Genomic DNA, 115,343 nt, shown 5'->3' with positions numbered 1-115,343 from the left:
ACCTGCTGTTAATTGCGTGGGTGTTGCGCTGGCTTCAAAATTTGTGACCGAACTGCCCACTCCAATTCCCGGCGTCAACCGCAACGTTTTCGACGGTAGCAGCGGTTTTACCGACACAATTTCTATCGATGACGGCACAATCTCACCAGTAGGCTTAGTGTCGGCAGTGGCTGGTTCTATTCCGGGTTCGGACAGCGTCCTTGCAGCACAGGGGACGGTTTCACTCCCCTATTACATGGGCAGCACAGGTGCCGGTATTGCCGGTGGCGGCGCTGTTAACTGGACCGCAGACAGTGAACTGGCTGCATCCCTGAACGAGACCTTCTCGGCATTGGGGGTATCACTGCCACAAGCTGACCCTTCCGTTTCAACGGCCGTAAATTACATATTCCCATTCCCGAAGGAACTGAGCACCCAAGAGGTTCCACTATTAGCTCTCTACCCCAACAGTGGCACGATTAATGGCGTTGTCATATACCAACACGGCATCACCACCGACCGGAGCGCCGCGCTGACATTTGGTACCGGCTTGGCGGCTCAAGGCTTTGTTGTTATTGCAATAGACCAGCCGCTGCACGGCGTGACGCCCTTTGCAGCCGAGGAGCAACTGCCTCTCGCTATAGCGCTTCTTGAAGGGGGAGGTGCAACTACTGAGGAAGCTGAGGCCCTGGCGCCGCTCGTAGTGGCGGGCAATGTCTCTGACTTGGCCGATGCTCTGGCCGGAGGAACAGCGACAACAGAGAGCACTCTAACAGCACAGTCTTTGGTAAACACCGTTGCAAACGCCGGCAGCACCATCCCAGGGCTCGCACCTGCGGACAATGAGCGCCACTTTGGTCTATATGCTGATGCTTCCGGTGCTCCTGCGGCCATGGTGTTTGATCCAGCGAATGCTGCTGGAACAGATGGCTCCGGTAGTTTTTATATCAACCTTCAAAACTTCCTCGCGGCACGAGACAACAACCGCCAAAGCGTTGTTGATCAAATGAACCTGCGGGCAACTCTGTTTGGGAACCCAGCTGCAGGGAAGCCAGGCGTAACTCTCGCTCGCCCAGCCGCCGCTGGCGGCGATGACAGCCTTATTGAAGTCACCGCAACGGATACCGTGTATTTTGCGGGTCATTCTCTGGGCACAATCACCGGTATGCCATTCTTAGCGTCAGTCAACGAGAACCAGATTGACTCTACGATTTTCACTACAGCTGATGGGAGCTCGGATATCCCTTCCACGTTCAATGATGTGGCGGCTGCCAGCATGCTGACTCCAGGTGGCGGCATCGTCCGTTTGCTCGAGAACTCGCCAGCCTTCGCTCCGCGAATCTTGCTTGGACTCCAGCAAGCAGCAGGCCTGACTCAAGGAGACGCAAACCTTGAGACGTACTTCAACGTTCTTCAAGCAGCAATTGACTCCGCTGACCCAATAAACTTTGTCGATACACTAGGGGTTTCAACTCCAGTATTGCTATCAGAGGTAGCTGGCGACACCGTAATCCCGAACGCAGCTGATGAGCAACAATGGGGTATTCCGGCTCTATCCGGCACGTTTAGTCCGGAGCAGACAGGTCTTCCGGTCTCCGTAACTGTCAACAGCTTTAATGCGCCACTGGCTGGAACCAAGCCTCTCACGCTGGGGTTGGATATGATAACCACTTACAACGAAGGAAATCATGGCACACCAACTTCTGCTGACAACATTGCAGTCTTTGGCGGCATGCTCTGTGAAACCTACGTAACGTTTGGTGTCGCGCTGGCAGAGCTACCGGCTCTGTGTACTTCGCCGTAGTTAGTCAGAATGAAAAAGGCCTCCAACTGGAGGCCTTTTTTTATTATCTGTTCTGTTCGGAGTTACACCAATTATTCGGCACTGGATCAGAATTGATGGATAGCTTGAGAAAGCAAAGAAGCCCCGCACAATGCGGGGCTTTTTTATGAGCAAATATTGAGTGGAAGATTACTCCATACCCTCAAACTCTTCCTGAGTAAGCTGACCATCACTATCCCGATCCAACTCCATCATCATGTCACGGGTTTCCTGACCTGACATGGGCTGTTCATCGGGGTTACCGGCTGCAGTACTGCCGTATACGTTTAACTCGTCCTCGGTGAGAACGCCATCCTGATTGGCATCAAGCTCAGCGAAGGAGGGGGAAGACATACCCTGCTCCATGGTTTCGCTTTGCTGCATTTTTTCGCTGCCACCTTCCGTTGCACCTTCTTCGGTTCCGTAGGAACCGGCAGCGTATGCAGCGGGAATGCTTAGTGCCATCGACATTACGGTGGCAAGACTCAGGGTTTTAATGCTCATCAGACACCTCCTTGATCATTTTTTGATCTATGGTTGACTGCATTGTCAATTAAGGACCCTATTTCCATAAAATGCCAATGACGCTTTAGTAACCTGCAGGCGACCCTTAGCTCAGGAAAGAATAGAGTCGTTATCCGCTCCCAGTTTGCGGCCCACATGTGTTGCGTCACACGGGGTCTGGCTGAACTTGATGGGGTAGCCAATCTGTTTTTGCTCAGTGCCATCTTCCCGATCGACACCGATCACCATGCCTCTGTCCTTTAACTGCGGGTGTTCCGCCGCTTCGGAGATGGTCAATACCGGTTCCACACACGCGTCCTGATGCGCAAAAATCTCCTGCCATTGCTCCAGTGATTTCTCAGCGATTTTTTCTTTCAGGGCCGCTTTCATTTTGTGTTGGTGTTCCGGGTTCTGGCTCAGGGCAAAGCTCTTCATCTCAGACAGACCCAGCGTGTCGCAAAGGCGTGAGGAGAACTGAGGCTCAAGACTGCCCACAGACAGCCAGCGGCCGTCACTTGTCTGGTAGTAATCGTAGAAGCTGCCGCCATTGAGAAGACTGCTCTCCGGCTTCTGTTCCTGGCCACCGGCCAGGCAGGCCGCTCCGGACATGGCGTTCAGGGCAAAGGCGGCGTCAGTCATGCTGATATCGACAAACTGCCCTTCTCCGGACTGCTGCCGGTGGACAACCGCCGCGAGGATTCCCATCACCGCGTGATGAGAGCCGCCGGCCACGTCGGCAATCTGGATGCCCATGGGCGGCGGACCACTGTCCGCCCGGCCGCAATGGCTGGAGACGCCGGCCAGAGACAGGTAATTGATGTCGTGGCCCGCCCGGTCTTTGTAAGGGCCGGTCTGGCCGTAACCGGTAATGGCGCAATAGATCAGTTTTGGATTTATAGCCTTGAGGGTGTCATACCCGATGCCAAGTCGATCCATCACACCCGGGCGGAATTGCTCGATGACGACGTCATAGTCCTTGACCAGTTCCTTGATAACCTCGGCACTGCCCTCTTTCTTGAGATCGAGACCAAGGGACCGCTTACCTCGGTTCAGGTAGGCGTGAGCAGTGCTCGTCCCGCCATCGTGGGGCGGCATAACCCGGGTCAGTTCCATTCGATCTGGCGCTTCCACACGCAGCACATCCGCGCCCATATCCGCCAGCAGCATGGTGGCATAGGGGCCGGGTAGCAGGGTGCTGAAGTCGAGAATTTTCAGTGACGTCAGTGGGCCTGGCATAATTTTCTCCTTGTTGGTGATTCTTTCTATGCTGACGCTTTTTTCCCAAGGGGCCAACTGCGGGTTCCGTCATTCCAATTGACCATTTCTTCCAGCTTTTGAGCCGCCCGCAGGTTGCATTGTAGCCGGGGGGTTTTATGATGGGCTTCGTTTTCCAAGGAATAGCGAGTGGCATGTCAAACCTGACGGTTTCCAGGCACTTTGTAGAAGCATCTCTGATTGGCGCGGAGCGCGCCGGTTTCGACACCCGTGATATGTTGCGGGAGGCCGGCATTTCGCCGGACTTGCTGAAGATCGAAATGGCCCGGGTCAACAGCGATCAGTTCAGCCGGCTGATGCAGGTCATCTGGACCCGTATGGATGACGAATTCATGGGGTTCGGCCCACGGCAATGCCGTACCGGTACCTTCGCCACGATGTGCGCCCTGGTCATTGACTGCCCCAACCTGGAGGCGGTCTACCGGCAGGCGTTTCAGTTCTCGCGTCTGTTCGAGCCGATGGTATCCATGGAACTGGAAGTCGATGATCAGGTTGCACGACTGGTCACTGTTATTGAGGGTGACATCTGGGACCCCATGTACTTCATGCGTGAAAGTCTGCTGGTGATCTGGCATCGTCTTGGCAGCTGGCTCGTGGGTCAGCCGGTGGAGTTGTTGAAGGCCGAATTCGACTACCCCCGCCCCGCCCATGGCGACGAATACCGCCACATCTTTCATTGCCCACTGGCGTTTGAAGCCGAACGCACCGCCCTCACCTTCGATAAGCGTTTCCTGTCCGCACCCGTCATCCGGGATCGGCCGGAAATGCACCAGTTCCTGAAAACTTCCCCGGCGGACCTGCTGTCACGGCCGGATGAGAGCAACACCTTTACAGGCCGGATTCGGGCTTTAATCGGTCGGGATTTTTCCAAACCCCTGCCGGATTTTGAGTGGATTGCCGCCGAACTGCATACCAGCCCGCAAACCCTGCGTCGCCGGCTCAAGCAGGAAAATACGTCGTTTCAGGAGATCAAGGATCTGCTCAGGCGTGACATGGCCATTTATTATCTGGGCCGGCAGGATCTGCCTATCAATGACATTGCCACCAAAGTGGGTTTCACGGAACCGTCCACCTTCCACCGAGCCTTCAAGAAATGGACAGGCGTCACCCCCGGCGCTTATCGGGAAGGAGAGCGAAGCAATAGCCGGGAGTGAGGACCGCCGATCAACCGGGATTCTGGAGAGTTTTTATCAGGCGCCCCAGTGTGCCGGCGATTTCCTCGGCCCGGTCCCGGTTGGGCCCGAGTTTTAGCAACCGGGAGCCGTCCCTTGGGTCATACACCCAACAGGTTGCCGCCGAGGGCTGGCAATCCCATTGAACCCGGGGACTGATACCGTATACGTTCATGGACTGGGTAGTTTTGGTGATTCGCTCGCCTTCTTCCCTGCGGGACTCCTGAACTTCTATCCGACTTCCGACGGAAGCAATCTTGTAGCTCACGTCCGCTGGCACATCAAGCCTGACCACACGTTGATCAGCACGCCAGCCCGCCACTTCCAACAAACTGTTCAGATGAACCGTAAGGGCTTTGCGATCGGAGTCTACGAGGTACAGCTTGCGCAGACTGGCCATCGCCTGCTGACCGGCTGGCTCAATAATGGCAACCGACTCGCGCTTGCTGGCCTGGCTTTGATCCTGCCTGGAGCGCTGCTCCTGGCGGGACTTCTCAATGGCGGTAATTCGTGTAAGCGCGTCCCGATAATGCCTGCCTTCCGAGCCTACGCGGGAAACATAGGTTTCCAGAGCGGATTGCGCCTCATTGAAATGGGAGGATTCCTGCATCACCCGACCACGGAAATAGTAATAATCCGCGGGTTTTTCGCCCTCGAGGCTCCGCAGCCGGTTAAGGTATTCTCCGGCTTCCCCCCAGCTTTTGGCAGCGACGGCTTCCTCGGTAGCCAGCATAAGGCGGCGGACTTCATGCTCCGGAGCCAAGGACGTACCCTGGGCCACAGTAGACACAAGCAACGAGGCAAAAACCAGGCTGCGGGCCAGTTTATGCCCCATTCGGGATGTTTTTACCATTGCCTCTACTCCTGCTTATTGTCCGCAAATTCACCGGTACATGCGGATGCCGGGTCGGACGGCCTGAACGCGTCGTCGTCATCGGGATCCACCTCGGCCTGATCCATGATAGCCCGGGGTAACTCTTTTTTCACACGAACACCAAGTTCGACAAAGCGGTTCGCCTGGGAGACCAGGTTCCCACGCCCCCGGGTCAGCGTATTCATGGCGGCGTCGTAACTGCCCTGTGCCGTGTGGAGCTGCGCCCCGAGTTTCTCCATGGACTCCACGAAAACCCGGAGCTTGTCATAAACCGCTCCCGCCCGGTCGGCAATGCGTTGGGCGTTCTGGCTTTGCCGTTCGTATCGCCAGATATTCTCGATGGTCCGAAGCGTGGCCAACAAGGTGGTTGGTGTTACTACAATAACCTTTCGCTCAAACGCTTCTGCGAAGAGGTTCTCGTCCTGCTGGAAAGCCGCAACAAACGCTGGCTCGATCGGCATGAACAGCAATACAAAATCCGGCGAGTGGAGCCCGTTCAACTGGCTGTAATCTTTCTCGCTCAGGGTGCGGATGTGTGTGCGAACGGCATCGACATGTTGTCGAAGTGCCTCCGCCTTCGCGCCCTCGTCTTCTTCATTGATCCACTGCTGATAAGCCACCAGTGAGACCTTGGAATCCACCACGAGGTTACGGTCGTCGGGCAGGTGTACCACCACATCCGGGCGCAGCAGCTGATTATCATTATCGCGATAGCTGCCCTGAGTCTCATATTCCATGCCTTTGCGCAGCCCGGAGCGCTCCAGTACCCGTTCCAGTATCAACTCGCCCCAGTTACCCTGGATTTTCTTATCGCCCTTCAGAGCACGGGTAAGACTAGCAGCCTCTTCAGTGATTTGTCGGTTAAGGTCCTGTAAGGATTTGATTTCACTCCGCAATGCCTGACGGTCCCGGGTCTCGGAGGTATAGACGTCTTCGACACGTTTGCGGAAGTCCTGCAATTGATCACGAAAGGGGTTGAGCAAACTGTCCAGGCTGGTGCGGGTCTGCTGGCTGAAACGCTCACTTTTCTGCTCAAAAATACGATTGGCCAGGTTCTCAAATTCCTGCTTCAGGGCATCCCGGTTGCGTTCCAGCAGTGCCAGCTTCTCAGTGCTGGCGCGCCGTTCACTGGCCAACGTCACTTCGTATTCACGTAACTCTACCCGCGCCTCTCCCAGTTCGCTCGCCAGGGATTCAGCTCGCCGCTGATACTCGGTTTTCTCAGACTCCAGCTGAGCGATTCTTACGCGGCTGCTCCGGGCCATCACAATCACCAGCACGCCAACCAGCAACAAAAGAGAGGCAATAACACTGAAAACCACTGGCTGATTCCGGACTACTTCTGCAACGGCCTCGGGCACACTTTCCTCCTGTTAACGGGAACCTTTTTTCCTTTCCGAACGTCCTGATCAATACCCTGAATTCACAAACCACGACGGCTTGGCAAAACGGGCAAAGACGTTACCTTCGCATATGGACTCAAGCCGTAATATAAACTAAAAGAGTAATGTGTTCTGTCACCACGGCAGAATTACCGGTTTTTAACCGGACAGCCGTGGTTCCGGAGCGATAGGGAGAACAGGATGTCATCATGCTGAGAGAGCTCTGGAGAAAACTGGGATCGGAATTTTCCCGGTCCGGCTACGCGGGGGGCCAGGGCTGCAGATTCCATGGTGCTGGCGTCACCCGTTTTCGGCTGTTATCCCATATCACCCACACGGGCCAGTTCCACCTTGAGCGGTTGACCAGCCTGCTCAAGAGCCGATATGGCAAGTCCTTCAGCGACACGGACAAACCCGGAGACGAGAACATCCGGACGCTGATCCACTTCGCGTCCCGCATTCAGGACCAGGATATCCAACGGGAATTGCTCCTGTTTTACCTGAACTGTTCCCCCACTATTCAGGAATACCTGCGTTCCGAAGAAGTACTGGGACCGCAGCATTTCTTCCAGAAAGCCTGAAAAGTCCCGCAAAATCGTAAAATTTTCTGACTCTTAACCAACTGTAAAGCAACCACACACATCGGTTGTTGTATACTCCACCTGCGAGTATCTTACTGCGGATATTTGCAGGTCTTCATGGCGGGCCCGGGCTGATAAACTAACGGGTTCGCAGGTTCAGGGGTTTTCGATGTTCTCAACGCTTTTTCGATGCGGGAAGCCGCTGGCTTTTCTCGCTACTCTCTTTGTATTGTCAGGCTGCTCAGCGGACCGTTATTTCATGGTTCCCAAGGAAGACCTGAACAAGCTCAATGGCGCTGTTCAGTCCCAGCGTGCCACCCTGGTTACCATGGAGGGAAACGCCACGGCGCGGCACGACAGGCTGGTGGAAATCAACAACACCTCCACCCGGAATATCCTTGCGGCCATCGAACAGAAAATCGAAAAACCTGAGTGTCCTCCGGTCAGGACACAAGCATGCCCCTCAGTCAGAGACCTGCAGTCAAAAGGCCGCGCAGACAGATTGAAAGGCAAGCTCATTGTCGGTGAACTGGAAAAGTTCTATCTGGCGGGCCCCGGCATTGTTTATAACGCCCGCATAGACAGTGGCGCGGAAACGTCATCCATAGACGCACGCAACATCACAAAGTTCGAGCGCGACAGCAATAACTGGGTTCGCTTCGATGTCCCGGTTCCGGGCAGCGAAGAATACGTCACCATGGAGAAAGAGGTTTCCCGCCGCGTCAGGATCATCCAGTCCAGCGCGGACGAAGCAGATCGACGGGTGGTGGTCGAGCTGCAGTTCGCCATAGGGGATCACCAACAAGTCGCTGAGTTCACCCTGACCGACCGCAGGCACCTGTCACACAATGTCCTGATTGGCAGGAATATACTCCGGGACATGATGCTCATCGACGTGGGCAAAGAGTTTGCTACCGAACTGCCTGCATCACTCACCCAAGAAAACGGGGATGACTCGTGACTTCCCGCTCCCGAATTCCGTTTTTCACCGCTATTGTCCTGCTGATTTTAGCCGGAACGGCACTGGCTATCTGGCGCCATGTAGAACTGGGGATACCCTGGCTCACGGGAGAAGAGCGCCCGGTCTGGATGGTTGAAGCCAGGATCGATTTCAACGCCGCCAACGAACCGGTGCTGGCTAGCCTGAACATTCCTGAGCAGTCTCCGGGATTTCGCATCCTTTCAGAACAGGCAGCATCGCCTGGCTATGGCTTTTCAATCGTTGAAAAGGAAGGGAGCCGGCGAGCGGAATGGTCCAAGCGTAACGTGGTAGGACCACAAACCCTCTACTTCAAGACTCAGTTCATCCCCGACCCGAATGCCAACCGGGACCGACCTCGCAGGGCACCAAAGCCTATTTCCGTCTTCTGGGAAGAACCCCAGGCAACCGCCGTACGTGAAATCCTGATGCAGGCGGAAGAGCGCTCCAGCACGCCTGAAAGCATGACGCGAGAGCTGATCCGGCTGATGCAACCGGATACCCAGGCACAGAACACAACACTACTGGTCTCCGGAGCCAACCAGTTGGATCTTCTGGTCCGCATGCTCAACCACGCTGGCATTCCCGCCAGAACCGCCGACGGTCTCAAGCTCGAAGATGCCCGGCGACGCCAGGGACTGACACCGTTCCTACAGATCTATAACGGTGACGAGTGGCTTACTTTCGACCCCAAATCCGGAGAACAGGGGCTACCGGAAGACACACTGCTCTGGCGCCAGGGGGCTGCGTCCCTGCTGGATGTCGTAGGTGGTGACGATTCCAGTGTCAGCTTTTCAATACTGAGGCAAACCATTCCCGCCTTGCAGCTGGCTGCCATGCAATCCGAAGAGAACGGCTTCGGGTTCCTGAGCCTCTACCAGCTCCCCGTAGAAGAACAGAGCATGTTCCGAATGTTGCTCCTGCTTCCGCTCGGCGCTCTCATGGTTGCTTTCATGCGCATTGTGATCGGCATTCGTACCTCCGGTACGTTTATGCCAGTTCTGATTGCCGTGGCCTTTGTTCAGACCAACCTGCTTCCAGGACTTATCGCCTTCACGTCGGTGGTTGCCATAGGCCTGTTGATGCGCGGTTACCTGTCCAGTCTAAACCTGCTGCTGGTGTCGCGAATATCCGCGCTGATCATCCTGGTGATATTTATCACTGCCGGTTTAAGCATTGTCGGCTACCAGATGGGCTTCAATACTGGCATGACGGTCACCTTCTTCCCGATGGTGATCATCGCCTGGACCATTGAGCGCATGTCCATTCTCTGGGAAGAAGAAGGCGCCCATGAAGTCGTTGTGCAAGGGGCGGGTAGCCTGTTTGTCGCGGTATGTGCATTCCTGGTGATGGATGCGCCGCTGTCCCGGCACCTGACCTTCAACTTCCCGGAGCTTCATTTCGTCGTGCTTGGCCTCATTTTGCTGATGGGTCAATACACCGGCTACAAGCTGAGTGAACTTCGTCGCTTTAACCCGATGAAGGCTTACGACTGATGGAATGGATATCCCCCCGCACGCTGAACCGGCTGGGCATGCTCAACATGAACCGGAGAAATGTCGATTACATTTCCCGGTACAATGACCGGACGTCCTATCCGTTAGTGGACAACAAGCTGAAAACCAAGCTGGTGGTGGCTGAATACGGAGTCAAAACCCCCAAGCTGCTGCAGGTCGTTCGCCAACAACACGAAATTCCGCACTTCCGGGAAATGGCCGAAGACCTCACCGGATTTGCCATAAAGCCCGCAAAGGGCTCCGGCGGCAAGGGCATCACGGTCATCACTGGCCGTGACGGGGACGAGTTTATCAAGGCTTCCGGTGCCCGGGTGCCTGCCGCTTACCTTGAAAGACACCTTTCAAACATACTGGCGGGCTTGTACTCGCTGGCAGGGACACCGGACGTTGCTATTGTCGAAAATCTGGTGGAGTCCACGCCGGAACTGGCCAAGTACTCGCATCAGGGTGTCCCGGATATTCGCATTATCATCTTCCAGGGCTACCCCATCATGGCGATGTTGCGGCTGGCAACGACTGCGTCCGATGGCAAGGCCAATCTTCACCAGGGCGCGGTTGGCGTGGGTCTCGATATCGGCACGGGGAAAAGCCTGAACGCTGTACAATTCAACCGGCCAATCACACTACACCCGGATACCGGCCTTGCCCTGGAAAACATTGATATAGCCGATTGGGAAGAGATGCTGGCCATGGCGTCCCGGTGCTACGAAGCAACCGGCCTGGGATACATGGGCGTGGATCTGGTGGTTGATATTAATGACGGCCCGTTGCTGCTGGAGTTGAATGCACGCCCGGGTCTGGCCATTCAGATGGCTAACGGTCGGGGCCTCCTACCACGGCTGCGCGCAATCGAAAGCCTCAAAAGGCACCACTTCACGCCGGAGCAGCGTGCCCGTTTCGCCATTGAAAACTTTTCAAGTCAGCAATAGCAACCTGACCAGAAGGTGAAGATAAAAAAACCGGAGCCCTTGAGCTCCGGTTTTTTGTTTAACTGCGAATTATCACAGTTTGCCGTCCGCAATCAGCAGTTTCCGTTCATGGGTCAGGCCTTTCAGCAGCCCCCACGTCATGATCAACAATATGGCGGTAAACGGCAGACCTGCGGAAATGGCCGTTGCCTGTATCGCGCCCAAGGCGTCCTCGCCACCACCGAAGATCAGTGCTGCGGCAATTGCACCCTCCATGATCACCCAGAAGACACGCTGGGCAGTAGGCGCATCGGTTTTCCCGCCCGCGGTTATGCTGTCAACCACCAGGGAACCAGAATCCGACGAGGTCACGAAGAACACCAGAACCAGCACGATACCAATAAAGGAAATAATGCCGGTCAGAGGCAGGTTGGCAAACATCTGAAACATGGCCAGAGATACATCCGTCAGCCCCTCTTCCGCCAGAACACCAATGCCCATCTGAATCTGCTCAAGGGCAGAGCCGCCGAAGGCACTCATCCAGACAACCGTGATCACGGTAGGAATAATCAGCACTGCGGTCACAAACTCACGAACCGTGCGGCCCTTGGAAACCCGCGCGATAAACATGCCGACGAACGGTGACCAGGAAATCCACCAGGCCCAGTAGAATACTGTCCAGCCATGGAACCAGGCTTCATCTTCACGGCCGAACGGATTACTCAATGGCACTATGTTGGCTACGTAGGTTGAAGACGTTATCCAGAGAGTTTCCACAATGGTCATCGTGGGGCCGGCAAAGATGATGAAAAACAGCAGGATGCCTGCCAGCGCCATGTTGAAATTACTGAGAACTTTTACCCCCCCATCGAGGCCACGCAGAACCGAGATCAGGGCAACCGCGGTGACGCCGGTGATAATGGCCATCTGGACGTTGATTCCGGACGAGATCCCGAACAGGTAATCAAGCCCTGAAGCTGCCTGCTGGGCACCAAAGCCCAGAGACGTTGCAAGACCAAAAATCGTGGCCACAACCGCCAGGATATCGATAATGTGCCCGGGCCAGCCCCAGACCTTGTCACGCAGAAGCGGGAAGAACGCCGAGCGGATGGTCAGCGGCATGCCCTTGTTGTAGGCAAAGAACGCCAGGGAGAGAGCGACAATCGCGTAGATAGCCCACGGGTGGAGACCCCAGTGGTACATCGTGGCGCCCATGGCCATATCCCGCGCTTCAGCCGAGTTCGCCTCGACATTGAAAGGCGTTTCATACCAACCGGTAAAATAGGCTGTTGGCTCAGCCACGGCCCAGAACATCAGGCCAATGCCCATACCGGCTGCGAACAGCATCGCAAACCAGGACAAGGTGGAAAATTCGGGTTTGGCGTCCATTCCTCCAATCCGGATTTTACCCACCGGCATGAAAATCAGCGCAAAGCAGACCAACACGAAAATGTTGGCACTGATCAGGAAAAACCAGTCAAACGTGCCGATGATGTTCCATTTCGCACCATCCAGCATTTCCTTCGATTCGGCCGGAAACATCAGCGTTCCGACAACAAAAACCACCACCAATATCGCCGTAATCGGGAATACCGGTGCATGTAAGTCGAGGCCGAAAGGATTTATATTATCCTGGCCCGCAACGTAATCCGTCTGGTACTCGTCTTTTACAACGTCGCCCACGGTTGGAGTCTCCCGTTCAGATTGATTACTAACAATTAAGATTCAAAGCTTTACAGGGACGCAAGTCTAGTGATTTGAACTCAAAACATCAAAGACGTATCCCAAAATCACATCAACACTGAGCATAGACCAAATTGTCAGATGTCGCCGTCGACGGAAAATCATCAGGTAGAGTTGATATAGCTGCGTACTAAACACGTACACTTGCCAGTGAACGGCAACCGCCAAATGTAGAGAGAGGACGCCATGGAGAAAACCACGACCTTCCCCCTGAGATACACTGTTTTTGCCCTGAGTATTGCGGGCCTGTTAGTCACCGCTCCACTCAGTATCTTTCTGGGGGGATGGTACCTGCTTCCTGTTATCTTTGCCGTCCTCACGGCCGTCGGGACCTGGGACATGGTGCAACGCCGGCACACAGTCAGCCGCAATTATCCTATTACCGCTAATTTTCGCTACCTCCTGGAGTCAGTCGGTCCGGAGATTCGCCAGTACTTTATCCAGTCTGACACCGAAGAACGTCCCTTCTCACGGGAACAGCGAACGGTCGTCTACCAGCGCGCCAAGAACGTGCTCGACAAGCGCCCTTTCGGCTCCCAGTTAGGCATGTATGACCCGGGCTACGAGTGGATGAACCACTCCCTGAACCCGACCAGCCTGGACAACAGCGACTTCCGGATTCTTATTGGCAAAAAATGCAAGAAGCCATACAACGCCAGCGTATTCAACATTTCCGCCATGAGTTTTGGCTCCCTCTCAGCCAATGCCATCCTGAGCCTGAATACCGGAGCCAAAATGGGCAACTTCTACCACGACACCGGTGAAGGATCGATCTCCCGTTACCACCGCGAACCCGGCGGCGACCTGGTATGGGAGATCGGCTCCGGCTACTTCGGATGTCGCCACCCTGACGGCACCTTCAATGAAGAGATGTTTGTGAAAAATGCCACCCTGGACCAGGTAAAAATGATAGAGCTCAAGCTATCCCAGGGGGCCAAACCGGGGCACGGCGGCATCCTGCCGGGCGCCAAAGTGACACCCGAAATCGCCGAAGCCAGAGGGGTAGCGGTTGGTGAAGACGTGGTATCCCCGGCAAAACACTCGGCCTTCAGCACCCCCATGGAAATGCTGGACTTCATTGAACAACTGAGGGAGCTGTCCGGCGGTAAGCCGGTTGGCTTCAAGCTCGCTATCGGACACCCATGGGAGTGGTTTGCAATCGTCAAGGCCATGCTGGAAACCGGAAAGAAGCCGGACTTCATTGTCGTGGATGGTGGCGAAGGGGGCACCGGCGCGGCTCCGCTGGAATTCATCAATCGCCTGGGCATGCCCATGAAAGAAGCACTGCTGCTGGTGCATAACACACTGGTCGGCACTCATCTGCGTGAAGACATCGCCATTGGCGCCGCAGGCAAAATCACATCCGCCTTTAACATTGCCCGCACCATTGCCCTGGGCGCGGACTGGTGCAATTCCGCCCGCGGCTACATGTTTTCCCTGGGGTGTATCCAGGCCCTGAACTGTCATACCGGACGCTGCCCCAGCGGAGTTGCCACACAGGATCCCCGGCGTGGTAACAAGCTGGACGTCGCGCACAAAAGCCAGCGCGTCTACAACTATCACAAAAACACCCTGGACGCCCTGCAGAACCTGCTTGAAGCGTCTGGACTGAACCACCCTTCCGAGCTGGGACCCGAGCACATCATCCAACGAACCTCCAAAACCGAGGTCCAGTCCTACATGGACATGCTTCATTTCCTTGCTCCGGGCGCCTTACTGGAAGGAAAAACCGGCATCACAGTATTCGATAAATACTGGCCAGAAGCACAACCGAATACCTTTGGCCCGCCGGAATCTGTCATTAAGTTGCGGGAAACCAAGCTCCATTAAAATCCAGCTTAAACGCCAAAAGCCTGTTTATTTTTGGTTTGGGCTGGTGTAGACTTCGCTCCCGCTAAGCCACTGAGATTTCTCTCAAGTTTCTCTCTGGCCAATAGCGTTTCGGGGCGTAGCGCAGCTTGGTAGCGCATCTGCATGGGGTGCAGAGGGTCGCAGGTTCAAATCCTGCCGTCCCGACCAATTCAAAGGCCGTCATTTCAATACCTGGATGACGGCCTTTTTCATATCCGACAAATATTCAGCACCCTTTTCCTCTTTGGTGACCGGTATTCAGGCACCACTATCTTGTAATTCCTTTCATTTCCGGCAACACTCAGAATCCTTAACAAAAACACCAATGCGTTCTACTTGCTGGCGCTCTCATGTCCATTTTTGACTATGTTGCACCCTACGATTTCTCGGCATTAACCGTTCTGAGTTATATGCTGGTGCTGGCCTTCTATGGCTACGGTGTTCTCCGGATGCCAGAAGGTGACAGGCCGGGCACAGGCCGGATTCTTACCTTTGTACTGGGCGTGATGCTTTGCTACGGCGTTATGCAGACCCGTTTTGATTACTATTCCCAGTACATGTTCTTTGTGCATCGGGGCCAGCACCTGATCCTTCACCACCTTGGCCCTTTCCTGATTGCGCTCTCAAACCCGTTACCGGTAATGCGTTTCTGGTACAACCAGATAAGCCCCGGACTCAAGGTTGCCCTGAAACCGGTGGGCTTTGTGTATCGCTGCCTCCAGCAGCCATTGATAGCATCCGTGTTGTTCGTGGGTCTGATCTATTTCTGGTTATGGCCACCGATCCACTTTGACGCGATGCTGAGCCGCAATCTTTACTGGATCATGAACTGGAGCATGCTGCTGGATGGCCTGCTCTTCTGGTGGCTGATCTTTGACCCCCGGTCTCCGGCTCTCAGCTCCGCTCTGGGCTATGGCAAGCGGATGTTGATCCTGGCACTGGTTGCGATTCCCCAGATGGTCCTTGGAGCCACTATCGTCTTTTCCCGGGGCATGGTGTACGACGTTTACGAAGTGTGTGGCCGGGCATGGCCCATGGAACCGGCAACCGACCAATTGATCGGAGGGCTGCTGACCTGGATACCGCCCGCTATGATGAGCATCCTTGGTATTCTGATTATCCTGCGACGGGCGATGCACGAAGATGGCAAATACCCCACCCGATCCAATCCGCTCAAGGTGACGACTTCATGAGTTTCCACTGTCCCGCAAACCTTCGGTCATGGCTTCAGCTGCCCCTGCTTCTGGCCACAACGTTCTTGCTGGGTGGTTGCCTGGGAGAAGATGCTTCGTGGCACGGCAAGGATATTCAGGGCCTGATGCCAGAGCTGGCGTTTGAGCTGACAGACACGTCAGGCGAAACCATCAGGGCGGAAGAACTGGACGGGCAGATACGGTTGTTGTTTTTTGGTTTTACTTCCTGCCCGGATGTCTGCCCGACCACACTGCAGAAGCTCAGTCAGGCTATAAAAGCCATGCCGTCGGAAATGCAGTCACAGACGCTGGCCCTGTTTGTCAGTGTCGACCCCGAGAGAGACACGCCGGAACGCCTGGCCAGTTACGTCGATTTTTTCGACAAGCGGATCGTGGGCCTGACCGGTGACGAGCCAGCGTTGCGTGAACTTGCCAAGCGTTATCGCACCACCTTCGGTTACGACGAGCCCGATGCTGACGGTAACTACGCCGTATCTCACAGCAGCGCTGTGTATGTGTTTGACCGGGAGGGCAAGGCCCGCCTGCTGCTCAGGCCCAACCTGAGCGCAGATGAGATTCGTCAGGACCTTGTTGCACTGGCGGGGGAAAATTCCTGACCCCCTGCCCCCATGCAGGCCTCACCTATCGACGGGGCAACGGAATAAACTCTTCCTCGTCCCCGGGGACCTTATCAAACCGCCCTTCCGTCCAGTCATTTTTAGCCTGCTCAATACGTTCTTTGCGACTGGAGACGAAATTCCATTCGATAAACCGCTTGCCCAGGGGCTCACCACCAATCAGTGCAATCCGGGATTCCTCCACAGCCGTGACCGCAATACCGGGATGGTTGGCGAAGATCGTCATGGAGTGAGCGGGCATGTCCGTATCCTGGGCTTTGAGGGCACCGCTGGCAACATACACTGCCCGCTCCTCGGACTCAGGCAGGGTCAGTGTCTGACCGGGCTTTAGATGGGCCTCGACATAGAGGGTATCGGAGAACAACCGGACCGGGGATGTCATCCCGTAGGCACTCCCCATCATTACTCTCACCGGTACCCCGTCCACTTCCACCGCTGGAATGTCATTGCCCGGGTAGTGATGGAACGAGGGCTCCACTTCCTCATCGTGCTCTGGCAACGCCAGCCAGAGCTGAAGGCCGTGGAGGGTATGATCCGTCGCTGTCACTTCCGGCCGTTCTCTTTCTGAATGCACCATTCCACTGCCCGTGATCATCAGGTTGATGTCACCCGGCCGGATAGGCTGGAGGCTCCCCAGGGAATCCCGGTGCAGGATCTCCCCTTCAAACAGGTAAGTGACTGTCGCGATACCAATGTGCGGATGGGGCCGCACATTGATCCCCTGCCCTGCAGGGAAATGCGCCGGCCCCATGTGATCGAAGAAGATCCAGGGCCCGACCATTTTCCGCTTGGCTGTGGGTAACAGGCGCCTGACCGAGAAGCCGCCGAGATCGGTCTCTCTTGGCGTTAGAACCAGCTCAACAGCCTTGCAGGGGGAAATGGTTGCATCACACGCCTGTTCGGCTTCTGCCATTGTGTTACTCACAGCATCACTCCTTTCATTGGTTCAACGCATGGCCTTGAGTGCCTGCGCCCATTTGGCCATCTCTTCCAGCATCGCCTTGCCCGAGCTTTCATGGTGCTCGGAGGCATTGAAGGTTTTATTGTCGTCTATCAGCTCCCACGGCATCTGCACCATGACACCCTCTACCATCGGCATCATTTTCAGGGTCGTCACCAGTTGCTTTGAGACCTGTGCCGACCTCAAGCCACCAGACACTCCGCCGTAACTGACAAAACCACAGGGTTTGTAGTTCCACTCGCTGTAAACATAATCGAGCGCATTGATAAACGCGGGAGACGGACAGTAATTGTATTCGGGAATCACAAAGGCGTAGGCATCGGCGGCAGCAACACTCCGGGACCACGCCTTGGTGTGTTCGTGCTCGTATTGCTGCATGCGAGGATGCCTGGGCTCATCGTAAACCGGCAGATTAAAGTCAGCCAGGTCCACCAGGCTGCTCTCAAACTGCCCTTGCCCGTTGGCGAAGTCATTAAACCACGTTCCGACCGCCGGACCCACTCGTCCCGGGCGGGTACTGAAGATAATAGTGTGAAGTTTCAAGGCCATAATCCCGTTTCCTTTGTTTCAGTTGAAAGCACCACAACACCCATCAGCATAGCCGATGCCTGAGCCGGGCATAAAAAAACCGAAGGCGTACCTTCGGTTTTTTCGTCTGCCCCGCGATAATTACCGCAATGGCGCATTCAACACATCGAGCACATCTTCCAGCTCGGTTATCATTTGCCGGATCAGTTGCTTGTACTGGGACGTGTCATCCTTTACTTCATGGCTGCTCAGCTTTTGCTTGGCGCCGCCAATGGTATACCCCTGATCGTAAAGCAGACTCCGGATCTGGCGAATGGTAATGACGTCCGCTCTTTGGTAATAGCGGCGATTTCCACGGCGCTTGACCGGCGATAACTGAGGAAACTCCTGCTCCCAATAACGGAGTACGTGCGCTTTTACAGCACACAGCTCCGCCACTTCACCAATCGTGAAATAGCGCTTACCCGGGATGGCGGGTAGTTCGTTGTTATGACTCGGTTCCAACATACGTTTCTACTTTCTGTTTTAACTTCTGCCCTGGACGAAACGTAACGACGCGCCGTGCACTGATCGGGATTTCCTCACCAGTTTTCGGGTTCCGTCCCGGCCGCTGTTTTTTGTCGCGCAGGTCAAAGTTACCGAACCCGGATAACTTCACCTGTTCGTTATGGCTGAGAGCGCCTCTGATTTCATCGAAAAAAGCTTCAACCATTTCCTTGGCTTCGCGTTTGTTCAAGCCCAGTTCCTCGTACAAGCGCTCGGCCATTTCCGCTTTCGTCAAAGCCGCCATCTGTTAACTCCTCAGTGTTGCCCCCAGCTCTTCCTTCAATGCGTCAATCACACCGTTGAAGAGCGAGTGCACCTCTTCTTCATTGAGCGTGCGATCAGGATGCTGCCAGAAAAGGCTCAGGGCAAGGCTGCGGTTACCTTCACCCAGACTTTCACCTTCATAGACATCAAACGCACGCAACGCCGTCAGGCGCTCACCAGCATGCTTTCTAGCTACACGCTCCACATCGGCAAACGCCACATCGCTTCCGATAATAATAGCCAAATCTCGGCGAACTTCAGGGAATTTTGAAATTTCTTTGAAATTAGGCACATATCCAGAGACGATCGAATTCAAGGATAGCTCAAACATCAGGATCGTGCCATTAAGTTCAAGATTTTTCTGCACTTGTGGATGTAACGTGCCGACCCAGCCAACATGCTCACCGTCCCGCATCAACTCGGCCGTTTGCCCCGGATGTAGCGCGGGATGCTGACTGGCCAGAAACTGAATTTCGATACCCAGGAGACCGAACAGGCTTTCAAGTTCTCCTTTGACATCGAAGAAGTCAGCGGCCCTACGGCCATTCACCCAGTTTTCAGGTAGTTGCGAGCCAACCACAACGCCTGCCAGCATTGGCTGCTGGTCAATGGCGTCGCCATCCTTCACGAAACGCAGGCCAGTTTCAAACAAGCGGATACGTGGCTGCTGCCGATTCTGGTTATGCGCTACGGTCTTCAGCAAGCCACTCCAGAGACTGGTACGCATGACCGACAGATCCGAGGAAATCGGATTCGCCAATTCAATGCCTTCACGTTCAGGATCAACCAGTTGTTGAACTTTTGGATCCACAAAACTGTAGGTCACCGCCTCCTGATAACCACACGCAACGAAGTAGTTCTGAATGGCGGATACCGGGCGAACGGCCTCCTCTTCCGGACGCAGCCCCAGGGAACCTACCGGTTCAGTGACCGGCAGGTTGTTGTAACCGTAGATCCGGCCAATCTCTTCAATCAGGTCTTCCTCAATGGAGATGTCCGGGCGGAACGTCGGTACGTGCACACACCAGCCATCCTTCAGCAGCTTGTCGATATGCAGACCCAGGCGAGTCAAAATCTCCTCGACCGTGGTGCGGTCAATAGCCAGACCCAGCACATCGGCCACGCGCTGCTCTCTCAAATCGATGGTGCGATCCTCTGGCAGGTGCTCGTCACTGGAGACTTCAACGATCTCACCAGGCTCTCCGCCCACGATGTCCATCAATAGCGCTGTACAACGCTCCATGGCATCCCGTGCAAGCTGATAATCGACGCCCCGCTCAAAACGGTGAGAGGCATCGGTATGCAAACCATAGTGCCGAGCTTTGCCTGCCAGGGTAATGGGATCGAAATAGGCAGATTCGAGGACCAGATCACGGGTTTTGGTGCTCACCCCTGAGTGCTCGCCACCCATAACCCCCGCAATGGCCACAGGCTTTTCATGATCCGCGATGATCAGTGTGCCAGTAGTCAGATCCACTTCCTGGCCGTCCAGCAACACCAGCTTTTCGCCCTGCTCTGCCATCCGCACAACAATACCTCCCTTGATCTCATCCCGATCAAAGGCGTGCATGGGCTGACCAAGTTCCAACATGACGTAGTTGGTAACATCCACCGCCGCATCAATAGAGCGGATGCCCGAGCGCCGCAGCTTTTCCTGCATCCACAGAGGAGACTCGGCCTGCAGGTTTACATTGCGCAGGACACGACCCAGGTAACGAGGGCAACCGGCCGGAGCCTTCACCGCAATATCCGGTACTTCCGAATGGACCGCTCCTACCGGTTCAATCTCCGGCTCTTCAACCACCATGCTGTTCAACACACCCACTTCCCGGGCAATACCTTTAATAGACAGGCAGTCCGCGCGATTAGGAGTCAGATCGACATCAATGGTCACGTCGTTGAGCTTGAGATAATCAGCCAGGTCCTGGCCTGTCGGCGCATCCGCAGGCAGCTCCATCAACCCGTCGTGGTTGTCCGACAACCCCAGCTCTGACTCGGCGCAGAGCATGCCCTCGGACGGCTGGCCACGCAGCTTGGCTTTCTTGATCCTGAAATCACCGGGAAGCACAGCACCGACAACGGCAAAAGGAACCTTGAGCCCGTCACGCACATTCGGCGCCCCACAAACCACTTGCACCGTGTCCTGGCCATTACTGACCTGACATACGCGAAGCTTGTCAGCATCCGGGTGCGGCTCGACGGAGATCACTTCGCCGACGACGACACCGCTGAATTGCCCCGCGACCGGCTCGAAGCCGTCCACTTCCAGACCCGCCATGGTGATCTGATCCATCAATTCCTGGGTGTTGAGTGCCGGGTTAACCCATTCGCGCAGCCACTGTTCACTGAATTTCATGGTATTTGCCTTGTCCTGATGCGGTTTTGCCTGTTAATTCGATTGCCTGTCGATCGCTGTTTTATCGGAACTGACGCAGGAAGCGCAGATCGTTCTCGAAAAACATACGCAGATCATTCACGCCGTAGCGAAGCATGGCCAGGCGCTCAACGCCCAGACCAAAGGCAAAGCCACGGTACTCTTCGGCATCAATACCGCAGTGTTCAAATACTTTCGGGTGGACCATGCCGCAGCCCATGACTTCCAGCCACTTGATGCTGCCGTCGGCCTCGCGTCCCCACTCAATGTCCACTTCCGCGGACGGTTCCGTGAACGGGAAGTAGGACGGCCGGAACCGAACCTCCAGGTCGCGCTCAAAGAACACCCTCAGAAACTCTTCAACCGTACTCTTGAGGTCGGCGAAGCTCACATCTTTCTCCACCAACAGCCCTTCCACCTGATGGAACATGGGGGTATGGGTCATGTCTGAGTCACAGCGATAGACCCGCCCCGGGCAAATCATGCGGAACGGAGGCTTACCCGCCTCCATGGTACGGATCTGCACTGGTGATGTATGGGTGCGCAGCAACGTGCCGGGATTGAAATAAAACGTATCGTGCATGGCACGAGCCGGGTGATGACCGGGAATATTGAGGGCTTCGAAGTTGTGGTAGTCGTCTTCGATTTCAGGGCCCTGCTCCACGGTGTAACCCGCGCGGGAGAAGAACTGTTCAATACGCTGCAGGGTGCGTGTTACCGGGTGGAGCCCGCCCAGATCCTGACCGCGGCCCGGCAGGGTAACGTCAATGGATTCGCTGGCCAGCTTTTGCTCGATAGCTGCGCGCTCAAGGTCTGAACGGCGGGCATTGATCGCCTGCTCTACCTGCCCCTTGGCCTCATTAATTTTCTGGCCGGCAGCGGGACGCTCTTCCGCCGAGAGTTTGCCCAGCGTCTTTGCCTGCTGGGTGATCACGCCCTTCTTGCCAAGGTATTCAACACGAATTTGATCAAGTGCCTGCAAGCTGTCGGCGCTTTCTACCGCAGCCAACCCGTCCTGAACCAGTTGCTCCAGGTTTTCCATTGACCCTGCTCCAAACCAGAAATGGGAGTACTAAAACAAGTATCTATAAACAAAAATAGGGGAAGAGCGCGCCCTTCCCCTATTAGAGGACGTCACCATGAATCATGAGGACGTCCGGATCGATGAGTAATCGATGAAAGAGCTTAAGCTATCACAGGGACGCTTTGGCCTTCTCAACTACGGCAGCAAATGCCTGCTGCTCGTTCATGGCCAGATCGGCCAGAACCTTACGATCGATCTCAACGTTAGCCTTCTTCAGACCAGCAATCAGACGGCTGTAGGACAGGCCGTTGGCGCGGGCACCAGCGTTGATACGGGCAATCCACAGTGCGCGGAATGCACGCTTGCGGTTGCGACGGTCGCGGTATGCGTACTGACCGGCTTTGATGACCGCCTGTTTGGCTACACGATAGACGCGACTACGCGCACCGTAATAACCCTTGGCCTGACTGAGAATCTTCTTGTGACGACGACGTGCTACCACGCCACGCTTTACACGAGCCATACTTTAATCCTTCTACCTTTAAACCTTTGCAGGAATGGTTAGCGGCTGAATCAGCACGCTGTCATACGCTTGATGGAAGCCACATCAGACTTGGCAATCAGCTTGGTACCACGGAGCTGACGCTTACGCTTGGGGCTCTTCTTGGTCAAGATATGACTGGTGAAGGACTGCTTGTGCTTGAAGCCAGTGGCGGTTTTCTTGAACCGCTTGGTGGCTCCGCTTTTGGTTTTCATCTTAGGCATTTTTAAAACTCCGCATTCTATTTTTAAATAAAACAAAATGTGCCCCTGAACGACAAATCCCCCGCTTCGCGGGGGATCATCACCCGATCAGGTTCACTTCTTCTTGCGGGGAGCCACAATCATGGTCATCTGCCGGCCTTCCATTTTCGGCCGCATCTCAACCGTTGCAAGTTCTTCAATATCTGCCTCAATGCGACCCATGAGCTTCATACCAATTTCCTGGTGTGCCATCTCACGTCCACGAAAGCGAATAGTGATCTTGCCGCGGTCCCCGTTTTCAAGGAAACGTACCAGGTTGCGTAGTTTGACCTGATAATCCCCTTCTTCAGTTCCGGGACGGAACTTAAGCTCTTTGACCTGCGTCTGCTTCTGTTTTTTCTTGGCAGCCGCCTTGGCCTTCTTCTCTTCGAAGACCTTCTTGCCGTAATCCATTATCTTACAGACGATCGGATCGGAATCCGTAACCTGCACCAGATCAAGAGTGGCCTCTTCCGCCTGCTTCAGTGCCTCTTCGATCGGAACAATTCCCACCTGATTGCCTTCGGCATCGATCAGGCGGACTTCAGTTGCGTCAATGTTCTCATTGATCGGCGCCTTTGGTGTGCGCCCACCCCGATTCGCTCGCTGTTTAATAATCAGATCTCCGTTTTGGTTCTGCCCTTGCGTTGAATGTCATCAGCCAGCAGCTGTTCGAACGCTTCAAGCGACATAGTTCCCAGATCTTCACCTTTGCGGGTTCTCACCGCTACGGCGTTGTTGTCGATTTCCTTGTCACCGACCACAACTAAAAAAGGAACTTTATTAATAGTGTGCTCGCGGATTTTAAAGCCGATCTTCTCGTTTCTCAAGTCAGCATTAACCCTATAGCCCAAAGAATCCCACTTTTTCGCAAGATTCTGACAATAATCACGCTGATTATCGGTGATATTGAGGACCGCAACCTGGGTGGGTGCCAACCAGGTGGGAAATGCGCCTTCGTATTCCTCGATGAGAATACCAATGAAACGCTCGAACGACCCGAGAACCGCCCGGTGCAGCATGACCGGCGTCTTGCGCTCGGAATTATCTGCAACATACTGGGCGCCAAGGCGGCCCGGCATGGAAAAATCGACCTGAATGGTACCGCATTGCCATACCCGACCGATACAGTCTTTCAGAGAGAATTCAATTTTCGGACCATAGAATGCCCCCTCGCCTGGCAACAACTCCCAATCCACGCCTTCCCGGTTCAGCGCTTCTTCCAGGGCCGCTTCCGACTTGTCCCATACTTCGTCTGACCCTACGCGCTTGTCCGGACGGGTCGACAGCTTGTAGAGGATCTGATCGAAACCGAAATCCTTGTACACCTCGTGAAGCAGGTCGATAAAGCGGGACACTTCCTGCTGGATCGCGTCCTCTTCGCAGAAGATGTGGGCATCATCCTGGGTAAAGCCGCGAACACGCATCAACCCGTGCAGGGCACCCGAGGCTTCATTACGATGACAGGAGCCAAACTCCGCCAGGCGCAGCGGTAGGTCCTTGTAGCTCTTCAGCCCCTGGTTGAACACCTGAATGTGGCACGGACAATTCATCGGTTTGATGGCAAAGTCGTGCTTTTCAGACTCGGTGGTAAACATGTCATCGTGGAACTTGTCCCAGTGACCTGACTTCTCCCACAAGGCGCGGGAGACGACCTGGGGCGTCTTGATTTCCTTGTAGCCGTGACGATGCAGGATATCGCGCATGTACTGCTCGATTTCCTGGTAAAGCGACCAGCCATCCGGATGCCAGAACACCATCCCCGGGGCTTCTTCCTGCATATGGAACAGGTTCAGTTTCTTACCGATCTTGCGATGGTCCCGCTTTTCGGCCTCTTCCAGGCGATGGAGGTAGGCCTTCAGGTCTTTCTTGTTACCCCAGGCCGTACCGTACACACGCTGGAGCTGCTCGTTGCCGGTATCACCCCGCCAGTAGGCACCAGCCACTTTGGTCAGCTTGAACGCTTTGAGCTTGCCGGTGCTGGGAACGTGGGGCCCACGGCACAGATCAATAAAGTCGCCCTGACGGTAGAAAGACAGGTCTTCATCACCGGGGATATCCTCGATGATACGCACCTTGTATTCCTCGCCCATCTCGTCAAAGAGTTTAACCGCCTCGTCCCGGGACAAGACCGAACGCGACACCGGAATGTCCTGCTTGGCCAACTCTTCCATGCGCTTTTCAATCCGCGCCAGATCTTCGTTGGTAAACGGGCGATCAAACTTGAAATCGTAATAGAAGCCGTTATCGACCACAGGGCCAATAGTCACCTGTGCGGAAGGGAACAATTCCTTGACTGCCATTGCCAGAAGATGGGCAGTGGAATGGCGAATAATATCAACGCCGTCTTCATCCCGCTCGGTCACAATGGCGAGATCAACGTCATCTTCAATCTGGTAACTGGTATCCACCAGCGTGCCATTAACACGGCCAGCAAGAGCGGCCTTGGCGAGACCGGCGCCTATATCAGCGGCAACGTCGTGAACGGTGACGGCTTCGGCAAAACTGCGGTGACTGCCGTCTGGCAGGGTAACTACGGGCATGATTTTCCTCTCCTGTGGGTCTCAGCGGTGATCCGTACCAAAGATCACATGTTGGTGGCCATCCACGACACAAACCGCGGGCCACATTTGCCGCGGAGTTTAACAGAAAAAAACCCGGCGGGTTAATGCCGGGTTTTGCTAACCACTGGAACCGTCAAGCCGGTGCGGCAGCGCCTTCTTCCCTGGTTCTTCGGCGAAGCTGGCCGAAGGCAACGAGCCCCAGCACAATCAGCGCAGGGATAAACATCAATTCCTTGGGCGGGCGCTCAAGCTCAACCTGGACTGCATCGATAGTCCAGCCGAAATCGATGCCCGCATCCTGCGCCGGGCTACCAAACTCGACGAAATCCACAGACATTGCGTCACCATCCCGCCGCAACTCGAGGCCGGTAGCCAGCAACCTCTCTTCCGGCGTCTCCCCGGCCGGAATTTCCAGCTTGAGATACTTGGATACCTCGCTTCCGTCCAGCGACATACCGGAGGCCTTCAACACTATGGCTTTATCAGCAGGAACACTCTCGACATACTCCATCACCTCCACCCCGGGACGATCCTCGGTCGGTGGATAGATCATGTCCCACCAGAAACCAGGCCGGAACATGGTGAAGGTAATAAGTATGAGGAGCAGTGACTCCCACTTGTAGCTCTTGGTAAACCAGAAGCCCTGTGTAGCCGCCGAGAATACCAGCATCGCGGTCACGGCACTGAAGATGGTAATCAGCAAATCCAGCCACCCACTCAATCCGATCAGCAATAACTGCGTGTTAAAGATAAACATGAATGGCAGGATCGCCGTCCGGATATCGTAGGTAAAACCCTGAATCCCCGTTCGGATCGGATCAGCCCCGGATATGGCAGCGGCAGCGTAAGCCGCCAACCCCACGGGCGGCGTATCATCCGCCAGGATGCCGAAATAAAACACGAACAGGTGAACCGCAATCAGGGGAACCAGCAACCCATTCTGTGCCCCCAGGGTAACGATGACCGGCGCCATCAGAGTCGACACCACAATGTAGTTTGCGGTGGTCGGCAACCCCATCCCCAGAATCAGACTGATAATCGCTGTAAAGATCAGCATCAACAGCAGGTTGCCGCCTGACAGGAATTCCACGAATTCCGTCATCACCAGACCGATACCGGTGAGGGTGACTGTACCGACCACAATACCAGCGGTTGCAGTGGCAACGCCGATACCCACCATGTTGCGCGCACCGGTGACAAGAGAATGCCCCAGATCGAAGAACCCGGTCTTGAAGCTGTCAAACAAGGCGCCCTGCTTATGGAAGAAGGCTTTAAGAGGGCGCTGGGTCAGCACAATGAAAATCATGAAAGCCGTCGCCCAGAACGCCGATAACTGGGGCGAGAAACGCTCCACTGTCAGACACCATACCAATACAACTACCGGCAGCAGGAAATACAGCCCCGTTTTAACAGTGGGACCAACCGGAGGCAGGCCACCCATTTCCTTGCTGGGATCGTCGATCTCAAGCTCAGGAAAGCGCGTGGCGTATCCCACCAGACCGACATAGACCAGAACAAGCAGTGGACCAAGCAGCCAGGGTGCATCCTCACCCAGCCAGCCCTTGATCCAGCCAATACCGTAATAGACGATCAACGTCAGCGCGATCAGGCCAATCAGCAGGACCACCCAGTTCAGCATTCTTTGCGCAAGTGTCGGACGGTCCAGGCGCTCAACGCCTTTCATTTTCAGCTTGCAGGCTTCGAGGTGGACGATGTAAATCAGGGCAACATAGGAAATCAACGCCGGCAGAATGGCATGCTTGATCACCTCCAGGTAGGAGATGCCAACGTATTCCACCATTAGAAATGCAGCTGCGCCCATGATCGGTGGTGTGAGCTGGCCGTTGGTGGAAGCAGCCACCTCCACAGCACCCGCCTTGGTGGCAGGAAACCCGACCCGCTTCATCAAAGGAATGGTAAACGTGCCGGTGGTCACAACATTTGCGATAGAAGAGCCTGAAATCACGCCACTCAAACCACTGGACACCACGGCGGCCTTGGCCGGGCCACCACGCATATGCCCCAGCAATGCATAGGCAACCTGTATAAAGTAATTACCGGCTCCGGCACGCTCAAGCAAGGCGCCAAACAGAACGAACAGGAAAACGAAACTGGTGGAGACACCCAGTGCCACACCAAAAACCCCTTCGGTGCCCAGCCATTGGTGGGACGCCAGTTTACTGAGACTGACACCCTTGTGGGCAATCACATCGGGCATATAGGGCCCGGCAATGGAATAGGTGATAAAAACAGCGGCAACGATAGTCAGAGGAAGGCCGAGGGCACGACGGGTCGCTTCCAACAGCAACACCAGGCCAATCATCGCCACCCACAGGTCCGTCAGTATTGGCGCCCCGGGCCTGCTGGCCAGATCCCGATAAAAGACGTACAGGTAAGAAGCACAGAATGCAGCAACCAGCGCCAGAACCCAATCATAAATCGGGACACCGTGCAGGTTCCGTCCCTTGATCATGGGAAAAGCGGTAAACGAGAGAAACACAGCAAAAGCCAGGTGAATGGAGCGTGCTTCCGTCGAGTTGAAAATCCCGACATTGAAAATAAATGGCAGTGGCGACGCAATCCAGAGTTGGAACAATGACCACGCCAGAGGGACGATAAAGAGAAGAACGGCCGTTTTTCCGCTGCTTACCCTGCCCCCGGTTTCTGTCTGCAAAATCTGATCGACTTTTCCGCCATCCATGCCAGTCCCGTTTTCCGGGTCGCTTGTTGCCATAAATAGTCCCTGTTACGTGAAAGATTAATCCCCGAGAGACAACACAGCGGGCACGTGGCCCGCTGTGTTGAGACGCAGACAGATCAGTCGATCAGGCCAGCTTCCTTGTAGTACTTCGCAGCACCCGGATGCAGCGGGGCGCTAAGAGCATCAGAAACCATTTCTTCCTTGTTCAGGTTTCCAAAGGCAGGATGCAGACGCTTGAAGCTGTCGAAGTTCTCGAAGACAGCCTTGACGACCGCATACACAACCTCGTCCGGCACGTCGGTGGAAGAGACAAAGGTCGCCGCAACACCGAAGGTTGTCACGTCATCATCGCTGCCACGGTACATGCCACCAGGAATGACCGCCTTACGATAGTACGGGTTGTCGTCAATCAGCTTCTTGGTCGCGGCATTGTCCACATTGACCAATACGCTGTCACAGGAAGTGGTGGCTTCCTTGATGGCACCGGAAGGGTGGCCAACGGTGTAGAAGAAGGCATCGATGTTGCCATCACACAATGCCTGGGACTGCTCGGCGGCCTTGATTTCGGCTGCCAGGGAGAACTTATCCTTATCCCAGCCCATTTCCTTCATCAGCACTTCCGCAGTGGCCCGCTGACCGGAGCCGGGGTTACCAATGGAAACGCGCTTGCCTTCCAGGTCCTCAAAGGTCTTGATACCGGAGCCCTTACTTGCAACAACGGTGAAAGGCTCGGGGTGCAGCGAGAAGACCGCCCGCAATTTTTCATTCTTGCCGGCGCTTTCAAATTCACTGGTACCGTTATAGGCGTGGTACTGCCAGTCGGACTGAGCGACCGCCAGATCCAGCTCGCCTTCACGGATGGCATTCAGGTTATAGACAGAACCGCCGGTGCTCTCTACCGAACAACGAATACCATGTTCCTTGCGATCCATGTTGACCAGACGGCAGATTGCACCGCCAGCCGGATAGTAAACGCCGGTTACGCCGCCGGTGCCAATGGTGACAAACTGCTGTTCCTGAGCGGAAACTGCAGAGGAGGCAGCGCCAAGGCTAACGGCGGCGGCCAGGGCGAGAACGGAGCTTTTAATTTTTAGCGTCATGGGATCTTCCTTTTTCATCGTTATCATTTGGTGCCCGCATCCACATACGGACAAACTTCCGGTTCGTTTTGAAACATAGACCACTTCGAACCATAAATAAAGGTTGCATTAGCTGGCTAACCAGTTGACCGAGAAACAAAAAAGCCCGCAATGCGGGCTTTTTTGTCGGACTAAAGGATGGTTATTCCTTTGACTGTGCCTTGGCAAGCATGCGATCCGGCCGTAGCAGGAATCGAGCCAGTGCCGGCAGCAGCCAGATGGCCCCCACCATGTTCCACAGGAACATGAAGAACAGCAGGAAGCCCATGTCCGCCTGGAACTTGATTGGAGAGAAAATCCAGGTGACCACCCCAATGCCCAGGGTTATGCCAGTAAAGATTACCGCCTTACCTGTAGAGCGAAGGGTCTCGTAATACGCCTCCTGAAGCGCTTTGCCTTCCAGTATGAACTTCTCCAGTTTCGTGTAGATATAGATACCGTAATCCACACCGATACCGACACCCAGCGCAATAACAGGCAAGGTCGCCACCTTGATACCAATACCGGACGTCGCCATGATCGCCTCACACAGGATCGAGGTAAGACCCAGCGGAGTCACGATGCAGATTACTGCGCGGATCGAACGGAAGGTCAGGAGACACAGGAAACTGACCACACCGTAGACGAAGGCCAGCATCATGTTCTTGGCACTGGAAATGACTTCATTGGTCGCGGCCTCAACACCGGCATTACCGGCCGCCAGCAGGAAGGTATGCTCTTCGTTGCTGTTGTTCTCCGCGAACTCCTCGACACGGTCCACGACCGTCTCCAGCGTTTCGGCCTTGTGATCCTCAAGGAACACCAGTACCGGCGTCAGGTCGCAGTTGGTATTGATCAGGCCCGCCGGAGCCTCGCGAATGGACGCGTTGATAATGGTCTGGTTACGAGAAATCGCGTACCAGTTCCAGTTACCTTCATTGAGCGCCTTGGTGACAATCTTGGACACGTTCGCAAGGGAAGCTGTCGACTGCACGCCTGGTGTGTTCTCGAGCTCCCACTGCAGGCTATCCATGGCACGCAGCACACTGTACTGGGTACATTGCTCCTCGGGCGTCTTCACCATAACCACCAGGACGTCTGCACTGGTGGAGTAGTTGTCAATAATGTAGGCATTGTCCTTGTTATAGCGGGAGTCGGCACGGAGCTCAGGAGCTCCCTGGTCCAGGTCCCCTACTTTCAGGTCCTGCTTGAAGTAAAGGCCAGCACCCAGACCAATGACCGCAATCAGCAGTGATACCGGCGCAACGCCAGGATGGGAGAAATAGGACATAAGCCGCCATTTGCGATCCTGTTTGTCGCCATGATTCTGCACATGACGAATACCGCCCTTGGTGATGCCGATATAGGACATGATCAGAGGAAACAGGACCAGGTTCGTGATGATCACGATGGCAACGCCCAGACCAGCTGCGACCGCCAGATCCTTGATGACATCAATCTGGATAAATAGCAGGGTCAGGAAACCGAAGGCATCGGAAATCAACGCCAGCATGCCTGGAATGTAGAGGGCCCGGAAAGCAAGACGTGCAGAGGTAACCGGATCGAACCCCTTGGAGGCCTCAATCGCCATGGCATTCACCACCTGAACCCCATGACTGATACCAATGGCAAACACCAGGAACGGTACCAATACCGAATAGGGGTCCAGGCCATACCCGAGAAGCCTCAGGATGCCCAACTGCCAGAACACCGCAACAATGGATGAAAACACCGGCACCAGCGTACCCGTGATACAACGAGAATATCCGTACAACAGCAGCGTCGTCAGCAGAATCGTGATGCCGGCAAAGTAGGCAATGGAACCAATGCCTTCGATCAGGTCGCCGACTTTCTTGGCAAAGCCAACAATATGGATCTCAATGTTGGGATTATTCGCGCCGTACTTGTCACGAATCTTCTCTTCCAGCTGACGGGAGAAATTACCGTAGTCCAGCGGCTCACCAGTTTCCGGATTGTTCTCATACAATGGTGCGTACACAATCGTGGACTTGAAGTTATCCGAAATCAGGCGGCCAACCTCGTTGGAACGCAGGACGTTCTGGCGCAAGGCTTCCAGACTGGCCCTGGAACCATCGTAGTTATCAGGGATTACGGTTCCGCCCTGGAAGCCCTGCTCGGTCACTTCAACCCAACGCACGTTGGAGGTCCACAGTGACTTAAGACCCGAACGATCGACACCGTTCAGGTAGAACACCTCGTCGGTGATCTGTTTCAGGGTTTCCATGTACTCCTTGTTGAAAATATCGCCCTCTTTCACCTCAACGGCGATACGCACGAAATTCCCCAGGTTCTCCAGGTCGTCCCTGTGCGCCAACATATTCACAATATAGGGATGCTCAAGCGGAATCATTCGCTCGAAACTGGCATCCGGCTGGATCTTGATGGCGTTATAGCCAAGAAACAGCGTCAGGAAAAAGAATGCAATCAGGATGATGGCCCGATTGTTGAAGATCAGCCGTTCCAGAAACGGTTCTGCCTTCGGCGTCGTCAGGTAATGTTCGCCCTTATCGTGCTTCGGGTTCGACATTCAAAGCCCCTCTATTTCGTTTTGTTGATGCCACATCAGGGCGTTATTGAAGGTTCTTGCCACGAGCGTCGGTGAACTTAACGCCACCCTCGCCAACAAGGAGAAGGTTGGTTCCCGAAATAGGAACAACTCCCATAAGACTCTCCCGGTCGTCGCGGAAATATGGGCGGAAGGTTTCACCACCGTCAGTGCTCAGCAGAACAGCGCCGCCGTTGCCAACGAGGGTGATACGCCCGTCGTCCGCGACCATACCGCTATTCAGCGTTGCCCCCGCCTCATTGGGGATCATTTCCCAGGACTGGCCCAGGTCCGTTGAACGCATCTTGTTGCCACGGAGGCCGAATGCCAGCATTTCATTGGGCTCACCGGTACCGACAGCGCCAAAAAGTGACCCTGAATAAGGGCTTTCTCTACGCTCCCAGGTATCTCCACCATCAACGGAAACGTGAATATGTCCAGCCTCACCGACCACCACCAGGGCGCCGCCAGTTACCTGGGTAATGCCGTTGAGGTGGAAACTTTGCGGGTTATCAATGTGCATGGACCAGTCGGCCCAGGTATCGCCACCATCGGTGGTGCGCAAAATCATGCCATAGGCACCCACAACAAAGCCGTGATTCTCGTTTTCAAACCAGACGTCCAGCAATGGATTCACCGGTCCAACGTCGAGGTCCGCCTCAAGGTTGCCCAATGTAAAGAGCACATCATCAAGCGCCCACTCGAGATCGGCTTTCTCTTCTTCCGGCGCTTCTTCGATCTGCTGTTCAAGCTCGGCAATCTGCTCCTCTTTGGTTTCAATCGCCAGCTTTGCCGCTTCGATACCAGTTAATTGGAGTTCCCAGGTTTCACCGGCGTCACCGGAGTGCAGCACCACCCCACTGTGACCAACGGCCCAGCCATGTTGCTCTGTGCCGAAATCAATACCGGTCATGGTGACGGACACGGGGACTTGCGCCTGCTCCCAGCCCTGCCCTTCGTCATCCGAGTAAATAATATGGCCCCGCTCACCCGTTGCTACGATCCGGTCCCCCGCTTTGGTCACATCATTAAGCAGTGACTGCGGAGCCAGATCGGTTGGCCGTGAGGGAGTTTCGATGATATCTGCAAGCGCAAACACCGAGGGAGCGGACAGTGCCATGGATACTCCAAGACAAGCCGCACCCAGAGTCTTGCACATCAACCTTGTAGCCATTCAGATTGCCTATTTGTGTTGTTTGAACTGTGTCTCTGTGATGCCGTATTCCGGCCCTTGCCATAAACATACCGGCAACCTTGCGGTTACCGGTATGTGGGTTCGCCAACTACCGCGGCGAGGACTCGAGTTCCCGGGCGTACGCCCTCAGCGCACACTCCGCCGACGTAACGACGACGGGGAGAAGTAACGCAAGTTGGGAACCTCGTCCGAAAAGGTCCGTGTATTCGATTCTTCCGTATCCAGCCCCAGCACGTGATAACGACGTGCCTGAAGGTCGTGGTATACATCCAACACTGTCCACACGCCCGGAAGCTCATAATAGTTCTTAGGAAGGCCCATTGTGACACGCCAGAGCGCTCCCCGCCCGTCGTACTGATCCACCAGAACGATGTTCCAGCTGTCTTCATCAATATAGAAACGACGTTTTGCGTAGATGTGGCGCTCACCGTCCTTCAGGTTTGCCTCCACAACATGGACACGGTGAAGCTCCCAGCGGGTCAGGTCCGGATTAATGTGAGAAACACCCAGAATTTCAGAGTAAGGCGTGCCCTTTTCACCAATGCGGTAATTATTGTAGGGAATGTATATTTCCCGCATGCCTTCGTAATTCCAGTTATACCGATCCAGGGCCCCGTTGAAGATATCGGTATCATCGGCAGTACGAAGGTTGTCGGCTGCCGCAATTGGAGAATCGTAACCCAGGTTCGGGGCCCGGCGTACACGACGCTGGCCGGCATTATATCCCCAGCCATTGCGAGGATTGATAATCTGGTTCAGGGTTTCGTGGATAAGGATGGCACCACCGGCCAGACGGGGCGGAGACTGGGTAAACGAGAGGTAGTAGAAAATCACGTTATCCAGCTCTTCTTCACTGCCTTCCGGGTTGTAAAAATTAAAGAAGGCCTCCTGCTGGGAGGTAACGAGGGAATAGTCGCCATCGGTGTGAACCGCCACCTCACTGGATCGACGAGTGACACTGACGCCCCGCCACCGGGTCAGGTGGTTCCAGATCGCCTGCCACGCCTTTTCCTCATTATTGCCGTGCAAAATGGGGAACGGATAGCCGCCAAATGCGCCGTCAAGCCCCTCGCCCTCGCCGACGATCTCCGCGTTCACCGCATTTTCTTTGGTGTTCTCTGCAACCCAGTCAGGAACGGCATGACTACGGCGAGTCTTGTAAACCGGAATCCGGAAGGTGGAGGGATAGGCCTCCAGCATCGCCTTTAAACCGTCAGTAAGGTGCTCGCTGTATTGATCCATGTTGGACGGGTTGATTGTGAACAGCACTTCGTCATCCGGAAACGGATTGATGTGATGCTGGCCACTGCCCTCATACCCCTCCGGTGGTGTGGTCAGACCGCCGTCCCAGGCCGGAATTGTCCCAGCGTCATTCCCCGCTTTGAGGGAGCCAAAGGGTGTCAGGTCCTGCCCCAGCCGTGCAGCCTCACTGGGTGAGACTGCGGCCACAGCTGGCACAGAAGCCACGGAAAGCGCAAACATGCTGCCGAGGAAAAAGTTTTTGTTATAGATCATTTGAAACCTTACTTCCGTCTGGAAGCCCTTGGACGGGCTTTTTATTGTCGTTTCGCGGTCTATCGACTAGTCAACAGATTAGACCATTGGCTAACATTGTCTATCGACCGAAAGTGCGATTTTAGTATTCACGCGGTATTCTCAACCCGCAAGACTCTTATGAACAACCTCATACACATCCCGTGACAGCCCTTCCTTGTCGCGAATTTGCTCAAGAGCGACCTTCATTTGGTCACCATGGACGGGCGCAAACTTCTTCCACCGGGTCAACGGCGTCACCAGGCGTGCCGCAATCTGCGGATTGCTGTCATCCAGCCGTGATACCTGGTCCGCCAGGAAACGATACCCGGAACCGTCCGCTGCGTGGAATGCCGCCAGATTCTGACCGGCAAACACGCCGATGACCGAACGCACTTTGTTGGGATTTTTCCAGTCGAATGCCTCGTGAGACATCAACTGACGGACCTGATCAAGGCTTCCGGTCGATGGGCTTGAAGACTGCACCGAGAACCATTGCTCTACCACCTGAGGATCGCCGGAGAACTGTTGATAGAAGGTCTCAAGGGCCTGTTCACGGTCCGCCACAAAACCGGAGTTCACAAGCGCTCTCAGGGCACCAAGGCGATCGGTCATGTTATACGCTTCCCGGAACTGGCTTACCGCCAGATCCCTGCCCTCTTTATCATCGATGTGGAGCAACCAGGCCAGTGCTGTATTTCGCAGGCTACGACCGGCAATGGCTTCCGGTGTCAGTTCATACGCACCCGTTGTGACGATACGGAGGTAGCACGCCAACAGATCTTCCCTGAGGGAAACCGCAAGATGCGTGAGCACCCTCTCCCGTGCCTGGTGAATAGCCTGCACATCGGGACTATCTGCCAATTCAATCAGATAGGCTTCCGACGGCAACTGCAACATCTTGGCCACCAGAGCCTGGTCCAGAGAGGTATCCGACATCAGATGACGATAGGCAGCCACCAGCCTGGGCTCAATCTCCGCATCGTCCGGAGCATCCACCAGTGATGAAATCACGTCTACCGCCAGCCTCTGCCCTGCATCCCAGCGGTTGAACCCGTCGGAATCGTGGCTCATCAGGAACTCTAGCTGCTCCCTTGTCCAGGGGTAAGCCACACGTACGGGAGCAGAGAACTGCCTCAGCAATGAGGGAACCGGCTGCTCACGGACGTCATTGAACTCGAACGTGTGGCTCGCCTCGGTCAGTTCCAGCACCCGCTCGGTAGGCGCATCATCGTCACCGTCGGCCATCTTCAGTGGAATATCGTTTCCGCTGCTGTCAAGCAGCCCCAGCGCAAAGGGGATGTGCTGGGGCTGCTTGTCTTGCTGGCCGGGTGTATCGGGAATGCTCTGCTCAACCGTCAGATGATAAATACCGGTCTGTTCATCGTAACTGTCGCTGATGTTGAGTACCGGGGTGCCAGCCTGCTCATACCAGAGACGGAATTGAGAGAGGTCACGACCGCTGGCGTCTTCCATGGCTTTGACAAAATCATCCGTGGTGACTGCCTGCCCATCATGACGCTCGAAATAGAGATCACTGCCTTTGCGGAACAAATCGGGGCTCAGCAGGGTGTGAATCATCCGGACTACTTCCGCCCCTTTTTCATAAATGGTCAGGGTGTAGAAGTTGGAAATTTCCATGTACGACGCCGGGCGCACCGGGTGGGCCATGGGACCGCCGTCCTCGGCGAACTGTGCCGTTCTCAGCAGGGTGACGTCCTCGATGCGCTTGACTGTGGGTGAGCCCATGTCGGAGGAAAACTGCGAATCCCGGAAGACCGTAAAGCCTTCCTTGAGACTGAGTTGAAACCAGTCACGGCAGGTGACGCGATTCCCGGACCAATTGTGGAAATACTCATGGGCCACAATCGCCTCGATACGCTGGAACGCCAGGTCGGTGGCAGTTTCCTGGCTGGCGAGAACACAGGAGGAGTTAAAGATGTTCAGGCCCTTGTTCTCCATCGCCCCCATATTGAAATCATCGACGGCAACGATCATGAAGATATCCAGGTCGTATTCCCGGCCGTAGACTTCTTCATCCCAGCGCATCGAGCGCTTGAGTGAATCCATCGCGTGCTCGCATTTCTCTGAGTTGCGCGGCTCCACGTACATCCGCAGGTCAATATTGCGACCAGACAGGGTGGTGAAGGTGTCACGCTTCTCAACGAGATCTCCAGCCACCAGTGCGAACAGGTAACAGGGCTTCGGGAACGGATCCTCCCAGGTGACAAAGTGTCGGCCATCCGCCAGATCACCCCGTTCAACATCGTTACCGTTGGACAGCAGGATCGGATAGGAAGACTTGTCTGCCTCTATCCGCGTACGGAAACGCGACATCACGTCTGGCCGGTCCGGGAAGAAAGTAATACAGCGGAAGCCCTCTGCCTCACACTGGGTACAAAACATCCCCGATGACTTGTACAGACCCTCCAGGCGGGTGTTGTTCTGCGGCTCTATCCAGGTGACCGCCTTAAGCTCGAATGCATCGGGCACCTCGGCAACCACCAGCTTGTCACCGAGATCCTCGTATTGCCCGATTTCCAGGATAGCGCCATCGAGAGCCACCGATTCGAGTTTCAGGCTGTCACCATCCAGCTCAAGAGCACCCCGATTGTCGAACGCCTCCGGATTCCGGCGCAAGGATAGTGTGCTATGAACACGGGCACCGTCTTCATAAAGCTCAAACCTGAGATCCACGTGATCCACCAGAAAATCCGGTACACGGTAGTCTTTCAGGTAAATGGTCTTTGGCTGACTGGTACGCATGGGTTGTCTCCAGAAATTCGTTTCTGTCGGCACGGGTTAACGGTACCGATGCAATGTGTCTCTCGAGCGGATTCAGGTTTTGGGAAATACCCGGAAGCGGACATCATAACCGGTGTATTTACGAATATTGATCACCCCGGTATCGAGCATCAGGTACTGCCCCTTGATGCCCTGGAGTGTCCCTTCCGCCGAAGGTTGCTTATCCAGATTATGGGTTTTGATCTTCTGCGGCCAGACCTCGACCGGGTAACTCAGCCCCAGTCCCTGCTCATCCACCACCTGTAACGCATCTTCCCCGTGGTCCGCTTTCAGCTGCTCAAGGTCATCGGCGATCAATGCCAGTAGCCTGTCACGTTCGGCAGACAGGTCCATCTCGGGTACATCGCCTTTGAGCATGGCACGCCAGTTAGTCCGGTCAGATACATGCTGCTTACAGGCCACTTCAACAAATCCGGCCAGCTGACGGGTAGCCACACGCACCATCGGGATTGCCTCAACCGCGCCCTGGTCGATCCACCGCGTTGGCACCTGGGATGCCCTGGTAATTCCGACCTTCAGGCCCGATGAGTTTGCCAGATACACCACGTGTTCCACCATACAATGAGTCTCACCCCACTCCGGCTCGCGACACGTTCCCTCGTAGTAATGACATTTCTCAGGGCTCATGATGCAGCTGTCGCAAGCCGCGAGCTTACGGAAACAGGGGTAGCAATAGCCCTGACCGAAACTCTTTTTTGTGACGCGGTCACAGTGAATACAACGGATAATCCCATCATAGTCTATCTGTACCGGATACCCGATCGTGTCGTTCAGGGGAATCCGCGTATCTCCAACCTGAATCACATAGTCAACCGGCTGTCCGGCTTCTGCCGGCATCTTCCGGAGCCGGCCACTGACATCCACCAATGCCTTCAAGACTTGACCTCGACAAACTGTGAAGGATCCACATCACCAGAATCGGACGCCTGTTTCACCGACGGATCACAGGCGGTGCCTGCCTTGCTCCCGCGATCCAGGTAACCGACTCGTTCGGTCTCGGGAATACCGTGCAGGTTCTCGTAGTATATTACCGCGCCCAGACAGATCTCGCGCTGTTCCGGCGTTAGCTTGCGGCCATCCGGCCACTTACCCAGCTCAATGGAGCGACGCAGGTTCTGGTAAACCGTTGGATCCAGCCGCTCAATCAGCTCTTCGTATGTCATGGTCTTCTCCTGCAAAACACGTCCAATAAAAATAGTTGCACCGGGTTGACAGACGCAAATGATAATGATTATTATTACATCACCAAATGACGAAGGTCGTATTCATTTGGTCTCTCTCATCAGGAGCAAAAAGCTCTTTTAATGCCCCGCCTTTTGGCGGGGCTTTTTTATGCTCGCACCGCCCGTACGGGCAAAACCACCGCCAAGGCAATACCGGCAATAAAACCACCAAGGTGCGCCTCGTTGGCCATCCGGCCTAACCCCAGCACTTCCGGTAACGGCGTGAACCCGATGACCATCCACACCACTGCGAACGTGACCAATGCCGGAGGAAACTGGAATCTGGGCACACGCCGCTGGCTTAACCAGCAGTACCCGAGAATGCCGTACACCACACCGGACAAGCCGCCAAACAGGGGGCCAGACACGAAATACTGCAGGCCGTTGGACACCAGGCTGGTAAACACAAACAGAGTCACCAGCCTCGCCTTGCCATCAAACCACTCGATCTGGCTGCCCAGAAACCAGAGCATAACCGAGTTGAAAATAATGTGGGTCCAGCTGAAATGCAGAAAATCGGGTGAGATGAGGCGCCAGACCTGACCACTAGTCAGGGTTTCCCTTAAGGCGTACACCCTTGATGACAGGGTATTCCAGTCAAACTGCTGCGGATCAACCATCATCAACAAGGTGGCAAACTGGTTACGCCCCATCCCGGTGAACCAGGCCATCAGTAACGCGAGGACAATGACGCCCAACACCAGCGGCGCATGTCCAGGGGATGGCTGCCAGCGCCCACCACTGTGCACCGGAGACTGGCTGATGGAATTCACGGCATTCCGCAACTCGGGCTCAGACAGGAAACGCTCCAGAGCCCGCAACACCGGTTCGGTATGATCGGGGTTCTCCAGCCACAGCACCTGGAATTCACCCTCTTCAGTAATCCGGTGTCCGACCCCTTGCTCACTCAACCAGCGACTGAACCCCGCCAGGTTGACACTGGTATCAATCTGTTTAACCCGATACACGAACTACCTCGCCACACTGTCTTCGCTGGTTGGGTAATCCGGCTGCTCCGGCCGGTCCACATCCACCCAGACGAATTTGTCTTTTGACAAGGTACGTTCGCCATCCATCCGGTAGGCCACCAATTTACCGTATTTCACGGCACTGTAATCAATACAGGCAACATTGGACTTCAGCGGAGCGGGACTGCCGTCCATCCAGTAATGGCCCACAAATACCGGAGGCTCACTCAGCGGGTAGGAAATCAACTGGCGGCGCTCATCATCAGTCAGCTCCATCCGCGCGACGTCCCGAGGCAGCGGATCCGGCTGAAAGACGACATCAGCATAGGTCTGTGGATTATCAGCCCAGAACTTGGTGCGGAAGAATTCACGCACGTAACCATCCTTGCCGGTGATCTTGACGCCCTCCGGCAATCGCAGGTCGGTTCCCCGCAGCAAGGTGTCCATCACCTGCCCGGCAAAGGACTCAATCGCCGATGAGGCATGGAGAAAGTCCTCATCAATGCAGGCTCCTCCCTGGGCGTGCTTGAATTTTTCGATCAGCTCACCATCCCAGCACGCGTGCACCACACGGAATCCTTCTTCCTCAATAAACAATGGAATGGTGTAAAACCATTCGAGGAATTCGTTCCACTCATGGGGATACGGCTCAAACTGTTCCAGAGTTTCCCGGATCAGGCGATCATGGCGGGCGTTGTGCTCTCGCAACCATTGCTTACCGCTGCCGGGCCGGGCCCGGGTGCAATAGCCCAGGGCATTGTACTCGTGGTTTCCCATCACGATACGGGCTGAACCATGGTCCACCATGTCCCGAACCAGGTGCAATGCCTCACGAATTCGCGGGCCCCGATCAATTATGTCACCGATGAAAATGGCCTGTCGGCGCGGATGCTCATAGATACCATTCACTTTGCGGTAACCCATCTGCTCCAGCAGATGGATCAACGTGTGGGCACACCCATGTATATCGCCGATGATATCGTAACCACGGTTCGCGGTTTTTATCTGTCCTGACATGCTCAACTCGCTGCAATCTCACTGGCCCAGCCCAGCTTACCGCGGCATGTGGCGTAAAAGTTGTGATCCGTAGGATGAATAAGACGGATCTTGAACGGCTTTTTGGTGATGCGGATGATGTCACCGGGAGCGCAGGCAATGTTCATCTGCCCATCGAAACTGATCTGGGGATAGGTTTCGTTAGTTTCACCGATAACCAGTTTGATCTCACTCTTGCCATCCACCACGATCGGCCGGCTACTCAGGGTATGCGGAAACATGGGTACTAGTACAATGGCATCCAGCTTGGGATGCATGATTGGTCCACCTGCGGATAACGAATACGCGGTCGACCCCGTGGGAGTAGCCACGATAAGGCCATCCGAGCGCTGGCTATATACGAAATGTCCGTCAATAAACAGGTCGAAACCAATCATTCGGGTGGACTTGCCCGGATGCAGCACCACGTCATTCAACGCGGTTCCGAATCCCAGCGGCTGGCCGTTGCGCTCCACATTACCATCCAGCAGGAAGCGGGTTTCCTCAATGTACTCGCCCTGAAGCACCTTGCCCAGGCGCTCCTCAAGGTCTGAGGGAGAGATATCAGTCAGAAACCCCAGGCGACCACGGTTGACGCCAAGCAGCGGAATCTTCGATTTGGCCAGTTCCCGTGCGGCGCCAAGCAGGCTGCCATCACCACCAACCACGATCACCAGGTCACAGATCTCTCCCAATAACTTCTTACTGGCCACTTGCAGGCCATGGCCGGGGAGCATGCTGGCCGTATCTTCCTCGATAATGACATGGTAGTGATTATTCACCAGGTACTGTTTCAGCTGGCGCAGGGATTCCACCACCTTGACGCTGCCCATGCGGCCAATAACGCCGATATTCCTGAATTGATCCATGTAACTTCCTGCGGTGTCGGAATGGAGCCGGGCCAGTATCAGAACAAGGCCCGGTGTCGTTCTGGGGACAGTTTAACGAAAGTTACACCGATACTGAAAAAAGAGTCGGTTCAAAGTGGAGATCCGCTCAAGCTGAAACCGACTCACGGTGCTTCTCGCAACGATCATCCGCCCCTGCCCGGAAATCTGCCGGCTGGCTAACCCGCATAACAGGTTCGCCACAGGCGTTACCATCGTCATCTTTATGCAGGCACACCGGGTTCTCATAATGCTCAAGCCACTCCCGATAGGCCGGCTCGTTCAGACCGCAACGTTCCGCCGCATAGGCCACCGGGTTATTGAAATAGGACTCAATGTCGTCATAGGGAAGGGTAATGTGGCCGACACCGGCATGGTAAGCCACCAGGAAGACCGATTGGCGCTGCAGATGCTCCATCACCGAATTTTCCGGTGGTTCCCGGTGTCGCAGTTCGTGATTTTCCTGCTCAAGCGCAACCAGTTTCTGGTCCCGCAACTCCAGCTCTCGCTGCTTACGATCCAGTTGTTCCCGGAGCAACACCAGTTCTGCATCGGAATTGGCACCCTTTCGGACGTCCTGCTCCTCCCCCTGGGCTATCTGCTCCTGCATGGTGAGATATTGCTCGTTGCGCTCCGCCAGTCGCGTCTTGAGCTGCTCATTGCTCAGTCGCTGGCGCTCATACTTCTGCTCAAGCGCTGACATTTCACTGCGCAAAGCCTGCATTTCCAGGCGATGTTCGCGCTGGATGTCTGACAACGAATCCCGATGGACGCTCTGCAGGGTCTTGATGCGAAGCCGCTGCTCCCGGATCAACTGGGCGAGTCTGGCACGATCACCAGTGTCCGACGGCGCCTCCGAAGGCTTCGACTCCGCCGCCAGCACCGGAATATCCTCTTCCCGGGACGGTTCGATTTTGCGGAACTTGAGGGTGTTGGCTTCCACAGCCTTTCGAATCGACTGGAAATGATTGCTTCCAGGCGTCATATCCGGGTCCCAGAGTTCCTCGGCAAACGACGGATCCGGACACTGGCTACGGCACACCAGGCGGATCGGGCCGGCGCCCAGATCCGGCCCTTTTGCACCTTCCAGGGCTAATTTCTCAATGGGCACATTCCAGTGGCTGTCAGCACGCCCTTCCTCATCAAAGTAGATGCGGAAGAAAACCAGCGACCGCACCTGCAGATCCCCACCGAGATCCACCAGCACCGCCTTTACATCCGTTTCCGCCAGGTCGGAAAGACCGACATAGCCATCAAGGAAAGCACCAAACTCCGTCGCACGCATTTGTCGCGACACATTGCTGCCATCCATAAAAAACACCGCCGAATAACCATCGCTCGCCTGGTCGGCAGATACCATTGTTGACTCCCCGCTATTCTGAAACCCGACATCAACCCACGAACACCCCGCAGGTATTCCACATGTCATTGAAGCCGGCACTCTCACCCCGAAGCACTCTGGCTCGGGGCAAGATCTGAAAATCTGACAGACTTCTGAAGGATAGTCTAGCCAGACTGGCGACGGGGAACAGCGAAAAACTGAAACGTTTTGTGATCAGGAGCCTGTGATCAAACCCTAGATCTCCGCCGCCAAGCGACTGCCCTGGTCGATTGCACGCTTGGCGTCCAGCTCCGCTGCGACGTCAGCACCACCAATCAGGTGCACCGGAAGCCCGGCAGCTTCGAGTCCCTGCTGCAGCTCACGCAAGGGTTCCTGACCGGCACAGAGGATGATGGTATCCACTGGCAACAGCTTGTCTTCGCCCTGCTCGGCCCCCTTGGGAGTGACGGTAATGTGCAAGCCCTCATCATCAATCTTGCGATAGGTCACTCCCGGCACCATCTGGACCTGGCGGTTTTTCAGAGAGGTACGGTGGATCCAGCCTGTGGTTTTGCCCAGGTTCTTACCCACTTTGGAGACCTTGCGCTGAAGCAGATAGACTTCCCGCGCCGGTTCGGGGACTTCAGGCTGCATACCCTGGATGCCCCCCCGGTGCTCAACACTGAGATCCACACCCCACTCCCGCATGAAGTGCTCAGAGTCCAGTGCGGCGGACGTCCCCTTGTGAACAATGAATTCGGACACGTCAAAGCCGATACCACCGGCACCGATCACCGCCACTTTCTGGCCTACCGGCTTGCGTTCAAGCAGCGCATCCAGGTAGCCAATCACCTTGGGATGATCTACGCCTTCGATCTCAGGCGTGCGCGGCTCTACACCGGTTGCCAGGACCACGTCATCAAAACCACCGGCCTTGAGCGCGTCCACATCAACTCGGGTATTCAGGCGAACCTCCACACCATGCTTGTCCAGCATGACACGGAAATAACGCAGGGTTTCGTAGAACTCCTCCTTGCCGGGGATACGCTTGGCGACATTGAACTGGCCGCCAACTTCACTCCCCGCATCGAACAGGGTGACTTTGTGCCCGCGCTCCGCAGCCACTGTCGCAAACGCCAGGCCTGCCGGGCCGGCACCGACCACGGCGATGGATTTCGGAGACGCCGTCTTCACGTAGCTGAGCTCGGTTTCATGACAGGCCCTGGGATTCACCAGGCAGGATGTCAGTTTGCCGCTGAAGGTGTGATCCAGACAGGCCTGGTTGCAACCAATACAGGTATTGATCTCATCCGCGCGATCCTCCGCGGCTTTTTGTACCAGATCCGCATCGGCAAGGAATGGACGCGCCATGGACACCATATCCGCATCCCCTTCCGCCAGGATCTTCTCCGCCACATCCGGCATGTTGATGCGGTTGGTGGTCACCAGCGGAACCGACACCTCGTCTTTCAGACGCGCCGTGACCTTGGTGAATGCGCCGCGGGGAACCGACGTGGCAATGGTCGGTACACGGGCCTCATGCCAGCCGATCCCAGTATTGATAATGGTCGCACCGGCTTTCTCGATTTCCTTCGCCAGATGAACCACCTCATCCCAGGTGCTGCCGTCCTCAATCAGGTCAAGCATCGACAGGCGATAGATCAGAATAAACTCATCACCTACCCGCTCACGAACGCGGCGCACAATTTCAATGGGCAACCGGATGCGGTTTTCGTAACTGCCGCCCCAGCGATCCGTGCGATGGTTGGTGTGGGAGACAATGAACTGGTTAATGAAATAACCCTCTGAGCCCATGATTTCCACGCCATCGTAGCCGGCACGCTGCGCCAGTGCGGCACAATCCACGTAATCCTGGATCTGCTTCTCGATACCGGCCTCATCAAGCTCCTTCGGCTTGAAAGGGTTGATCGGCGCCTGAATCGCAGAGGGTGCCACCAGCGTCGGTGCATAGGCATAACGCCCCGCGTGCAGAATCTGCATACAGATTTTGCCGTCCGCTTCGTGGACTGCCTGGGTAATCACCTTGTGCCGGTCGGATTCATCGTCGGTACTCATTTTGGCCGCATGCTGGAACACACCGCCCTCCTCGTTCGGCGCGATACCACCGGTAACGATCAGGCCAGCTCCACCCCGGGCACGCTCTGCGTAAAAGGCGGCCAGGCGATCAAAACCGTGCTTCGCCTCTTCCAGGCCCGTGTGCATGGAACCCATCAGCGTACGGTTGCGCAAACGGGTAAAGCCCAGATCCAGAGGCTCCAGAAGATTCGGGTATTTCTGCACGCCAGGGGTCGCTGCTGCGGTCATATTCTCTCTCCTCAGGTATTTTCCGGGCTGATCGAAAACCACCGCCAGCCCTGTTCATGAGGCTAAACTACCGATGCACCTTGCAATGAACAATATCCCTGAACTACATTTTGATATCTTTTGAAAACATTTGTGGTAAGGCCATCATGGAAACGACATCCGCCCGACGCCGTAACTCACTGGGCGATATCAGCGTCCTCTACGTTTCGGTCCTGATGCGATCCATTGCCGCCGAGGGAAAAAATCCGGCCCCGCTGATGGCGCGATTCCGGCTCAACGACGAGACCCTGGCGTCCCCGGATGCCCGCATCAGCATTCCCCGCTTCATGCGCCTGGGGCAAGCAGCTATTGAACTGACCGGCCAACCGGCCATTGGTTTGACCATGGGCAGCCTGAGCCGGCCGGTTGATGCCGGTATCGCCGGACTGGCTGGCCAATGTGCCGCCACCACCGGGGAGGCGTTGACCACCCTGATCCGCTACAGCCTGCTGACCAGCCACAATAGTCGGGGCGCCTCCCATACCAGTCACCATGGGCAACAGGCACACTTTTACTCCATACGCCCCTACAATGTATTCAACTTCTTTGTCGTGGATTCAGTGCTTGCTGCCTGGACCCAGTTCGTACGGACGGTCAGCGGCCAGCAGGAGGTTCTTGAGCGGGTATCTATCGAATACCCATCGATTGGCCTGGATGAACAGTTTGAAGCGTGGTTTGGCTGTCCGGTCCACTTCGGCGCCGGGAGCAACGGTATCACCCTCGCCCCGGATATACCTCTGCTCCCATCAAAAGCGGCACAGAGCGCGGTTCATGCTGCCCTGGTACGACAATGCGAAGACGCGTTACGGAAAATACGCCACGGCTGGACCACGGGAGACAAAGTCAGGGACCTGCTAACCCCATTACTGCAGGGGGAAACTCCGTCACTGGAAACCATCGCAACCCGCCTGGGAACAACCCCCTGGACGCTGCAACGGCAACTGGCGGAAGAACGGACGGGGTTTAGGGAACTGCTGGATCAAACACGGAAGGATCTGGCGACCGACTATATCCGGGAAACCAGGACATCCCTGGCGGAGATTGCCTGGCTACTGGGCTTTGCCAACCCTGCTGCGTTTCACAAAGCCTACAAACGCTGGTTTGGCATCAGCCCGGGCGAACACCGCAAGCGGTTCTACGAGGAACAGAAAGCAAAAGGGATACGCTGAGCAGACGTCTCAGGGATTGCAGACAACAACAAAAAGTAGGATTAAATCAGGGAAGGAAAATGGCGGAGCGGACGGGACTCGAACCCGCGACCCCCGGCGTGACAGGCCGGTATTCTAACCAGCTGAACTACCGCTCCGCGTTGGCTACCACCTTCAGAACTGAACACCATTTTCTCTTTTGAGATCAGGTTGTTCCGCTCACCACAATCAGGGGCCTGACTGCTTGGTGACAACGAGGGCGCATTATAAAGAGCCCCCCGTTTATGTCAACGATTTTTTCTAAAAAACTTTCCAAATGATAAATGCCTTACATGGCATCAATCATCGCATCCTTGCCCTGCGCGGTTTTGCGGTACTCGATCGGCGTCATACCCGACCAGCGCTTGAACGCACGGTAAAAGGTACTGGGCTCGGAAAAGCCGGTCAGGTAGACAATCTCATCTATCGATTCGTCCGTGGTTGCGAGCAACTGACGCGCCAGCCGGTAACGGAAATCCGCCAGCACCTGGTTAAAGCTGGTCTCGGCCTCGGTAAGCCTGGTTCTGAGCGTTCTGGGCTTTATGCCCAGCCGTTCAGCAACGGCATCCAGTGTCACCTCACCGCTATCCAGAAGCTCCGCCACAATACGCTCAACCTGACCGACAATGTCTTTCTTCTCCAGGCGAGCTACCTGTTCGCTGGCAAAACGCTCATGGAGATCCAGCAGTTCCGGCTCAGCATGGGGAGAGGCATGGGAAAGCATCTCGACCGGGAAATAAAGCCGATTTTCTTCTGCGCCGAAAACCACCTCACAACCGAGAATTTCCTCGGCATGCTCCAGACCGTGATCACGCTGATGCTCGAATTCAATACGTGACGGCTTGAACTCTCCATCAGTGATCGACTGGAAAAAGATAATCAGCCCCTGAACAAAACACTCGTTGAAATGCCGGAGACGGCTGATCTCTTCAGAGGCGGCGTCCAGCACCATGCAGGCGTTATCGCCTTCGATGAAAAAGTCGGTGTTGGCGGCGTCACTCAACAGGCGCTGATAGTTTTGCGCGCGGCGCAGGCCTTCACCAAATGTTGGACTGCTCAAAAAGAGATACTCAAGCACCTGCCCCTTGTAGGCGGGCAACAGCTGCCCAAGGTGCAAACCGATGTCAGGATCACCGGAGACGTCCTCCACTGCCTGCCAAAAATACACCTGTGCGCTGTGGGGAGTTCTTAACTGCTCGGTGTAAACGTATTTTTCATCCACACCCAACCGGCTGAATATTGCATCTGTATCGATACCCTTCCGTTTCATCGCCTCATAGATCAGGCGTAACATCACTCCTGCGTCACGAAGTTCCTGCATAACATCCCGCTTTATAGTTGTGTTTGGAAACCGCCTTGGCCCATCGGACAACCTCCCATGGGAACCAAGTCAATGTCGAATCCAGCCGGGTTTGCCAGACTTTGCTACCTTGGTCTTATATTAGAGCATATCAGGCCAGACACGCACAGTTGTACCAGATTGTTTACACATCTCACCCTTTTGGTCACCAATAAGCTTCTAACTTTTTCAAAATGTTGGAGATTTCTCAATATGTCCGATGTGTCTATTTACCACAGCCATCCCCCTTCACTCTGGTCACTGTATGGCAAGGCCATACTGCCCAAGGGCCAGACATCCAATGGTGACCCGAAAATTCCTGGCCTCAGCGTCAGTCTGGTTGGCGTCAGTACGGCCAACGATAACCTGAAACGCTACCAAAAGGTATGCGGTTTTTCGCGGCAAACCCACGCCCCGATCACCTGGCCCCATATACTGGCGTTCCCGCTCCACCTCAAGCTCCTGACAGAAAAAGCCTTTCCACTGCCACTGCTGGGGCTGGTGCACCTGCGCAACACCATCACCCAACACAGACCCATCGGCATTGGTGAAACACTGGATATCGATGTTCGACTTGATGGACAAACGCAGGGGACCAAAGGGCTGGAATTTGATCTGGTCACTGAGGCCCGCTCGGCAGGAAAACTGGTGTGGGAAGAAGTCAGTACCAACCTTTTCCGCCAACCCCAACAAGGTGACAAGGGCAAGCCCGGAAAACCGCCAGAGCTGGAGCGCTACCCCAACACCCTGAGCATCAATGCGCCTGAGTCCATCGGCCGTCAGTACGCCAAGGTATCCGGGGATCGTAACCCGATCCACCTGCATGCGCTAACCGCCAAGGCGTTCGGATTTCCACGGGCCATCGCCCACGGTATGTGGAGTAAAGCGCAGGTGCTGGCATTGCTTGAGCAGCAAGCCGGCTGGAAACATGAGGCAGTATCGGTTTCCTGCCAATTCAAGAAACCGCTCTTTTTGCCGGGCACCGCCCAGCTCAACTGGCAAACCGGAGAAGGAAACTGGGACTACCAGTTGCTGAACGCAAAGGGCGACGCCCCTCACCTCACCGGGAATATCACCTGGGGCTAGGCGCTAGGCGTCCTGCCCGGTTGATTCGTTAACCCTGCAGGGGTTTCCCTCGGCGCCCGCAACGGGAAGCGTGAAGAAAAAGCGGGCGCCGCCGTCCGCGGGTCTTTCAAACCCGATATCTCCCCCCTGCGCCTGAATCAGCGAACGGCACATGGAAAGCCCAATACCCATGCCTTCTTCCTTGGTCGAGTAGAACGGCAGAAAAAGCTTCTCCTCTGCGTCCTCCGGCAGCCCGGTGCCGTGATCCCTCACCTCAATTCGTACACAGCTACTGCCAGACATGGCCGCAGTTACTTCCACGGGCACCGAGACACCAGCACTGCCCGTGGCCTCCAGGGCATTACGAATCAGGTTCAGAGCCACCTGTTGCACCTGTATCGGGTCCGCCAGAACGTTCCGAACGTCCTCCGCCACAGTGACCTCAATCCCGCCTTCGTTATTGCGCATGTCCACCTCAGCAAACTGCCGGGTGTCTTCCAGCAAAGCCGTCACCGACAGAACTTCCTTGCCGGTAGCGGGTTTTTTCATGAAACGGCGGATACGACGGATAATCTCGCTTGCCCGGTGGGACTGTGCTTCGATCTTGTCGAGGGTCTCCTGCAACAGATCACGGTCCAGAACTTCTTTCGCCATCAGTCGCTTGGCGACACGGGCATAATTGGTGATGGCGGTCAGTGGCTGGTTGACCTCATGGGCAAAGCCAGCGGCCATTTCACCCATAGTGGACAGCCTTGAAGCATGCGCAAGCTGGTCCCGCTGTTCTTGCACGATGGCCCTGGCATCTTCCAGCGCCTGTTCGTTTTCAAGTTCCGCGGTAATATCCCGGAAGACAACAACCGCACCGCGAAGTTCTTCGCCATCCAGCTTGGGGGTGGAACGGCATTCGGCGGGGAAAGAGGTTCCATCCGGCCGACCCATGACGATATCCCTCTGGTTCTCGGGAATACCCTCGCTACAGGTTGACCGCACCGGATGCTGACTGGTGCCCGCATCATCGTTGGCGGTGCAGTGAAGTTCAAAGAAATTACGACCAATCAGTTCTTCCGTCGGGGCCCGCATAATCAATGCAGCGGCGGGGTTGGCAAAAACGATGTTGCCTTCGGCATCCAGGCCGTAAATCCCCTCACTGATGGAGTTCAAAATACGTGCCTGGTCACTCTCCAGTTGCCGGTTGCGCTCCTGCAGTTCCCGCTCGAGACGAATAACGCGGGCGTGAGTCTTTACCCGGGCGATGACTTCCTGAGCCTGGAACGGTTTGGAAATATAATCAGCACCACCAAGGGCAAACCCCTTGACCTTGGCCTGAACGTCATCCAGGGCCGACAGGAATACCACGGCACAGTCTGAGGTGACCGGGTCGGCTTTCAATCGTTCACAGACCTGATAGCCGTCCAGCTCCGGCATCATGATATCCAACAGGATCACTTCTGGCTGGTGGCGGTGGGCCAGGTCCAGGGCTTTTTGGCCGTCATTGGCAATCAGCAGGCGGTAGCCTTTGTCCTTCAGGGTTTCATAGAGGACTTTGAGGTTCTGCGGATTATCGTCCACAAGCAGAACCGTCACCTCTACAGTCTCGATGACAGCTTCAGTCATATAAACAGGGCCGGTTGAAATGTTGACCGTATCATGCCGGCCAATTCAGCGGGCGTCGATAAGGTCCTTTACGGACAGAACCATACGAACGAGGTGCGCCAGGGAGTGGGTGCCCATCTTGTGCATTACCCGGGAACGATGGATCTCGACGGTGCGCTGACTGATTTCCAGCTCAATGGCGATCACTTTATTGGCCTGTCCCGCGATCATCCGGTCCATGATCTCGTGCTCCCGCGGTGTCAGGCTCTTAATGCGCTTGATGATTTCCTGCTTCTCATCCAGAGATTTCCGTTGTTCAAGATCCTGCTCGAGAGCGGCTTCAATTTTCTCCAGCAAGGCCTCTTCGCGGTATGGCTTCTGGATAAAGTCCACCGCGCCCTCTTTCATGGCATCCACCGCCATGGGCACATCACCGTGACCGGTCACGAAAATAATCGGCAGAATGGAGTGTTTGTCATTGAGCTTTTTCTGAAGCTCCATGCCATCCATCCCAGGCATGCGGATATCCAGCACGATACAACCGGCCATTTTCTCGGAGTAATCCCGCAGAAAAGCCGTGGCGTTCTCGTAGGTCTTTACCGGCTTGCCATCGGACTTGAGCAGCAGCTCCAGGGAATCCCGGACGGCCTCATCATCTTCTACCACGTAAACGGTTTGCTGGATATCAGTCATGTGATCTTATTCTCCTGTCCTTTATTATCATTGCCGGTCAGTGAATTGACGGGTCTTTCTGGTCATCCCGTGAGTGTTCCTGGCGTTCATGTTCGCGCATTTTCTCGAGACGTTGCTGGATAATGCCAAAAACACTCTGCTTCGGGTACCGACCCTTGGTGTCGGCCCTGCCTGCGGGCTTGCCCAGCAGCAATGTGATCGCCTCTTCCGCACGACTGACCGAATAAACCGCAAACTGGTCCTTGCGCACGGCCTGGACCACCTCGCTGTCCAGCATCAGGTTCTGCACATTGGTCGCCGGAAGGACGACCCCCTGGCTCCCCGTAAGGCCGCCCTTGAGCTGACAGGTGTGGAAAAAACCTTCAACCTTCTCGTTGACGCCACCAATCGGCTGCACCTCGCCAAACTGGTTCACCGAACCGGTAATTGCCAGATCCTGGCGAACCGGCAGTCCGGACAACGCCGACACCAGGGCACACAACTCGGCCAGAGAGGCACTATCGCCATCCACTTCCCCGTAGTTCTGCTCGAAGGTCAGGCTGGCAGACAGATGCATGGGATCGTTGACCGCAAAATGAGCCGCCAGCCAGGAACTGAGAATCATCACCCCTTTGGAATGAATATTCCCGCCCAGTTTGACGTCCCTTTCTATGTCCATGACGGCGCCATCACCATAATAGCAGGTGGCGGTAATACGGTTTGACAGCCCGAACTCAAAGCCTCCGGTAGAGAGCACCGACAGAGCATTTACCTGCCCGACGCAGGTACCCTCAGTGGATACGAGCGTGGAGCCATCACGGATGGCATCGTAGAACTGATCGCGAATGCGGCTGCTGCGATACTTCGCACTTTCCAGTGCCCGTTCCACATGAATATCCTGGATGAGGCGGGCACCGGCCTGGCGGGCCCAGAAATCCGATTCCCGCAGCAGGTTGGCAATATCCGCCGCGTGCAGGGAAAGGCGATCCTGGTGATCGGCCATACGGGCACTGTATTCGATGATCCGCGCCACCGCCTTATTGTTGCAGTGAAGCAGGTCCTTCTCACTGACCAGACTGGCAATGAATTTGGCGTACAGGAGCTGGCTGTCATCGGTGCGGTACATTTCGTTCTCGAAATCCGCGGTAACCCGGAACAGCTCGGCAAACTCGGGATCGTAATCCTGCAGTAACATCCAGGTTTCGCGGTCACCAAATAACACAATCTTGACGTCCAGGGGAACGGCTTCCGGCTCAATGGAAATGGTCCCGGACAGGGTCATTTCCCGCTCAAGGGAATTAATCTGGATTGACTTGGACCGCAACGCCCGCTTCAGGCCATCCCAGACAAAGGGCTGCTCCAGCACCTTGATGGCATCCATCAGCAGGTAGCCACCGTTAGCCCGGTGCAGGCTGCCCGGACGAATCAGGGAGAAGTCGGTGAACACCGTCCCCTTGTAGGTCACGTTCTCCACATAACCGAACAGGTTGTGATAGGTCGGGTTGTCCTCCACCACTACCGGCACTTCATCTGTTTTCTGATGCACCAGCACGTTGACCAGATAGCGACGGGGCATTTTCTTGTCCAGGGAGGCATAGGCAATGGCGGCCTGTTCCTCGTTATCTTCCAGGAAGATATCCAGACTGTCTGCCAGATCCTGTCTTACCGCCTCGAAATAGGCCACCACTTCCGGGAGATCCTTGTACTTGGCGATTAACTCGTCCAACTGGTGCCCGGAAATGCCCTCCAGGGTTTCCTGATTCAGGGCCTGCTGTTTCTCGGCATATTCCTGCTCCCAGTCCGCCAGCTTGCGCAGCGCCTGGCGCAGTTTCTTCTCCAATTTATTGATGGATTCCTCAAACTTGTCGCGTTCCTCATCGCTCAATGCCTGGAACGACTCGGCGGTATGCGGTTCTTCTCCATTCATCGCCACCAGGCGATAGCCGCCCGGTGTTGTCACGGTCAGGCTTACTTTCTTGCGTTTCGCCTGATTCGCCACTTTTTCCAGCTCGTCTTCCTGCTTTTTGCCGTACTCGTTCTTGAGCTGTTCGGAACGTTCCAGAAAGCTGTCGCTGTCAAAGGTCTGGGGAATCATCTTCATAAGCCGCCCCATCAACCGCTCCATGTCCTGTTTCAGGGCGTTGCCTTTACCCGCCGGCAAACGAAGCAGCTTCGGTATCCGGGGCTCCTCGAAATTGGCGACGTAACACCAGTCGTGACTGCTGTGCTCGGTGTCCACATGGTGTTCGAGATAACGGAGCATCATGGTGCGCTTGCCCAAGCCGTTACGGCCGACAGCATAGACGTTGTAACCGCTATGGGGCATGGCCAGGGCAAAACGGACGGCCTCCTGAGCGCGGTTCTGGCCAACGATTTCAGCCAACGGCTCCAGTTGCCGGGTGGTCTTGAAAGGCAAATCTTTTAGGACACAGGCTTTGTATAGCTGATGCAGGGACAGTGACTTCAAGGTTCGGTCCTGTAACGGTCTGAATGCTTTGACGATTCCCCTTTCGGGTGTGAAACGCCAAACGGGTTAGTTCCATGGCCGGTCATTGTAGAATCTGCCGCCCGCTATGTCGCGTTCCCACTGAAGATTTCTCGAGTCCAGTCGGACAATCCTGTTTATGTTATTCAGTTCACAGTTTCACGAGTGGTCATTTTTCAGACAGCCGCTCCGGAACTAGACTTTCCCTCCCGGCGGATGCCCGGAAACAGAATAATCAGAAGTTTCGCAACGGATGCACCTATGACGAATGATTCCGCAGACCGCAGAATCAAGGATCGCTACCCAGCCATGTGCCTCAGGGTTCGGTTACGGGAACGACGCTTTTTCGGTCGCGGCCGGAAGCCCGTGGCGGTTACCTGTCTGGATATGAATCGTTACGGGATGGCGGTTCTGTGCCCCCGCCCGGTGGACCCGGGAACCACCCTGCACCTGGACTTCGATGGCAAATACATTTCTGAATCCCGGGTCACTGCGGAGGTGATAAGTTGCCAACCGTTCCAGACCGGGTACCGGCTCAGCCTTCATTTCAGCTATTGCTTTGATCGAAAACGGTATTCCAGGGCCGTGGACAATGCCCTGTCCCGGATTGAAGGCTTTTACAATCGTTGTGTCTAGTGCCCGCTACAGCAGACCGGCATCCAGACTGGCGGCCACGTACATCCCCAATTCCCGGCACTGTTCCTCGAAATCGGGGTTGTACTCCCCGCGGCAGATTAGTGGCTGCTGAACCAGTTTCCAGCGCAGGCCGGTGGTGATGCTTTCGATGGCGCGGTTGGTGCCAGTGCCATCGTGGCCAGCGCGGATGTAGTAGGCAAAGGGCAGGCCCTGGGTCAGTTCCAGGCAGGGATAGTAGCTGCGGTCGAAAAAGTCTTTGAGGGCGCCGCTCATGTACCCGAGGTTTTCGGTGGTGCCGAGGATGATGGCGTCGCAATTGAGGATGTCATCGGGGCCAGCTTCCAGCGGTGCCTTGACCACTACTTCGACGGCCTCGATGTCTTCATGGCGGGCGCCTTCTTTGACGGCATCGCGCAATCGAAGGGTATTTGGGGAAGGCGCATGGGCAACAATTAACAGCTTTTTTGTTTCAGCCATAATTCAAACCTTCCCAAATAGCTTCCCTGACTCCTGGCCAACCTCGACCAAGGTGCCTGATCGGCACAAAACCTTCCCTTCCGGGAAACGCTACAAGCACATCCATGTGCGCTTGATCTCCGGCCATCCATGGCCTCCGACATTCCCGGAAGGGAAGGTTCTGCGCCGCTCTCCAGATTCCGCGCATGATAGCCAGGAACTTGAAGAGCCTGAAAGGCAAAATTGATTAAAGCAGCTCACCATTGGCTTCCGCCGGCTCTTTTGCTGCTGCCTCTTCTTTCTTGGAAACCGGCTTCGGCATCAGCTTGTCACGCACCTTGGCTTCGATTTCGTGGGCGATTTCCAGGTTTTCTTCAAGGTACTTGCAGGCATTGGCCTTGCCCTGGCCGATCTTGTCGCCGTTGTAGGCGTACCAGGCACCGGACTTGTCCACGAAACCTTCTTTCACGCCCATGTCCAGCACTTCGGCCATGTGGTAAATACCCTTGCCGTACATGATCTGGAATTCGGCCTGTTTGAACGGTGGGGATACCTTGTTCTTGACGACTTTTACGCGGGTTTCGTTGCCTACGACTTCGTCGCCGTCTTTAACGGCACCGATGCGACGGATGTCGAGACGAACGGATGAGTAGAATTTCAGGGCGTTACCGCCGGTAGTGGTTTCCGGGCTGCCGAACATGACACCGATCTTCATGCGGATCTGGTTGATGAACACCATCAGACAGTTGGCGTGTTTGACGTTACCGGTCAGCTTACGCAGGGCCTGGGACATCAGGCGGGCCTGCAGGCCAACGTGGCTGTCACCCATTTCGCCTTCGATTTCCGCTTTTGGCGTGAGGGCCGCGACAGAGTCGACGATGATGACGTCCACCGCGTTGGAGCGCACCAGCATATCGGCAATTTCCAGAGCCTGCTCACCGGTGTCCGGCTGGGAAACCAGCAGCTCGTCGACATTCACGCCCAGCTTTTCGGCATACACAGGATCCAGGGCGTGCTCGGCGTCCACGAAGGCGCAGGTTTTGCCCTGTTTCTGGGCTTCCGCAATCACCTGCAGGGTCAGCGTGGTTTTACCGGAGCTTTCCGGGCCGTAGATTTCGACAATCCGACCGTATGGCAGGCCACCAATACCGAGGGCAACATCCAGCCCAAGGGAACCGGTGGAAACCGCAGGGATGGCTTCACGGGGCTGATCGCCCATTTTCATGACGGCGCCTTTGCCGAACTGACGTTCAATCTGGCCCAGTGCTGCGCTCAATGCTTTTTTGCGGTTGTCTTCCATCGGTGCGAAACCCTCATTCCTGTATATTTGAACAGTATTAAAACATAACCCGTCGGCGAGACCAACCCCTGTTTTCAGGCAGACTCGACAAACTCTGTAACACCTTGAAGGACATACAAAACGGCCTGTCTTCGGACCTCATCCCGGTTGCCAGGGAAACACTCCACCCTGGCCACTGTATTGTCCGGACTGCTGCCCCAGGCAAACCAGACAGTGCCCACCGGCTTGTCTTCACTGCCGCCCCCGGGGCCTGCCACACCGCTGATCGCCACCGCCACACTGGCACCAGTGGCGACCAGCGCACCAGCGACCATTTCCCGTACTACAGGTTCGCTGACGGCACCATGCTTTTCCAAAGATTTTCCGGTAACACCCAGCAGCTTTCTTTTGGCGTCGTTACTGTATGTCACTAATCCCGCTTCTACATAAGCGGAGGATCCGGCGCGGTCGGTCAGTACCTTGGCAACCCAGCCACCAGTGCAGCTCTCAGCCGTGGCGATCGTGCGCTCCCGGCGGATCAATTCTTCTGCAAGACGATTCCCGGCATCCGCGAGTTGCTCATCGGTAACAGACATAATCCTTTTCCTCGTTTCATCCACAGCGTTATTTTCTTACAATCCCCGACTCTGTTTAAAGCCAATGATTCGGACGCCTTCATGTCAGTAGCCCAGACCGACCTATCCCAGCACACCCCGATGATGAGGCAATACCTCAAAATCAAAGGCGAACACCCGAATGAGCTGGTGTTCTACCGGATGGGCGATTTTTACGAGCTGTTCTACGATGACGCCAAAAAGGCGGCGGAGCTGATGGACATCACGCTTACGGCCCGTGGTCAGTCCGGTGGCAACCCGATTCCCATGGCCGGGATTCCGTTCCATTCCGCTGAAGGATACATTGCACGGCTGGTCAGGGCAGGTCAATCCATCGCCATCTGTGAACAAATTGGTGATCCGGCCACGAGCAAGGGGCCAGTGGAGCGACAGGTGGTTCGCATCGTTACCCCCGGCACCCTGAGCGACGATGCCTTCCTGGAAGACCGCCGGGACAACCTGCTGGTGGCCATATTCAACCACCGGGAGCAATTCGGCTTTGCCTCCCTCGACATCTCAAGCGGACGTTTCGCGGTATCCGAACTGGAGAACCCGGAAGCCCTGCAGGGAGAGCTCCAGCGCCTGCGCCCGGCGGAAATCCTGATCAGTGAGGATTTCCCCTACCAGGAACTGCTCGAAGGATTCACCGGCATTCGCAGGCAGGGCCCCTGGCTCTTCGAGTCCGACACCGCCCGCCGAGTCATTACCCAGCAACTCCAGGTACGGGATCTTATCGGTTTTGGCTGCGAGGAACTGACACTGGCGATCTGTGCCGCTGGCTGCCTGCTGCAATACGCCCGGGAAACCCAGCGCACTGCCCTGCCCCATATTCGTAAGCTGACTCGCGAGCGCCGCGAGGAAGCCGTTATTCTGGACGCCACCAGTCGTCGCAACCTGGAAATAGACACCAACCTGATGGGCGGCCACCAACATACGCTCGCCTGGGTGATGGATAGAACCGCCACCTCCATGGGTGGCCGCGAACTGCGTCGCTGGCTCAATCGCCCCCTGCGGGATGTGGAGGTGGTACAACAGCGCCAGCAGGCGGTCTCCGCCCTTCTGGACGGTTTCCACTACGAGCCGGTACACGATCTGCTGAAAACCGTAGGGGATATTGAACGGGTACTTGCCCGGGTCGCTCTACGCTCAGCCAGGCCCCGGGATCTGGCGCGACTGAGAGATGCCTTTCAGGCCCTGCCGGACCTGCAGGAAGCATTGAAACCGGTCAACTCCCATCACGTTGTCAAACTCGCCTCCATCATCGGGGAATACCCGGAACTGGCGGACCTGCTGGAACGCTCCATCATTGATAACCCGCCCGTGGTGATCCGGGACGGCGGTGTGATCCGCGAAGGCTTTGACGAGGAACTGGACGAGCTGCGCAACATCAGCGAGAACGCCGGTCAGTACCTGCTGGACGTCGAGACCCGGGAGAAAGAACGTACCGGCATCACTACTCTGAAGGTAGGCTATAACCGGGTGCACGGTTATTACATTGAAATCAGCCGCGCCCAGTCCGATCAGGCACCGGTGGACTATATACGCCGCCAGACCCTGAAGAACGCCGAGCGCTTTATCACCCCCGAGCTGAAGGAGTTCGAGGACAAGGCCCTGAGCGCCAAGAGCCGCGCCCTGGCGCGGGAAAAATCCCTCTACGATGAAGTGCTGGAAACGGTCGCTGCTGAACTGGCGCCCCTGCAGGATGCCGCCCAGGCCCTCGCCGAGCTCGACGTCCTGAGCAACTTTGCCGAGCGTGCCACCAGCCTGCGCTTCTGCGCGCCGGAATTCAGCGAAATGCCCGGTTTTGATATCGAGGAAGGCCGCCATCCGGTGGTGGAACAGCTCCTCAGCGAGCCCTACGTCCCCAACGACCTGTTGATGGATACCCAGCGGCGCATGCTGGTGATTACCGGTCCCAACATGGGTGGTAAGTCCACCTACATGCGCCAGGCGGCACTGATTGCCCTGCTGGCCTACACCGGCAGCTTTGTACCGGCCAACCGCGCCATCGTGGGGCCGGTGGACCGCATCTTTACCCGCATGGGCTCCTCAGATGACATTGCCGGCGGTCGCTCCACCTTCATGGTGGAAATGACGGAAACCGCCAACATTCTCCACAACGCCACCGAATACAGCCTGGTGCTGATGGACGAGGTGGGGCGTGGCACCAGTACGTTCGACGGCCTGTCCCTGGCCTGGGCCACGGCCGAACACCTGGCGAAGGAAACCCGCTGCTACACGCTGTTCGCCACCCACTACTTCGAGCTGACACAACTGGCCGAAGAGCTGCGGCATGCGGTCAACGTGCACCTGACCGCCACCGAACATGACGACAGCATTGTGTTCCTGCACAACGTTCACGACGGCCCCGCCAGCCAGAGCTACGGCCTGCAGGTGGCCAAACTCGCAGGGGTACCCCAGGATGTCATCCGTAATGCCCGGGCTCAGCTGACTCACCTGGAAGGCAACAGCACGCCGGTAAACCCGGTAACACCGGCACAGCAAACCACCAGTGAACCACAGGTGAAAGAAGCCGTCTGGCAGGGCGATATGTTTGCCAGCCTGGAGCCAAGCGCGGTGGAGGAAGCCCTGAAATCATTGGACGTGGACGATCTGACGCCCCGGGAAGCGCTCAACCGGCTGTACGAGCTAAAGGAACTGATAGAAAAATAGCGGCAAAACCGGCCGGATTGACCTATGTAATAAGTTTATAGCGGCCTGATGCTTGCGGGAGCCGGGGCCGCTCCCTACAATATCGCGCACTTCATATTATAAACTGATGAGACTGACCACTGGACCAGGAATCAAACTATGGCCTTTATCGTTACTGATAACTGTATCAAGTGCAAATACACCGACTGCGTAGAGGTATGTCCGGTTGACTGCTTTTACGAAGGCCCGAACTTTCTGGTGATCGACCCGGACGAGTGTATTGACTGCGCCCTGTGTGAACCAGAATGCCCCGCTGAGGCAATTTTCTCTGAAGATGAACTGCCCGCCGATCAGGTCGAGTTTGTTGAGCTCAACGCTGACCTGGCAGCCAAATGGCCGAACATCACTGAGAAGAAAGATCCGCTTCCGGACGCGGAAGAATGGGATGGCAAACCGAACAAGCTCCAGTACCTGGAGAAGTGATTAGGTTATAGACGCCACATCGTCGCAAGACGTATGTCTGAAAAGGGAAGCTTCGGCTTCCCTTTTTCTATGCCAGCTCCATGCGTCGCCATCAATTCATTGCCAACTTTGCGCCAATAGCCACAAAGAACCCACCGGTCAGTGCATTCAGCACTCTCTTCACCCGAACACTGGCCCCCAGGGCTCTGAAGCTGACAACAACCCACGCCAGCCCGCACTGCCAGAGCATCGCCAGCAGAAAATGCACGCCCGCCAGAATCAACGATTGCTGGAACGCATTACCGGAGGGGTCAATAAACTGTGGCAACAGCGCCATATAGAAGAGCGCGGTTTTAGGGTTGAGAACATTGGATAACAGGCCTTCCTGAAAGGATATCCGATGGGAAACGGCCCGCCTGACCACCGGGGATTCAGCGACGCGGGGCTTATCTTCCCGCCTCATGGCCTGTCGCAGAGACGCAATACCCAACCACACCAGGTAGCAGGCACCGGCCCACTTGAGGGCGGAAAACGCCCAGGCGGTTTCCACCAGGAGGATCGATATACCCAAAGCGGACAATGCGGCATGAATGAAGAGGCCACTGCAAATACCCACACTGGTCACGCAGCCATCCTTCAGACCGCCACGGCCGGTATTACGCATGACCAAAAGGCTATCGACGCCTGGCGTCACAGTCAGCAGCGTTATAGCGACCAGGTAGGCCCAGAACAGTTCCGAAAACACAATTGCCCCCCCACTCAGACGCTGGAGGCTCCTGCGATCAGGCCTCCGGTGTGAGAATCTTTCGCGCCGCGGCGGATTTATAGAACGGTGACAGACGGCGGCGAACCAGGGCCTCAACATAACCCTCTTCCCGCAAAACGTCCACAATTGGCAGTATGAAGCTATCGACCTCTGCCATGATAACCTCCCTGGTAACACCAACGTCATTCAGCAGGTCGGTAATGGGGCGGTCACCGTATTTGGCAAACAGGTGAGACACCACCGCCCTGACACACCCCTCAAAATACGGCGTTTGGCGGAACTGCAGCCAGAACTCGTATCCCATGACCACGAATTCCTGCAACTGGATGTCCCCCAACCCTTCATGCAAGTCTTCAATGGTGCGATCTTCCACTGCTACCCAGGCCGCCATCACGCTATCCCTCAACTCGTCGTCAGTCAGAGCGCGGTGCAGGAACTGTTCACTGCGGCTGATCAATCCGGGCAGGCTGTCGGAGAGCCAGGCCTTGATGCGCCTCTCAAAGGTCTCGTCCAGACCGGGCACGGCCCTGTTGGCCATACGCTTGCCAAATTTCATTACCGATCCGACCGCGGGGACCGACTTGGTAATCAGGTTGTCTTCATAGAGGTAGTTCACCAGGCCGTGATACACCACATTGGAAACCAACTCCTGATAGACCGGGTGGGCCATGATTTCGCTGATGACCCGCTCACGCTGCTGCCGCAACTCCAGAGCCTCCTCAAGGAAACCGGTGGCCTGGTCGCGGGTAAAGATCTCACCCAGGGTCGTCTCCGTCTGCACGGAGGCATTCAACACTTCCGTGGCCATTTCCGCAGCCATTTCAGGAAGTCCGTCACCCAGCTCCATATTCACGACAATACGCTGAATCACGCCCATCACCTGATCTTCAGAGGTAATCCGTCCGAGCGTAACCTCATCGGCATAGTTCAGCAGCTCACCGACTTCATTTTCTACAAACTTGCGCAGCTTTGCGCCTTTCAGTGCCGCCAGTTCGAATTTTATATGCTGCTCAAGCAGCTCATTGGCGAGATCCGTGTTGGCTTTTGTCATGGTGTCAGCTGTCCTGTTTCTGGAATGAGGTCCGATGACCAGAGGCTAACATGAAGACCGGCGGGAAAGGTTTGCCAAAATTACCGGGAGGCGGGTGCGGCCGGGTCAGTTGCCACCGACCGCACTGCAGAAAGCTTATTACTGAAAATCCTTGAAGTGATGCGGCTCCGCTGCCAGGCACAGGCAGAGACTGCCGGGCCCCACATAGATACTGCTGGTGATCCCCATCTGGGACAATAATAATTCCACACCATGGCGTTCACACACATCCCGAAGATTATTGAGTCCGGGAAGGTCCTCAATCTCGGACCAGCTTAATCCGCAGGAAAGACTCACATAGGGCGTCAACAACCCCGCCTCAACCCTGGCGGCGGCATAGTTCATCACTTTCTCAACCGCGACATTGAAATCCCGCGTTTTCGCCACCGGTTCGCCAATGGCCCCTTTGCCAAAAATAACCGGAGTGATATTCAAAGCCTTGCCCAAAAACGCTACCAGGGCAGACACACTCTTGTCGCCCCGACGGCGGGCTCGCTCGCGGATGTAATGCAAATCACGGGGAATAACGCAGGTATATATATTGTCCGTAAAGCTATCCACTTGATGACGCAACGCATTCTTCGACAGTTTCTGTCCGATCAAATGGACCGTATGCGCCGCGAGCAAGCCCTGCCCTGCGAATATCTGCTTGCTGTCAATAACACGCATGGAAAACCTGCCTTCCCGTCCAGCGGCTTTCCGGGGCTCATGATAATGCGCCATGACGCCGTTCATTGCTTCTGATGCATTCTGATAAATCAAACTTCGCGTTCTGGTAACTGTTTCACAGATCGCCAAATCGTACTGTGTCACAATTTTTTCCATGAACAGATCGTGAATCTGCTCAGGCGTGAATGCCTGTGTTTCGGCGTGATGGCCACGTTGCAACAAACCGCTCTGATAGAATTCCTGGGTAGTAACAGGATCGTGATTATCAATATAGGTTTGACCGTCAATGACGGCGGTGACGGGAAGTATAAAAAGATCGTGCTTGCGACTAAATTCAAAGGGCAAGTCGCACGCAGAATCCACGATTAAACCAACTCGCATCGGTGCCTCCAGGTACGGGATATTCCCAAAAACGGGATTCCCTTTTTATTGTCGTTGTTTTAGGCAGCGGCCAGGCTTGCATACAGTAATCACTGTTTTCAGCAATCAGCTCTTACGCATCCGGCGCCAAGTTTTCCAGCTCCCGCAGATTGTCCTCCAGAAGTGAACGGTTATCCTGCTGCCATGGGTGAAATCCTTTACGGAAATAGGCCAGGAAATCCGGCAGGCATTGACGCAACACCCCGGGTTTACCCCAAAGGAAATTCAGTCCGCCAATCCAGGTCCGCAGACTCCAGAGTTTGCCGTCGGTTTTCAGCAGGCTACATGTATTAACGAAGGTGTACTTGAAAAAGTTCCAGGTCACGAACAAGAAGACAACACGCCTTAGCCTCTCATTGCCAATGCAATGACGATAGACATCAAAGGCAACGGATTTGTGCTCGGTTTCCTCAATGGCGTGCCAGCGCCACAAGGCCCTCATGGTCGGTGTTGCGCCGTCCATCCACTCGGGATGGCTCAGAATGGCATTGGCCAACACCGCGGTGTAATGCTCAGCGCCGCAGGTACCTGCGAGCTGTCGGCTTGCGGGAAGGCGGGCCACCCATTGCATATGTTTGCGGAATCGACGGTCCAGCCCATCAATATCATAGCCACGGGCTTTCAGAGCCTCGTTATAGCTCTTGTGCTCGCGGCTGTGTAACGCTTCCTGACCGATAAATCCGCGAATCTCCTCCGCCAGCTTGGGATCATCAATCCTGTCCCGGTAATGGCGCACCGCATTGATGAATTGCTGCTCACCGTCCGGAAACTGCAGGGATAATGCGTTGAAAAACGCGGTACGGAAGGCATCGTTACCGTGCCATAGAGTCTTGAGGTCCTCGGCGACGTCAAACCGCAGGTGCCGGGGAGCAACAGATACGTCGTCAGGTGTCGAGCTGATGGTCATGATTGCCTCCGGTTTTTATGATTATGAGATGGCGGACGAAAAACAATCAGCCATGTCAGTTTAAACCTGAAAAGCAAAAGGAAGGAAGTCGACAAGGAGCAAAATCGGACAATTTGTCACGAAATGACATTTAGTCAAAAAGGGGGGTATGGCGTTGCCGATACCCCCGAAGGACACACAGGGATTGGGTTGCCTCCGGTGCAGAAGCCGGAGGCAACCGGTTTAGTGCTATTCTGCGACTTGCGCACCCGGCGCTTCGGGGTCAGCAGTGAAGCCAAGCAATTTGGTGCGCTCAATCAGCAAATAAAGAACCGCGCCAGTGGCCAGCCCCCAGCCTGCGCCGTAGACAGCTAGTACCACACCCATGGTGCCGGCTATTCCACGTTCGGTATTGTTTTCCAACTGCTCCAGCCCCACCATCAGGCAGATGTAACCGGTCAGCAACAGGGTCAGGGACAGCGCAATGGGCAGCACCGGTTGAAAGAAACTCACCAGCGGCAGCATGAACAGCGCGATAAAACCGGTAATCCAGAAGGTGCCACCGCCACTGTAGATGGAATCCATGGCGTCACGACCATACTTGTAACGTTCGGCCATAGTGGCAGTAACGGCTGTCCAGATCGGGCCAGCCAGTCCGGGGTATGGCGCAAAGAAGGCATGACCACCGTTGCGGATGGCGGTTACCAGGTGAACCCGGTCAATGCTGTTGTCGATGTCCTCATCCTTACGCAGGTGATCCACGCGATTCATCAGGGATTGGCCGACAACGATATCGCCGAAGGCAATGACATAGGCAATCACAGCGGTCGGAATGGCATACATGAAGACGCTCGCATCCGGGAAACCAACCGCAAATGGCAGGTAGTTCCATAATTCGTCAAATGCCGGTTTTGTAATGCCCCACTCGACGTTCGGAACCGCATACTCACCGGTTGCAAAGCCCACCAGAATGGCAACCACCATCCCCGGAACCATACCGTAGTTGGCGATTTTGCGGGCAAGATTGCTGGTATCCACGAAGCCCTTGAAAGATACCGAAAACATCAGATACAGACACACCAGGCCGCCGCCGATCAGCGAGATCGGGGTTTCCGCCAACCGTCCGCCAGCTTCGATTTCCCCCATCAGCGCGGCGATACCGGCACCGATGATGATGCCGCCTTTCATCGAACGGGGAATCAGTTCCACCAGCTTGCTGCCAAGGCGGGTAACCCCCAGCACCAGGAAGATAATGAACACCAGGAACTGCAGCGCAAACAGGGCCTGGATGGCTTCGGGACCGGGTTCGTAGTCACCCAGAAACAGCAGCACTACCGGAATGCCCGGGGTGATCCAGCCCGGCACCAATGGCACGCCCAACAAAGCCGGCAGCATGAAGCCGATGCCACAGATGACTACGTAGGCCAGCGCCACGTCATAGGGCACGCCCAGGTATTTCTCCAGCAGCGGTATCATTGCCAGACTGACCACAAACATGATCAGTGCCTGAACCATCTCCGCGAATTCCCAGCGGTAATGCACGAACGGCAAGCGGATCTTGAAAGGACCAGCAGGCCAGTAAGGCTGCTCTTCCCCATTGTTTCGATGAAAAATTTGCATAACAAGGTCTCCGGGTGCACGCGAATGCGTGCACCTGATGTTGTTTTTGTGGGGGTTAGTAAAAGGCGACGAGCGCCAGATCAGAAAGGCGCCGGGTTACTCCAGCTCTTTCGCCTGGTCACGAAGCACAAACTTCTGGATCTTGCCGGTGGACGTCTTGGGCAGCTCCGAGAAAATCACCGTCTTGGGTACCTTGAAGCGGGCCAGGTGCTCACGACAGAAGTTGATGACATCTTCCTCGCTGACATCGCCAGCTTCCGGCTTGAGGGTGACGAAGGCGCAGGGCGTTTCGCCCCACTTCTCGTCCGGTCGGGCAACCACCGCGGCCTCAAGCACCGCAGGATGGCGGTAGAGGGTGTCCTCCACTTCGATGGTGGAGATGTTCTCGCCGCCGGAAATAATGATGTCTTTCAGGCGGTCCTTGATTTCCATGTAGCCGTCTTCATGCCACACCGCCAGATCCCCGGTGTGGAACCAGCCGCCCCGGAAGGCTTCTTCGGTGGCTTTCGGGTTCTTCAGATAACCCTTCATCACGGTATTACCGCGCAGGAAAATCTCGCCGATGGTCTTGCCGTCTTTGGGGACCGCTTCCATGGTATTGGGATCACCCACCATGGTGCCTGCCAGGGTGTGATAACGAACGCCCTGGCGTGCTTTCTTTCTGGCGCGATCGTGCAGCGGCAAGGCATCCCATTCAGATTTCCAGGCGCAGACCGTCACCGGACCATACACCTCCGTGAGGCCGTAAACATGGGTGACTGCAATGCCCATCTCTTCGATGGCACCGATCACCTGCGCAGGGGGCGCCGCACCTGCAGTCATCGACTTCACTTCGTGATCAATACCAGTCTTGGCCGATTCAGGCACATTTAGCAGAGCATTGAGTACAATTGGCGCGCCACACATGTGGGTGACCTGATGATCGCGGATCAATTGCAGGATCTTTTCCGGGTCTACCCGACGCAGGCACACGTGAGTACCGGCCATGGCGGTAATGGTCCAGGGGAAACACCAGCCGTTGCAGTGAAACATCGGCAGGGTCCAGAGGTACACCGGGTGCATGTCCATGGACCACACAGTCTGGTTGCCCAGGGAGTTGAGGTAGGCGCCACGGTGGTGATACACCACCCCCTTCGGGTTGCCAGTGGTACCGGAGGTGTAGTTCAGGGAAATTGCATCCCACTCGTTTTCCGGAAAGCGCCACGCATAGTTCGGATCCCCTTCCTGCAGGAAAGCTTCATAGTCCAGATCACTAACCTGGGTGCCTTCGCCGTATTCCGGGTCGTCCACGTCAATCACCAGCGGCTGGGTGTCGAGGCGGCTTACAGCATCGCGGATCACCTCGCCGAATTCACGATCGGCAATCACCACCTTCGCTTCGCCATGTCCCAGCATGAATGCAATGGCTTCCGCGTCCAGGCGAACATTGAGGGCATTGAGCACCGCACCGATCATCGGCACGCCGAAATGACACTCCACCATAGCAGGGATATTAGGCAGCATCACCGCCACAGTATCACCACGGCCAATGCCGCGACCGGCCAAGGCAGAGGCGAGACGACGGCTGCGATCGTATGTCTGCTGCCAGGTATAACGCAGTGCCCCATGAATCACGGCCGGGTACTCCGGGTACACACTGGCCGTGCGTTCGATAAAATCGATGGGAGACTGAACAGCGTAGTTGGCATCAAGGGGTGCGAGACCCTGTTCAAAAATCGAGGTCATAAGTGTGGTCCTCTATGAGCGGCATTGTTCTTATGGTGTATTCAGGGAGTACGCCACAACAGCTATACTTCAACATAGCCAAAATAGTATTTGATAGGGAATATACTAGAAATTACACCAATGTATTATAGTGCAATTACTATATCTACATCAGATAGTGAGACGTTATCCCCTTGACCAAGCTTAGCCCACTTCAAGACCTCGACCCGGAAGCCACCCTTATTCTGGATGCCAGCGCACAGGTGAAAGGTAAAAATCTTGCAGCCTCAAAACTGTGCCAGCACTGTCATCACAATGAAGCAGCGGCCTTGCTACCGACCAACACCCGGGCGTTGGTCAAGGCTTGCCTGGTTCAGCAGCGGGCCATTGAATCCGTTGAAAGCCGTGTGTCGAGCTGCATTTTATTATGGACATTCATACCCGTGCCCGGCACCGGTGAGGTGATTGCACGCGGGCGCAATGCCACCGAAGAGATCCTGGCCCGAGACGAGGCAGCCCGAGCCAGCCGGCTGTATCGCCTGATCACCGAAAACACCACAGACCTGATCTCCCGCCACGCGCCCGACGGACAGTTTATCGATGCCACCCCCGCATCCTGGCGTTTACTGGGATATTGGCCCGAGGAACTTCGCGGCAAACCTTTGGAGGACATCTTTCGGGGAACCGGAGTGAGCCAGCAACTGGAGGACACCCGGCGCAAGCTCAGGGATGATGGGTACGCCACCATGACCCTGAACATCACCCATCGAGACGGCAGCAAACGCTGGTTCGAGATCGCCAGCCGCGCCATTCGCGAAACCTATACCGGCGCGGTGATCGAAGTGGTCAGTGTGTCCCGGGATATTACTGCGCGGGTGGAGTCCGAAGAACATAACCGTCGGCTGGCAGATGAACTGGCCCATACCGCGCGGCTGGCCACCCTTGGCGAACTGGCCTCCGGTATTGCCCATGAAATGAACCAGCCACTGGCCACCATTGTGAACTTTGCCTGCGCCAGTCAACGCTACCTGAAGCAGTCGCGGGACAACCCGGACTGCCTGGCCCGGGTGGACGATGGCCTGCAGCGCATTACCCATCATGCCAACCGGGCGTCGGAAGTAATCAAGCGCCTACGCGCCTTCCTCCGCAAGGGCCAGAAGCGTACCGCGCCCATTCCGGTCAACGATGTCATCACTAACGTGGCACGCCTGTGCCAGTGGGAGGCGGAAAAACACGGCACCACTATCCGGGCGCAGCTCTCAGATCCCGGTCCGGTCATCACCGCCGATCCGGTCCTGCTGGAGCAGGTACTGATCAATCTGATTCGCAACGGCATCGACGCCAACGCTGAAACCGGGAGCGAGCGCCCGTCCCGGATAACCCTCACCAGCACGGTCACTGAAGACCAGGAAACCCTGATCCAGGTCACCGATCAGGGACCGGGGTTGGACGACGAGGGACTGCGCCAGATGTTCACGCCGTTTTACACCAACAAACCCCAGGGCCTGGGGCTCGGGCTGTCCATGAGCCGTTCCATTATCGAGGGTTTCGGCGGCTTCCTGGACGCCACCAGAGCCGAGCATCGTGGGCTGACGTTGACCTGCCGGTTCCCGCCCTCGATATCCTCACGCCATAAACCTGTTCATATAACGGAGACACCCCCACATGACTGACGCCTCTACCACCGTATACGTGGTCGATGACGATGCCGGCATGCTCGAATCCACCCAGTGGCTGCTGGAGTCCGTTGGTCTCAACGTCCAGGCGTATGCGGACGGCCGCCAGTTTCTGGAGACCCTGGCAGACGCCACCAGCGGGTGTGTGATTCTTGATGTGAGAATGCCGGGGCTCGGTGGGCTGAATGTGCAGGAAGAATTGCAGAAACGCGGTTCCCGGCTGCCGATTATCTTTGTGTCCGGGCACGCGGATGTCCCGATTGTCGTGAGAGCCTTCAAGTCAGGCGCCTTCGACTTCATTGAAAAGCCGTTCAATGAGCAGCTGTTACTCGACAGCGTGCAGCAGGCATTGCAGGAACATCAGCAAACCAGCCTGCAGCAACGCGGAGACGAAGACACCGAAGCATTGATCGCCACCCTCACTCGTCGAGAAAGGGATGTGTTCCTGCCGCTGGCCCAGGGGTATACCAGTCGCGAGATCGCCGAGATGCTGGATGTCAGTATCAAAACCATTGACCTGTACCGCTCCCGGGTCATGAAACGCCTGGGTGCGGAACGGACGCAGGATGTGACGGGCATCGCTATTGCTGCCGGACTGATTGATCCGCTGGATCTGCGAAACTCAGCCGTTGAGTGATAGCTCCGCCAACTCCCCCAGCCTGCGCACCGCGCCTTCAATACGTTCAGTCCAGGGGTTGGCGCTGTTCAGCCTGAGGCAATTGTTGTATTTGTCGGCAGTCGAGAACATCAGTCCCGGGGCGACATTGATGCTTTCCTCCCGGGCCCGGCGGTAGACCTCTGTGCCGGTATTCTTGCCCGGTAATTGGACCCAAAGCACAAACCCGCCCTGGGGCCGGCTCACCGCTGTGCCCTCCGGGAACCAACGCGCTACGGCCGCTCGCATCCGCTCCGTCGTCTGCCTGTAGTTCTGTCTGGCCGAACGCAGGTAGCGGTCATAGCTGCCCTGCTCCAGAAAATGCGCCACCGCCAGCTGCGGGATGCTGGAAGTCGCCAGGTTAACGAAATACTTGTGTTGACGCGCTTCAGCCATGTAGCGCCCGGGCACCATCCAGCCCAGCCGAAGCCCAGGGGAAATGGTTTTCGAGAACGAGCTGCAGTAAATCACATTGCCGCTCCGGTCAAAGGCCTTGGCCGGCCGCGGGCGTTCGCCGCTGTGGAACAGGTCGCCATAGATATCGTCCTCAATCAGCGGCACCCGCGCATCCTCCAGCATGGTCACCAACTGGCGCTTGCGCTCATCGGACATGCGCGCGCCCATGGGATTGCTGTGGTTGGTCACCACCACACAGGCTTTGACCGGCCACTGCTCCAACGCCATTTCCAGGCCTTCCAGGCTCAACCCGTCGGATGGGTGGGTGGGCACCTCAATAACCCGTAGGCCCACCACTTCCAGCGCATGAAGAATACCGGGGAAAGAGGGAGACTCCACCACCACGATATCGCCAGGGACGGTCACCGCCCGCAGGGCCAGAATGATGGCTTCCTGGGCGCCGTTGGTGGCGAGAATATCGTCAGCGGTAACAGGCACCCCGATGGCCGCCATACGCTGGGCCAGCTGACGACGATAGGACTCTTTTCCGGGAAAGGCATAATCCTGGTATTCCAGGCCCCGCCGACCGGCCCAAAGGATGGACTGCTGAATCTGCCTGACCGGCAGGAAATCCGGGTGCGGAACAGCAGCCGCCAGGGGCACCATGCGTTTCTGCTCATCGGCACACAGTTCCAGCGCCATGTCCCGGGCACTGACAGGCATCGGTCGTGCCCGGTAGCGCCGCATAACCGGCTCCGGCGCCTCTTTTGCCGGCAACCGCACGAAATAGCCGCTGCGTTCTCGGGCTTCCAGGTAGCCCCTGCCCTCCAGTGTCTGGTGCGCCTGCAGAATGGTCGAAATACTCACGCCAAACTGCCGGCTCAACACCCGTACGCCAGGCAAACGCTCGCCTTCGCGATAGACGCCATCGCGAATCAGGGCCTGAAGCTGGTCTGCCACCTGATTATAGAGAATACCCATAGCGCTATCCTGCCAAACCTGAGACGCCTGCGGGCAGTACAGATGGCCCGAATCTTTACCGGTACAGATACCCTCCCAAACCATCTGTACCGGTTCAAAAACAGATTATCTGAATCTGTTCCGGATGTCAGCCTGGGAACACAATGGAATCGTCGTCACTGGAAGAAGGAATTTCACCATGTACGCACTGACCAGGGCTCTGCCCCAGACTATCGCTACACCGCCACGCAGTAGCAGGAAAGACCTGCTGGCACTATACGATGCACCATACACGCCTGTTTCGCTGAAAGGCATGCGGGCAACCCTGCAATGGCTGGATGATCTTGGATTTCAGGTGAACCGAGAACAACAGGATCACTGGGTGGTCACCCACACTCACCCATTGCCTGAACTGCATTTTTACAGTGAAATCGAGCTTGAACGGTTTGCCACCGGAAAAGCTCACCACTACGCCAAACGACTTCTCAGGGAGACAAGTCAATGAGTTATCCGATTTACCAGGTCGACGCTTTTACCAGTGAACTGTTCGGCGGCAACCCGGCTGCGGTCATGCCACTGGAAAGCTGGCTCACGGACGAGACACTGCAGGCCCTCGCCCTCGAAAACAACCTGTCGGAAACGGCTTTCTTCGTGGCCGAGAAAGACGATCCAGAGGTGGATTTTCATATTCGCTGGTTTACGCCGGGCGCCGAAGTCCCCCTGTGCGGTCATGCCACGCTCGCCAGTGCCTGGATCATTTTCAACAAGCTGGGCTGGACCAAAGACACCGTGCACTTCCGGTCAAAGAGCGGCATTCTCGGTGTTCGCCAGACCGATGATGGCTGGCTGACCCTGGACTTCCCGAGACTCGACTGGCAGGAACAGCCAACGCCGGAACTGCTCAAGCAAGCACTACCGAACGTAAAGGACACGGTTCTGTTCGTTCCCAATGACACCAACTACCTGGTTTCCCTGGATTCGGAGCAGGCAGTGATTGACGCCAAACCGGACATCCGGCTGCTGAAGCAACTGGGCAACCAGGGCGTGATTGTCACCGCCCCGGGCGGGGACTGTGATTTCGTCAGTCGCTATTTTGCGCCGGGCGTGGGCATTGACGAGGACCCGGTCACCGGTTCCATTCACAGCGTACTGGTGCCCTATTGGGCGGAACGTGTGGGGGGTACAACATTCCAGGCCCGGCAACTCTCCGCCCGTGGTGGCGAACTGCGCTGTGAACTGAAAGGCGACCGGGTCGACATAGCCGGACGGGCCGCGTTCTACATGGAGGGCCAGGTGTACCTCTGACCGGCTGTTTCAGGAGCTCACCGCCGTACCTGGCAGACGTCGCCGACGCCAATCCGTATAATCTCCGCACCTTTTAACGGATTGCGGTTTTACCATGGCTTCAGACTACGACGTGATTATCATCGGTGCCGGGGCGGCGGGCCTGATGTGCGCCGCCACCGCAGGCTATCGCGGGCGCCGGGTCCTGGTGCTGGACCATGCCAACAAACCCGGCAAGAAAATCCTGATGTCCGGCGGTGGGCGCTGCAATTTCACCAACCTCAACAGCACCCCCGCCAACTTCCTGTCGCAGAACCCCCACTTCTGCATCTCCGCCCTGAAGCGCTACACGCCCCAGCATTTTCTCGAGCTTGTGGAGCGCCATGGCATTGAGCACGAAGAAAAGGCGGCCGGGCAGCTGTTCTGCCGGGACAGCGCCAAGGACATCCTCAACCTGCTGCTGACCGAGTGTGAATGGGCCGGCGCCGAGATTCGCATGAAAACCCAGGTACGGGACATTACCGAACTATCCGGCGGTTATCGGCTGACGACCGGCTCGGGCACCCTGAGTTGCGAATCCCTCGTCATCGCCTGCGGCGGCCTGTCCATCCCCACTATGGGGGCGACCGGTTTCGGTTATGACATCGCACGGCAGTTCGGGCTTGAAGTGCTGCCAACCCGTGCAGGCCTGGTGCCTTTCACACTCCATCCAGAGCTGAAACAGCAACTCGCGCCCCTGTCCGGTATCAGCTGCCCGGTGGATGTCAGCTGTCACAGTGAGCACTTCCGAGAGCCGATGCTGGTCACCCATCGCGGTCTCAGCGGGCCGGCCATGCTGCAGATCTCCAGCTTCTGGGAGCCCGGGGACAGTCTGGCTGTCAACCTGCTGCCCGCCTGCCAGATCCGCGAAGACCTGTTGTCACTGCGCAAGGAGAAGCCACAATCCACCGTTGGCCAGTACCTCGCCCAGCACCTGCCCAAACGGTTTGCCCAGGCATTCAATGACCTCAATGGCTGGACCGGCCCCCTACAGGGCTACAAGAATACCGACATCGAACAGGTGGCAAACACCCTCGGTCAATGGTCCATCAAACCAGCCGGTACAGAGGGGTATCGTACCGCGGAGGTGACCCTTGGCGGCGTAGATACCCGCCAGCTGTCCTCAAAAACCATGGCGGTACTGGATCAACCGAACCTGTATTTCATCGGCGAGGTGGTCGATGTGACCGGGCATCTGGGCGGGCATAATTTCCAGTGGGCCTGGGCATCGGGCGTCGCGGCGGGGAACGCAGCCTGAAGGTGACTTCTCATAATTCCGAATCAGACAATTGCAATTGTTTTGAGACAACGAACTTTAATTCATTATCGTTTTTAGACAATCTCGAAAGTTTGCTGCTCAACTCAGAAGACTGTTCTCTGAGGTGAGGGTCAGTCCCGCTGATAAGTGGACCTTTATCGGTATAAGTAAATATTGGAGGGTAAAAGAACGTTATATAGGTGAGCCTTTGTCCAAGGCTGGCCAAGAGCACCTCTTGTCATCAGCTTTATCCGAAAAGTGCATCGACCAAATCGTCATAGTCGATCCCCAAAAGGCTGTCGTAGTCAATATAAAAACCAGACCGTTTGTAATGTGCATCGGAAATGTAAACAAAATCCTTTCTGGATGTAATTTCCCGATCCCATCGCTCAAGCAACCACCACCCCAACTCTTGGCATCCTGAGGCTACATGAATGGCATTGAGTCCGCGATTGGGCTCCAGTGAACGCAGAAACTCATCATGCAGCTTGGAAAGCCGCATAAGCTCCGCAGAATTATCAGATTCATCCATAAGTCAGTCTCCTCAGACCACTCCATTAACCTAAGTCAGAGGATAACATGTCAAGCGCCTCTAAAACGGAACAGACAATATATTCCAAAAGGTTATATAAGATGTCAACCTTTAAGGGTTTAATAATCAATTGAATAAAAAAATGCTCAAGATTCAGCAACAAATACATAATCTTGCCTCACCAATATTTACCCATTAAATATCTATAAAACAATTATTTATAATTAAATTAAACAAGAACTTATGAGAAAAAGGTATTTCTCAAACTCAAAATAACCTCGGTATAATTTTGCAAACTGATCGAGGGTTGAAAGTGAAAAAAAGAAAAGGAATAAAAATCGATGACAGAGAAAGGTGGATTAGAGATTGGCAAAAAAATTGGGACAATGGAATTTACGCCCCATTTATCAGGACAGAAGACGTTCCATCTTCAGGCACTAAGCATAGGTGCAGAGGCGTTCACTCAAATCGCGTCCATCATTTACTATCGACAAACGAGTACTATTTTTTTATTTACCTTGAGTCCCAGCCGGACGTCCTAGAGATAAATGAGCAGTTTCCAATGCTTCCTTTAAGCCTTACAAGAAACGTCGCCAATGCATTGAACATCAAGCACCCGAGGTATCCTGGAACCTCTACTGATATGGTTATGACCACAGACTTTCTTGTTCGACTCAAAAACGGTGACCTCCGAGCTTACTCGATCAAACCATCCGATGCATTAAGGAATGATCGCGTCATAAAAAAACAAGCTATAGAAAAGGGATACTGGGAGCTTCAAGGCGTTCAATGGGAGATCATTCTAGATGACCAACTAAAAACGACTTTCAGCAGAAATCTTAGTATGCTACGTAGCTTTGCAAACCTTCCAAATGAATACTCAGCCATTGCAAATAAATGGGCTGACGCTTTCGACCTGATAGTTCACACAAATAAATATGAAAGACTGTCTGTAACGGTAAATGAATTATCCAATATTTTTGACATAGATTACAAAGCCTCTTCATCAATATTATTTTATTGCCTGTGGCATAAAACCATTAAGTCAAATCTCAATGTTACCGTAAGACTGGAAAAAACACCGTTCGATTTGGGGATTGCAAAGTAGTGCTCACTGTAAACACTCTCTTAGTGCCTACAGAGGGCATCGAAAGAAGCCCAATACCAGAAATAATGGTCGTGATTTATTGCGATTACTCAACAAATCGATTATTCATAATAAACTACCAGAGCAAAGCAAGAAAGCCGATCTTATTCCCCATAGATAGTGTAACTTATTGGATCGAGGATAATTTAATAGCCACGGCTGAAATGGAGCTACCATCCTTCTATCTGCTCCCAGACTCAAAGCACACTCAAAAATCGATTGAATCACGCGATAAGCGCTTCGCTGCTATCAAACCAGTGGTTGAGAGACTTGAGGAGTTTCTCGTTCCGAGCTATGGGTCAAATTTGGTAACAGTTGCGGCTGAAACTTCTGGTTTTAGCAGGTATCAAATATATCAATGGACTTATACTTTCCTTCGTCGAGGCCAGACGAAGAATGCTCTTCTTTCAGATAACCGAAACAAGGTCAGTAGTAACAGAAAACTCTCGGGAGTCAGACTCGGGCGAAGACCGAAAGTTCCTAACACCCCATATAAACAGAAAACAAAATCCGATGAACGTAATCTCGAACGAATTCTTAAAAAAGAATATTTAAAAGTAGGTGGCAAACCGCTTACTAAAGTTCATCAAGAGTTTCTGAAATTGCATTTTTCTTCGCATAAAAGTGTTTCTCCTAATGGTCAATTTCACTACGATATAAAACAGGGTGATAATTGCTACCCAGATATCGTGCAATTCCGAAGCTGGACAGCGTCTTACTTAAAAAAGAAAGGAGTCAATGCCCGGGAAACACGCATGGGCAATAGTAAGTTCAAGAAGGATCTGAAAGGACGCTCAGGGGACGCTATTCGCCCCAATGGTCCAGGCGAAATCTATCAAATAGATGCTACTGTTGGCGACCTGCAACTCGTATCTCAATTCGATAAGCTTCGGAACCTCTTGGTAGGGCGGCCAACCGTGTACTCTGTGGCCGACGTCTTCTCAGAGGCCATCGTTGGCCTCCATGTATCACTCGCTCCTCCTTCCTGGAACGGAATGCGGCTAGCCCTTTTTAACGCTTTTCGACCCAAAGCTGCCTTTGCTGCGGAGTTTGGGCTGTCTATTCAAGATCATGACTGGCCCATGTCTGTGCCTTGCCTCAAGCTCTTTGGCGACAACGCAGAACTCACCTCCAAGCTTTCGGAGAGCCTCATCGAAGATCTCGGGATTACCGTGCAATTCGGTCGCCCTTACCGGGGCGATGATAAGGGATTGGTCGAAAAATCTTTCGATCATTTCAACAAGGGGCTTATTTCTAACCTACCAGGGTTTGTACGGAAAGATTCGAATTCAAGAGGTGAAAAAGATCCCAAACATGACGCTTTGCTGACACTTACTGAGCTGTATCGACTATTGATCCTGTATGTCATTCACCATAACAACTTTCTTGAGTGTCCATCACGGCTCATCACCTCTGAAATATCATCTGACGGTGTACCCCATCGACGGAGGGACGTCTGGCACTGGGGGGTAACTAATCGCCCATTTTCCGGAAAGCACATCCCCGAAGAGCACCTTTATATGGATTTACTTGAAAAAGGTGAAGCTTCTGTCCACCGAGAAGGAGTTTATTTCAAGCAGCTATGGTATGTCTGCCAATGGACGTTAGCTAACGGTCATCAGGACCAAAAGGCCAACCGAAACCGCGCCAAAGTTTTTGATGTTCGCTTCATGCGTCATTCCACTGACCGCATCTTCCTGTGCACATCAGACGGCTTAAAGATTGCCTACCTAAAGGCCGACTCTGATCGATTCAAAGGCCAATCATTTGACGAAGTTGAATTCCAACTCAATCAGGAACGCGTTAAGCGGTTTGAACGGAGGCCAGAGGAGCTTAGTTCAGCATTGTCACTTATAGAAACCACCGAACAAACGATCAAGGCAGCCCGATTAGAACAAGTCAAATTGTCCAAGTCGCAGATCGCAAATCAGTCGTTAATCGATAATCGCGCTCCAGACCTCGAACTCGAGAAACTGCGTGAATGCGAGCGACTGCAAATTTATTCAGATTTACATTACGGCGCTGCTGAACAGGCAGACATCCAACAGAGTATTGAAGGCCAATCCAAACGCAATTCGGCCCACCATGATGTAATGACTGGGCTTTTAGGGGGCAGCAATGACAACGATAGCTAAAGCCGAATATTTTCCCCAACGCTTGCAGGAAAACCAAGGCAACCCGCTCATTGAGGCAGTCCCACCTAGACTCTCGCCGGAACAGTTGATTAAGGCCGTCGCTCGACTACCTGGTTTCGATCCTGCCCAACGCGTTTGGCAGGATCATGAGCGTGAACTTCTCATCAAACGATTGGAACGTTGTGTCATTCCACTCTCGGTTTATCAAGATGTCTACGCAACAATATACACAACCCTGATCGCAGGCTATCAAGACAGAAACCCGGTGCGGCCAGCGACTCGGCAGTGGCTTTATGGAGTGACTCAGAACGTTCAGATCAACAGTAAAACCACAGCGGACTCACTACTCTTAACCGGGCTATCAGGGGCAGGAAAAAGCACTCTTATAAACAGCATTTTGTCATGCTTTCCTCAGATCATTGAACATGAAATCTATGCCGATCAACCTTTTTCACAGCAACAGGTAGTGTTCCTGAAGATCGAGATCCCACCAGATGCATCTCGGAAAGCACTTTGCTTAAGCTTCTTCTTCGCCATCGATGAAGTGCTCGGTACTGATTATTACCAGCAATATAGCAACACACGAAAAAGCATTGATCAGTTGGAAACCGCCATCCATCAGATCTGTGCAAGCCATTGCGTGGGGATACTAATAATAGATGAGTTCCAAAACCTCAATGTTGCGAAGGCAGGGGGCGAAGAAGTCATCCTTCAGTTTTTTGACTCGATAACGAATAACGCAAAAATCCCAATCATCAAAGTGGGCACACCCGCAGCATTACGTCTTTTCAGCGCAAAGTTCAGATCGGGAAGGCGTGCTGGTAGCGCCGGTTTCTACGAACTGGGCCAGCTCAAGAGTGACGAACAAGATTGGAAGACTCTTGTCCGTGCAGTTTGGACATACCAATGGGTGAAAAACCCAAAGAGACTAGACCAGAAACTCGAGAGTACACTTTACGAGCTTTCACAGGGGATCCCGTTCTGCCTGTTCAAGCTCATGCAGCTCGCAAACCTTGAAGGAATCTCATCTGGAGTCGAATCCATTTCAGCATCAACTCTAAGAAGCGTCTACACGCAACACTTCGGATTATTGAGGCACGCATTGTCTGCACTGCGGAAGGGAAATCCAAGGCAATACGAGGACCTGCTGCCAGTTTCCGTTTGGCTCGAGGGAGGAGGCGGTTCCGTGCCAATCGGGCACCTTATAAATCTCGCGAAAACTGAAGAATTCCGGGGAGATGCAGCCAAAATGGTCAAAAACCATGTGGATGATGCCATCGCTGAGGCTGGACTGTCAGCAAGCCAGAAACGGCAGCTCTTCAAGATCAAAGAAAATCTCGAAACAAAATTAGCAGAAGGCAAAGGCGCGGAGTTTCTTGGTGGAGAGGCCGAATAGCATGGTCTCGTTTTTCCCTGTTCTGATGCCTGACGAGCACCTTTTCTCCATTTTTGCTCGATATCACCAAATTGCAGGCAACGTTACAGTTGATCGCACGAAAGCGCAGCTTGGATTAGCAGCAGGCCCCTTGAAGCCTCAGGACATTTCCAACCAAACCTTTCATACGGCGCTTAAGACTGCCGCGACCTTGCTCATGCAACCTCTGAGCAAGGTCGCTCGGCACCATACGCTCGTTCCACTCCTCAGACTATCACTTCCAGCTAGAGTCCAAGACCAACTCCACACAACGTGGGAAAACGATCAATCTTCCATTCCCGCCCCCAACACCCTCATGAATGACCGAATGCTCACATTCGACAAGTCTTGGAGGTTCTGCAACGAATGCATCAAGACGGACACGCGAGAAGTGGGCTTCGGTTACTGGCACCTAAGTCATCAAATACCATCAATCAGGCAATGCAAAATCCATCAGGTACCGCTACTCAGCTCTGGGTTAAAAACCCTAAACGATTTCCAGCTACCTCGAGATGCTCATAAAAACACTGTCCAAGGCAGTGCCACTTTGATCGAGAATCGCTGGGAGTGCTGGCTAATGGAATTATTCTCGAGCTGCCAGGCGTCTGGCAGCTGGGTCGGCCTTGAGGCTCTCAAAGCAACCTTCGAAAACGTCTGGGGAATGCCTAAAAAGCCTGGATGGGCAAGAACCCGCAGGTACGAGGAAATCGTTGGTTACGTAGAAGACATCGCGGGCATACCGCTACTGGAGACAATTTTTGAATTCTATAAAGGCGACCGACTGACCTACCGGGGTAGAGCGCGACCAAACTTCATTCGAACAACCTTTGGATCAACGGATCCCAAAATCCGGCACCCCATTTATTACCTACTGCCGATCTGGGCTGCGGGCCTATCGCCGTACCCCGTAGAATGGTCTCGCGAGCTTTGACGATATGACCTGCTCAATCCATATCCAGCCGTTGCCAGGAGAGACTGTTTATAGCCTGGTTAGCCGATACCACCTCCTCTCAGGGAACGCGAACGAGTCCGCATCATACTCAGCGCTGTATTCGTCCAATAGGGCCAGGATCAACGCCTATTTACCCTCACAACTACAGAGAACCGGGTATTACTTCGGATTAGCCCCCGAAGCCTTACTCTGGAACCACACGCTATATCCTTTATTTGCGAGCTTCATCGCGCCAAGAAGGGCCCAGGAACTAAAACGTGCGATGTTTCTGAATTTTGGCAGCCATGTGGGCGAAAAGGCGGGGCTCCCTCAGTCGAAGCTCAAGTTCACAACCGGCCATAAGCATTGTCCGATGTGCTTGACCGAAGACTTGAAGCAGATAGGCGTTGGATACTTCCGAAACTGTCATCAACTGCCCGGCGTTAATTCCTGTCCAACCCATGCATCACAATTATTCTGTACAGCCATAAGCGACTTCTCGCTGGATCGTTCACTGGTTCTGCCCCGTTCCGATATGAGCCCACTCCCCGCCGACAAAGCTTCGGTGAATCTTTCCCGTTTCGGAGCTTCCGTGATCCAGCAGCTACAAATTCGGCAAGAGTTCCCCGATTATCGGAGAGCCTATCGAATTCAGCTGAACAAAAAAGGCCTGTTAACCAAAAATCGCAACGTGCGAATCAGGAGGGTGATACCGGCATTGAAAACTCACTGGTCTGCACTGGAAAAGATCTACACCAATCAGTTCGAGTGTCCAGACCAATTACTAACATTCGAGTTCGTAGGCCCCCTTCTGCGCGCAAAGACACATTACCCAACACACCCCATCAAACATCTGCTTTTCGCAGAATGGCTGTTCGATGGGGATGCTAATTTGTTTTGGGACGCCGACGAAGAAGAACAGCTCATCCTCCCTGGCTTTGGAGTGCCAACTGTTGGAAACAGCCGCACCAACAGAGATGATTTTTTCAGCAATCGGGAGACGCGCCGACGCTCCATTCGTGACTATATGGACGGACATCCATTCGCGATCAGGAAGGACATCAAAGCGGCGAGGAATGCGGACTTTTTCTGGCTTTACCACAATGACAGGGATTGGTTAGAGCAGCAGCTGCCGTCACCGATGCCACCGCACCGCCCAGAAATGAACTGGCACGCTGTCGATGACGAAATGTGCAAAATGGTTCATGAACAAACACTTCAACTATCGGAGCCAATATCCGTTTCAGAATTGGACATCATGCTCGGCGGGCATCGCTGGCTCACAAAGTTTCTGGAAAATCTGCCAAGAACTCGCAACCTCATTCGGGACCAGTTGGCGAAAGGAATTATCAAGAAAGTGGGTTAACCGAGATAAAAAACCCGGAGATCAAGCAGTTTGGTGACCTTAAACATCACTTGTTGAAATTATCCCGAAAGTCGGAGAAGATCCAAGCTGCGAGGTTGACGCACGCTGCCCACTTTAGCGAACCCGGACGGGACAACCCTTACCATACTTATCTTACGCTCTGATTTTCTCAGCGAATCATGGCAGTGGGCACCATAGTTTTCGCTAACAGAGGAAATACACATGAGTGTAACGACCGTTGTTTCGTCTAAAACCGTTCAAAAGCTCAAGCAAATAGCCAAGCAATACAAACGTAGCTTGTCGATAACCCACACAGAAGCCTTGGAACTCGCCGCTAAAAAGGCAGGTTTTGCAAACTGGCATCAGGCCACACAGGCTAAAGCAGTGCTGCTGCCCGCCGAGACAGCGCTCGAGACCGGCACAATCATCGGTATGGATATGAAGGATGGAATGGACTATTTCGACTCAGTCACTGAGGACGGAACCTTCATCTACGATGAGCTTATTCCTATGGTGTGCGCCGAATCTTTTCGAAAGATGATGCGGTCCGGCCCTGACCCAGACGATGAACTTGGCCGGCTTCCCTCTGAGACCATGACAGAAGACGAGTTCGAGGAATGGTTTCATACCAACCTTCACGACAACATGTATTTCCGCCTGAGTGAAAAAGTCTCCGTCGAGTCACTGGATCAGGTACTCAAACTACTTGATGAGAGATCGTTCTGGCCTGCATTTTACGTGTGGTTCCAGGGCAAGCTCTACGAGTTTGAGAAAAGCTATGAAGATCCAATTCCTGTTTTTGGAAGCTAAATAGCCCTCCAATGGTTGGCGGCATTTCCCTGCCGCCAAGCTATGAATTCGCAAGGACATCGAAATGGCAATTCCAACCGCCACCTATGCAGAAGCCTATGAAGAACTTTCCTCAACCATTGAATGGATCGAGAGCCTCGGACTGGACCCCAATCGCGGGAGAATCCGGCAATACCACAGAAATCTCGGACATTGGAAAGATAATTACTTGTCAGCCACTGATGAGGACGTTCGAAACGGTTTCGCCGAATTCATCAATGCAATTCAGGATGCAGATGACCTGGTAGCCGTATATCGGAAGTTCCACACCCTGCCACCGAGCCAGCTCCAATCGATCAAAGAGAAGCTCTCCAAGGCGCTCAATGGTCCAGTCAGGAGGCAGGATGAGCAGCCCCGAACCACTATTGCTCGTAACTTTCTATTTGAAGCCCTTGTTGCAGCCCGGCTGCATCACCCTGGACGAGGCGTGACTGCAATGCTCGATGCCAAAACCGATACAGGTTTTAAGGCAGCAAATTACAAGGTCTGGATCGAATGTAAAAGAATCACCAGTTTCGACAAACTCGAGGCAAACATTCGGGATGCCTCCAAGCAGCTGGAAAAGGCTTTCAAACGAAACCCCGGCAGCGCTCACAAGGGACTGGTGGCCATCGATATTTCGAAACTTGCGAATGATGGAAGCAAAATCTTAGTCAAGCCTGATGAAAACACTCTACGTGCTGATATGGCACGTTATATCGAGTACTTCATCGAACAGCAAAGGCACCAATGGGAGAAAGTGTACAGAAAGCGAGACAAAAAGATTATGGGAACACTGGTTCGGCTCTCAACAATGTCAAGCGTCGAAGAACAAAACCTGCCAACGGTTGCTACTGAGTGGGTTGTGAACCCCAGGGACCGTTTACCCGAAGCAGATCAAAACTTTCTTCAGCAACTTGCGTCAGCGCTGGACTCTAAATAACCCTCTTAAGCTCACAGCGCTCGACTTGCACAAAGGGCACCTTGCAAGCCCCCCTCTGCCCTCCAGATTTGCTACCATCTCCCACAAGAAAAACACAGATTGAGAGCACACCAAACCTATCGCTCTCTCCTCCGATTCGAGCAGTAACGGATTTTTCAGCACCCATGACACTGATCAACCTAAAGGATCTCGAAGCCCACCTTTGGCACGCCGCGCACATCATCACCGGACCCATCGACGCTTCTGACTACAAGACCTACATCTTCCCGATTCTGTTCTTCAAACGGATCTGTGACGTCTACGACGAAGAGTTCGCCGACGCCATGGAAAAGGTTGGAGACAGAGACCTGGCCGCCCAGAGCATGTTCCACCGCATTCAGATTCCACCTGAGTGCCACTGGCAGCATGTATTTGAGCAGACCAAAGACATCGGTCAGGCGCTCAAGGACGCCTTTCGCGGGATTGAGCTGGCGAACGACAAGCTCCATGGGATATTCGGGGATGCGAGCTGGACCAACAAAGACCGCTTGCCAGATGAATTGCTGGCCTCGCTGCTGAACCACTTCAACCAGGTTAATCTTGGTGTCCGCAGCGTACGTGATGACGACATGGGGCGCGCATACGAATACCTGATTAAGCGGTTTGCCGACAAAGCCAACAAGAAAGCTGGGGAGTTCTATACGCCACGGACCATCGTCAGGCTAATGGTGAACATCCTTGATCCCGAGGCAGGAGAGAGTGTTTACGATCCAGCTTGTGGCACAGGGGGCATGCTACTCGAAACCATTCACCACGTCCGTGAGAATGGCGGAGACCCGCGTTTGCTCAGGATTAAGGGACAGGAGAAAAACCTGACCACCGAGGCCATCGCGAGGATGAACCTGTTCCTACACGGACAGGAAGACTTCGAAATCGTGCGAGGCGATACACTGCGGCAGCCCAAATTCTTGATTAATGACCGTCTCGAAGCATTTGACTGTGTGATCGCCAACCCACCATTTAGCCTCAAGGAGTGGGGACAGAACCTTTGGTCGAGCGACCCTTACGACAGGAATCGATACGGGCTGGCTCCGAAAACCAATGGCGATTTTGCCTGGGTTCAGCACATGTTTGCTTCCCTCAACAACCAAGGTCGCATGGCCGTTGTCCTCCCCCATGGAGTTTTGTTCCGAGGGGGAGCAGAAGGAAAAATCCGAACGAAACTTCTACAACAAAACAGAATCGAGGCCATTATCGGCGTTGCGCCTAACCTATTCTACGGCACCGGTATACCCGCCTGCATTCTCGTTCTGCGCAAACAGCGCCCAGCCGATCATCAAGACCATGTGCTGATCATTAATGCTGAGGAGATTTTCACCAAGGGCCGAGCACAGAACACCTTATCAAACGCTCAAGCCGACCAAATTTTTGAGATCTATAGCGATCAGGAGGCCTCTGGCCCTGCTGGGGAGCCAATTGAAGGCAAAGCTCGCTGGGTTCCTCTGTCTGAGATTGCCGAGAACGATTTTAATCTGAACATAGCGCGATATGTTCAAAAGCCTCTTGAGGAAGAGTCAGTCTCTGTCGAGGAAGCTCTAAAAGATTTTCAGGAAAAACTGACTGCCTTGGAAAAAGCAGAACAAGAACTTGAGGAACTGTTAATACAGGAGGGCTTTGAACTATGAACAAACGACAGTTGGAGGACCTTCTCTGGGGTGCTGCGGAGTTTTTACGTGGCCAGATCGATGCCTCAGACTACAAACAGTACATTTTCCCTCTGCTTTTCTATAAGCGCCTATCCGACGTCTACTTGGATGAGTACACAGAAGCACTGGAACTGAGCGATGGCGATGCTCACTACGCCACAATGTCCATGTTCCACCGGTTTGATATTCCGGAAGAGGCCAGATGGGAAAAGGTCCGTAATACCAGCAAGAACATTGGTGAGGCGATCCAGAATGCCCTCAGACTCATCGAAGCCAAGAACGAGAGACTGCATGGTGTATTCGGTGATGCCCAATGGACAAACAAGGAGCGCCTGCCCGACCACCTTCTCGCGGATCTAATCCAGCACTTCAGCAAAATTCCGCTGGGAATCAAATCGGTCAATCAGGACGACCTGGGTGAAGCCTATGAATACCTCATTAAGAAATTTGCAGATGACTCCGGCCACACTGCTGCCGAATTCTACACGAACCGAACCGTAGTCCACCTGATGACGAGGATAATGGGCCTGAAACCCGGAGAGACCGCATACGACCCGACCTGTGGTACGGGAGGCATGCTGTTAAACGCAGTTATGGACCTTCGAAGCCAGGGTGAAGAATGGCGATCAGTAAAACTCTACGGCCAGGAAGTAAACCTGCTCACCTCCGCCATTGCTCGCATGAACATGTTCCTGCACGACATTGAGGAATTTGACGTTCTACGCGGTGACACTCTCGGTGATCCTAAGTTTGTTGAGAACGATCAGCTCAAGCAGTTTGATGTTATTTTTGCCAACCCTCCCTACTCCATCAAAAAGTGGAATCGCGACAAGTTTGCCGCAGACCCGTATGGCCGTAATCTCTATGGAGTGCCTCCACAGGGCTGCGCCGACTACGCGTTTTTCACCCATATCATCAAGAGCCTGAAACCTGACACCGGACGTGCCGCCATGCTTTGGCCTCATGGCGTATTGTTCAGGGACTCTGAGCAAAACATACGCAAACAGATTATTGAATCGGACATTATCGAGGCAGTGATCGGCTTAGGACCCAACCTCTTCTACAATTCGCCGATGGAATCGTGCGTGGTAGTACTTAACCATAAAAAGACATCTACCAGGAAAGGTAAAATTCTATTTATTGATGGTGTTAAAGAGGTGACAAGAGAAAGGGCGCACAGCCGACTCTCTAATCAAAACTTAAACACGCTTATAGAAGCATTCAATAATCCTGAAAATGCTTCAGAAATAGCTAGTCTCACCGACATAGATACTATAAAAGAGAATCAATTTAACCTTTCTATTCCACTATACATCGAGAGTCCAGAACACCAGCAGCACGATGGAATCGAGCTTGCGATTGAGGAATGGAATATTAGTCGGGTAAAACTAAAAAACAAAAGCAATAGATTATTTGAAGGTCTTTCAAGATTGGGGTTTGAGGTTAAAAATGACCAATGAAAGCGAAACCATATATTTTGGTGACATCTCTTGTGAAGTTAAGAAATCTTCCAAGGACCCAATTTCGGACGGCTACGAGTTCTACGTTGGCCTAGAGCATCTTGACTCTGAATCATTAACAATAAAAAGGTGGGGATCACTGGTAGACGACAAACCGTCTTTTACAAAGGTTTTCAAGAAAGGACAAATTCTTTTTGGGAGAAGAAGGGCATACCTAAAGAAGGCAGCTATTGCACACTTTGATGGCGTTTGCTCCGGCGACATTATTGTTATCGATGCCAAAGAAGATAGCGACTACAAAATAATTCTGCCCTACTTAATTCAGTCAGAGAAATTCTGGCGCTGGGCCGTAAAGAATTCGGCAGGAGGCCTTTCTCCTCGAACGAAATTCAAGAATCTTGCCGAATTCTCTTTTTCGCCAAAAAATAAAGAGCAAATTTTAAGCTTCGAGAGGGCATTCAAAGCGCTGGAAGTTTCAGATTCAAGACTACACGAAGCAAGGGATAAACTTGATCAACTCCAGAACGTCCTGATCAGTGGTCTCACCAGGATCGGCTATAAAAAAGAACCTATGAAAACCACCGCAATTGGTCGAATTCCAACCTCCTGGCAGGCCATTAGTTTTGGGAGCCTTCTACTCGCCGACACCAAAAATGGTTTATATAAGCCGCAAGAGCACTATGGATCTGGACCCAAAATGGTCCACATGGGCGATATTTTTCATTCACTAGAGATTACGGATGAAGATATCGAGCAGAGCGTCAACGTAAGTGACAAAGAGATCGCAAATTTTGGTCTCCTTGACGGAGATCTTCTGTTTGCACGCCGCTCCCTGGTAAAGGAAGGCGCAGGACTTTGCTGCATTTATCGTGGAAAAGATAATTTTGCGACTTTCGAATCTTCTATAATTCGAGCGAGACTGGACAAAAATAGGGCAAACCCGGATTATTTTAACTATTTTTTCCGCAGCGTTTATGGACGTTGGATCATGGAAAGAATCATTCAGACCGTTGCAGCCTCGGGAATCACAAGCAATGACCTGAAAAAATTGATTATTCCTGTTCCGACTAAGTGCGAACAAGACGAAATTGCCAAAACACTAAAACAAGCTCAGGAAACTTCAGAGTCATTGAGAATTAACCATAAAAAGAAAGAAAAAGTTTTGAAGAATTTGATAAATAAAATTGTTGAATAGAAGGTTCTACATGTTTAACGAGCAGAGTGTCACGGAAAATGGAATTGTGGACCGCTTAAAAGAGCTGAGCGAAGTAAATTGGAGTTACTGCCACGGTGAAAGTCTGCCGAAAAAAGCGCAGGATATTTTTGTTGATGAGTGGCTCAAAGATGCGCTTTGTTCGTTGAATCCCGATATTGCTCGGCAATCTGATTACGCCGATGAAGTGATTTACAAGCTACGCGGCGTTGTGCTTGAAGCCCGCCACACCGGTTTAGTAAAGGCCAACGAAAACTTCCAAGAATGGTTGATGGCTGAGAAGACTTTGCCCTTCGGCGAAAATGGCGACCACATCACCATAAACCTGATCGATTTCGACAACATAGAAAACAATCATTTTGTTGTGGCACAGCAGGTCCACTATATCGCCGCCTCGGAAGTGTTTTTCGATATCGTGCTCTACATTAACGGAATTCCGTTGGTGGTGGGTGAAGTCAAAACCGCAACACGCCCAAGCGTAACCTGGCAGGATGGCGCTGCTGACTTCATTGGTGGAAGCAAAGATTACTGGAAGAATGCGGAACCCTTTTTCGTTCCAAACCTGTTGTGCTTCGCCTCCGAAGGTCGGACCTTTGCATATGGTGCGATAAACGCTGGTCCCAAGGACTGGGGTCCCTGGCATACCACAGAACAGGAAGATGAGCAGCTCACCGGAATGGCCTCAGTACTTTCCAGTGTTGAGGGATTACTGAACCCTCAAACGCTGCTCCAGATTCTCGAATCTTTCGCTCTGTTTTCAACCATCAAGACCGGCAAAAAAACGCCACCCAAACGCATCAAGCTGCTTCCTCGTTACCCTCAATTTGAAGCAGCCAAGCAAATCGTTGATCGCGTCAAAAGCGGTTACCCAAAAAAGGGTCTCATCTGGCACTTCCAGGGCTCTGGTAAGTCTCTACTGATGCTTTACGCGGCTCGCATGCTGCGAGCCGACAATCGCCTCAAAAACCCCACCGTTCTGGTGGTGGTGGATCGGCGAGATCTCGATAGTCAGATTAACGAAACCTTTGGCGGTGCAGACGTTAAGAACCTTGTTAAAGTGCAAAGCTGCAAGAAACTGGGCGAACACATTGAGCAGGACAGTCGGGGAATTCTGATAACCACCATCTTCAAATTCCAGGATGTCGAGATCGATGAGAATAATTCCAAAGGCCTGAATGATAGGGACAACATCATTGTGCTGGTGGACGAAGCGCACCGCACGCAAGAGGGCTCCCTTGGTGACAAGATGCGCTGGGCTCTGCCGAATGCACACTTCTATGGCCTGACAGGTACGCCGATTTCAAGCATCGAGCGGAACACCTTCAAGCTGTTTGGTGCGAACGAAGATCCTGGCAGGTACATGAACCGCTACAGCTACAAGCAGTCCATCCGCGACGGGGCTACCGTACCGGTAAAATTCGAACCGCGCTTGGCGGAACTTCGCGTCGACAGAGCCTCTATTGACAAAGAGTTTGAGCGACTAGCTGAAGAACACGGTTTGGACAACGACGAAAAAACGGCACTGTCCACGCGGGCGGGCAAGCTGGCAGTCATGTTGAAAGCCCCGAAGCGCATGGAAGCGATAAGCGACGATATCGTTGAGCACTTCACCAGCCACGTGAAGCCAAAAAAACTGAAAGGCATGGTGGTTGTTTACGACCGGGATGCCTGTGTCCAGATGTATTACCTACTTGGCCAAAAGCTTGGTTTCGACGCCGTCGAAGTGGTCATGAATGTTGATCAAGCTCCGATTAAAGCACAAGGCGGTGGCAAAGACGGAAAGGAAAACAGGGACTGGCGCAAATGGAACAAAGAACTGGAACTGCCGATAACGGAGGAGGACTTTCAGCTTTGGCAGGAGATTGATGGAGATGACCAACTACAAAAAGACCTGATTGAGTCCTACAAAGATCCTGAGAACCCTCTTCAGCTTCTCATTGTTACCGCAAAACTCCTCACCGGTTTTGATGCTCCAATTTGCTACTGCATGTACCTGGACAAACCGCTTCGAGACCACACCCTTCTCCAGGCCATGTGCCGTACTAACCGTCTCTACGAAGCGAACGGTATGCGCAAGGAAATGGGCCTGATCATCGACTACCTTGGCGTGTTCGAGAACCTTCGAACCGCACTCGCTTACAACCCCGACGAGATCGAGGGCGTTGTCGAAGGCATCGAACGCTTCAAGGAAATGCTTCCAGAACAGCTGAAAAAGTGCCTGGCATTTTTCCCTGGAGTGGATCGATCCCTTGAAGGCTTTGAGGGAATCATCGCGGCCCAGGAATGCCTGCCAACCAATGAGAAACGAGACGAATTTGCCGCAGCGTTCGGCGTCCTCAGCAAACTCTGGTCTGCGATCAATCCAGACCCTTTCCTCACGCCCTACCGCAACGATTACAAATGGCTTGCTCAAATCTATGAGAGCGTTCGCCCCATTGGACAAACTGGCGCTCTAGTCTGGGCCGCGCTCGGGCCCGAAACCATCAAAATGATCCACGAGAACACCGATATCAACCGCATTCGCAATGATATCGATGAACTTGTGATGGATGAGCACGCTATTTTCACGCTCACAGAGAAGGAACAAGAGAAGCGCGCACGCAGGCTCGAGATTGATTTAATGGGACGACTTCGCGGTAGCGGAAACCCAGAATTCGTCGCGCTCGGCGAGCGCCTAGAGAAGCTCAGGCAGCAGTACGAGGCTGGAGTCATTAAGGCCATCGATTGGCTCAAAGGCCTGCTTGATACCGCCAAGGAAACCGTTGAACTTGAGAAGCAGACTGGAGAGCGCACGGTCACGGAGGAAGACAATGTACAGGCGCTCACCAAGCTTTTCATGGAGACAAGGCCTGATCGAACTCCGAAGGTCATTCAGGATGTTGTCGAGCAGATCGACAAGATCGTCAAAGCGACCCGATTCGATGGTTGGCAGAACTCTGCGAGCGGACCGAGGGAGATCCAGAAAGCTTTGATGTTGACGCTGGTTCAGTTTGGACTGGGGAAGGACAAAGAGCTTTTCAATAAGGCCTATGAATATATCAAAGGCCACTACTGAAGCTTTCGAGCGATTGGTTCTTCCCAGTTATACGTCAAAAAATATTTTGACGTATAACTGGGAAGAAGACACCTTCTAACTGAATTGTATAGTCAGGCTTTGAGTCGTGCGAAAGATAGAAAATATTCCCAAAACGTGCTCTCGGAGGGTCAGTCTTCATCCGACTTATGAGCCGAATCCGGCTTCTCGGGCAACAGAGAACCATCGCCATCTGGCGGCCTATGAATACGATCTGTTAGATAGTGCAAGCCAAGTAACGTAGTGACCATTAGATTGGAGATTAAGAAAATGTAGACGAACGTAAACCCTGGCTTGGTCCACGTAATCATTTGTTTTGGCAAAAGAGACGCCAGATTGTTATGCAGCACGCTGATTGACATCCCAATCAAAAATAAAAAAAGACTGAGGAAAGCCAGATAACCAAAGAGATAAGACAAGAACCGTCTTCGGTTAATTGGAATTAGCTTTCTTTGCCCTTTTCTTTCTACCCTGATCTGGACCGGATCTCCGGCAAACGGTTGATCAAGAACTTTTGATGGAAAGGTTGCCACGGCTGCCAGGGCGGCAATGTAAAACCCAATTAGCATTTGAAGTAGCTGTGTCACATGGGCAACTAAGCCGGTCTCTCCGAAAAGGTTCACCCTGCCAGGCAAAAGCATCAAAAGAGTGAACACCAAAGCGGTTATGACCAAAGGGATGTACCAATCAAACCAGGGTTTGATTGGATTCCTGATCCTTAAATAGGCTAGTGGAGTAAAGAGCTGCCGAAGACCAGGAACCATAATCCTATTCCAAAAGCCCGAGAATTTTTGCAGCGTAGGAACTTACGATTTTGTCACTGCATTGCGACAAGCCAGGGGCGTGCTCTATGTATTCAACGCGCCCCACGAGTGCATCCTTAACATCGTCTGTATCTGTGCCCATCACAGCGGTTTTCCTCTTCCCGCCATTTTTCTTGTAACGAATTTTAAGATCATCAAAACCTTCACTTCTGGCTTTCTTACGCAGCTTCTCGATAAAAGTTGGCTTCTCGCCATTTCCATCCACGACCTTGAGCTTGAGAGTTCTGACGTCCTCTTTGTAATAGTGCTCTTCATCGAAGTGACTGATCTTTATACGCTCTACCAGTTCTATGCTATCGACTGTTGAACCCTCCAACTCCTCTTGGAAGGTCTTACTTGGCGTCGCGAGTATTCGTACCCGAGGGCGGTATGCACGACTTCGGCCATTCTCCTCCTCATCATCGAAGTGCAACCTTCCCTTCGTGACCGCGCGGAACATGGTTTGGAAAAATCCCTCCAAACCTGACCTGCCAAGGCCAGGCACTTCCTCCAACAAAAACAAAAATTCGTTACCTCCATTTTCTGTTGGCGAAAGGCTTAAAACTGCATGTGCGGAAACAGCGATGCCCTCGCCGTCGAGCTTGGGCTCAGGACGAAGGTCTGTTGTTGTCAGCTTGCTGAAAACGGGGTCGCTAGCTTTCGAATTGGAGTACATCAGCAAAAACACGGCCGAATTATTCTCTTCGTTTACCCTTAAGTCACGAATTCGAAAACAAGCTTCGTCATTCTCAACCATCTTAAACGCGCCGCCGGAGTCAACGAGTTTCTTAAGCTCGTCTATACATTCATTCAAATTAATCTGCGGCGCATGAGAAGGTGAACTATCAAGAATGAAACGGTGGAAGTAAATCCAGCGCTCATAGGGATTTAGCATTTGGAGCCATCCATTTTAGTAATTTTCTTTTCGTTTACTGAAGCTACCACACGGGCTAAGACCTTCGAAAGTCGCAAGGTCCCTGAGCCCGAAGGTAAATCCTCTCAGCCAAAATCTATGTTTCTGACCGAGCTGAACTTGGACCTTAATCTTCGTCGCCAAGTCAGTTTTTCTAAAAGCCATTTTTCGACAACTCGATGTATCGACAAAATGCATTAGCCAGCTGCATCTGCCTCGGTGTTTTGCACTCCGCCTCGAAAACGGCGGGTGAGGCAACCAGTATCGCCAAACATTTGGCTCTTGAAATAGCGACATTGAGCCGGTTAGGACTGTAAAGAAACTCCATTCCTCTTGGCGCGTCGGCATGGCTGGAGGTTGCCATTGAAAAAATCGTGATGGGGGCCTCCTGACCCTGAAATTTATCGACTGTACCGACCCTTGCATCGGGCAACCTCTGATGAATCTCAAATACTTGGGCGTTGTAAGGCGCGATAATCAGGATATCGGCCAGAGTTAATGCGTGTTCACACCCTTCGCCATCAATCCAGGTCGTATTGCTGTTCAAGATCTCGTTGACGATTCGTAAGACCTCGTCCGCCTCCTCTGTAGAACTGCTTGTGTTGCCGCTATGCTTCACTGGCAGGTAACGCAAGCCGGTACCAGATAAAGCGCCATCAGATTTGATCTCATGATTTGCGGCCTTCGGAATGGAGGTGAGTTTACTCTCGTAGAACAGTTCTGAATTGAAGCGACAGATTTCTGGATGAAGGCGGTAAGTAATTCCAAGAAACAGACCTTGATCGTCAGAAATGGTCTGGTGCCCTTCTAATAGGTGATCCAGAGCAGAGCAATCCGTTCCATCAGGGTGTGAACCTTGAGTCGGCTGCTCAAGCTGTTGAGGGTCACCCAGCAGAATCAAGCTTTTAGCACAACCAGATACTGCTACCACGTTTGCGAGAGACATTTGGGCGGCCTCATCGACGATAAGAACATCAAGAACACCTTGTGCTTCTTCTGACGCCCAAAAAAAACTTGTGGCTCCTGCAACCTGGGCGCGACCGTCAGTCAGTGCTCCCAATACTTCTTCAGATTTTTTTTCGAAAATGAGGCTCGGAAGGTCTAGTTCATCACTATCCCTCTCCGGTTTTTGGATACAGGTGAGGTCTAAGTTATTTTCAGTGGCAACCTTGATCGTTTTATCAAGAAGATTGCGGATAACCCTGTGACTGTTTGCGGTGATCCCGACTAGTTTTCCTCGTTCAACAAGATCGCAAATGACGTGTGCTCCAGTGAAGGATTTTCCTGTTCCTGGAGGCCCCTGAACTGGCAGTACATCACCGTCCAGCCTTGGTACGACTCTGAGTGCCGACTCAAGAGCCGTCTCATTCGGTAGTCTCAACGCTATCTCACCTGGGTCGATTTTAGCCCTCAGCAACAGATAGCGACCAGCCATAAAAGGCCCATCTCCCTCGAAACCATTGTCAGCGACGTACTCACCCAATCTAAACAAAGCGTTTTTTTGAGGGTTACTAGGGATGTGCGTATGTTTAAAAACAGCTTTTGGATGGTCGTTCGCAGTGGCTTTCATCTTTTTGATATCTATCGTCGCGTCGCCCATGGACACGTTTTCAGCTGATCCGAGATTTCCCCCTCCTACCTGCTTTAATGTATCGCCTGTTCGAACTTCACTATCTTGGGGTACGAATCGATACCGATCAGTTGGAATACCTGTTTTGGAATGGCCAACTGTCTCAAGAAATTCTAATCCCGAAATAGCTGTACGCTCGGTTAAAAGTTCGTCTGGCTGAAGGTCGCACAAACGGAAATACTCCCACCAAAAGGACTTATCTTCACGGCGATGCCACTCTAGCAAATGAGCCAGAATCCAGCGTCCGTGCTGTTCGGGAGTACGCTCGTCTTCGGCTACCGGAACCCCATCAATCAGACGGTCAACCAGTGCCTGAATGCGCTGCGCCTGCTCGTCGGCCTCTTCCCTGGGCTCAGCTCCTGGCTCGGGCCTCTCAATAGAGTGTCCTTCGCTGATTAGTTCATCCCGTAACCTTTCGAGCCAATCTCTCAGAGTAGCGGTCGAGTAGCAGTCATCTGCGTTGTAGGCCTCAACAACGAATTTTGTCTTCTCGGTGACCGAATCGAAGTCATCCAGTTCAATGTGCGATGAAAGCTGAGTGAGTGCCACGTTGGCATCATGAAGCGAAACCTTGCGCTCAAATTTGAAGAACGGCTCCAGCTTTTTCAGGGAGTAGCTTTCCACGCTGGCGCGCAACCCGTTTCGGACGACACTCAACAGGTCGACAAACACCAAGCCTCGAAGCAAGTTGTCCATCTCGTTTTCGCGCGTGGCGTATCGTCCCATGAGCCGTTTCAGCGCTGCTGGTTCGTATGGAGCAAAATGATAGACATGCATGTCCGGGTATTGCTGACGACGCTCTGTTAGAAAGTCGATGAAACCCTCAAAGGAAGCTTTCTCTTCGCCTGGCCCAAAGGCCCATTCAGCCTTGTATTCGATCTCGCCGCTCTTGTTCTTAAAGACATATCCAAACAAGTACTCCAGGCCGTGCTCTCCGACGAACTGGTCGCTTTCAATATCAAAGAACACGTCGCCTTCTGAGGGCTCTGGTAATGCCCCAAATCCAGCACCTGGAATCGGATCGAGAAACTCATGTTCGAGTTCACCACTCTCCCGGGCGACAACCTGAATCCGAGCTTGGGCTCGGGCTTTCTCCAAAGAAGGTTTTGTGCCTCGTTTTGGCTCAAACGGGATTGGTGTTGGAAGGTCTGCCAGGTCTTTCATAGTGGCAATGCCGTTGGCATTCAGCTCAACGATTTGTGCTTTGCTGATGTTGGCAACTAAACAGAGATGGTCGTCATCTCGCCGTCTCTGGTCACACTGGGTTTGCCAGCGGCAAATGTCACAGTGCGATTTCGGGTCCGGATAGGTTTCGCCGGGCTCGTCAGTAGTGATGTCTGTTTCGGCTGCTTTCCGAACCTGCCGGAAATAAGCCGCATAGTCCGCGAACCGATATCTTTGCGGTTCGTAGTCACTCCATGGCGCAACTACAAATATAAATTCGGGATCGACTTCTTGAACGCTCGCCAGAAGATCGGCGTAGAGGCAGAGCTGAAGAACGGTTCCACCCTTGGTCTCTCGCGCTAATTTTGTATCAATAATTTCATACGACCAGTCACCCAGCGCACTGGGCTTTTCTACTCGTTTCAGAAAGTCGGCCCTTCCACTCCAGCTCCCGTTTCTGAGAGCGGCCTGAGCAATGATTGGCGCACCAGCTCTCATTGCCTCAACGGTTTGATCGATGCTTTGTTCGTTTACTTCGACCCCTTCGATGGCAGTGACATCCAGTCCCGAAGATTTTAAGTGCTCAAGGTAACCCTGCTCGTGCCGCTGTCCGCGCTCACGCAAAATTTCCAGGAGGGGATCGTAGTGATCCGGCTTTTCACGCTCTCCTTGAGCCACCTGCTTTTCAAGGGCGACCAAATGGTTACAGGCGCTATGGGCGACTAGGTCCGTCGCAGTGAGTTGGAAATGACCATCCAGGTGCCTCATTGGGTGCAACCTCCTTGTGTGCAAGGATTAAGAATGCAAGAACTGTCAGGCATGGTGCTTGGCGAAAACTTGAGCGCCATTTCATTTTTTTCAGCATTCTAAATATGCCAATTTAGACGACATTCTGCCAATAGACCAGGTAGGATGGTAAGTCTATGAAGTGAAAAATACTTTTCCCTTTTGAAGGACCTATCGTTTGGCTATAAGTTATCGTCGTTTGCTTGCTTGCGACTTGGATCGGAGCGCAGCCCGACAGACAAACTGACTACCAACAAAAAGGATCGGCAGGTGGAGCAGTACACTTGGATACCAGCGTTTAAAGCACTCACGCAGTGGATCAAGGATTATGAGGACCGACAACCAGAACTCATCGCAATCCTACAAGAATTGGGAATAAAAAAGGGACTCACCGACAAAAATGAGGCCGGTGAAAAGGTGCCTTTACAAGAAATTGACCCATTTAGCTTTTTTGCCATCTTCATGAAATATGGGGAAGAGAATCGCGCGAAGCTGTTCAAGGAACTGATAGAGCTAATAGGCCTGGATGCACCGCCTCCCACTGATTTTTCCGGCGTGCCAAGTGCTCAGCCGTTGAAGGTTTGGCTTTTTCCATACGCCAAATCTCGGGCTCCAGGAACCATCAGCACACTCTGGAAATTTTTTCGGGATGCGGCCACCTCTGAGGTCGATGGTGAGCAGTTTCAAACTGTGCTCTCAATTAAAGGGACAGGTTTCGCGAAGCTTACCCAGTGTCTATTTTACGCTTACCCGGACATCTATTTACCGGTGGACGGACAAACTCGGCACTGGCTTACCTCGAACGACCTGGAGATTCCAAAACCTAAATGGCAGGACTACAGGCTATGCCTCCAACGTGTCCGCGATCTCACCGACAAGCCATTTTGGGAAATTTCGTACCAGGCTTGGTACGAGAATCAAAGCACGCCATTCAACTCGGAAACCGCAGTTGAGCACCTAAAAAAGGTCTATCCGGGAACCTACTCGGGAACGAGGCATATCGCGGGATTCAAGTGTACGAATGGGAAGCCTATTGCCCTTGATCCTAAACCGAAGTCAGTAAAAATCTTTATTGGGGACAAACCTCCCGAAGAAATCGAACTCGAAAACGTGAGGAAGTACGGCCCGCAAGACACCCGTAACCATCACTTAAAACAACACGCCCCATCCCTTGCAAAGGGTAGTACAGCCTACTTGGTATCTGTGTCATCTATGGACGAGCTGGACACGCTATTAGAGTGGTATGACGAGGAGGATGGCGATATTTCTGAAACCAATTCTGAAGGAAGTTTTCCCCAGAAAGAAGAGAGTAATATGCCTACTGAACCACTCAATCAGATTCTCTATGGGCCTCCGGGAACCGGGAAGACGTACCGTACTACTGATCTAGCCGTCCGAATCGCTGATCCAGTTTGGTACCAAGAAAACGCTGATCGAGCTGAATCCCATAAGAGCAGAGCAGCGATCAAAGCAAGGTTTGACGAACTGGTTCGGTCAGAAAGAATTCAGTTTACGACTTTCCACCAGAGCTTTGCTTACGAGGACTTCATTGAGGGAATAAGGGCTGAAAGCGACCCAGAAACGGGTGAGCTTCACTATCCCGTGCGAGACGGCGTCTTCAAAACCTTATGCAAAAACGCCGACAAAAGAGTAATCGCTCATCAAACCATCTCACCTGAAAGCCTATCGAATCGGGCTATCTGGAAAATGTCGTTGGGCAATTCTCAAACGGCTGAAGCCAGTGAGGTTTTTACTGAGTGCCTTGAGAACGATTATGTACTCTTGGGATGGGGCGGAGACGCTGACTTCTCAGAGTGCGATGACTACGAGTCTGTCAAAAAGCGATACCTCGAGCGCTATCCTTCTGAAAGCCAAGAATACGCATTTCGAGCCGTTAATACCTTTAGAAACCAGGTAAAAGAGGGCGATTTGCTTGTTATTTCGGACGGCAATTCTCGATTCCGTGCCATTGCGGAGGTCACTGCCCAACACAAAAAACTTGGAGATAAGCCTGATTGGTTTCACCAAGCCCGTGACGTCAAATGGTTACAGGTCTACGAAAATTCTCGGCCTGTGAGTGAGCTATATAGCAGCCAATTTACTCAGATGACGCTCTATAAGCTCAAGCACTCCAAACTGAATACGGAGCGTTTATTGGAGATGGTGTCCTCTGAATCGCCGGAGGAGGAGGCACCGCCGCACGTATTAATCGTTGATGAGATTAACAGAGGCAACATCGCCCGGATTTTCGGTGAACTCATTACCCTTTTGGAGCCGAGCAAGCGAGCCGGTGCACCTGACGCGCAATCTGTGACACTGCCCTATTCCAAAGATCAGTTTTCAGTACCTTCCAATGTATTTGTGATTGGCACAATGAACACGGCGGACAAGTCGTTGGCACAGCTGGATTTGGCGCTTCGTCGACGCTTCAGTTTTGTTGAAATGCTTCCGGACCCCAGCAGCCTTTCCGAGGTCACTGTTCACGACATTCCCCTAGATACGCTATTAGATGTAATGAACCAGCGAATCGAGATCCTGCTAGATTCCGACCATCAGATTGGTCACGCCTATTTCATGGAGTTGGTAGGCATGGAATCTGAATCAGAACGACAGGCGGCTCTCCGGCACATATTCCGCGACAAGGTCATTCCCCTGCTCCAGGAATATTTTTTCGAAGATTACGAGCGTATAGGATGGGTCTTGAACGACCCTGCCAAAGCTCCCGAGCATAAATTCATCACTCCAGGAACGACTGGTACTCATGCCTTCACGCGCAACTTAACCGAGCTTTTCCCAGGGGAAATTGCAGAACAGCTGACTGACAACAGGTTCAAAATCAACGAAACCGCTTTCGATGAGGCGAAAGCGTATCAACAGATTGCTGGAGTTTGACGGTGATTCAGGTTCGCGAATACGCCACCCTCACCGCTGATTCTGAGGTCGACCCCAGTATCAATGTCGGGCGGGTTTCAGGTGCGACGTTTGAGTGGCTGATCAACCTGCATAACCAGTGGGAGCAGGATTCCAAGCTCATCATTCGGAATGGCAAGAAGTATCTAAAGCTCGGAAGCTACGTCGGTTACCTCCAAAGCCCTTCCGGTGAAGGCATAGAGATATTACCGAAAACTGAATTCGCATCGCCGGAGGAGCCTGAGCCTCTGCGTAAGCTTTTGCAGGATATGCTTAGGTGCTCTGCGTCTCTCGATGGCCGGGCAGGGGACTCAGCGGACCTCACGCGATCTGAGCTACCTATTCACGAATGGATCATCGCCCAGTTTCTGAATCAGCTGACCACCCTCGTCAAACGAGGTCTCCGATTTCATTATGAAACCATTGAAGAGGAAAGCCGGTTTATTCGCGGCCAGTTGGATGTAGGCAAACAAAGTCGACAATCTCCGGCGCGCGCCACTTGGTTCAACATCCGCCATGACGTGTTCTCTCCCAATCGAACCGAAAACCGTCTGCTGAGAACTGCGCTGGATTACGTGCTTAAGCTCACAAAGAACGCTCAGAACTGGCGGGTAGCAAACACGCTGTCTCACCAGCTGTCAGTTATCGAGCCCTTCAGAAAGCCCCTGCCCCAAATCAGTCAATGGCAGAACACCAAGTTGATGCATCCCTACCGAGCCATAAAGCCCTGGTGTGTCCTGGTTCTCGAACGGCTGAACCCTAACTTTCAACACGGCCTGCACAGCGGCATTGCAATGCTGTTCCCGATGGAACAGCTTTTCGAAAACTATGTGGCTCACCACATTAAAAAGCGGATGCGCTCTGGTGCGTCACTGACTTCTCAAGCGGCAAGCCGGTGGTTGATAAAGCACTCGCCGGATGGCGGCCCTGAGAAATCCTGGTTCCAATTAAAGCCTGACCTGCTGGTGACTTATCTCAGTCGCAAGACTGTCATGGACGCCAAATGGAAACTTCTGGACTCGACACAGAATACATCGGCTGAGAAGTACGGCATTAAGCAAGCTGACCTCTACCAACTCTTTGCTTATGGACACAAATACCAGAATGGGTATGGCCATATGCTGCTGATTTATCCCAAACATGCAGCATTTCAGGAACCTTTGCCTCAGTTGAGTTTCGGCGAGGACCTTCACCTGTGGTGCGTGCCGTTCGACATGTATGAAAAACAGTTGGTTGTTGGCGAGTGGATACGCTTTTTTCCTGCTTTGACGCAACTTATACCAACGGAGCCCGATGGTGCTCAGCAGGAAAGACTTGAATCAATCGAGGACGTCGCTCGAGTGCTCGGAGGTAAAGGCAGCTCAGACCTGGCTCAGCGTCTTCAGCTCCACCTCGGTCTTGACGGTAAACTCACTCTGCTTACTGAGGACTTGCTCTACCAATATTCTGGTGATCAATTCAACGACTGGTCAGATCGGAAACAGGTCGTTGGTTTCGAGTATACCGTTACAGATCGCGCAAGCGGTCAGAACGTTGGTACCGGAATGCTATTCCTGCCCTTCACGACCGAACAACTACTTTACAGACTGGAGTTGTTGCTCAAACGGCACCAACGACAGGTTTCGGGCGCAGTCCCGAAAAATGTTGACGGGGTCATGGCAAAGGTAGAGGAGACACTTCGACTTGCGGTTGTTAATAAATCGCCCAAATCGTAGACAATATGCACAACCCAACAAAAGAGTCGCCCGGTCGGTTTAGGAATCATCGGTGGGGCCGCTGTTCAGCTCGTTTTTCAGGCTCGACAATGCCTCCCACTGATCGGGTGAGTATCCAGCACGAAGAAGCTCTACTGTCTCGACGGGGGCCTCCATGCGGATACCTTCACTATCCGCCTGATAGAGACTGTTCCGAGTTTTGAAGAGTTGGCCGTCCAATTCTTCAAGGACAAGGCTTGTACAACACCAATCGCCCGGTACCCAGCGTCCCTTTCGGTCCTCAACGACAATGCCCCACAACACTCGCTTTTCAAGACGCTCTCCATCTTGAGTGAAATCGACCAGGTACCAGTTTCGGACAATGGTGTCAGCGTTCATTTTAGATCTCCGATGTGTTTTCTGAGATCCTAGCCGCACTCCCGAGAATGTCAAAAAGTTCTTTTCAAACAATTATTTATGGCCAAATTAAGTCGCAATAATCCGAGATTACTAATGATGTCGCCAAAAGGCAGAGTTACTCCTCCAAAACCAAACGCTACGCTTCCAAACATCGCTGGTGGCGGTTAAGTCTCAGCGGTTTTTACCAGTAACTCAGATAAAGATGGTGATACAAATGGCAAACTCAAAAAGTGGATCAAAGAATACCGGCGGACGCGGCCCTTCAACTCATCCTGGCCCTGGTGGCAATTGGCCTGCTACCACGGGCAACAAGTCCGGCAAAGGAAGAGGCAATGCCCGTAGGGGTAAGTAAAAAGCTATCCATAGGTAAGTTCGTCCGGGTACCTCTGAGTACCCGGCGTTATCGAGGAATGGAATGAATAACGAATATGGATTTCCGGCGATTGGAGAGGTGGCAAAGGAACTTTTTGCCTGCGCTGGTTTCCTTCCAACGAAAAATTATCCTTTGGGAATAATCCGATCAGAGACGGAGAAAAAGTCGATACAGACCCGTCTTCAGCGACTTGCGAGAGAAAGTAGCGAACTTCGCAAAAACCTTGATCAACTCTTGGGACTTTTTGAGGAACTCACCAGAGAAACGACCGGCTCAGAGCGATTAGCTCACGCCGTTCGCGAATCGATCATTGATGCCCTGGAGCAGTATCGTGACCTGATTCGTACCCAAATTAGCCACCTCAGTAAGCAAGAAACCTTGCGTTTTTTGCTCCTCACATCGCTACCGGAAAGGGCCATTCTCTCCTACCAAAAGAACGCTCTGATCTTTAATGTTAAGGCGACGGGTTATCAGTTCCCGTCTGATCATACTTGGTGGCTCCCCTCATTCGACAGAGAGGGTATTCAATGGCCCTTAGCCAAGGCTTTCCAATGGGTCTACGAGACTGTAGAGACTAATCAAACAAGATTTCATTTTCCCAACCACGGAATCTACGAGGACCATAGGCTTGATCAGAATTATGAAAATGCATGGCGATGGACTTCGAACAAGAGGTTCCCCTCGCTCAGTGCGATACTGACCAATCTTGATGAATCCATAGATGCAATGCGGGCAACAGAGAACGTCGACTATCAGCGCGAAATCTCTTCCCACCAAAAAAATAATTTCAGAACAGTCTTTGCAATCGCTCGGTTTACTACGGCAGCCTTCCAAAAAATTGAGAAAGCCTATGGACGGGAAGTGCTCTATGCAATCTCAGAAACTTTGCGCAAGCAGAATAGGCGACTTCGAAGGAACCACAAGCGATTCGCGCAAAACCTCGATCAGAAACTGGCAGCAAACAACGTGCGAAGCGCTCAGGCAGTGGACAATGCGTGGGCCCTCAAAACTCGAGAATTTTGGAAGAATCGATCCGACAATCTCATTGCAGGCGCACAACAATTAGCTCACCTACAAAAAACCGATTCAGTGCCGTCCGAGAAGATCCCGAAGTTCAAGGTTTATATCCGCTTGCTCGGTATTCATGGCGCTTACTCTGTCATCATGAATGAAGCGCACGCAAAAGACATCTATCCTCCGATGACTTTTGTTGAGTCGCTCCAAGCTGGCCTGAGGCTTAAAAACCACGCCCATTCATCCTCGGAGATCGACAAGTTGGAGGATACGATCAAAAGAAATGGCGATGAGGCGCTTGGGTGGATCACAGAATGGGCAAGAGCAACCAATCTCTATCGAAAGGAGCAATACTCTGAGGCAGCACCGCATTTCAAAAGAGCCTTCGAGCTAGGCAAATACTCGGCAGGCGAGAGCCAGTATAAGCTGGTGAACCAGTACATTGAGATCTGCGCCAAAGTCCAGAATTGGGAGGAGTTCAAGAAAGGTGTCGCCTGGGCAAAGTACCTTGGATTGTCCACACGGTGGCTACGCGACAGAGAAGAGACTAAGGAAAACCTGAAATTCGCTTACGAACAGCTCAGAATGGCGGTATACCCGATCCTTTAATAGGGGAACACGGTCATTGAGCTAGGTTTGCCTGGCTACTCTCCCTTGCGCCTTCATCGTTTGAGCACAGCCTCAGTAGCTCCTTTCCCAACTCCGTAATCCTCACGTGATTCGGATCTGAAACCCCATCGACTGTATGGGAGATCGAGAGGAGGTTGAGCCTCTGTAAATTACCTACAGAAATGCGAACCTCTTTTTTCGGTTCTGGAATCCCGCTCTGAAACTCATCCAAGGCGGATGCTTCGTCCGGCAGGTACCCGAGATAAAATCCGGGGTTTAGTATGTCCAAATGATGGTTAGGATTTCCGGCTGCGGCTCCGATCAATCTCAAAATTTGCACATCGAGAGATGTCATATCCTCTAGGATGGAAATGAACGCTCGCCGGACCTGAACTTCTATATCTTCGTCAGCTGCGTTCACAAGAACTGTGGCCCACATATCTTGGAGGTAATCGTCCTCTTCAAGCGATGCAGCCTCAACCAGTGGCACGGTGAATTGCAACGGAAGGATGCGGGTTGGAGCAGACAAGCCTCGCTGAGCCAGCTTTTCGTGGGCCTTATGTATCAGATTCAGCTGATTTTCCCATCTGATGTAGCGCAATTTGTCTTCGAAAATACCTACCGCTGTCGCTATGGGTACTCCTGCCACATCCGAAATAAACTTACCCATTTTTTCGACTGCTTGGATTGCGGTACCAGTGGTTTTGGCAACTTCCTGGACTGCCTTAGCCTCCTCAGACATTATTGTTGCCTTCAAGGTTCGCCAGCCAAGTGTTCGAGAGGTTGAGTTCTTTCTTGAGTGAAGCGGGATCTTTGATCTGAGCCATTGAAGTGGTGAGCTTCTCGAAAAGCTCCGGGCTCAACAGGTAACCGACTGGGCGACCTTTCGATACGACAGCGACAGGTGCATCAGCGAAGCAACGAGATGGACCTCGCGAGAATTCTGTGAGAGTGACGTTCTTTGCTACCGCGAATAGCTGTTTGATCGACTCAGTCATTACCCCCTCCTTACTCGTCTGTTGTAGTCGTACCCGCGCACTTAGCCTATCACGTCTTCCCAATGATCCGTCCGAATCGGATTGACCTGCATCTCCCAAATAAGTCATTCAGATTAAGCCCTGCTGCGACTATAGCTCCATCACAATCAATTCAGCCGCGTGTCTCAGTTAAGCTGCTGCCGACGAAAGAGCACCGCCCCGCCCAACTGGTGGTCCGCAGCAGATGTAACCGATAACACAGGTCGATCCTCAAGATATATTACAGTGGCTAGATCCGGAAAAGTGCTTGACAAGTACCCCGACGCAAATCAATGTGGTAGAAGACTTTTAGAGGAGAAACAGAGATGACCGGACCAAGAGTCATTTAATTTCAATTAGTTACATGAAATCACGACGTCTCTCAATATCCGAGAGGCTCGGAGGGTTTCACGACTCACCATTCGTTAAGACCGACCGCTCGACGCTACCATCATCTCTCAGCCGCGCGCCTGTCCGACTGAATCCAGATTCCATATACCGAAAGCTCGCCTTGTCCTGGGCCACAATCCATTTCGACCCAGTTAGTTCCGCGCTCTGCTCTTGGCAACAATAGCTACTTGTTGCAGCTATATTCCTGCTTGGTCAATAGGATTCTGGCTGCCTATCTTTGATGTAACCAAGCGCTGCCAAGGGGCACTTTAGGTGTCCATTAAGACGACACAACAACCTGTCAAACCGGGAATAAGCGAGGAAGATCCATGGAAATCACCCGGCAGGCACTATTTGAAGCAATTTGGTCTACCCCCAGAAAGGACCTTGCATCAGTCTGGAAAATCGATCCAAACACAATTACCCATGCCTGTAAAAGGCATAAAGTCCCTCTGCCGAAACCAGGGCACTGGACGCTCGTGTCGATGGGAAAACCACCCAGCCACCCCATACTGCCAGGAGACCCTAACGTTACTGTTGCTCTCGAAGAAAAAATCCAAAAACCAATCAAGCAAAAGGCTGCTTCCGAGGAGCCCAAAACCGCTACACAGAAGCCTCAGACGTGCGGCCCAATTGCCTCCCTCCCGAACGAATATTCAGGGACGCTTACAGACTCAGTGACGTCCATTTCAGAAGCCCTACCAATCGTCCGAAAGGCGTTTAAAACTTACTCTTCTCCAAAAGCCGTGCGGGATCCCAAATACCAGCACGTGTTACCAGGTTCGGCTGAAATAATCCGAACAGCTGTAATGCCAGAAATGGTGGAAAGAGCGCTTCTGCTTATGGATACCATTCTTCGGGAGTTTCAAAAGAAACACTGGAAGATACAAATCCCGTCAGAAAGAGATCGGAACAAGAACTCAGTATTTGTGGAAGGGGTAGAAATCCTGTTCACGATTACTGAGCATCGTCAGCAAGAAAGAGTGAAATCTGATAGCAAGTGGACGACTTGGGAGTATCGCTACCACAGCACGGGTACCTTGAGATTCCAATTCGGCACATCCTCGTGGATGCATGAAATCAAAGACAACAAGCGAAGGAAACTGGAAGAACGAATTCCGGAAATCATCGACGGCATTTTGGAGGAGGTAGCACGAGTAAAACAGGTTGAAATTCAGAGGAGAAATGAGGAACGCATCCAGAGGTTAGAGAGTCGTCTATCAGACTTGGTCCGTAAAGCTCTTGAACACAACCGCAGGTGTGAGGAGGGACTAAATCGCTGCATGGCGGATTATGAAGAAGCCCTACGGATTAGACGTTTCGTGGAAGCCATGAGAGAAACCGATTGTCCAGGACAACACTCAGACAAGCGGGAAAATTGGCTGAACTGGCTCGAAAGCAAAGCAGATTCATTGGACCCCGCAAAGAGTCAGACATCACTCGACTTCGCGGTTCCCAAAGAACTGGTAGACCAAGTATCTGTGATGATCGAATCCGACCTTGAAGCATATTCACCACTTAAAGAGCTGGACCTGAAGTCGTCGATTGAAAAAGCCGTCCGATGGATAGAACTCCGACAGGGCTTGATGCACAAATGAAACGTGAGAAAGGCTACAGCGCTGGTACAGAATTCCTTACAAGTCGCCTTGTCTTATGCTCATAGTATACGGTCGTTTCTCAGTCGGAACGTTGTGTTTTCTTGACCCAAGCACTGACCTTCTCGTCGAACATGCCACTTGGCATTTTCTCTAGATGGAACTGAACTTCAGGGACTTCATAAAATTCATCTGTAAAGCTGAATTTTCCGTCGTCAGTTATCTCCATTTGCCCATTTGCCAATGCTGTGGAGAGCACTTCCTCGAAGCGTTCTTGGTGGCCATTACTCCAAGTGATCGATAATCGATGATTCACCATCGTCGCCCCCGCCCCGTGACTCGCTACGCCCAACACACCTTTAAAGCTATCACTCGACGCTTCTATGGTCAATTTTTCTATATTTTTCAGTTATTTAATTAACTTGAAAATATATATCGTAACCAAACGGGCGGACAGCTATTGACAAAGAGCTGCTATGAGACTGTAGCACTCTGTAAACGCCAGCCAAAAATTCTCGTAAGCTATTGATTTACAAATAAAAAAAGATATATAACAATTAATTTTGAAATGTCTAATTTCGAATTACGATTTATGAGAAATTTTAAGTCGACAACCGTGCGGCTGTCAGCCGCACTTTGTCTAAAAAGGAATTATGCTAGGCCAGAAGGGTTCGGTCTCAGAAGCGGAAACTTCTGAGTATCGACAAGCTGGGAACTGCCAGTGAAAATAGGTCGGAACTTCATGATCGAGCCCGCCATCGATCAATGGCAGGCTCGATAGAGCTTTGACCTAGTTTTTTATTTCTCCCTCTACAATGCCGGTCTCTACGAGTTGAATGCATTCAGTGAAATTAGTGGCTCTCGTAACCCTTACTAATTTCTCGCCTTCATTAATTGGATTGTCGGGATCTATCCTGAGTACTGACGGATATCTGCATCCGTCGTCCCCTACCTTCTCGCCTTGGACGACTGTGAATTTACTTGATTTAAAGTTTACCTCTACCTGAGGAAGCCAAACGGCATCATCTCCCAGTTGCTTAAAGAAATCCTCTTGGGCCAATGCTGTGGTGGTTGGAAAAAACCACGCAAGGCAGATTAGTTGTAAAGCGAACTTTACTTTACTCAAATATTTCATATCTCACCAAATACTCTCGGCAATTTTCTACAGGCCAGTTACTATCATCCCATTCTCCGATGATATTGGCGGCCACCTCGCTTACGGTTAAACCTTCCCAGGACTCAATGTTATCTACCAATGGCTTCATAGCAGGATGCCGGCCATCAATGTATCTAATATAGCCCAAGGCCTCTTGTCTTGTTGACGCAGTGGCTGATACACCACCAAGGCCCTGACCAACGATCTACAATGTCTCTTCAACAAAGTTGCCCAAGGAACCGTCAATCTCAGGGATGGCAGAAACGACATTCAAATGCGGCGCTTGCGTTATGAACTCCGACAGTGAGAGAAGATCGAAGGAGGCTGCAAGTATGCCAGCGTGGACAATAGTGAGTGGGGACAAGGCGAAACTGTCATCGTTCAGGAAGTCGCACACGATCTGACGGAATGCAAAAGACTTTTCCTCGTTGGGGTCCCTTATCCGGATAGCATCCCAGATTGGATGCGGAAGTCGGACGACGCCTCATAAGCTGAGAGTCTGGAAGTCAGCCCAGGGCAAGGTGATGCCTCTGCTGACACCGACCGGTGGTCTGTGAATTCAGACGGTTGTGAGATCAAAATAAAGATGGTGACTCATTGCTCCGCTGAGTAATGAGTCACCATCTTAATACCAATGTACTGGTTCTATTGTTCCAATCTGGCATTTTTGATTGACCAGCCAAACCTGTATTTCATCAGCGAGGTGGTCGATACTCCACAAAGATCCCCGAATCCCGATATTCGGGCAGGCCAACAATCGAGCGGACGAATGGACGACCTGACCAATCAATTTCTTACGACCAACCAGACCACGCTCAACCTGGCGATTGCCCTGCTTCTGGGCGCAATCATTGGCCTCGAGAGAGGCTGGGGCGCCCGGGAGCAGAAAGCCGGTGAGCGTATCGCCGGCATCCGTACCTTCGCCTTATTGGGGCTTCTTGGTGGTGTTGCCGCGGTACTGACCAGGGAAATTACCGAGTGGGCCTTTCCCGTGCTGCTGATCAGCGTGGTGGCCATGGCGCTGGTGGCCTACAGCGAGCGACTGGCACACATCCGCAATTTCAGCATCACCGGCACCGTGGGCATGGTTCTCACGTTCTGTTATGGCGCCATTGCCGTCGCCGTAGACCCTGCACTTGCCGCCGGAGCAGCGGTTATTACTGCAATTATTCTCGACAACAAGCAGGAGATTCACGATGCCGTGAATCAGCTGAAATCCCGTGAACTGGATGCTGCCCTGAAGTTGTTGCTGATTTCCCTGGTGATGCTCCCCCTACTGCCCGATGAGGGTATGGGCCCCGGCGGCGTGCTGAATCCCTACGAAATCTGGTGGCTGGTGGTGCTCATCGCATCCATTTCATTTGTGGGATATTTCGCCATCCGGTTGGCCGGCATGGGCAAAGGCATCCTGTTCACCAGTCTGTTTGCGGGTCTCAGTTCATCCACGGCGCTGACGCTCCATTTTGCCCGTCAGGCCTCAACGGCACCCAATCTGAGCCCCCAGTTTGCGAGCGGTACGCTGATCGCCTGCGGCACCATGTTTCCCCGCATTCTGGTTTACTGCGCACTCATTAATCCGGGGCTCCTGCCTATGCTCCTGTGGCCGGTACTCGTCATGTCAGCGTTACTGTATGGCCCCGCACTGCTGATCTGGAAGCGCCATGAAAGTCGCCTGGACGTGCCGCAACCGGAGCTCACCCAGAACCCCCTGGACCTTAAATCCGCCTTCCTTTTCGGGCTACTGTTGACGATCATCCTCGTGCTTGGGGTGTATCTGGAAAACTGGCTGGGAAATGCCGGGATTCTCTTTCTCGCAGCCACGTCCGGGATAGCCGATGTGGATGCCATCACGCTGTCACTCACCCGCATGTCCCTGGAGTCGATTTCCATGCAGACCGCCGTCGTTGGCATTGTGATCGCCGCCGCAGTCAACAATCTGGTCAAAGCGGTTATGTCTGCGAGCATAGGCGGGAAAGAGATGGGCTTTATGGTCGGAGCCCCCATGGTGCTATCGCTCCTGGCGGGACTTACGGTTGCCTGGCTGCACTAGTATTGCTGGTGTTCTGGCCGATCAGCGGGCACGGCGGAAGGTGAGGTTGTAGCGTAGATCCCCAGTCAGCGGGTGCTGTCCCGGCTTGAGCCGAAGCACTCCATGATAGTTCATCCGGGCCGACCGGCCCCACACCACCACATCGCCACTGGTCAAAGTGGTGTTCACCGGGCGGTCACGGCGTCTGGCACCGCCCAGCTGAAACGTTGCCGGAACCCCGAGCGAAACGGAAACGATGGGCTGGCTGAAATCTTTCTCGTCCTTATCCTGATGCAGGCCCATTTTGGCACCGGGCTGGTATCGGTTGATCAGGCAGGCATCCGGATCAAAACCCCGATATCCCGCTTCCATTGCAGCCCCGGTCGCCAGATCCCTGAACACCTTCGGCATCGCCGGCCACGGAAGCCCGCTGTCAGGATCGGTAGACTGGTAGCGGTATCCCGAGGTGTCCGTCACCCAGCCCCACTCTCCGCAACAGGTCATCGCAACCGACATGGTATGACCACCCGGTGTCTGCATGCTCCTGAATGGCGCCTGAGCGGCAATACTGGTAATGGCAGCCAGCAGCGCCTCTTCCTGCTCAAGCGCGAAATGTCTCAGGACGACAGCATCGTCAACAATGACCTCAGCCCAGGGGGCCGGACGATCCCCGGCAAACAGATCGGGTGTTATAGAGAGAGACTTTTTCATAACATTCAAAGAAAAACCGCGGTTCAGGGACTACCTTTATACGATCAGAATACGTTTTTTCTGTCGTTCAAGGATCATAGATGTCGGCCAAACACCAATCGGCCCAGGTTTCACTGGCTTTCCTGATCGCTTCGGCCATTACCCTGGGCATGCTCACTCTAACTATTGTACTCGTTGGTCAAAGTTTTCGTGGCATGGAAGCGGCCAAAGTCTCTGCCGCCAGCGCCACTGCGAAACAACTGGCGGTCAGCGTCGACGACCGCATCCGCGCCATTACCGGGCCGCCGGCTGCCGCACTTGCGGTGCTCGGCCATGATCCACTCGCCGCAACCGACAACCTGAAACAGCGACTGACGCGCTTGCCGGTCATTGCGGATATCCTCACCAGCAGCGATATCGTCAGTGCCGTGTATGCAGGGTACGGCAACGGTGACTTTTTCCTGTTGCGGAAGGTCCGCGAGAGTGAAGTATCCCGCTTCCCGGACGCCCCGGAGAACACCCGCTTCCTGCTGCAGACCATCACCCGGGACAACGAAGGCGGTCGACATCCGGAGTGGCACTTCTACGATCAGGACCGGAGCCTGATCTCCCGCGAGTATCCGGAATCCTATGAGTTCGATCCCCGGGTCCGGCCCTGGTATCAGCAGGCCAGGCAATCCGGTGTCACCGAGCTAACCGATCCCTATGTGTTCTTCACCACCCGCGAAACGGGGCTGACACTTTCCCGCCGGGCCACGGGTGATGGCGACAGCGGCGCGGTATTTGGCGTGGATGTCACGGTATCGGACCTCAGCCATCAACTAGCCGAACTGAGGCATACGCCGGGTACACGAATTGGCATCGTAAACCGGGACGGGGAGGTGCTGGCCTATTCCAACACAGATCAGTCTCTCAGCACCGACACCACCGGGGCAGGACCGGTCCAGGTAGACAACCTGCCCCATCCTGCACTGGCAGATGCCATGACCCATGCCCAAACAGAAGGCGATAGTCAAGGTGTCAGCCGCTACACCTCCGCGAACAGGGACTGGTATGGAATGACTGAACCACTGGCGTCCCTCGACGGAGAAGACCTGACTATTGCAGTAGCCATCCCTGCCGACGAGCTGCTTGCTGACGTCTGGAGCGCCCTGTCACGACAGACGGTGATCGCTGGTGCCATTGCCCTGCTCTTGCTGATCATGGGCTGGCTACTGGGCCGCCGGGTGGGGAAACCCCTGGAGAGGCTGACCGACCGGGTCAGTTCCCTGTCCCGCTTCCGATTCGACACATCGATCAAAGTAGATTCCCACATCCGCGAGGCCCGGAAACTCAGCGTAGCGCTGGACGACATGGCCAGCACCATTCACAGCTTCCAGAACATCGCCACCGTCCTGAACCGGGGGCAGGACCTGAATACGCTGCTCCGTGACATCCTCGACCAGATTGTGCACATCGTCGGCCAGGATCGGGGCGCTATCTACCTGTTCAGCAGACAAAACAGCGAAATGACCCTCGCCGTCGACAGGGATCTCAATCTACCGAAGACGGTCACCGATATCACCAACGACGCGGACGACAGTGACATCATCAAACACCTCCGACAGCACCTGCCAGGACACCCGGTATTCGCCATTCTCCGTAACCGGCAGAAACAGCTGATCGGCGCCATGGTTATTGAAATGGAACACGGGGACCACACCCACCTCAGTGACGACCTGATTGTTTTCGTCGATGAAATAGCCGGCTCCGCCGCCGTCGCCATTGAAACCCGGGAGCTGATCGAGAGCCAGCAGGCCTTGCTGGAGGGCATTATCCGCCTGGTGGCCAACGCCATCGACGCCAAATCACCCTACACCGGCGGTCACTGTGACCGGGTCCCGAGACTGGCCCAGATGCTCGTTAACGAGGCAGAGAACAGCACAGAGGCCCCCTTCACTGATTTCCAGCTCAACGAAGAACAGCGCTACGAATTCCACCTTGCCGCGTGGCTGCACGACTGCGGCAAGATCACCAGCCCCGAGTACGTGGTGGATAAAGCCGTCAAGCTGGAAACCATCCACAACCGCATCCATGAAGTCCGCACCCGCTTCGAGGTACTGCACCGGGATGCCGAGATCACCTGTCTGACCGCCATCCTGGACGGACATGACGCAGATCAGGCGCGGCAGCAGCGGGATCAGGTGCAACAGACCCTGCAGGAAGAGTTTGCCTTTATTGCCAAAGCCAACATCGGTGGCGAGTTCATGGATGAGGCCGACATTACCCGTATCCAGAGCATTGCCAAGCGCTCCTGGCTCAGACATTTCAGCGACCGACTCGGGCTATCGAGTGATGAAAAACAGGCTCTGGAGGGCGCTCCTGAAGAGTCCCTGCCGGCAACTGAGGCGCTGCTGGCCGACAAGCCATCACACCTCAGAGAATGGGGAGATCAGGTACCGCCCGTGCAGAAGGACGATCCCCGCAACCGTTGGGGATTCGATATGAAATTGCCGGAATACGCGTCCAACCGGGGGGGAAATCCACAACCTGACGATTGCCAAAGGCACCCTGACAGACGAAGATCGGTTCAAGATCAACGAGCACATCGTCCAGACTATCTGCATGCTCGATGCCCTGCCCCTGCCCGACCGCCTGGCCAATGTGCCACACCTTGCAGGCACCCATCATGAGCGGATGGATGGCAAGGGCTACCCTTGCAAGCTCTCCAGCGATGACATGGGCATCCCCGAACGCATCATGGCGGTGGCGGACGTGTTCGAGGCACTGACAGCCGTCGACCGCCCCTACAAGGAAGGTAAAACCCTCACCCAGGCCCTGAACATCATGGCGCGGATGGTGGAGGACGGCCACATTGATCGCCCAGTGTTCGAGTTATTCGTCCGCTCTGGAACCTACCGTCGCTATGGAGAACAACACCTTAGGCCAGAACAGATAGATGAGGTTGATGAAAGCCAATTCATGAAACCTGACTGAAAACCCGTATACTTTGCGCCTTATCTATCGTTTTTGAAGGGATACCCATGCTGTTTGCAATCATAATTGGTGGTCTGATCGGGTACGCGTTCGGCAAATTCCCCGGTTTTATTATCGGCGCGGTCCTCGGTGCGTTTCTTGTAAAACGACTCAAAAGCCGCCTGCTGGGCAAGCTTCAGAGCTTACAGATGGGCTTCGTGGACTCGGTTTTCGCTGTCATGGGCGCCCTGTGCAAGGCCGATGGTGTCGTCAGCCGTGATGAAATCCAGATGGCGGAATCCCTGTTCGTTCGCTTTCGGCTTTCCGAAGAACAGAAAGCCTCCGCGAAGGCCGCTTTCAACCGGGGCAAGGAACCGGATTTTGACCTGGAAGCGGAACTGAACCATTTCCTGCGGATCAGCGGTGGACAGCCGGCACTGTTGCAGATGTTCCTCCAGGTTCAGGTATCGGCCGTCGCGGCCGACGGAGAGGTACATCCCGCCGAGCATGAAATGCTGGTGCGAATTGCCCGGGGGCTGGGGCTGCCGGAAAGTCAGGTGGATCAGCTGGAGGCCATGCTTCGCGGCGCCCACGCCGGTCAGGCAGGTGGCCCACGTCCCTCATCGGCACAGCAGGTCGACGATGCATATAAGGCACTCGGGGTATCCCCATCCGCCAGCGATGCGGAAATCAAGAAGGTCTACCGCAAGCTGATGAGTGAAAATCACCCGGACAAACTGGCAGGGCGCGGGCTACCTGAAAGCATGCGGGAAATGGCCGAGGAGCGGACACGGGAAATCAGCCACGCCTACGACGTCATCAAGGAGGCCAGAAAATGACTGTGCGGGAACAGCCTGACAGCATTAACGCCTTTCAGGACGATGCCCTCGGCAATCACGATGCCACCGCTCTGGCAGATCTGATTCGCCGGGGCGAACTGTCCGTAGCCGAAGTCACTGCAGCCGCCATCGCCCGCTCACGGCAGGTTGAACCGCTTATTCGGGGCACAGTGCATGAGGCCTTTGAACCGGCCCGGAACCACACACCGACCCGCGGCTTCTTCCATGGGGTGCCCACCTTTATCAAGGACAACACCGATATTGCGGGCATGCCAACCCGCCACGGTTCAGAAGCTGTGCCATCCCGGACGGCGACAAAAACCAGTCCGTTTGCAGAGCAGATGCTGGCTCAGGGTTATGTGTGCCTGGGCAAGAGTACACTGCCGGAGTTCGGTTTCAACGCATCCACCGAGCACGCCAGCGCGCCGCCTTCGCGAAATCCCTGGAATCTCGCCTATTCCACCGGCGCCTCCTCCGGTGGTTCTGCCGCGCTGGTTGCTGCTGGCGTAGTCCCTATTGCTCACGCTAACGACGGTGGTGGCTCAATTCGCATACCTGCGGCCTGCTGCGGGTTAATCGGCCTGAAACCCAGCCGTGGTCGCCTGGTGGACAATGACGCCGCCAAATCCCTGCCCATCAACATAGTCAGTGACGGCGTGGTAACCCGCAGCGTGCGTGATACCGCCCGCTTTTACGCCGAGGCGGAGAAGCACTATCGCAACCGCAAGCTGCCGCCGATGGGCATGGTCGAGGGCCCGTCACAGCGCTCAATGACCATCGGCCTGGTACTGGATTCCCTCAACGGCCACGCCACGGATCGGAAAACCCGGGAAACGGTAGAGCACACCGCTCGTTTACTGGAAGGCATGGGGCACCGTATTGTTCCGATGGATGTGCCCATTGCGTCGTCGTTCCCGGACGACTTCGCGCGCTACTGGGGCATGCTGGCGTTCGGCGTCAAGGCCAACGGCCGCAAGCTGATGCACCCGGAATTCAATAAATCCCGGGTAGACAGTCTGACCAATGGCCTCGACAGAATGTTCCGCCGGCAGTTCTATAAACTGCCAGCTACGCTGTGGCGGCTACGCCGCAGTTACCACGACTATGCCAAAGCAGTGGCCGGCTTTGACGCCATCCTGACCCCGGTCCTCGGGCACACGACACCTGAGATCGGTTACCTGAACCCGGAGCAGGACTTTGACACACTGTTTGAGCGGCTCACCCGCTACGTCAGCTTCACCCCCCTGGCAAACGCCACCGGCGCTCCGGCGATCTCGGTCCCCATGGGGCAGACCGACAACAACCTTCCGGTTGCCGTGCATTTGATGGGACGCCACGGTGGTGAACAGACTTTGCTAGAGTTGGCGTATTCGCTAGAGGAGGAATATTCTCTCTACTATGGATGACAGCGAAACCTTTGTGAGCTACCACAAGGCCCTGATGGAGTTAAGTCACGATTCGGGCTTTATCAGGCAACAAAGACACCAAAAACTTTCCGCGTTAGCGTCCCTTTGTGGTCGCCTGCTGGGGGTTGAGAGGGTGAGTGTTTGGTTCTTCCATCCAGGACGGGACCGCATTACCTGCGAATGCCTTTATGACATACACGAGGAACCCGGAGCCCGCCAGCAAAATGTGTCATCGACCAACAAAGATCTGAGCCCCGTCAACCTCTACCGTTCAGACCATCCCAATTACTTTCAGGCCATCAGCGAGGAACGGATTCTCGCGGTCAATGACGCTCGCAACGACCCCCGCACTTCCAGCTTCAAATCAAACTACCTGCCATCGGTGGGGATTCACTCCATGCTCGATGCCCCGGTATTCGATGGTTCCCGGCTCAGCGGCGTGGTGTGCCTGGAAGCCTGTCACCCACGAAACTGGACGTTGCCGGAACTCTCGTTTGCCATATCCATTGCCGACACCATCAGCCTGGTCAACATCTACGAAGCCTGGATGAGTTCACAAAAGGCGCTGGATTTTATCTCGCGGTTCGACACGCTCACCGGCCTCCCCAATATTGATTCCCTCAAGGAACGGGTAGTTCACCTGGCGAAAAAGGTCCTCAAACGCCAAAAAGGCAGCTTGGCACTGATCTGGATCGACGTGGACCGCCTGAAAGCCATTAACGACGGTTTGGGGCCGCAGGCCGGAGACAGCGTTATCGCAGAGCTTGGTCAACGCCTCAAAACACTGCGGCTTGAGGGCAAAGACATGCTGGCCCGCATCGGTGGCGACGAATTCGCAATGCTGATCCGCCACCAAACACATGCAGAAGCCCTGAATCACGCCGCTGACCAGATTCTGAGGTCCATAGAACAACCCATCCGGGTGTCGGGTCAGTCCCTGGGTATCAGTGCCAGCCTGGGCATCTGCCTTCTCCCGAAAGACTGTGTGGAACCGCAGGAACTGTTGCGCGGCGCAGAAGCCGCCATGTACCACGCAAAGAATCTGGGACGGGCGCAAGCTACCGTTTTCGATTCCGCCATCCGGATCACTGCGCAATCAAGATTCGCACTTGAGCGGGAACTGCGATCAACCATCAGCAATAATGCCCTGGATGTTTTCTACCAGCCCATTGTTGATCAAGCG

Annotated in this window: 92 protein-coding genes and 2 tRNA genes (2 of these 94 cut by a window edge); 41 read left to right on the top strand and 53 right to left on the bottom strand. The window is 53.9% G+C overall.

Annotated elements, in window-relative coordinates:
* A protein-coding gene (locus tag Q0Y21_RS14030) for a hypothetical protein (protein WP_297796711.1) crosses the window boundary here: on the top strand, positions 1–1,783 show its 3' portion. It extends 1,001 nt beyond the left edge of the window; 1,783 of the gene's 2,784 nt are visible here — the last part of the coding sequence; the start codon falls outside the window, past its left edge; the stop codon is at positions 1,781–1,783.
* Positions 1,784–1,951: 168 nt separating this feature from the next.
* Here the strand turns inward: Q0Y21_RS14030 and Q0Y21_RS14025 are convergent, their stop codons facing one another.
* Together Q0Y21_RS14025 and Q0Y21_RS14020 are read right to left on the bottom strand one after the other, a co-directional pair.
* Complete coding sequence (locus Q0Y21_RS14025; protein ID WP_297796709.1) at positions 1,952–2,305, bottom strand: EF-hand domain-containing protein; 354 nt, start codon at positions 2,303–2,305, stop codon at positions 1,952–1,954.
* Positions 2,306–2,416: 111 nt separating this feature from the next.
* Complete coding sequence (locus Q0Y21_RS14020; protein WP_297796705.1) at positions 2,417–3,541, bottom strand: CaiB/BaiF CoA-transferase family protein; 1,125 nt, start codon at positions 3,539–3,541, stop codon at positions 2,417–2,419.
* A 173-nt stretch (positions 3,542–3,714) separates the two neighbouring features.
* On the opposite strand from Q0Y21_RS14020, the gene Q0Y21_RS14015 reads away from it, so the two are divergent.
* On the top strand, positions 3,715–4,734 hold the full coding sequence (locus Q0Y21_RS14015) for an AraC family transcriptional regulator (protein ID WP_297796703.1): 1,020 nt from the start codon (positions 3,715–3,717) through the stop codon (positions 4,732–4,734).
* A 10-nt stretch (positions 4,735–4,744) separates the two neighbouring features.
* Here Q0Y21_RS14015 and Q0Y21_RS14010 read toward each other — a convergent pair whose 3' ends face one another.
* Together Q0Y21_RS14010 and rmuC are read right to left on the bottom strand one after the other, a co-directional pair.
* On the bottom strand, positions 4,745–5,605 hold the full coding sequence (locus Q0Y21_RS14010; RefSeq protein WP_297796700.1) for a hypothetical protein: 861 nt from the start codon (positions 5,603–5,605) through the stop codon (positions 4,745–4,747).
* Positions 5,606–5,610: 5 nt separating this feature from the next.
* Positions 5,611–6,891, bottom strand: coding sequence for a DNA recombination protein RmuC (rmuC, locus tag Q0Y21_RS14005; protein WP_297797164.1), 1,281 nt, complete (start codon positions 6,889–6,891; stop codon positions 5,611–5,613).
* A gap of 326 nt (positions 6,892–7,217) precedes the next feature.
* Between rmuC and Q0Y21_RS14000 the strand changes: the two genes are divergently transcribed.
* The 4 genes from Q0Y21_RS14000 to Q0Y21_RS13985 all read left to right on the top strand — a co-directional run bounded on the left by Q0Y21_RS14000 (position 7,218) and on the right by Q0Y21_RS13985 (position 11,014).
* A complete protein-coding gene (locus Q0Y21_RS14000) occupies positions 7,218–7,589 on the top strand; it encodes a hypothetical protein (RefSeq protein WP_297796697.1) in 372 nt (123 codons plus the stop codon).
* A 259-nt stretch (positions 7,590–7,848) separates the two neighbouring features.
* Entirely contained in the window at positions 7,849–8,550 is a 702-nt protein-coding gene (locus Q0Y21_RS13995; RefSeq protein WP_297796694.1) for a RimK/LysX family protein, read from the top strand.
* Entirely contained in the window at positions 8,547–10,064 is a 1,518-nt protein-coding gene (locus Q0Y21_RS13990) for an inactive transglutaminase family protein (protein WP_297796691.1), read from the top strand. The genes Q0Y21_RS13995 and Q0Y21_RS13990 overlap by 4 nt, the downstream gene beginning before the upstream one ends.
* On the top strand, positions 10,064–11,014 hold the full coding sequence (locus Q0Y21_RS13985; protein WP_297796688.1) for an alpha-L-glutamate ligase-like protein: 951 nt from the start codon (positions 10,064–10,066) through the stop codon (positions 11,012–11,014). The genes Q0Y21_RS13990 and Q0Y21_RS13985 overlap by 1 nt, the downstream gene beginning before the upstream one ends.
* 72 nt (positions 11,015–11,086) lie before the next feature.
* Here the strand turns inward: Q0Y21_RS13985 and Q0Y21_RS13980 are convergent, their stop codons facing one another.
* Entirely contained in the window at positions 11,087–12,676 is a 1,590-nt protein-coding gene (locus Q0Y21_RS13980) for a BCCT family transporter (protein WP_297796685.1), read from the bottom strand.
* 246 nt (positions 12,677–12,922) lie between these two features.
* On the opposite strand from Q0Y21_RS13980, the gene Q0Y21_RS13975 reads away from it, so the two are divergent.
* The 4 genes from Q0Y21_RS13975 to Q0Y21_RS13960 all read left to right on the top strand — a co-directional run bounded on the left by Q0Y21_RS13975 (position 12,923) and on the right by Q0Y21_RS13960 (position 16,397).
* Positions 12,923–14,566, top strand: coding sequence for an FMN-binding glutamate synthase family protein (locus Q0Y21_RS13975; RefSeq protein ID WP_297796683.1), 1,644 nt, complete (start codon positions 12,923–12,925; stop codon positions 14,564–14,566).
* Positions 14,567–14,678: 112 nt separating this feature from the next.
* Positions 14,679–14,755 (top strand) — tRNA-Pro (locus Q0Y21_RS13970).
* A gap of 182 nt (positions 14,756–14,937) precedes the next feature.
* Positions 14,938–15,780, top strand: a complete 843-nt coding sequence (locus Q0Y21_RS13965; protein ID WP_297796680.1) for a cytochrome c oxidase assembly protein — start codon at positions 14,938–14,940, stop codon at positions 15,778–15,780.
* Positions 15,777–16,397 (top strand): SCO family protein, encoded by a 621-nt coding sequence (locus tag Q0Y21_RS13960; protein ID WP_297796678.1) that lies wholly within the window; start codon positions 15,777–15,779, stop codon positions 16,395–16,397. Before Q0Y21_RS13965 ends, Q0Y21_RS13960 begins: the two co-directional genes overlap by 4 nt.
* A gap of 25 nt (positions 16,398–16,422) precedes the next feature.
* Here the strand turns inward: Q0Y21_RS13960 and Q0Y21_RS13955 are convergent, their stop codons facing one another.
* The 23 genes from Q0Y21_RS13955 to Q0Y21_RS13845 all read right to left on the bottom strand — a co-directional run bounded on the left by Q0Y21_RS13955 (position 16,423) and on the right by Q0Y21_RS13845 (position 45,139).
* Positions 16,423–17,343: a pirin family protein gene (locus Q0Y21_RS13955; RefSeq protein WP_297796675.1), complete on the bottom strand. Its 921-nt coding sequence runs from the start codon at positions 17,341–17,343 to the stop codon at positions 16,423–16,425.
* A gap of 21 nt (positions 17,344–17,364) precedes the next feature.
* Entirely contained in the window at positions 17,365–17,928 is a 564-nt protein-coding gene (locus Q0Y21_RS13950) for an NAD(P)H-dependent oxidoreductase (protein WP_297796672.1), read from the bottom strand.
* Between the two features lie 120 nt (positions 17,929–18,048).
* On the bottom strand, positions 18,049–18,414 hold the full coding sequence (locus Q0Y21_RS13945) for a MerR family transcriptional regulator (RefSeq protein ID WP_127331515.1): 366 nt from the start codon (positions 18,412–18,414) through the stop codon (positions 18,049–18,051).
* Entirely contained in the window at positions 18,395–18,697 is a 303-nt protein-coding gene (ihfA, locus tag Q0Y21_RS13940; protein WP_012138468.1) for an integration host factor subunit alpha, read from the bottom strand. The genes Q0Y21_RS13945 and ihfA overlap by 20 nt, the downstream gene beginning before the upstream one ends.
* Before the next feature lie 3 nt (positions 18,698–18,700).
* The gene (gene pheT, locus Q0Y21_RS13935; RefSeq protein ID WP_297796667.1) at positions 18,701–21,073 is read right to left on the bottom strand and encodes a phenylalanine--tRNA ligase subunit beta; all 2,373 of its coding nucleotides are present in this window, start codon (positions 21,071–21,073) and stop codon (positions 18,701–18,703) included.
* A 61-nt stretch (positions 21,074–21,134) separates the two neighbouring features.
* Entirely contained in the window at positions 21,135–22,133 is a 999-nt protein-coding gene (pheS, locus tag Q0Y21_RS13930; protein WP_297796664.1) for a phenylalanine--tRNA ligase subunit alpha, read from the bottom strand.
* A 151-nt stretch (positions 22,134–22,284) separates the two neighbouring features.
* Positions 22,285–22,638, bottom strand: a complete 354-nt coding sequence (gene rplT, locus Q0Y21_RS13925) for a 50S ribosomal protein L20 (protein ID WP_012138471.1) — start codon at positions 22,636–22,638, stop codon at positions 22,285–22,287.
* Positions 22,639–22,688: 50 nt separating this feature from the next.
* Positions 22,689–22,880 carry a 50S ribosomal protein L35 gene (gene rpmI / locus Q0Y21_RS13920; RefSeq protein WP_007151842.1) on the bottom strand — a complete coding sequence of 64 codons (192 nt, stop codon included), beginning with the start codon at positions 22,878–22,880 and terminating at the stop codon, positions 22,689–22,691.
* A 93-nt stretch (positions 22,881–22,973) separates the two neighbouring features.
* The gene (infC, locus tag Q0Y21_RS13915) at positions 22,974–23,519 is read right to left on the bottom strand and encodes a translation initiation factor IF-3 (protein ID WP_297797161.1); all 546 of its coding nucleotides are present in this window, start codon (positions 23,517–23,519) and stop codon (positions 22,974–22,976) included.
* Positions 23,516–25,441 carry a threonine--tRNA ligase gene (gene thrS, locus Q0Y21_RS13910; protein WP_297796657.1) on the bottom strand — a complete coding sequence of 642 codons (1,926 nt, stop codon included), beginning with the start codon at positions 25,439–25,441 and terminating at the stop codon, positions 23,516–23,518. The genes infC and thrS overlap by 4 nt, the downstream gene beginning before the upstream one ends.
* A gap of 154 nt (positions 25,442–25,595) precedes the next feature.
* Positions 25,596–28,196 carry a TRAP transporter permease gene (locus Q0Y21_RS13905; protein ID WP_297796654.1) on the bottom strand — a complete coding sequence of 867 codons (2,601 nt, stop codon included), beginning with the start codon at positions 28,194–28,196 and terminating at the stop codon, positions 25,596–25,598.
* Between the two features lie 83 nt (positions 28,197–28,279).
* Positions 28,280–29,263 carry a TAXI family TRAP transporter solute-binding subunit gene (locus Q0Y21_RS13900; protein ID WP_297796651.1) on the bottom strand — a complete coding sequence of 328 codons (984 nt, stop codon included), beginning with the start codon at positions 29,261–29,263 and terminating at the stop codon, positions 28,280–28,282.
* 181 nt (positions 29,264–29,444) lie between these two features.
* Positions 29,445–31,829, bottom strand: coding sequence for an MMPL family transporter (locus Q0Y21_RS13895; protein ID WP_297796648.1), 2,385 nt, complete (start codon positions 31,827–31,829; stop codon positions 29,445–29,447).
* Between the two features lie 43 nt (positions 31,830–31,872).
* Positions 31,873–32,967, bottom strand: coding sequence for a YCF48-related protein (locus Q0Y21_RS13890; protein WP_297796646.1), 1,095 nt, complete (start codon positions 32,965–32,967; stop codon positions 31,873–31,875).
* Positions 32,968–33,168: 201 nt separating this feature from the next.
* Entirely contained in the window at positions 33,169–34,557 is a 1,389-nt protein-coding gene (locus Q0Y21_RS13885) for a DUF1329 domain-containing protein (RefSeq protein ID WP_297796644.1), read from the bottom strand.
* Positions 34,558–34,698: 141 nt separating this feature from the next.
* The gene (pepN, locus tag Q0Y21_RS13880; protein WP_297796641.1) at positions 34,699–37,341 is read right to left on the bottom strand and encodes an aminopeptidase N; all 2,643 of its coding nucleotides are present in this window, start codon (positions 37,339–37,341) and stop codon (positions 34,699–34,701) included.
* A 72-nt stretch (positions 37,342–37,413) separates the two neighbouring features.
* Positions 37,414–38,256, bottom strand: a complete 843-nt coding sequence (locus Q0Y21_RS13875; RefSeq protein WP_297796638.1) for a DUF2797 domain-containing protein — start codon at positions 38,254–38,256, stop codon at positions 37,414–37,416.
* Positions 38,253–38,543 (bottom strand): DUF1315 family protein, encoded by a 291-nt coding sequence (locus Q0Y21_RS13870; RefSeq protein ID WP_297796635.1) that lies wholly within the window; start codon positions 38,541–38,543, stop codon positions 38,253–38,255. The genes Q0Y21_RS13875 and Q0Y21_RS13870 overlap by 4 nt, the downstream gene beginning before the upstream one ends.
* 167 nt (positions 38,544–38,710) lie before the next feature.
* On the bottom strand, positions 38,711–39,571 hold the full coding sequence (locus tag Q0Y21_RS13865; protein ID WP_297796632.1) for a rhomboid family intramembrane serine protease: 861 nt from the start codon (positions 39,569–39,571) through the stop codon (positions 38,711–38,713).
* A 3-nt stretch (positions 39,572–39,574) separates the two neighbouring features.
* Positions 39,575–40,588, bottom strand: a complete 1,014-nt coding sequence (locus Q0Y21_RS13860; protein WP_297796630.1) for a metallophosphoesterase — start codon at positions 40,586–40,588, stop codon at positions 39,575–39,577.
* A gap of 2 nt (positions 40,589–40,590) precedes the next feature.
* Entirely contained in the window at positions 40,591–41,475 is an 885-nt protein-coding gene (locus tag Q0Y21_RS13855) for an NAD(+) kinase (protein ID WP_127331485.1), read from the bottom strand.
* Positions 41,476–41,602: 127 nt separating this feature from the next.
* Positions 41,603–42,853: a DNA repair protein gene (locus Q0Y21_RS13850; protein WP_297796626.1), complete on the bottom strand. Its 1,251-nt coding sequence runs from the start codon at positions 42,851–42,853 to the stop codon at positions 41,603–41,605.
* A 216-nt stretch (positions 42,854–43,069) separates the two neighbouring features.
* On the bottom strand, positions 43,070–45,139 hold the full coding sequence (locus tag Q0Y21_RS13845) for an NADPH-dependent 2,4-dienoyl-CoA reductase (protein ID WP_297796622.1): 2,070 nt from the start codon (positions 45,137–45,139) through the stop codon (positions 43,070–43,072).
* A gap of 146 nt (positions 45,140–45,285) precedes the next feature.
* Here Q0Y21_RS13845 and Q0Y21_RS13840 point away from each other — a divergent pair, with 146 nt between their 5' ends.
* Positions 45,286–46,347: an AraC family transcriptional regulator gene (locus Q0Y21_RS13840; RefSeq protein ID WP_297796620.1), complete on the top strand. Its 1,062-nt coding sequence runs from the start codon at positions 45,286–45,288 to the stop codon at positions 46,345–46,347.
* A gap of 60 nt (positions 46,348–46,407) precedes the next feature.
* Here Q0Y21_RS13840 and Q0Y21_RS13835 read toward each other — a convergent pair.
* Positions 46,408–46,484 (bottom strand) — tRNA-Asp (locus tag Q0Y21_RS13835).
* Positions 46,485–46,654: 170 nt separating this feature from the next.
* Complete coding sequence (locus Q0Y21_RS13830) at positions 46,655–47,686, bottom strand: AraC family transcriptional regulator (RefSeq protein ID WP_297796617.1); 1,032 nt, start codon at positions 47,684–47,686, stop codon at positions 46,655–46,657.
* 231 nt (positions 47,687–47,917) lie between these two features.
* On the opposite strand from Q0Y21_RS13830, the gene Q0Y21_RS13825 reads away from it, so the two are divergent.
* Positions 47,918–48,790, top strand: a complete 873-nt coding sequence (locus Q0Y21_RS13825) for a MaoC/PaaZ C-terminal domain-containing protein (RefSeq protein ID WP_297796614.1) — start codon at positions 47,918–47,920, stop codon at positions 48,788–48,790.
* A 3-nt stretch (positions 48,791–48,793) separates the two neighbouring features.
* Here Q0Y21_RS13825 and Q0Y21_RS13820 read toward each other — a convergent pair whose 3' ends face one another.
* The 3 genes from Q0Y21_RS13820 to Q0Y21_RS13810 are packed head-to-tail and all read right to left on the bottom strand — an operon-like array spanning position 48,794 to position 53,501.
* Complete coding sequence (locus Q0Y21_RS13820; RefSeq protein WP_297796612.1) at positions 48,794–50,383, bottom strand: response regulator; 1,590 nt, start codon at positions 50,381–50,383, stop codon at positions 48,794–48,796.
* Positions 50,384–50,428: 45 nt separating this feature from the next.
* Positions 50,429–51,055, bottom strand: a complete 627-nt coding sequence (gene fixJ / locus Q0Y21_RS13815) for a response regulator FixJ (RefSeq protein WP_297796608.1) — start codon at positions 51,053–51,055, stop codon at positions 50,429–50,431.
* Between the two features lie 37 nt (positions 51,056–51,092).
* The gene (locus tag Q0Y21_RS13810; RefSeq protein WP_297796605.1) at positions 51,093–53,501 is read right to left on the bottom strand and encodes an AAA family ATPase; all 2,409 of its coding nucleotides are present in this window, start codon (positions 53,499–53,501) and stop codon (positions 51,093–51,095) included.
* A gap of 279 nt (positions 53,502–53,780) precedes the next feature.
* Here Q0Y21_RS13810 and Q0Y21_RS13805 point away from each other — a divergent pair, with 279 nt between their 5' ends.
* The gene (locus tag Q0Y21_RS13805; RefSeq protein ID WP_297796602.1) at positions 53,781–54,155 is read left to right on the top strand and encodes a PilZ domain-containing protein; all 375 of its coding nucleotides are present in this window, start codon (positions 53,781–53,783) and stop codon (positions 54,153–54,155) included.
* A 6-nt stretch (positions 54,156–54,161) separates the two neighbouring features.
* On the opposite strand, the gene Q0Y21_RS13800 is transcribed toward Q0Y21_RS13805, so the two are convergent.
* The 3 genes from Q0Y21_RS13800 to pncC all read right to left on the bottom strand — a co-directional run bounded on the left by Q0Y21_RS13800 (position 54,162) and on the right by pncC (position 56,486).
* The gene (locus Q0Y21_RS13800; protein ID WP_297796599.1) at positions 54,162–54,632 is read right to left on the bottom strand and encodes a flavodoxin family protein; all 471 of its coding nucleotides are present in this window, start codon (positions 54,630–54,632) and stop codon (positions 54,162–54,164) included.
* A 226-nt stretch (positions 54,633–54,858) separates the two neighbouring features.
* Positions 54,859–55,911, bottom strand: coding sequence for a recombinase RecA (gene recA, locus Q0Y21_RS13795; protein ID WP_297796597.1), 1,053 nt, complete (start codon positions 55,909–55,911; stop codon positions 54,859–54,861).
* Between the two features lie 74 nt (positions 55,912–55,985).
* Positions 55,986–56,486 (bottom strand): nicotinamide-nucleotide amidase, encoded by a 501-nt coding sequence (pncC, locus tag Q0Y21_RS13790; protein ID WP_297796595.1) that lies wholly within the window; start codon positions 56,484–56,486, stop codon positions 55,986–55,988.
* An 81-nt stretch (positions 56,487–56,567) separates the two neighbouring features.
* On the opposite strand from pncC, the gene mutS reads away from it, so the two are divergent.
* Positions 56,568–59,177, top strand: coding sequence for a DNA mismatch repair protein MutS (mutS, locus tag Q0Y21_RS13785; protein ID WP_297796592.1), 2,610 nt, complete (start codon positions 56,568–56,570; stop codon positions 59,175–59,177).
* A gap of 138 nt (positions 59,178–59,315) precedes the next feature.
* Positions 59,316–59,639 (top strand): ferredoxin FdxA, encoded by a 324-nt coding sequence (gene fdxA / locus Q0Y21_RS13780; RefSeq protein ID WP_297796589.1) that lies wholly within the window; start codon positions 59,316–59,318, stop codon positions 59,637–59,639.
* 91 nt (positions 59,640–59,730) lie between these two features.
* Here the strand turns inward: fdxA and Q0Y21_RS13775 are convergent, their stop codons facing one another.
* The 6 genes from Q0Y21_RS13775 to Q0Y21_RS13750 all read right to left on the bottom strand — a co-directional run bounded on the left by Q0Y21_RS13775 (position 59,731) and on the right by Q0Y21_RS13750 (position 66,794).
* Positions 59,731–60,363 (bottom strand): LysE family translocator, encoded by a 633-nt coding sequence (locus Q0Y21_RS13775; RefSeq protein WP_297796586.1) that lies wholly within the window; start codon positions 60,361–60,363, stop codon positions 59,731–59,733.
* Positions 60,364–60,400: 37 nt separating this feature from the next.
* Positions 60,401–61,435, bottom strand: a complete 1,035-nt coding sequence (locus tag Q0Y21_RS13770; RefSeq protein ID WP_297796583.1) for a hypothetical protein — start codon at positions 61,433–61,435, stop codon at positions 60,401–60,403.
* Between the two features lie 138 nt (positions 61,436–61,573).
* Positions 61,574–62,524 carry a DegV family protein gene (locus Q0Y21_RS13765; RefSeq protein WP_297796580.1) on the bottom strand — a complete coding sequence of 317 codons (951 nt, stop codon included), beginning with the start codon at positions 62,522–62,524 and terminating at the stop codon, positions 61,574–61,576.
* 112 nt (positions 62,525–62,636) lie between these two features.
* Positions 62,637–63,470 (bottom strand): metal-dependent hydrolase, encoded by an 834-nt coding sequence (locus Q0Y21_RS13760; RefSeq protein WP_297796577.1) that lies wholly within the window; start codon positions 63,468–63,470, stop codon positions 62,637–62,639.
* 228 nt (positions 63,471–63,698) lie between these two features.
* Entirely contained in the window at positions 63,699–65,069 is a 1,371-nt protein-coding gene (locus tag Q0Y21_RS13755) for a solute carrier family 23 protein (protein WP_297796574.1), read from the bottom strand.
* 96 nt (positions 65,070–65,165) lie between these two features.
* Positions 65,166–66,794: an acyl-CoA synthetase gene (locus Q0Y21_RS13750; protein WP_297796571.1), complete on the bottom strand. Its 1,629-nt coding sequence runs from the start codon at positions 66,792–66,794 to the stop codon at positions 65,166–65,168.
* Between the two features lie 173 nt (positions 66,795–66,967).
* Between Q0Y21_RS13750 and Q0Y21_RS13745 the strand changes: the two genes are divergently transcribed.
* Both Q0Y21_RS13745 and Q0Y21_RS13740 read left to right on the top strand, forming a co-directional pair.
* Entirely contained in the window at positions 66,968–68,446 is a 1,479-nt protein-coding gene (locus Q0Y21_RS13745; RefSeq protein WP_297796569.1) for an ATP-binding protein, read from the top strand.
* Positions 68,439–69,086 carry a response regulator gene (locus Q0Y21_RS13740; RefSeq protein ID WP_297796566.1) on the top strand — a complete coding sequence of 216 codons (648 nt, stop codon included), beginning with the start codon at positions 68,439–68,441 and terminating at the stop codon, positions 69,084–69,086. The genes Q0Y21_RS13745 and Q0Y21_RS13740 overlap by 8 nt, the downstream gene beginning before the upstream one ends.
* On the opposite strand, the gene Q0Y21_RS13735 is transcribed toward Q0Y21_RS13740, so the two are convergent.
* A complete protein-coding gene (locus Q0Y21_RS13735; protein WP_297796563.1) occupies positions 69,072–70,481 on the bottom strand; it encodes a PLP-dependent aminotransferase family protein in 1,410 nt (469 codons plus the stop codon). The genes Q0Y21_RS13740 and Q0Y21_RS13735 overlap by 15 nt on opposite strands.
* Before the next feature lie 178 nt (positions 70,482–70,659).
* Here Q0Y21_RS13735 and Q0Y21_RS13730 point away from each other — a divergent pair, with 178 nt between their 5' ends.
* The 3 genes from Q0Y21_RS13730 to Q0Y21_RS13720 all read left to right on the top strand — a co-directional run bounded on the left by Q0Y21_RS13730 (position 70,660) and on the right by Q0Y21_RS13720 (position 73,041).
* Positions 70,660–70,965 (top strand): hypothetical protein, encoded by a 306-nt coding sequence (locus Q0Y21_RS13730; protein WP_297796560.1) that lies wholly within the window; start codon positions 70,660–70,662, stop codon positions 70,963–70,965.
* The gene (locus Q0Y21_RS13725) at positions 70,962–71,765 is read left to right on the top strand and encodes a PhzF family phenazine biosynthesis protein (protein ID WP_297796557.1); all 804 of its coding nucleotides are present in this window, start codon (positions 70,962–70,964) and stop codon (positions 71,763–71,765) included. The genes Q0Y21_RS13730 and Q0Y21_RS13725 overlap by 4 nt, the downstream gene beginning before the upstream one ends.
* Before the next feature lie 94 nt (positions 71,766–71,859).
* Entirely contained in the window at positions 71,860–73,041 is a 1,182-nt protein-coding gene (locus Q0Y21_RS13720; protein ID WP_297796554.1) for an NAD(P)/FAD-dependent oxidoreductase, read from the top strand.
* A gap of 247 nt (positions 73,042–73,288) precedes the next feature.
* On the opposite strand, the gene Q0Y21_RS13715 is transcribed toward Q0Y21_RS13720, so the two are convergent.
* Complete coding sequence (locus Q0Y21_RS13715) at positions 73,289–73,573, bottom strand: hypothetical protein (RefSeq protein WP_297796551.1); 285 nt, start codon at positions 73,571–73,573, stop codon at positions 73,289–73,291.
* A gap of 313 nt (positions 73,574–73,886) precedes the next feature.
* Between Q0Y21_RS13715 and Q0Y21_RS13710 the strand changes: the two genes are divergently transcribed.
* The 11 genes from Q0Y21_RS13710 to Q0Y21_RS13665 all read left to right on the top strand — a co-directional run bounded on the left by Q0Y21_RS13710 (position 73,887) and on the right by Q0Y21_RS13665 (position 89,750).
* Positions 73,887–74,681: a TnsA endonuclease N-terminal domain-containing protein gene (locus tag Q0Y21_RS13710; protein ID WP_297796548.1), complete on the top strand. Its 795-nt coding sequence runs from the start codon at positions 73,887–73,889 to the stop codon at positions 74,679–74,681.
* Positions 74,681–76,855 (top strand): hypothetical protein, encoded by a 2,175-nt coding sequence (locus tag Q0Y21_RS13705; protein ID WP_297796545.1) that lies wholly within the window; start codon positions 74,681–74,683, stop codon positions 76,853–76,855. Before Q0Y21_RS13710 ends, Q0Y21_RS13705 begins: the two co-directional genes overlap by 1 nt.
* On the top strand, positions 76,839–78,251 hold the full coding sequence (locus Q0Y21_RS13700; RefSeq protein WP_297796542.1) for an AAA family ATPase: 1,413 nt from the start codon (positions 76,839–76,841) through the stop codon (positions 78,249–78,251). The genes Q0Y21_RS13705 and Q0Y21_RS13700 overlap by 17 nt, the downstream gene beginning before the upstream one ends.
* A gap of 1 nt (position 78,252) precedes the next feature.
* Positions 78,253–79,200, top strand: coding sequence for a TniQ family protein (locus Q0Y21_RS18495; RefSeq protein ID WP_366517685.1), 948 nt, complete (start codon positions 78,253–78,255; stop codon positions 79,198–79,200).
* A gap of 4 nt (positions 79,201–79,204) precedes the next feature.
* Positions 79,205–80,566: a TnsD family Tn7-like transposition protein gene (locus Q0Y21_RS13695; protein ID WP_297796539.1), complete on the top strand. Its 1,362-nt coding sequence runs from the start codon at positions 79,205–79,207 to the stop codon at positions 80,564–80,566.
* A 222-nt stretch (positions 80,567–80,788) separates the two neighbouring features.
* On the top strand, positions 80,789–81,376 hold the full coding sequence (locus Q0Y21_RS13690; RefSeq protein ID WP_297796536.1) for a plasmid-related protein: 588 nt from the start codon (positions 80,789–80,791) through the stop codon (positions 81,374–81,376).
* 64 nt (positions 81,377–81,440) lie between these two features.
* A complete protein-coding gene (locus tag Q0Y21_RS13685) occupies positions 81,441–82,337 on the top strand; it encodes a hypothetical protein (protein WP_297796534.1) in 897 nt (298 codons plus the stop codon).
* A gap of 164 nt (positions 82,338–82,501) precedes the next feature.
* Positions 82,502–84,001, top strand: coding sequence for a class I SAM-dependent DNA methyltransferase (locus tag Q0Y21_RS13680; protein ID WP_297796531.1), 1,500 nt, complete (start codon positions 82,502–82,504; stop codon positions 83,999–84,001).
* Positions 83,998–85,482: a class I SAM-dependent DNA methyltransferase gene (locus Q0Y21_RS13675; RefSeq protein WP_297796529.1), complete on the top strand. Its 1,485-nt coding sequence runs from the start codon at positions 83,998–84,000 to the stop codon at positions 85,480–85,482. Before Q0Y21_RS13680 ends, Q0Y21_RS13675 begins: the two co-directional genes overlap by 4 nt.
* Complete coding sequence (locus Q0Y21_RS13670) at positions 85,472–86,677, top strand: restriction endonuclease subunit S (protein WP_297796526.1); 1,206 nt, start codon at positions 85,472–85,474, stop codon at positions 86,675–86,677. The genes Q0Y21_RS13675 and Q0Y21_RS13670 overlap by 11 nt, the downstream gene beginning before the upstream one ends.
* Before the next feature lie 10 nt (positions 86,678–86,687).
* On the top strand, positions 86,688–89,750 hold the full coding sequence (locus Q0Y21_RS13665; RefSeq protein ID WP_297796522.1) for a type I restriction endonuclease subunit R: 3,063 nt from the start codon (positions 86,688–86,690) through the stop codon (positions 89,748–89,750).
* A gap of 149 nt (positions 89,751–89,899) precedes the next feature.
* Here the strand turns inward: Q0Y21_RS13665 and Q0Y21_RS13660 are convergent, their stop codons facing one another.
* From Q0Y21_RS13660 to Q0Y21_RS13650, 3 genes are all read right to left on the bottom strand, one after another.
* Positions 89,900–90,532 carry a hypothetical protein gene (locus Q0Y21_RS13660; protein WP_297796521.1) on the bottom strand — a complete coding sequence of 211 codons (633 nt, stop codon included), beginning with the start codon at positions 90,530–90,532 and terminating at the stop codon, positions 89,900–89,902.
* Positions 90,533–90,536: 4 nt separating this feature from the next.
* On the bottom strand, positions 90,537–91,466 hold the full coding sequence (locus Q0Y21_RS13655; protein ID WP_297796519.1) for a hypothetical protein: 930 nt from the start codon (positions 91,464–91,466) through the stop codon (positions 90,537–90,539).
* Between the two features lie 172 nt (positions 91,467–91,638).
* The gene (locus Q0Y21_RS13650; RefSeq protein WP_297796517.1) at positions 91,639–95,046 is read right to left on the bottom strand and encodes a TM0106 family RecB-like putative nuclease; all 3,408 of its coding nucleotides are present in this window, start codon (positions 95,044–95,046) and stop codon (positions 91,639–91,641) included.
* A 288-nt stretch (positions 95,047–95,334) separates the two neighbouring features.
* Here Q0Y21_RS13650 and Q0Y21_RS13645 point away from each other — a divergent pair, with 288 nt between their 5' ends.
* Together Q0Y21_RS13645 and Q0Y21_RS13640 are read left to right on the top strand one after the other, a co-directional pair.
* Positions 95,335–97,956, top strand: a complete 2,622-nt coding sequence (locus tag Q0Y21_RS13645; protein ID WP_297796515.1) for an AAA family ATPase — start codon at positions 95,335–95,337, stop codon at positions 97,954–97,956.
* A 2-nt stretch (positions 97,957–97,958) separates the two neighbouring features.
* Positions 97,959–99,689 (top strand): McrC family protein, encoded by a 1,731-nt coding sequence (locus Q0Y21_RS13640; RefSeq protein WP_297796513.1) that lies wholly within the window; start codon positions 97,959–97,961, stop codon positions 99,687–99,689.
* A gap of 39 nt (positions 99,690–99,728) precedes the next feature.
* Here Q0Y21_RS13640 and Q0Y21_RS13635 read toward each other — a convergent pair whose 3' ends face one another.
* Complete coding sequence (locus tag Q0Y21_RS13635; RefSeq protein WP_297796512.1) at positions 99,729–100,067, bottom strand: hypothetical protein; 339 nt, start codon at positions 100,065–100,067, stop codon at positions 99,729–99,731.
* Between the two features lie 436 nt (positions 100,068–100,503).
* Between Q0Y21_RS13635 and Q0Y21_RS13630 the strand changes: the two genes are divergently transcribed.
* On the top strand, positions 100,504–102,084 hold the full coding sequence (locus tag Q0Y21_RS13630; protein ID WP_297796510.1) for a hypothetical protein: 1,581 nt from the start codon (positions 100,504–100,506) through the stop codon (positions 102,082–102,084).
* 13 nt (positions 102,085–102,097) lie between these two features.
* Here the strand turns inward: Q0Y21_RS13630 and Q0Y21_RS13625 are convergent, their stop codons facing one another.
* Together Q0Y21_RS13625 and Q0Y21_RS13620 are read right to left on the bottom strand one after the other, a co-directional pair.
* Positions 102,098–102,826, bottom strand: coding sequence for an Abi-alpha family protein (locus Q0Y21_RS13625; RefSeq protein WP_297796509.1), 729 nt, complete (start codon positions 102,824–102,826; stop codon positions 102,098–102,100).
* Positions 102,819–103,082 carry a hypothetical protein gene (locus Q0Y21_RS13620; protein WP_297796507.1) on the bottom strand — a complete coding sequence of 88 codons (264 nt, stop codon included), beginning with the start codon at positions 103,080–103,082 and terminating at the stop codon, positions 102,819–102,821. Before Q0Y21_RS13620 ends, Q0Y21_RS13625 begins: the two co-directional genes overlap by 8 nt.
* Before the next feature lie 737 nt (positions 103,083–103,819).
* Between Q0Y21_RS13620 and Q0Y21_RS13615 the strand changes: the two genes are divergently transcribed.
* Positions 103,820–105,088 (top strand): hypothetical protein, encoded by a 1,269-nt coding sequence (locus Q0Y21_RS13615; protein WP_297796506.1) that lies wholly within the window; start codon positions 103,820–103,822, stop codon positions 105,086–105,088.
* Positions 105,089–105,167: 79 nt separating this feature from the next.
* On the opposite strand, the gene Q0Y21_RS13610 is transcribed toward Q0Y21_RS13615, so the two are convergent.
* Together Q0Y21_RS13610 and Q0Y21_RS13605 are read right to left on the bottom strand one after the other, a co-directional pair.
* On the bottom strand, positions 105,168–105,476 hold the full coding sequence (locus tag Q0Y21_RS13610; RefSeq protein WP_297796504.1) for a hypothetical protein: 309 nt from the start codon (positions 105,474–105,476) through the stop codon (positions 105,168–105,170).
* Between the two features lie 399 nt (positions 105,477–105,875).
* Positions 105,876–106,220, bottom strand: a complete 345-nt coding sequence (locus tag Q0Y21_RS13605) for a hypothetical protein (RefSeq protein ID WP_297796502.1) — start codon at positions 106,218–106,220, stop codon at positions 105,876–105,878.
* 790 nt (positions 106,221–107,010) lie between these two features.
* Between Q0Y21_RS13605 and Q0Y21_RS13600 the strand changes: the two genes are divergently transcribed.
* Complete coding sequence (locus Q0Y21_RS13600; RefSeq protein WP_297796500.1) at positions 107,011–108,291, top strand: MgtC/SapB family protein; 1,281 nt, start codon at positions 107,011–107,013, stop codon at positions 108,289–108,291.
* Between the two features lie 21 nt (positions 108,292–108,312).
* Here Q0Y21_RS13600 and alkB read toward each other — a convergent pair whose 3' ends face one another.
* Positions 108,313–108,981, bottom strand: a complete 669-nt coding sequence (alkB, locus tag Q0Y21_RS13595; protein ID WP_297796498.1) for a DNA oxidative demethylase AlkB — start codon at positions 108,979–108,981, stop codon at positions 108,313–108,315.
* 80 nt (positions 108,982–109,061) lie between these two features.
* Between alkB and Q0Y21_RS13590 the strand changes: the two genes are divergently transcribed.
* The 5 genes in view from Q0Y21_RS13590 to Q0Y21_RS13570 are tightly spaced (at most 47 nt apart) and all read left to right on the top strand, a layout consistent with a single transcriptional unit that may run on beyond the window.
* Positions 109,062–111,632: a phosphodiesterase gene (locus Q0Y21_RS13590; RefSeq protein WP_297796496.1), complete on the top strand. Its 2,571-nt coding sequence runs from the start codon at positions 109,062–109,064 to the stop codon at positions 111,630–111,632.
* On the top strand, positions 111,535–111,936 hold the full coding sequence (locus Q0Y21_RS13585; RefSeq protein WP_366517689.1) for an HD domain-containing phosphohydrolase: 402 nt from the start codon (positions 111,535–111,537) through the stop codon (positions 111,934–111,936). The genes Q0Y21_RS13590 and Q0Y21_RS13585 overlap by 98 nt, the downstream gene beginning before the upstream one ends.
* A gap of 47 nt (positions 111,937–111,983) precedes the next feature.
* A complete protein-coding gene (djlA, locus tag Q0Y21_RS13580; protein WP_297796492.1) occupies positions 111,984–112,754 on the top strand; it encodes a co-chaperone DjlA in 771 nt (256 codons plus the stop codon).
* Entirely contained in the window at positions 112,751–114,160 is a 1,410-nt protein-coding gene (locus Q0Y21_RS13575; protein ID WP_297796490.1) for an amidase, read from the top strand. The genes djlA and Q0Y21_RS13575 overlap by 4 nt, the downstream gene beginning before the upstream one ends.
* Positions 114,153–115,343 carry the 5' portion of a sensor domain-containing phosphodiesterase gene (locus Q0Y21_RS13570; RefSeq protein ID WP_297796489.1) on the top strand. It continues 681 nt past the right edge of the window, so 1,191 of the gene's 1,872 nt are visible here — the first part of the coding sequence; it begins with the start codon at positions 114,153–114,155; the stop codon falls past the right edge of the window. The genes Q0Y21_RS13575 and Q0Y21_RS13570 overlap by 8 nt, the downstream gene beginning before the upstream one ends.

The sequence above is a fragment of the uncultured Marinobacter sp. genome, from assembly GCF_947259545.1.
Taxonomy (GTDB): Bacteria; Pseudomonadota; Gammaproteobacteria; order Pseudomonadales; family Oleiphilaceae; genus Marinobacter.
The sequence above is the reverse complement of the archived record's forward strand: the minus strand, read 5'-3'. Positions and strand labels throughout refer to the sequence as shown.

What these genes read in the sequence shown, in the direction of transcription:
- Q0Y21_RS14025 (WP_297796709.1), bottom strand. Translation starts at nt 2,305, where the DNA reads ATGAGCATTAAAACCCTGAGTCTTGCCACCGTAATGTCGATGGCACTA.
- Q0Y21_RS14020 (WP_297796705.1), bottom strand. Translation starts at nt 3,541, where the DNA reads ATGCCAGGCCCACTGACGTCACTGAAAATTCTCGACTTCAGCACCCTG.
- Q0Y21_RS14015 (WP_297796703.1), top strand. Translation starts at nt 3,715, where the DNA reads ATGTCAAACCTGACGGTTTCCAGGCACTTTGTAGAAGCATCTCTGATT.
- Q0Y21_RS14010 (WP_297796700.1), bottom strand. Translation starts at nt 5,605, where the DNA reads ATGGTAAAAACATCCCGAATGGGGCATAAACTGGCCCGCAGCCTGGTT.
- rmuC (WP_297797164.1), bottom strand. Translation starts at nt 6,891, where the DNA reads ATGGCCCGGAGCAGCCGCGTAAGAATCGCTCAGCTGGAGTCTGAGAAA.
- Q0Y21_RS14000 (WP_297796697.1), top strand. Translation starts at nt 7,218, where the DNA reads ATGCTGAGAGAGCTCTGGAGAAAACTGGGATCGGAATTTTCCCGGTCC.
- Q0Y21_RS13995 (WP_297796694.1), top strand. Translation starts at nt 7,849, where the DNA reads ATGGTTCCCAAGGAAGACCTGAACAAGCTCAATGGCGCTGTTCAGTCC.
- Q0Y21_RS13985 (WP_297796688.1), top strand. Translation starts at nt 10,064, where the DNA reads ATGGAATGGATATCCCCCCGCACGCTGAACCGGCTGGGCATGCTCAAC.
- Q0Y21_RS13975 (WP_297796683.1), top strand. Translation starts at nt 12,923, where the DNA reads ATGGAGAAAACCACGACCTTCCCCCTGAGATACACTGTTTTTGCCCTG.
- Q0Y21_RS13965 (WP_297796680.1), top strand. Translation starts at nt 14,938, where the DNA reads ATGTCCATTTTTGACTATGTTGCACCCTACGATTTCTCGGCATTAACC.
- Q0Y21_RS13960 (WP_297796678.1), top strand. Translation starts at nt 15,777, where the DNA reads ATGAGTTTCCACTGTCCCGCAAACCTTCGGTCATGGCTTCAGCTGCCC.
- Q0Y21_RS13950 (WP_297796672.1), bottom strand. Translation starts at nt 17,928, where the DNA reads ATGGCCTTGAAACTTCACACTATTATCTTCAGTACCCGCCCGGGACGA.
- Q0Y21_RS13945 (WP_127331515.1), bottom strand. Translation starts at nt 18,414, where the DNA reads ATGTTGGAACCGAGTCATAACAACGAACTACCCGCCATCCCGGGTAAG.
- ihfA (WP_012138468.1), bottom strand. Translation starts at nt 18,697, where the DNA reads ATGGCGGCTTTGACGAAAGCGGAAATGGCCGAGCGCTTGTACGAGGAA.
- pheT (WP_297796667.1), bottom strand. Translation starts at nt 21,073, where the DNA reads ATGAAATTCAGTGAACAGTGGCTGCGCGAATGGGTTAACCCGGCACTC.
- pheS (WP_297796664.1), bottom strand. Translation starts at nt 22,133, where the DNA reads ATGGAAAACCTGGAGCAACTGGTTCAGGACGGGTTGGCTGCGGTAGAA.
- rplT (WP_012138471.1), bottom strand. Translation starts at nt 22,638, where the DNA reads ATGGCTCGTGTAAAGCGTGGCGTGGTAGCACGTCGTCGTCACAAGAAG.
- rpmI (WP_007151842.1), bottom strand. Translation starts at nt 22,880, where the DNA reads ATGCCTAAGATGAAAACCAAAAGCGGAGCCACCAAGCGGTTCAAGAAA.
- thrS (WP_297796657.1), bottom strand. Translation starts at nt 25,441, where the DNA reads ATGCCCGTAGTTACCCTGCCAGACGGCAGTCACCGCAGTTTTGCCGAA.
- Q0Y21_RS13905 (WP_297796654.1), bottom strand. Translation starts at nt 28,196, where the DNA reads ATGGCAACAAGCGACCCGGAAAACGGGACTGGCATGGATGGCGGAAAA.
- Q0Y21_RS13900 (WP_297796651.1), bottom strand. Translation starts at nt 29,263, where the DNA reads ATGACGCTAAAAATTAAAAGCTCCGTTCTCGCCCTGGCCGCCGCCGTT.
- Q0Y21_RS13895 (WP_297796648.1), bottom strand. Translation starts at nt 31,829, where the DNA reads ATGTCGAACCCGAAGCACGATAAGGGCGAACATTACCTGACGACGCCG.
- Q0Y21_RS13890 (WP_297796646.1), bottom strand. Translation starts at nt 32,967, where the DNA reads ATGGCACTGTCCGCTCCCTCGGTGTTTGCGCTTGCAGATATCATCGAA.
- Q0Y21_RS13885 (WP_297796644.1), bottom strand. Translation starts at nt 34,557, where the DNA reads ATGATCTATAACAAAAACTTTTTCCTCGGCAGCATGTTTGCGCTTTCC.
- pepN (WP_297796641.1), bottom strand. Translation starts at nt 37,341, where the DNA reads ATGCGTACCAGTCAGCCAAAGACCATTTACCTGAAAGACTACCGTGTA.
- Q0Y21_RS13870 (WP_297796635.1), bottom strand. Translation starts at nt 38,543, where the DNA reads ATGACATACGAAGAGCTGATTGAGCGGCTGGATCCAACGGTTTACCAG.
- Q0Y21_RS13860 (WP_297796630.1), bottom strand. Translation starts at nt 40,588, where the DNA reads ATGTCAGGACAGATAAAAACCGCGAACCGTGGTTACGATATCATCGGC.
- Q0Y21_RS13855 (WP_127331485.1), bottom strand. Translation starts at nt 41,475, where the DNA reads ATGGATCAATTCAGGAATATCGGCGTTATTGGCCGCATGGGCAGCGTC.
- Q0Y21_RS13850 (WP_297796626.1), bottom strand. Translation starts at nt 42,853, where the DNA reads ATGGTATCTGCCGACCAGGCGAGCGATGGTTATTCGGCGGTGTTTTTT.
- Q0Y21_RS13845 (WP_297796622.1), bottom strand. Translation starts at nt 45,139, where the DNA reads ATGACCGCAGCAGCGACCCCTGGCGTGCAGAAATACCCGAATCTTCTG.
- Q0Y21_RS13840 (WP_297796620.1), top strand. Translation starts at nt 45,286, where the DNA reads ATGGAAACGACATCCGCCCGACGCCGTAACTCACTGGGCGATATCAGC.
- Q0Y21_RS13830 (WP_297796617.1), bottom strand. Translation starts at nt 47,686, where the DNA reads ATGCAGGAACTTCGTGACGCAGGAGTGATGTTACGCCTGATCTATGAG.
- Q0Y21_RS13825 (WP_297796614.1), top strand. Translation starts at nt 47,918, where the DNA reads ATGTCCGATGTGTCTATTTACCACAGCCATCCCCCTTCACTCTGGTCA.
- Q0Y21_RS13820 (WP_297796612.1), bottom strand. Translation starts at nt 50,383, where the DNA reads ATGACTGAAGCTGTCATCGAGACTGTAGAGGTGACGGTTCTGCTTGTG.
- fixJ (WP_297796608.1), bottom strand. Translation starts at nt 51,055, where the DNA reads ATGACTGATATCCAGCAAACCGTTTACGTGGTAGAAGATGATGAGGCC.
- Q0Y21_RS13805 (WP_297796602.1), top strand. Translation starts at nt 53,781, where the DNA reads ATGACGAATGATTCCGCAGACCGCAGAATCAAGGATCGCTACCCAGCC.
- Q0Y21_RS13800 (WP_297796599.1), bottom strand. Translation starts at nt 54,632, where the DNA reads ATGGCTGAAACAAAAAAGCTGTTAATTGTTGCCCATGCGCCTTCCCCA.
- recA (WP_297796597.1), bottom strand. Translation starts at nt 55,911, where the DNA reads ATGGAAGACAACCGCAAAAAAGCATTGAGCGCAGCACTGGGCCAGATT.
- pncC (WP_297796595.1), bottom strand. Translation starts at nt 56,486, where the DNA reads ATGTCTGTTACCGATGAGCAACTCGCGGATGCCGGGAATCGTCTTGCA.
- mutS (WP_297796592.1), top strand. Translation starts at nt 56,568, where the DNA reads ATGTCAGTAGCCCAGACCGACCTATCCCAGCACACCCCGATGATGAGG.
- fdxA (WP_297796589.1), top strand. Translation starts at nt 59,316, where the DNA reads ATGGCCTTTATCGTTACTGATAACTGTATCAAGTGCAAATACACCGAC.
- Q0Y21_RS13770 (WP_297796583.1), bottom strand. Translation starts at nt 61,435, where the DNA reads ATGACAAAAGCCAACACGGATCTCGCCAATGAGCTGCTTGAGCAGCAT.
- Q0Y21_RS13765 (WP_297796580.1), bottom strand. Translation starts at nt 62,524, where the DNA reads ATGCGAGTTGGTTTAATCGTGGATTCTGCGTGCGACTTGCCCTTTGAA.
- Q0Y21_RS13760 (WP_297796577.1), bottom strand. Translation starts at nt 63,470, where the DNA reads ATGACCATCAGCTCGACACCTGACGACGTATCTGTTGCTCCCCGGCAC.
- Q0Y21_RS13755 (WP_297796574.1), bottom strand. Translation starts at nt 65,069, where the DNA reads ATGCAAATTTTTCATCGAAACAATGGGGAAGAGCAGCCTTACTGGCCT.
- Q0Y21_RS13750 (WP_297796571.1), bottom strand. Translation starts at nt 66,794, where the DNA reads ATGACCTCGATTTTTGAACAGGGTCTCGCACCCCTTGATGCCAACTAC.
- Q0Y21_RS13740 (WP_297796566.1), top strand. Translation starts at nt 68,439, where the DNA reads ATGACTGACGCCTCTACCACCGTATACGTGGTCGATGACGATGCCGGC.
- Q0Y21_RS13735 (WP_297796563.1), bottom strand. Translation starts at nt 70,481, where the DNA reads ATGGGTATTCTCTATAATCAGGTGGCAGACCAGCTTCAGGCCCTGATT.
- Q0Y21_RS13730 (WP_297796560.1), top strand. Translation starts at nt 70,660, where the DNA reads ATGTACGCACTGACCAGGGCTCTGCCCCAGACTATCGCTACACCGCCA.
- Q0Y21_RS13725 (WP_297796557.1), top strand. Translation starts at nt 70,962, where the DNA reads ATGAGTTATCCGATTTACCAGGTCGACGCTTTTACCAGTGAACTGTTC.
- Q0Y21_RS13720 (WP_297796554.1), top strand. Translation starts at nt 71,860, where the DNA reads ATGGCTTCAGACTACGACGTGATTATCATCGGTGCCGGGGCGGCGGGC.
- Q0Y21_RS13715 (WP_297796551.1), bottom strand. Translation starts at nt 73,573, where the DNA reads ATGGATGAATCTGATAATTCTGCGGAGCTTATGCGGCTTTCCAAGCTG.
- Q0Y21_RS13700 (WP_297796542.1), top strand. Translation starts at nt 76,839, where the DNA reads ATGACAACGATAGCTAAAGCCGAATATTTTCCCCAACGCTTGCAGGAA.
- Q0Y21_RS18495 (WP_366517685.1), top strand. Translation starts at nt 78,253, where the DNA reads ATGGTCTCGTTTTTCCCTGTTCTGATGCCTGACGAGCACCTTTTCTCC.
- Q0Y21_RS13695 (WP_297796539.1), top strand. Translation starts at nt 79,205, where the DNA reads ATGACCTGCTCAATCCATATCCAGCCGTTGCCAGGAGAGACTGTTTAT.
- Q0Y21_RS13690 (WP_297796536.1), top strand. Translation starts at nt 80,789, where the DNA reads ATGAGTGTAACGACCGTTGTTTCGTCTAAAACCGTTCAAAAGCTCAAG.
- Q0Y21_RS13685 (WP_297796534.1), top strand. Translation starts at nt 81,441, where the DNA reads ATGGCAATTCCAACCGCCACCTATGCAGAAGCCTATGAAGAACTTTCC.
- Q0Y21_RS13680 (WP_297796531.1), top strand. Translation starts at nt 82,502, where the DNA reads ATGACACTGATCAACCTAAAGGATCTCGAAGCCCACCTTTGGCACGCC.
- Q0Y21_RS13675 (WP_297796529.1), top strand. Translation starts at nt 83,998, where the DNA reads ATGAACAAACGACAGTTGGAGGACCTTCTCTGGGGTGCTGCGGAGTTT.
- Q0Y21_RS13670 (WP_297796526.1), top strand. Translation starts at nt 85,472, where the DNA reads ATGACCAATGAAAGCGAAACCATATATTTTGGTGACATCTCTTGTGAA.
- Q0Y21_RS13665 (WP_297796522.1), top strand. Translation starts at nt 86,688, where the DNA reads ATGTTTAACGAGCAGAGTGTCACGGAAAATGGAATTGTGGACCGCTTA.
- Q0Y21_RS13660 (WP_297796521.1), bottom strand. Translation starts at nt 90,532, where the DNA reads ATGGTTCCTGGTCTTCGGCAGCTCTTTACTCCACTAGCCTATTTAAGG.
- Q0Y21_RS13655 (WP_297796519.1), bottom strand. Translation starts at nt 91,466, where the DNA reads ATGCTAAATCCCTATGAGCGCTGGATTTACTTCCACCGTTTCATTCTT.
- Q0Y21_RS13650 (WP_297796517.1), bottom strand. Translation starts at nt 95,046, where the DNA reads ATGAGGCACCTGGATGGTCATTTCCAACTCACTGCGACGGACCTAGTC.
- Q0Y21_RS13635 (WP_297796512.1), bottom strand. Translation starts at nt 100,067, where the DNA reads ATGAACGCTGACACCATTGTCCGAAACTGGTACCTGGTCGATTTCACT.
- Q0Y21_RS13630 (WP_297796510.1), top strand. Translation starts at nt 100,504, where the DNA reads ATGAATAACGAATATGGATTTCCGGCGATTGGAGAGGTGGCAAAGGAA.
- Q0Y21_RS13625 (WP_297796509.1), bottom strand. Translation starts at nt 102,826, where the DNA reads ATGTCTGAGGAGGCTAAGGCAGTCCAGGAAGTTGCCAAAACCACTGGT.
- Q0Y21_RS13620 (WP_297796507.1), bottom strand. Translation starts at nt 103,082, where the DNA reads ATGACTGAGTCGATCAAACAGCTATTCGCGGTAGCAAAGAACGTCACT.
- Q0Y21_RS13615 (WP_297796506.1), top strand. Translation starts at nt 103,820, where the DNA reads ATGGAAATCACCCGGCAGGCACTATTTGAAGCAATTTGGTCTACCCCC.
- Q0Y21_RS13605 (WP_297796502.1), bottom strand. Translation starts at nt 106,220, where the DNA reads ATGAAATATTTGAGTAAAGTAAAGTTCGCTTTACAACTAATCTGCCTT.
- Q0Y21_RS13600 (WP_297796500.1), top strand. Translation starts at nt 107,011, where the DNA reads ATGGACGACCTGACCAATCAATTTCTTACGACCAACCAGACCACGCTC.
- alkB (WP_297796498.1), bottom strand. Translation starts at nt 108,981, where the DNA reads ATGAAAAAGTCTCTCTCTATAACACCCGATCTGTTTGCCGGGGATCGT.
- Q0Y21_RS13590 (WP_297796496.1), top strand. Translation starts at nt 109,062, where the DNA reads ATGTCGGCCAAACACCAATCGGCCCAGGTTTCACTGGCTTTCCTGATC.
- djlA (WP_297796492.1), top strand. Translation starts at nt 111,984, where the DNA reads ATGCTGTTTGCAATCATAATTGGTGGTCTGATCGGGTACGCGTTCGGC.
- Q0Y21_RS13575 (WP_297796490.1), top strand. Translation starts at nt 112,751, where the DNA reads ATGACTGTGCGGGAACAGCCTGACAGCATTAACGCCTTTCAGGACGAT.